73 protein-coding genes, 1 tRNA gene and 1 pseudogene are annotated in these 82,665 nt (G+C 67.2%); 49 read left to right on the top strand and 26 right to left on the bottom strand.

Going from position 1 to position 82,665, the window contains the following annotated elements; all coding sequences use genetic code 11:
• Positions 1–99: 99 nt before the first annotated feature.
• From Aple_RS37365 to Aple_RS37340, 6 genes are all read right to left on the bottom strand, one after another.
• Positions 100–348 carry a type II toxin-antitoxin system RelE family toxin gene (locus Aple_RS37365; RefSeq protein WP_155349478.1) on the bottom strand — a complete coding sequence of 83 codons (249 nt, stop codon included), beginning with the start codon at positions 346–348 and terminating at the stop codon, positions 100–102.
• A complete protein-coding gene (locus tag Aple_RS37360; protein WP_155349477.1) occupies positions 345–638 on the bottom strand; it encodes a DUF6247 family protein in 294 nt (97 codons plus the stop codon). The genes Aple_RS37365 and Aple_RS37360 overlap by 4 nt, the downstream gene beginning before the upstream one ends.
• Positions 639–765: 127 nt before the next feature.
• Complete coding sequence (locus Aple_RS37355; protein WP_155349476.1) at positions 766–1,794, bottom strand: WxL protein peptidoglycan domain-containing protein; 1,029 nt, start codon at positions 1,792–1,794, stop codon at positions 766–768.
• Positions 1,795–1,856: 62 nt separating this feature from the next.
• Complete coding sequence (locus tag Aple_RS37350) at positions 1,857–2,489, bottom strand: hypothetical protein (protein WP_155349475.1); 633 nt, start codon at positions 2,487–2,489, stop codon at positions 1,857–1,859.
• A 36-nt stretch (positions 2,490–2,525) separates the two neighbouring features.
• On the bottom strand, positions 2,526–5,648 hold the full coding sequence (locus Aple_RS37345; protein WP_155349474.1) for an OmpL47-type beta-barrel domain-containing protein: 3,123 nt from the start codon (positions 5,646–5,648) through the stop codon (positions 2,526–2,528).
• Between the two features lie 64 nt (positions 5,649–5,712).
• A complete protein-coding gene (locus Aple_RS37340; RefSeq protein ID WP_218038699.1) occupies positions 5,713–10,449 on the bottom strand; it encodes a discoidin domain-containing protein in 4,737 nt (1,578 codons plus the stop codon).
• 1,178 nt (positions 10,450–11,627) lie between these two features.
• Here Aple_RS37340 and Aple_RS37335 point away from each other — a divergent pair.
• Positions 11,628–12,245 (top strand): hypothetical protein, encoded by a 618-nt coding sequence (locus Aple_RS37335; RefSeq protein WP_155349473.1) that lies wholly within the window; start codon positions 11,628–11,630, stop codon positions 12,243–12,245.
• A gap of 28 nt (positions 12,246–12,273) precedes the next feature.
• On the opposite strand, the gene Aple_RS37330 is transcribed toward Aple_RS37335, so the two are convergent.
• Positions 12,274–12,708, bottom strand: coding sequence for a MarR family winged helix-turn-helix transcriptional regulator (locus Aple_RS37330; protein WP_218038698.1), 435 nt, complete (start codon positions 12,706–12,708; stop codon positions 12,274–12,276).
• 112 nt (positions 12,709–12,820) lie between these two features.
• On the opposite strand from Aple_RS37330, the gene Aple_RS37325 reads away from it, so the two are divergent.
• Positions 12,821–13,240, top strand: a complete 420-nt coding sequence (locus tag Aple_RS37325) for an SPW repeat protein (protein WP_155349472.1) — start codon at positions 12,821–12,823, stop codon at positions 13,238–13,240.
• 210 nt (positions 13,241–13,450) lie between these two features.
• Positions 13,451–14,815 carry a cytochrome P450 gene (locus Aple_RS37320; protein WP_155349471.1) on the top strand — a complete coding sequence of 455 codons (1,365 nt, stop codon included), beginning with the start codon at positions 13,451–13,453 and terminating at the stop codon, positions 14,813–14,815.
• An 84-nt stretch (positions 14,816–14,899) separates the two neighbouring features.
• Here the strand turns inward: Aple_RS37320 and Aple_RS37315 are convergent, their stop codons facing one another.
• Together Aple_RS37315 and Aple_RS37310 are read right to left on the bottom strand one after the other, a co-directional pair.
• A complete protein-coding gene (locus Aple_RS37315) occupies positions 14,900–16,513 on the bottom strand; it encodes an FAD-dependent oxidoreductase (RefSeq protein WP_155349470.1) in 1,614 nt (537 codons plus the stop codon).
• A gap of 114 nt (positions 16,514–16,627) precedes the next feature.
• Positions 16,628–17,500, bottom strand: a complete 873-nt coding sequence (locus tag Aple_RS37310; RefSeq protein WP_155349469.1) for a helix-turn-helix domain-containing protein — start codon at positions 17,498–17,500, stop codon at positions 16,628–16,630.
• An 89-nt stretch (positions 17,501–17,589) separates the two neighbouring features.
• Here Aple_RS37310 and Aple_RS37305 point away from each other — a divergent pair, with 89 nt between their 5' ends.
• The 29 genes from Aple_RS37305 to Aple_RS37165 all read left to right on the top strand — a co-directional run bounded on the left by Aple_RS37305 (position 17,590) and on the right by Aple_RS37165 (position 49,881).
• Positions 17,590–19,179, top strand: coding sequence for a flavin-containing monooxygenase (locus tag Aple_RS37305; protein ID WP_170321869.1), 1,590 nt, complete (start codon positions 17,590–17,592; stop codon positions 19,177–19,179).
• A complete protein-coding gene (locus Aple_RS37300) occupies positions 19,131–20,708 on the top strand; it encodes a flavin-containing monooxygenase (protein ID WP_344318109.1) in 1,578 nt (525 codons plus the stop codon). The genes Aple_RS37305 and Aple_RS37300 overlap by 49 nt, the downstream gene beginning before the upstream one ends.
• Positions 20,709–20,899: 191 nt before the next feature.
• Positions 20,900–21,652: an alpha/beta hydrolase gene (locus Aple_RS37295; protein WP_170321867.1), complete on the top strand. Its 753-nt coding sequence runs from the start codon at positions 20,900–20,902 to the stop codon at positions 21,650–21,652.
• Positions 21,653–21,700: 48 nt separating this feature from the next.
• The gene (locus tag Aple_RS37290; RefSeq protein ID WP_155349465.1) at positions 21,701–22,354 is read left to right on the top strand and encodes a GntR family transcriptional regulator; all 654 of its coding nucleotides are present in this window, start codon (positions 21,701–21,703) and stop codon (positions 22,352–22,354) included.
• A 134-nt stretch (positions 22,355–22,488) separates the two neighbouring features.
• Complete coding sequence (locus Aple_RS37285) at positions 22,489–24,306, top strand: flavin-containing monooxygenase (RefSeq protein WP_170321866.1); 1,818 nt, start codon at positions 22,489–22,491, stop codon at positions 24,304–24,306.
• A 3-nt stretch (positions 24,307–24,309) separates the two neighbouring features.
• On the top strand, positions 24,310–24,891 hold the full coding sequence (locus Aple_RS37280) for a TRAP transporter small permease (protein ID WP_155349463.1): 582 nt from the start codon (positions 24,310–24,312) through the stop codon (positions 24,889–24,891).
• Between the two features lie 148 nt (positions 24,892–25,039).
• The gene (locus Aple_RS37275; RefSeq protein WP_246265018.1) at positions 25,040–26,401 is read left to right on the top strand and encodes a TRAP transporter large permease; all 1,362 of its coding nucleotides are present in this window, start codon (positions 25,040–25,042) and stop codon (positions 26,399–26,401) included.
• A 149-nt stretch (positions 26,402–26,550) separates the two neighbouring features.
• Positions 26,551–27,840, top strand: coding sequence for a TRAP transporter substrate-binding protein DctP (gene dctP / locus Aple_RS37270; RefSeq protein ID WP_170321864.1), 1,290 nt, complete (start codon positions 26,551–26,553; stop codon positions 27,838–27,840).
• A gap of 81 nt (positions 27,841–27,921) precedes the next feature.
• Complete coding sequence (locus tag Aple_RS37265; RefSeq protein WP_155349460.1) at positions 27,922–28,788, top strand: hypothetical protein; 867 nt, start codon at positions 27,922–27,924, stop codon at positions 28,786–28,788.
• Positions 28,789–28,799: 11 nt separating this feature from the next.
• Complete coding sequence (locus Aple_RS37260) at positions 28,800–29,921, top strand: Gfo/Idh/MocA family protein (RefSeq protein ID WP_170321863.1); 1,122 nt, start codon at positions 28,800–28,802, stop codon at positions 29,919–29,921.
• Positions 29,922–29,923: 2 nt separating this feature from the next.
• The gene (locus Aple_RS37255; RefSeq protein ID WP_155349458.1) at positions 29,924–30,934 is read left to right on the top strand and encodes an alcohol dehydrogenase catalytic domain-containing protein; all 1,011 of its coding nucleotides are present in this window, start codon (positions 29,924–29,926) and stop codon (positions 30,932–30,934) included.
• A gap of 98 nt (positions 30,935–31,032) precedes the next feature.
• Entirely contained in the window at positions 31,033–31,977 is a 945-nt protein-coding gene (locus Aple_RS37250) for a cyclase family protein (protein WP_155349457.1), read from the top strand.
• A 23-nt stretch (positions 31,978–32,000) separates the two neighbouring features.
• Positions 32,001–32,894 carry an enoyl-CoA hydratase-related protein gene (locus tag Aple_RS37245; protein ID WP_170321862.1) on the top strand — a complete coding sequence of 298 codons (894 nt, stop codon included), beginning with the start codon at positions 32,001–32,003 and terminating at the stop codon, positions 32,892–32,894.
• A 26-nt stretch (positions 32,895–32,920) separates the two neighbouring features.
• A complete protein-coding gene (locus Aple_RS37240; RefSeq protein ID WP_170321861.1) occupies positions 32,921–34,117 on the top strand; it encodes an acyl-CoA dehydrogenase family protein in 1,197 nt (398 codons plus the stop codon).
• Positions 34,114–35,307 (top strand): acyl-CoA dehydrogenase family protein, encoded by a 1,194-nt coding sequence (locus tag Aple_RS37235; protein ID WP_155349454.1) that lies wholly within the window; start codon positions 34,114–34,116, stop codon positions 35,305–35,307. The genes Aple_RS37240 and Aple_RS37235 overlap by 4 nt, the downstream gene beginning before the upstream one ends.
• A complete protein-coding gene (locus Aple_RS37230; RefSeq protein ID WP_170321860.1) occupies positions 35,304–37,466 on the top strand; it encodes an acetate--CoA ligase family protein in 2,163 nt (720 codons plus the stop codon). Before Aple_RS37235 ends, Aple_RS37230 begins: the two co-directional genes overlap by 4 nt.
• Complete coding sequence (locus Aple_RS37225; protein WP_155349452.1) at positions 37,463–38,914, top strand: aldehyde dehydrogenase family protein; 1,452 nt, start codon at positions 37,463–37,465, stop codon at positions 38,912–38,914. Before Aple_RS37230 ends, Aple_RS37225 begins: the two co-directional genes overlap by 4 nt.
• Before the next feature lie 57 nt (positions 38,915–38,971).
• Positions 38,972–39,421, top strand: coding sequence for a nuclear transport factor 2 family protein (locus Aple_RS37220; RefSeq protein WP_170321859.1), 450 nt, complete (start codon positions 38,972–38,974; stop codon positions 39,419–39,421).
• Positions 39,397–40,254 (top strand): SDR family NAD(P)-dependent oxidoreductase, encoded by an 858-nt coding sequence (locus Aple_RS37215; RefSeq protein ID WP_155349450.1) that lies wholly within the window; start codon positions 39,397–39,399, stop codon positions 40,252–40,254. The genes Aple_RS37220 and Aple_RS37215 overlap by 25 nt, the downstream gene beginning before the upstream one ends.
• A 114-nt stretch (positions 40,255–40,368) precedes the next feature.
• Positions 40,369–41,133, top strand: a complete 765-nt coding sequence (locus Aple_RS37210; protein WP_170321858.1) for an enoyl-CoA hydratase/isomerase family protein — start codon at positions 40,369–40,371, stop codon at positions 41,131–41,133.
• On the top strand, positions 41,133–42,359 hold the full coding sequence (locus Aple_RS37205) for a CaiB/BaiF CoA transferase family protein (RefSeq protein ID WP_218038695.1): 1,227 nt from the start codon (positions 41,133–41,135) through the stop codon (positions 42,357–42,359). The genes Aple_RS37210 and Aple_RS37205 overlap by 1 nt, the downstream gene beginning before the upstream one ends.
• A 28-nt stretch (positions 42,360–42,387) precedes the next feature.
• Positions 42,388–43,272 carry an NmrA/HSCARG family protein gene (locus Aple_RS37200; RefSeq protein WP_155349448.1) on the top strand — a complete coding sequence of 295 codons (885 nt, stop codon included), beginning with the start codon at positions 42,388–42,390 and terminating at the stop codon, positions 43,270–43,272.
• A 10-nt stretch (positions 43,273–43,282) separates the two neighbouring features.
• Entirely contained in the window at positions 43,283–44,053 is a 771-nt protein-coding gene (locus tag Aple_RS37195; protein ID WP_155349447.1) for an SDR family NAD(P)-dependent oxidoreductase, read from the top strand.
• Between the two features lie 31 nt (positions 44,054–44,084).
• Entirely contained in the window at positions 44,085–45,302 is a 1,218-nt protein-coding gene (locus tag Aple_RS37190; RefSeq protein ID WP_155349446.1) for a CoA transferase, read from the top strand.
• 40 nt (positions 45,303–45,342) lie between these two features.
• A complete protein-coding gene (gene fabG / locus Aple_RS37185) occupies positions 45,343–46,083 on the top strand; it encodes a 3-oxoacyl-ACP reductase FabG (RefSeq protein ID WP_155349445.1) in 741 nt (246 codons plus the stop codon).
• A 35-nt stretch (positions 46,084–46,118) separates the two neighbouring features.
• Positions 46,119–47,330, top strand: a complete 1,212-nt coding sequence (locus tag Aple_RS37180; RefSeq protein ID WP_155349444.1) for an acetyl-CoA C-acetyltransferase — start codon at positions 46,119–46,121, stop codon at positions 47,328–47,330.
• Positions 47,327–47,782, top strand: a complete 456-nt coding sequence (locus Aple_RS37175) for a MaoC family dehydratase (protein ID WP_155349443.1) — start codon at positions 47,327–47,329, stop codon at positions 47,780–47,782. The genes Aple_RS37180 and Aple_RS37175 overlap by 4 nt, the downstream gene beginning before the upstream one ends.
• 43 nt (positions 47,783–47,825) lie before the next feature.
• Entirely contained in the window at positions 47,826–49,037 is a 1,212-nt protein-coding gene (locus Aple_RS37170; protein WP_155349442.1) for an acyl-CoA dehydrogenase family protein, read from the top strand.
• Complete coding sequence (locus Aple_RS37165) at positions 49,015–49,881, top strand: HpcH/HpaI aldolase/citrate lyase family protein (protein ID WP_246265017.1); 867 nt, start codon at positions 49,015–49,017, stop codon at positions 49,879–49,881. Before Aple_RS37170 ends, Aple_RS37165 begins: the two co-directional genes overlap by 23 nt.
• A gap of 23 nt (positions 49,882–49,904) precedes the next feature.
• On the opposite strand, the gene Aple_RS53810 is transcribed toward Aple_RS37165, so the two are convergent.
• Complete coding sequence (locus tag Aple_RS53810) at positions 49,905–50,093, bottom strand: hypothetical protein (protein ID WP_218038694.1); 189 nt, start codon at positions 50,091–50,093, stop codon at positions 49,905–49,907.
• 449 nt (positions 50,094–50,542) lie between these two features.
• Between Aple_RS53810 and Aple_RS53805 the strand changes: the two genes are divergently transcribed.
• Positions 50,543–50,902 (top strand): hotdog family protein, encoded by a 360-nt coding sequence (locus Aple_RS53805; protein WP_218038693.1) that lies wholly within the window; start codon positions 50,543–50,545, stop codon positions 50,900–50,902.
• A gap of 41 nt (positions 50,903–50,943) precedes the next feature.
• On the opposite strand, the gene Aple_RS37155 is transcribed toward Aple_RS53805, so the two are convergent.
• From Aple_RS37155 to Aple_RS37140, 4 genes are all read right to left on the bottom strand, one after another.
• Positions 50,944–51,693 (bottom strand): enoyl-CoA hydratase/isomerase family protein, encoded by a 750-nt coding sequence (locus Aple_RS37155; RefSeq protein WP_155349441.1) that lies wholly within the window; start codon positions 51,691–51,693, stop codon positions 50,944–50,946.
• Between the two features lie 155 nt (positions 51,694–51,848).
• A tRNA-Ile gene (locus Aple_RS37150) sits at positions 51,849–51,922 on the bottom strand.
• A 131-nt stretch (positions 51,923–52,053) separates the two neighbouring features.
• Positions 52,054–53,505 carry a S1 family peptidase gene (locus Aple_RS37145; RefSeq protein WP_155349440.1) on the bottom strand — a complete coding sequence of 484 codons (1,452 nt, stop codon included), beginning with the start codon at positions 53,503–53,505 and terminating at the stop codon, positions 52,054–52,056.
• Positions 53,506–53,589: 84 nt separating this feature from the next.
• The gene (locus Aple_RS37140; protein ID WP_155349439.1) at positions 53,590–54,549 is read right to left on the bottom strand and encodes a LysR family transcriptional regulator; all 960 of its coding nucleotides are present in this window, start codon (positions 54,547–54,549) and stop codon (positions 53,590–53,592) included.
• 184 nt (positions 54,550–54,733) lie between these two features.
• On the opposite strand from Aple_RS37140, the gene Aple_RS37135 reads away from it, so the two are divergent.
• The 7 genes from Aple_RS37135 to Aple_RS37105 all read left to right on the top strand — a co-directional run bounded on the left by Aple_RS37135 (position 54,734) and on the right by Aple_RS37105 (position 60,933).
• On the top strand, positions 54,734–55,828 hold the full coding sequence (locus tag Aple_RS37135) for a sugar ABC transporter substrate-binding protein (protein ID WP_155349438.1): 1,095 nt from the start codon (positions 54,734–54,736) through the stop codon (positions 55,826–55,828).
• A 12-nt stretch (positions 55,829–55,840) separates the two neighbouring features.
• Positions 55,841–56,347, top strand: coding sequence for a flavoprotein (locus Aple_RS37130; protein ID WP_155349437.1), 507 nt, complete (start codon positions 55,841–55,843; stop codon positions 56,345–56,347).
• A 121-nt stretch (positions 56,348–56,468) separates the two neighbouring features.
• Positions 56,469–56,969, top strand: coding sequence for a TrmH family RNA methyltransferase (locus Aple_RS37125; RefSeq protein WP_246265016.1), 501 nt, complete (start codon positions 56,469–56,471; stop codon positions 56,967–56,969).
• A gap of 19 nt (positions 56,970–56,988) precedes the next feature.
• Positions 56,989–57,621, top strand: coding sequence for an AAA family ATPase (locus Aple_RS37120; protein ID WP_155349435.1), 633 nt, complete (start codon positions 56,989–56,991; stop codon positions 57,619–57,621).
• A gap of 71 nt (positions 57,622–57,692) precedes the next feature.
• On the top strand, positions 57,693–58,049 hold the full coding sequence (locus Aple_RS37115; RefSeq protein ID WP_155349434.1) for a hypothetical protein: 357 nt from the start codon (positions 57,693–57,695) through the stop codon (positions 58,047–58,049).
• Positions 58,046–58,915, top strand: coding sequence for a hypothetical protein (locus Aple_RS37110; RefSeq protein WP_155349433.1), 870 nt, complete (start codon positions 58,046–58,048; stop codon positions 58,913–58,915). Before Aple_RS37115 ends, Aple_RS37110 begins: the two co-directional genes overlap by 4 nt.
• Positions 58,916–58,929: 14 nt before the next feature.
• Complete coding sequence (locus Aple_RS37105; protein ID WP_170321857.1) at positions 58,930–60,933, top strand: WD40 repeat domain-containing protein; 2,004 nt, start codon at positions 58,930–58,932, stop codon at positions 60,931–60,933.
• On the opposite strand, the gene Aple_RS37100 is transcribed toward Aple_RS37105, so the two are convergent.
• From Aple_RS37100 to Aple_RS37075, 6 genes are all read right to left on the bottom strand, one after another.
• A complete protein-coding gene (locus tag Aple_RS37100; RefSeq protein WP_155349431.1) occupies positions 60,912–61,820 on the bottom strand; it encodes a glycosyltransferase in 909 nt (302 codons plus the stop codon). The two genes, Aple_RS37105 and Aple_RS37100, sit on opposite strands and share 22 nt — an antisense overlap.
• Entirely contained in the window at positions 61,817–62,773 is a 957-nt protein-coding gene (locus Aple_RS37095) for a UDP-glucuronic acid decarboxylase family protein (protein ID WP_155349430.1), read from the bottom strand. The genes Aple_RS37100 and Aple_RS37095 overlap by 4 nt, the downstream gene beginning before the upstream one ends.
• A 50-nt stretch (positions 62,774–62,823) precedes the next feature.
• Entirely contained in the window at positions 62,824–63,726 is a 903-nt protein-coding gene (locus tag Aple_RS37090) for a glycosyltransferase (protein ID WP_155349429.1), read from the bottom strand.
• A 7-nt stretch (positions 63,727–63,733) separates the two neighbouring features.
• On the bottom strand, positions 63,734–64,882 hold the full coding sequence (locus Aple_RS37085) for an acyl-CoA dehydrogenase family protein (protein ID WP_155349428.1): 1,149 nt from the start codon (positions 64,880–64,882) through the stop codon (positions 63,734–63,736).
• Between the two features lie 108 nt (positions 64,883–64,990).
• Positions 64,991–65,740 (bottom strand): SDR family NAD(P)-dependent oxidoreductase, encoded by a 750-nt coding sequence (locus Aple_RS37080; protein WP_155349427.1) that lies wholly within the window; start codon positions 65,738–65,740, stop codon positions 64,991–64,993.
• 4 nt (positions 65,741–65,744) lie between these two features.
• Entirely contained in the window at positions 65,745–66,740 is a 996-nt protein-coding gene (locus tag Aple_RS37075) for an AraC-like ligand-binding domain-containing protein (protein ID WP_155349426.1), read from the bottom strand.
• A gap of 135 nt (positions 66,741–66,875) precedes the next feature.
• Here Aple_RS37075 and Aple_RS37070 point away from each other — a divergent pair, with 135 nt between their 5' ends.
• The 9 genes from Aple_RS37070 to Aple_RS37030 all read left to right on the top strand — a co-directional run bounded on the left by Aple_RS37070 (position 66,876) and on the right by Aple_RS37030 (position 78,890).
• The gene (locus tag Aple_RS37070; RefSeq protein WP_170321856.1) at positions 66,876–68,108 is read left to right on the top strand and encodes an ABC transporter substrate-binding protein; all 1,233 of its coding nucleotides are present in this window, start codon (positions 66,876–66,878) and stop codon (positions 68,106–68,108) included.
• Positions 68,105–68,944 (top strand): branched-chain amino acid ABC transporter permease, encoded by an 840-nt coding sequence (locus Aple_RS37065; protein WP_155349424.1) that lies wholly within the window; start codon positions 68,105–68,107, stop codon positions 68,942–68,944. Before Aple_RS37070 ends, Aple_RS37065 begins: the two co-directional genes overlap by 4 nt.
• Positions 68,941–69,867 carry a branched-chain amino acid ABC transporter permease gene (locus Aple_RS37060; RefSeq protein ID WP_155349423.1) on the top strand — a complete coding sequence of 309 codons (927 nt, stop codon included), beginning with the start codon at positions 68,941–68,943 and terminating at the stop codon, positions 69,865–69,867. Before Aple_RS37065 ends, Aple_RS37060 begins: the two co-directional genes overlap by 4 nt.
• Complete coding sequence (locus Aple_RS37055) at positions 69,868–71,145, top strand: ABC transporter substrate-binding protein (RefSeq protein ID WP_155349422.1); 1,278 nt, start codon at positions 69,868–69,870, stop codon at positions 71,143–71,145. It abuts the gene before it with no gap.
• The gene (locus Aple_RS37050) at positions 71,142–71,918 is read left to right on the top strand and encodes an ABC transporter ATP-binding protein (RefSeq protein ID WP_155349421.1); all 777 of its coding nucleotides are present in this window, start codon (positions 71,142–71,144) and stop codon (positions 71,916–71,918) included. The genes Aple_RS37055 and Aple_RS37050 overlap by 4 nt, the downstream gene beginning before the upstream one ends.
• On the top strand, positions 71,899–72,618 hold the full coding sequence (locus Aple_RS37045) for an ABC transporter ATP-binding protein (protein ID WP_246265015.1): 720 nt from the start codon (positions 71,899–71,901) through the stop codon (positions 72,616–72,618). The genes Aple_RS37050 and Aple_RS37045 overlap by 20 nt, the downstream gene beginning before the upstream one ends.
• A gap of 484 nt (positions 72,619–73,102) precedes the next feature.
• Positions 73,103–74,995: an ABC transporter permease gene (locus Aple_RS37040; protein WP_155349420.1), complete on the top strand. Its 1,893-nt coding sequence runs from the start codon at positions 73,103–73,105 to the stop codon at positions 74,993–74,995.
• A gap of 93 nt (positions 74,996–75,088) precedes the next feature.
• On the top strand, positions 75,089–77,626 hold the full coding sequence (locus Aple_RS37035; protein WP_155349419.1) for a PEP/pyruvate-binding domain-containing protein: 2,538 nt from the start codon (positions 75,089–75,091) through the stop codon (positions 77,624–77,626).
• A 199-nt stretch (positions 77,627–77,825) separates the two neighbouring features.
• Complete coding sequence (locus tag Aple_RS37030; RefSeq protein WP_155349418.1) at positions 77,826–78,890, top strand: cobalamin-independent methionine synthase II family protein; 1,065 nt, start codon at positions 77,826–77,828, stop codon at positions 78,888–78,890.
• On the opposite strand, the gene Aple_RS37025 is transcribed toward Aple_RS37030, so the two are convergent.
• From Aple_RS37025 to Aple_RS52410, 6 genes and pseudogenes are all read right to left on the bottom strand, one after another.
• On the bottom strand, positions 78,880–79,335 hold the full coding sequence (locus Aple_RS37025; protein WP_155349417.1) for an NUDIX domain-containing protein: 456 nt from the start codon (positions 79,333–79,335) through the stop codon (positions 78,880–78,882). The two genes, Aple_RS37030 and Aple_RS37025, sit on opposite strands and share 11 nt — an antisense overlap.
• 624 nt (positions 79,336–79,959) lie before the next feature.
• The gene (locus Aple_RS37020; RefSeq protein ID WP_155349416.1) at positions 79,960–80,571 is read right to left on the bottom strand and encodes a DUF6879 family protein; all 612 of its coding nucleotides are present in this window, start codon (positions 80,569–80,571) and stop codon (positions 79,960–79,962) included.
• Positions 80,572–81,049: 478 nt separating this feature from the next.
• The gene (locus Aple_RS37015) at positions 81,050–81,238 is read right to left on the bottom strand and encodes a hypothetical protein (RefSeq protein WP_155349415.1); all 189 of its coding nucleotides are present in this window, start codon (positions 81,236–81,238) and stop codon (positions 81,050–81,052) included.
• Positions 81,238–81,918 (bottom strand): MerR family transcriptional regulator, encoded by a 681-nt coding sequence (locus Aple_RS37010; RefSeq protein WP_246265020.1) that lies wholly within the window; start codon positions 81,916–81,918, stop codon positions 81,238–81,240. The genes Aple_RS37015 and Aple_RS37010 overlap by 1 nt, the downstream gene beginning before the upstream one ends.
• A gap of 106 nt (positions 81,919–82,024) precedes the next feature.
• Positions 82,025–82,090, bottom strand: a pseudogene (locus tag Aple_RS55015) (hypothetical protein); the annotation flags it as partial.
• 123 nt (positions 82,091–82,213) lie between these two features.
• Entirely contained in the window at positions 82,214–82,486 is a 273-nt protein-coding gene (locus Aple_RS52410) for a hypothetical protein (RefSeq protein ID WP_170321854.1), read from the bottom strand.
• Positions 82,487–82,665: the final 179 nt, after the last annotated feature.

Below are 82,665 nucleotides of genomic sequence, written 5' to 3'. Positions count from 1 at the left end.
CGAACCGCTGAGCCCTCCATGTACGGCTCGGAAGACCCTCGTGCGACGAGAAACCGCGAGCCAAATCAATGGCAAGACATCCTGATGTTCTGCGTCACGTCAGCCGGCCCACAGAATGTCCACAACGCGGACGATCTCAACCGAGTCCAGAATCAGGAACGTGACGAATCCATGGTCGCCGAAGTCGGCTCGCCGTACCTGCGGGTCGTCAGTGGCCATGCTGGTGAGCGGGTCATACGGGTTCTCGCAGACGTCGGCCATAGCCTTCACCAAGGCGGTGAGCGCGTCAGTGGGGAAGCCGCCGAGCTGGCTTAGCGCCCGCTCGGATAAGTGGGGGCGGTAGGTCACCGGCGGCGGGCCAACTCGTCGGCGATGGCCTCATCAAGCGGTGTGGTCGCGCCAGCACCTTCCTTGGCTTCCTGGATGGCGTCGTAGTAGCCGGGCCGGTTGGTGGCGATGACCGTCAGGTGCCATCGGTGCAGCAGCCGCTTCAGGGCCGTGTAGCTTGCCAGGTCGTCACGTGCCGCCTCGACCGCCTGACGGTACTGGCGGAGAAACTCCGGCCGCTCCCGGACGGGCAGACCGCGAAGGATCACTTGCGGGTCCTGCGGGTCCTCCTCGATGGGCTGAGCGCTCATAGAAACAACCGTACCCCCACGTGCGTGGAACCGGTGCTGCCCCCGGTGAAACGCAGATGGAATGTCAGGCGATGGCAGAAGCGTGGTCCTGGCCGCCAGGATTGCGTGCGGCTATCACCTGAACTACTTATTTGTCAGGATCTTGGCCGACGAGTGTGGCTTCCGCTCGGCCTTCGTCGCGGGCGCGGGCGAGGAGGTCCGCGAGGCGCTGGCGGCGTCGCCGGGTGATGGTACGGAAGGCGAGGAAGAGGGCGCCGAGGATGGCCACCAGGGCCAGTTGCGGCCAGGGCACGGTCCAGACCGTCACGGTGGCCGAGGAGGGCAGGATCGCGGCCGGGCCGCCGTCGCGGATGGCGGGAGTCACGTTGACGGTCGTGCTGAGCGGTCCCAGCGCCCAGACTCCCCCGATGCGGGCGTCGACCTCCCGGCTGCCGCCCGGAAACAGCTCCTCGACCTCGGCCTCGGTATCGTGCGAGGCCAGGCCGAACAGTTCAGCGATCGTCACCCGGCCGGTGCCGGTCATGGCGACGTTGCCGTCGCTCGTCGCGGTGTACCTGACGCGGATGGTGCCGGCCGAGAAGGGGTTCCACGACTGCTGGTATGTGGCGGTGAGGTCGTTGATGGCCACGGCTGCCCTGACCGTGCCGGTGGCCCGCATCATGACCCGGAACCCGACCCGGCTCTCGACGGCGACCGTGCCCCCGGTGCTGGTGACCGTCGCCGCGATACCGGCCGGATGGTCTCCCGGCGAGGTGCCTTCAGGCACGGTGATGGTGAACGGCACCACCTTCGTCTCCTTGGCCCCGACCGTGACCTTTTCCTGCACCTGGATCCAGGTTCCGCCGTCCGCTGACGCGCGGTTGGACGGCAGCATGTTGAAGCGTCCCTTGTCCGTGAGGTAGCCGTCGGCCGCCTTCAGGGAGAAGTCGAAGGTGTTGTCGCTGAAGTTCCGCACGGCCAGGTGCTCGGTCACCGTCTGACCCGGGTCGAGCGTGAGCTCGATCCATCGGCGGCCGTCCGGACCCTGCTGGTTGGCCGGCTGGACCGACCAGGTGAGCGCCGGGTCAGCCGCGGCGGGCGCGATCGGCACGGCGACGAGCACCGCGGCCAGGACGGCGAGCAGCCGCGGCAGGGCCCGCGGCAAGATTCGGATCATGGCGAGGTCCTCCGGCATGGATGCGGTGGGGGGCCGCGTCGCCGCGGCCCCCCACCTGTGCGTCACTCGAACAGGGACAGGGTCAATGTAGAGGTGTACGAACCGGCGGCGACATCCGCCGGGGTGCGCAGGAACAGGTCGGCGTTGACGGAGAACGCGCCTTCGGCGACGGACCCGGAGTCGAACGTCGACACCAGCAGTTCCTGGTCGACCAGACCGACGTTGTTGCCGGGCTGGGTCGGCTCGTCGAGGACGGTCACCACCTCCTCACCTTCGGCGATCAGGCCGGTGTCACCACCGTCGATCAGGTGCGGCTTCCAGCCCAGGTGCCCGGCGCTGATCGGCGCCTGACCGGTGTTGCCGGCGAAATCGGTCGCGCTGCCCAGCACGGCCCACGCGGCGCCGGCGGGCACCTCCTCCGCCGTACGGGTGTCGGTGACCGTCACCGTCGGCAGCGTGCCGGTGAACTGGCGGATCTCCAGGGTCGAGCCGTCCTCGGACAGCGCGACGGAGCCGTCGGCGATCGACATGGCGAGCACGCCCGGCTGCCGGATCTCCTCGATGTCGACCGTCACCTCTACGTCACTGCTGTCGCCGGGGTCGGCCATGGCCGGCGACTGCACCATCGTCTGCAGCGCCATCATCGCGGCCAGGACGGCACCCGCCGTGATCAGCCGCTTTCGGTATGTGTTCATGCGATTGCCCTTCGTGATTGGTGGAAATGGTGGAAATCAGCAGGCCAGGCCGGGGTGTTCCGCGGTGGAGACAGTGGTCACCTCCTCGCCGTCCACCGTCCCGGTGGCGCGGACGGTCACCGAGCCCGCCGCGACCGAGGCCGTCCGGGTGGCGAACGACTGGTAGGCGCTGGCACCCGGCGCGACGTTCGCGAAAGACCGCTCGCCGTACGCGGTCTCCAGCGCGATGGTCACCGGCGACTCGTGGTCGTTACTCGCCCGCACGGCGATGTACGCCTTGCCGGCGACGCACCGCGGCTGGACGGTGACCGTGACGGGCACCACGGCCGGCTGGGTGCCCGGGTCGTCGGCGAAGACCCGCCACTCCGTGATCGCGACCGCGGAGAAGGTGGTGCCGTTGCCGTTGGCCCGGACCGTGGCCCGCACCCGGGGTGTGGTGACCGGGTCGAAGGTGACGGTGTTGAACGCGGTCGTGCTCGTGCCGTACGCGGACGCGCCGGTCACGTCACGCCAGGCCGAGCCGGCCTCGTCCCAGTACTGCAGCCCCCACCCGTCGGGTTCGGCGACGCCGTCGCCGGTGCCGCGGTTGGAGTCCCGCCAGAACTTCAGTTCCGTTCCGGTGAGTCGTACGGGGCGGGCCCAGTCGTACTGGACCCACTGGGTCTCCGGGCGGGTGCCGGACCAGGTGCCCCAGATCTGCGCCTGGCTCGGGCTCGCCGGGTCGGCGCCGTCGTTGAGGGCGGTGACGCTGTTCCAGCCCGCCGTGTAGGAGGCGGTCGGGGTCGCGATGGGCCCGATGTTGCCGGTGAGCGGCCCGGACAGGTCCGCCGGGATGGTGACCGTCTTGGCGGTCTCCAGGTTTCCGGCCACATCGAGCGCGCGGAACGACACGGTGTGCCGGTTCGAGTCCGGTGCCGCGATGGCGCCGGTGTAGGCGGTCCACGCGCCGGTGCCGATGGCGTACTCGATGCCGGCGACCCCGGAGGTCGCGTCGCTCGCGGTCACCGTGACCGTCCGGGTGGCGCTCACGGTGGCCGTGCTGACCGGTGCCGTGGCGTCGATGCGCACGGCGAGGTTCGCGGGCGCTGAGACGTTGCCCGCGCGGTCGGTCGCGGTCGCCGTGACGGCGTGCTGGCCGTTCCCGGAGACGTTGACGTCGACGTTCCGGACGTCCGTCGCGACGACCGGCTGGCCGTCGTCCACCTTGGACTCGATCGTCAGGCGGCCGCCCCGGTCGTCGACTCCGGCGACGCGCACCCGCACCGCGGACCGGAACCAGCCGGCGCTGCCCGCGCTGCCACTGGGCGTGAGCGTCAGCGTCGGCGCGGTCTCGTCGCCCTCGGTGTCGCCGGGCGAGATGACCTTGACCTGCGCTGAGACCCTGCCCGCGGCGTAGCCGAGCACGGTGCCCTGGAGCGTCAACGTGCCGGGCTCCGCGACCTGCTCCGCCGTCACCGGGTCCCAGAAGACCGGCACCTGCAATGTTTCACCGCCGAACGACACGCCGACGGCGCCGGGCAGATCCCGCTCGCCCACTTCGACCGTGATCGCCGGTGGCGTGACGGATCCCGGCTGCGCGGCGAGGATCTTCCACTCCTCGACCGCCACCGCCGAGTAGGTGCTGCCGTTGGTCGACGCGTCGAACACCGCGCGGACCTGCGTGGTGGTGACCGGGTCGAACGTGGTGTTCTGGAAACCCTGCGTGCCGGTCGGGTAGCCGCTCGGGTTCGGCGCGTCGGCCCACTGCCCGGCGCCGGCGTCCCAGTACTGGACGCGCCAGCGGGCCGGTGCGGCGACGCCCACGCCGCTGCCCTGCGGCTGGTCGTTCCAGAACTCGATCTGGGAACCGGAGATCCGCATCGGCTGGTCCCACGTGTACTGCACCCACTGCTGGGGCGGGTTGTTGCCGGTCCAGGTGCCCCACATGTCCGGCGGCAATGGGTTCGACCGGACGATCTCGTCGTTGAGCGCCTTCACCCAGTACTGCGTGGGCACGGGCTCGTTGGAGACGGCGACCTTCGCCTCCTGCGCGATGTTCGCCCGGGGCGTGAGGTCGCGTCCCTTGACGGGCGTCGGCGTGACGAGCTTCATCCGCGGTGGGGTCTGCGTGTCGTCCCACTCGACCGGGTCGATCGCCACCGAACGGCGGAAGTGACCGCCGCCCACGGCGTCGGCGGTGTGGTAGGCGATGTACCACTTGCCGTTGAACTCCAGGATGCCCGGGTGGCTCGTCGTCGAGGAGACCGGCCGGAGCATGGTGCCCCGGTAGGTCCACGGCCCCTCGGGCGAGGAGGCCGTCGCGTAGGCGATGCAGGCGTGGTAGTTCGCCGGGGTGCACGCCGAGGTCGGGCCGGCGTTGTTCCCGGCGTACGCCATGTAGTAGGTGCTGCTGCGCTTGAAGATCCAGGCCGCCTCGAAGAAGCCGGTCAGGCCGGTGACGGTGCGCTGGGTGCCGACCGGGGTCTTCATGTCCTGCTGGAGTTCCAGCATCCGCAGGTTGCTGAACGAGCCCCAGTAGACGTACACCCGCTGGTTCGGCGCCGTGCCGTCGACGAGGATCGTCGGGTCGATGTTGTGGATGGTGTTGGCCGTGGGCACCCGCTGGGAGATGATCGGCCCGCCCGCGTGGTCGGTCCACGGGCCGGTCGGGCTGTCCGAGACGGCCACGCCGATGGCGAACTTGTCGGACGCCGGGCTGTCCCGCTCGTTGATCGGGACGTACCAGTAGTAGCGCCCGTCCACGCCGCGGACCACCTGGCCGGCGTACGCGCGTGCCGGCGTCGCCCAGGCGAAGACCTGTTCCGGGCGCATCAGCGAGGGGTAGTGGGTCCACTCTCCGGCTTGGACGTCCGCGGTGCGGAAGGCGCCCCACTCGTTCATGATGAAGTCGTTGGTGGACGGTCCGGCCTGGTCGTGGCCGGTGTAGATGTAGAGCTCGTCGCGGCCGCTCTCGTTGCCGGGGGCGCCGGCCGGCACGACGACCGGCGCCGGATCGGCCGAGTAGTAGCTGCCGTCGCCGAGGATGGGGTTGCGGGTGTTGGTGAAGGTAATCGAGTCGGCGGCGTAGGCCGGCGCGGCGACCCCGATCAGGCCGCCGACGAGGAGCCCGGCGGCCGCCGCCGCGCGGAACCGGCGTAACCGCCGGGGGGTGGTGTTCACGGTGTCGATCTCCTTGCGGGGGGTGGTGGTGGCGGCGCCGGTCGGGCGCCGCCACCACGAAGGGCTAGCCGCAGCTGAGGGCGCCGAACGGCGCCTCAAACTGCGCGGTCACCGGCTGGCCGTCGACGGTTCCGGTGGCCTTCACCGTCGCGGTCCCGGCCGCCACCGTCTTGGCGCGGGAGTTGAACGCCTGGAAGGCGGACTTCCCGGGCGCGACACCGGACACCGTCCGCGAGCCGTACGGCGTGACCAGCTCGATGGTGAGCGGCACGTCGTCGGCGTTGCGGGCGCTGACGGAGACGTAGACGTTGGTGCCGGTGCACTGCGTGCGTGCCGTGACCTCGACGTCCCACGACGGGGCCGCCGGGGGGTCGCCCACGGTGAGGGTCAGCGTGGTCCGCGTGGCGCCGGCCTCGCTGACGTAGTCGGGCAGGATCAGGTCACCGATGACGGTGTAGCGGCCCTCGGTGTTGACGATGGCCGGGTCGAACCGCCAGTTGACGCCGATGGCCTGGTTGTCCCGGGACCCGTCGTTGTAGGAGACCTCCACCTTGTGCGGCAGGTAGGGCAGCTCGCCTACCGCGACCTTCTGCTCGAACGACTCGGCGCCCTGGATCGAGATGCCGCCCTGCGACATCTCCGGCCGCACGTACACGCGGGCCTCGGCGATCAGGCCGTACGCGTCGTTCGTGCCGTAGACCACGAACGGGTCGACGTTGGGCTCCGCGACCATCGCGGGCGTGATCTCCTGCCACTTGAACCCGATCGTGCCGCGCTCGCCGCTGGCGTACACCCCGTCGAGCGTGCTCGGCAGGGTGGGCACCTGGCCCACGCCGGTCCGGATGAGCACCGGCGAGCGCACCGAGTCGACGGTCTCGCCGTTGGCGCGCCAGCGCAGCACGCCCGTGCCCGCGCCGCCGGTCATGAGGCCGAAGATGCGGATACGCAGGTGGCTGGTCGAGATCGGCTCGAAATTGAAGTGGTTGTAGGCGTTGGTGGCCAGACCGGCGGCGTACGTCGACCCGTTGGTGAGGGTGACCGGGGTCCACGTGGTGCCGTCGTTGGAGGCCTCGATGGCGTAGGTCGTGGCCGTGGGGCGGCGGGTGCCGCCGTTGTCGTCGTACCAGTAGATGTCGGTCGACGACAGCCGCACCGGCGAGGTCCACTTGTACTGGATCCACGCCGCCTGCGCGACGCTGGTGCCGTTCTGTGGCTGGCCCCAGTTGCCCCAGCCGTTCCCTGAGCCCGGGTTCGAGCTGCTCGGGGTGGTGGCCTCGTTGACCCGCGAGTGGTTCTCCCACGACGCGGTGCCGTTGGTGGTGATCGCCGCCGAGGAACCGAACTCCGCGACGACCTCCTTCTTGGCGATGGTCACCGCCACGGTTGCCTCGGACCGCTTCTCGCCGTCGCCGGCGAAGAACCGGAACACGTAGTCACCGGCGACGGTGCCGGTCACCCGCGTGGTCAGCGCCTTCGGGTCGGAGAAGATGACGCCCGCTCCCTGCGGCGCGGAGACGGTCTCCCAGCCGAAGGTGAGCTCGTTGTCGTACGGGATGCCGTCGTCGGACGCCGTGCCGACCAGCTTGGTGGACAAGTTGCCGTCCGCCGAGCCGTCGCGCGCGGCGGTGACGACGGGCGCCTGGTTGGAGACGGGTGGCACCTCACGCCCCGAGTCGAACACCTGGATCTCGGAGATCGCCGTGTAGAGGGTCGGGTTGTTGGTGAAGGCGATGCGCACCTTGTCCGCCGTCACGCTCTGGAAGAGCGCCTCGTTGAACTTCGCCGCCGGGACGGTCGGGTTCTTGAACTGGCCCGGCACCTCCTTCCAGCCGCCGCTGCCGTTGGGCACCTGGATCCACCAGCGCGCGGGCTCGCGGTAGCCGCCGGCCTGACGGTCGCTGACGAAGTACACCTTCACGTTGTCGAACGACTTGGCCGAACCCAGGTTGAGCTCGACGTAGCCGTTCTTGTCACTCGTGCCGGAGTTGCCCCAGTACGGTTCGCTGGCCGTGACGCCGTCGGTGACCGCGGCCAGCGACACCGGCCGCTCGGTCTCCTTGGTCGCGCCGGGCGTGTAGTTCATCGAGGTGGTGCTCCAGCCGGGCGTGTGGAACTGCCGCCACGGCGTCGACCGCGCGCCCTGCTGGGTGTACGACGAGCTGAGGGTGGCGCCCGCCGCCAGGTTCTGCGCGTCCTCGCTGAGGTCGATGCCGGCCGTCTTGAGGTAGGAGACGACGCGGTCATCCTCGATCGGGGTGTTCACGGCGCTCGGGAAGCCGGCGGTCGCCGCGGTGAAGGTGACGTCCAGGCCCGCCTCGGCCTGGACCAGCCTGGTCTTCGGGTCGTAGACGAACTTGCCGAGCTTGTCGGTGCTGACCTTCTTCTCGCCGTTCACGAACAGGCTGTAGCCCGCGCCCAGGCCGTACTTGCTGCCGTCGGGGTCCCAGACGATCGTGACGTCCTGCCCGTGGTAGCGCAGGTTGTTGACCATGAAGTGCTCGTAGCCGAACTTGATCGGCCACAACTCGATCTTGTCGTCGGAGCGCGGCTGGAGGCCGGCCATGTCCTCGACGAAGATGTAGTTCATGTTGCCGAGCATCACGTGGTTCGGGTTGTTGCGATTGTAGGTCTTCGCTGTCGCGTTCCAGTTGGAGTAGTACTCCGCCTGGTTCGGCACCCGCACGTCCGCGCCGGGGTAGATGCTCCAGGCCATCCAGTCCAGCAGCCGCTTGGCGTACTCCGGAGTGATGTACTTGTGCGTCGGGTCGTAGTGGCGCAGCGCCGAGCGGACACTGCGGTACTGCACCGTGAAGTTGATGTTGGAGAAGTTGTTGGAGCCGCCGATCCCGTAGGCCGTCCGGTCGTACTGGTTGGCGGTGTAGAACGGGAAGATCGGGAAGTTGTCGCCGTAGGTCAGGAAGCGGTACCCGTCGACGTAGGTCTGCCACTGGTCGAACGGGATGAGGTTCTCGGCGTAGATGTCGTAGAGGTTCGACTCCTTCGCCGGGATCAGGTTACGGGCCGCCACGGGCAGCGGGTTGGCCGTGCCGTTGGAGCTGGCCCCGCTGGTGGCGCCGTGCGACGTACCGGCCAGGAACATCCGCGTGTCGGGGCTCCACAGCCGGGTGAGGATCGCGTCCCTGATGCCGTTGGCGCTGGTCGCCATCTGGTTGACCTTGGCCTGGTCGGCGCCGGCGATCTGGTAGAGCTGCCGGGCGGCGTCGAACGCGCCCCACACGTACGCCGACTCGGGACGTTCGATCGTCCGCGCGCCGGGCGCGCCGGCGCCGGACTTCGGGAAGCCGAACGAGATCGCGTCGGCGTCGTTGCCCGGCATGTAGTTGGTGTCGTACGCGATGAGCTTGTCGTTGTTGCCGTCGTAGTGCTCAAGCTGCCCGACGCCGTCGCCCTCGAAGTAGTGGGCGAACTTGCTCGCGATCTCCTTGCCGCCGCCGTGGACGTTGTACGCCTCGAGCCCGGCGGTGCCGATGTACTGCGAGTAGTGGTTGTTCCAGCTGGTGTGACCGGGGCTGTCCAGGAACGCCGAGGAGCCGGAGAGCTCGCCGATGTTGAGGATCTGGCCGTACGGCAGGTACGGCGTGCGCAGCCACTTGGTGTCCTGCAGGTGCATCGGCTGGGTCAGCGCCACGGCGTTCTGGTAGAGGTTCGACCCTTCGACCGTGGTGGGGTACTGGTACACGTAGCCGGGCGCGTTGGGGTCCAGGCTGTTGTAGCGCTCGCCCCACCAGCGGTACACGATCGCCTTCTCGATCGCGGGGTCGGGGACGTTGACGTACGGGATGTCCTGCGCCCAGCGCCGGTTGAACTCGGTGATGCCGGTGCGGACGGCCTCACTCGGCGATTTCGCGGCGTACTGCTCGTAGCTCTCGACGGTCTTGGGCAGGGTGGCCGAGGAGACCGCGCCGACGACGGACAGCGAGACCGTGCCCCCGGCGGGAACGGTGACCTCGCGGTCGAGGTTGGTGCCGCTGCGGGTGAAACCGGCACCGGTGAGGTTGACCTTGATCGCGTTCCACGGCGTGTCGATGAGGCCGTTGTTGGAGCCGCTGGTGATCGTTCGGGTGCCGGTGAGCTCGGCCGTACCGGCCCCGGCCTGGGTCGCCAGCGGCGACGCGGCGCGAACGGTGAAGGTCGCCGCCGACTCGCCCGGGTTGGTGAGGTCGATGGCGGTGACCGCGACGTTGTCGTAGGTGATGAACTTCGTCAGATCGGCGGTGACTCCGGTGGTCCCGATCGTGTACCGGCCCTTGGCGTGGCTCGGCGCGTTGAACCGGTTCGCGTTGACCTCGGTGACCGTCTGCCCGGGTACGGTGACGGTGTAGAGGTTGCCGAGGTTGTTGGGCCCGCCGACGAAGGTGCTGCCGGCGAAGCCCATGACGGTGAAGTTGTTGTTGCTGGCGCCGCGCATGTACAGCGAGCGGCCCCTGGTCATCAGTACCGCCGCGCCGAGCGGGCCACGGACGCCCAGGACGCGGTCGAGGTAGTAGTCGGTGCCGCCGGCGGCGAGATCCTTGTCGAAGATGGACTGGTTCATGCTCGACGCGGTGAACGGAACGCCGGGCTTCAGCCGCTCGGCCACCTCGGGGACGTTGGTGTAGACCGGATCCCCGATCTCCATGACGTGGTTCTGCCCGTTGGTGTAGACGCCCACGTCGCTCTCATTGCCCGGTAAGACCGGGCTGGCGGCGTGGGCGGCGGACGGCAGGCCGACCACCCCTCCCGCCACGAGCGCGGTGAGGGCCGCCCACGTGGGCGCCCTCCTTAAGCGTCTGGTGATCATTGCTCCTCCTGGTACCGGTGGGGGTGAATTTCGGGCTTCTGCCGGCACACGAACGGTGGCGTGCCGAGGGTCGGAAACGGCTCGTGGTTGGTTGGGCTGGCGGCGCCGCGGCGTGGGCGTCGCTGTCGTGGGTGACTCAGATGATCGGGAGCCAGACGCGCGTGGTGGATGACCCGCGGTTGGCAGGTGGGTGGCTGGCTGGTGTGGACACGGATGCGGGGTTAGTCGACGGCGGGCGATCAGACCTGCGGTGAATCCGCACTCCGGAGCCGGCGGAGGAGTCCGTGGTGGCCAGGCAGGCGGGCTGCGCCCGGTCCTGCGGCGGGTTGGCATAGAAGCGGCACCACCGTGACCAGGACCGTGTGGACCAGCGCACGTGGCTTCATGGCCTTCTCCTTCCGATATCCCCCCGACGCATGCCCGAAATCACCTAAAAGGTTTTCGAAACATAGAAGACGCCCGTGACGCTGTCAATGGTGGACTGGCCGGTAGGCCGAGCGTCCGTCACTTCACAGGGTTCTGAAAAGGTTTTCGACAGGGGATGACCAGGGGGTTCCGTGGCGGCGACCAGGCGGCTGCCCGGATCATCGAGGCGGCCAGGGAGCGAGGCTCCTCCCTCCCCGCTCCGGACATCAACCCATTCTGGGACACGAGGGTCGCAAAGGTATATCGGTGACGTATGGACATGGAGTATGTGTCGCTCCGATCACACGTGACCCGACGGGCGGTGCGCTGCCCTCGGCCTACCCGGTCGGCTTCGAGCGGCCCGGACGAGCCAGCCGAGTCGATGTCCCCGGAGGTCGCCGGCCACGAAGGTTAAATACCTAAAGCGACCCATTTACGGACCAACTTCGATCTTCTCCCGATCCGGACACCCCACACGATCTGATTACGTCGCCGGAGCCCAGCGGGTTACGGATTCGAAGGGACGCCCCTCGGACACGTCGAATTCATCATTTCGACGATCGATCGACAAGGCCCGAATTGCCCCGCTGACCTGGGGTTATGCCCTGAACAGGTCCGTAGGGCGCCGGGCACTTCTGGTGGTCTTGATAGCCACGCAGGTATTTGGCACGCGTGGTGTGCGGTGCTTGTGAAGATTCTGCGTATTTCGTTGATCACGTTGGTCGTACGACGCTAGCGTTCGTCTTCCGATTACGCGGAGGCGGGAGAAAACCATGATCATAGAACTGGTGCTCACGGGTGCGCTGGCGGTGGCGGCGCCGGTGGCCCCGCTGACGGACGCGGAGATGAAGCGGGCCCTGCTGGCCGGCAAGGATCTCGGCAAGGGTGTGGCCATCTTGACGATGGACCTGGATGGAGCGTTCCTGTCCGCGTTCAGGGTGGACGAGGCGCGCTGCATGGACGCGCTGAAGGCGTACGACAGCGTGTTCGGCGGGATGCGGCCCTCGGCCTGGATCATCGGCAAGGTCAACGGGTTACATCAGGTGTTCACCGGTGGTCCGGCGACGATCAAACAGCTCAAGACCGCCGCGTCGAAGGTCGCCACCTCCTGTGACGGGCAGGTGGGCTTCCGGCGGCAGAGCGAGTTCAAGAAGAAGAAGGTCGCCAACCTCGGCGACGCCACCTACGCCTTCGAGGTGACCTTCGACAGCGCTCGGTTCCCGGGGGCCGATATGAACACGTATGTGTCGGAGTTCGTCGTCGTCGCGTACAAGAGCTCGGTCGTCGTCTACCAGGGCCTGACCGACACCAAGTCGACATGGCCGACAACGGTGAAGACCGCCAAGAAGGCCGTCGCCAAGGTCAAGAAGGTGTACTCCCGGCGCGGCTGAGTCTTGCCAGGGGGCGATGTCTACGCCCTCACGGCGTCTCCAGTACGGCCGCCGATTCGACCAACGCGTTGATCAGAGGAGCCAGTCGCCGGAGTTCTTCCAGGTGGGTGGCGCTGAGCAGGGCCAGCTTGCCCTTGCCCGCACTGGTGAGCTTCAGGCGCACGACGCGGCGATCCTTGCCTTCCCCGCGATTACGGGCGACGAGCCCGAGCTGCTCGACGCGATCGATCAGCTGCACGGTGCTGTGATGCCGGGTGCACAGGTAGTCGGCGAGTTCTCCGATGGTGGGCCCGCGCGAGTCGTCGTGGCCGCGGATCGCCAGCAGCAGCTGGTGCTGGGTGGCCGTCAGCCCCACTTCGGCCGCCCGCTCCTCACTCCACCGAAGGAAGCGGCGCACCCCCACCCGGACCGCGAGCAACCTCGCATACTGCCCGTCATCAAGAGCGTTGGGTGGCGGCATCATGGGCCTCAAATCTCCTCATGTGATATTATCACAACATGATATATGAGTAGGGCGACATGTGAGCGCATCGCCTCTGAAAGCGGCCGCCTTACTCGCGAAGGTGGTGAAAGACATGGCTGGTCAGGCCATGAAGACGCACCCCGACATCCAGGAGCTGCGGGCGAAGTACGAACTCGCCGCGGAGACACCGACCGCCAAGGCGGTCGCCGGCCTGACGTTCCTGACCGGGCTCTACCTCGCGATCTCGCCCTTCGTGGTCGGGTTCCACACGTTCCCGACCCTGACCGGGAACAACCTGATCGTCGGGATCGCCCTGGCAATGCTGGCCCTAGGATTCGCCTCGGCCTACGGCCGCACTCACGGCCTCACCTGGGTCGCACCGCTGATCGGCATCTGGACGATCATCGCTCCCTGGGTCATCAGCGCCGACGTCGCCAACACCGCGACGATCTGGAACAACGTGGTGACCGGCACGGTCATCCTGCTCCTCGGGCTGGGCGCGATGTTCCTTGGGGGAAGGCGAGCTAGATAACTCGGGGCTTTCCCAGGCGGGAGCCGGCAGCCCGGCTTCCGCCTGGGCCCGGATCTCCCGGAGGCGCGGCGATTGCGCGCACCGGCGGGCAGAGCGGTGAAACCCGCCAGGCGGCCTCCCGCATCGTCATTTCGTAGTAGTCCGCGCCCGGGAAAACCGACTGCGGCCAGGCGGCGACCTCCGTTTTTGCCGTATCCGGGTGGCACACCGGTGAGGGTTGACATCTGTTGCGCTAGGTATACGTTGGGATACCGCAGGATGCGGGCTGAAGTCACGGTCAGCTTGGCCAAGGGTGGAATCGGAGACGTAGTAGTGGACTGGGAATCAATCGATCTGGGGCTGACCGGCCCGGACTATGTCACCGGGGACGAGCAGCATGAGGTCTTCGCCTTCATGCGCGCTGAGGAGCCGGTGCACTGGACAAAGGGCAGCCACGAGCGCGGGTTCTGGTCGCTCACAAGGCATGAGGACTGCGTCGCGGTCCTCAACAGCCCCGGGCTCTTCAGCTCACAGGCGGGCTCGCAACTTCCACCGAAAGGGCCCACGCCCACGCCGGAGTATCTCCACAAAATCGGAGCGGATGTTCGCCTGACCCACCAGGATCCCCCGAACCACACCCAACTTCGCCGTCCCCTGAACCCGCACTTCAGCGTGCCCTCGAGCAAGAAGTATCGAGACGGGATCGAAGCTCTCGTAGTCAAGCTCATCGCCGGAGTGAACCGGCCGGGTGAGGTGGACCTCGTGGAGGATCTGTGCGCGCCTCTCCCCGTCAATGTCTTCTTGCGCCTCATGGACGTTCCGGAGGAGAAGTGGGACGAGGTTCGCGAACTCGCCAAGTCGATCATCAACCCTGAAGATCCGGTCCGTGCCCACGGCCGTGATCCACGCACTGTCCAGGCCGACGGATTCGCCGCGCTCTTCGAGTACATGCGTGCGGACCTGATGGCGCGGCGGGGCGCGTCTGACACGAGCTTCGCGACCACCCTGGCCAACATGCGGATCGACGGTGAGTACCTCAGCGAGCGGTGGGTCGGATGGATGGGAACCACCGTCACGGCTGCTGGACTGGAGTCCACGCGGGACACTGCCGCGGTCGGTCTTATGGAGTTCATCAGGCACCCCGATCAGGCCGCTCTCCTGCGTAATGACCCGAGCCTCGCGCCGAAGGCAGTTGAGGAGGTGCTGAGGTTTGTCACACCGTCGAAGAACCGCCTCCGAGTGGCCACCGCTGACACCGTCATCGGCGACAAGCAGATCAAGGAGGGCGACTGGGTCGTCTCGTGGCTGACGTCGGCCAACCGCGACCCGGAGGTCTTCGCGCGGCCGAACGAGTTCGACATCACCCGTGACCCGAACCCGCACCTCAGCTTCGGGCTGGGTACGCACATGTGCCTGGGTCGCAACGTGGCCCGGATCGAGCTTGAGTTGATCTTCCAGAAGTTCCTGGCCGCGTTCCCCGACGCGAAGGAACTCGAGCCGGGGCCGGAGTGGATCATCAGCGGCCAAGTCGTATCCGGTCTCAAGCACTACCCCGTGCAGTTGCTCGCCGACGAACCGGTGGGCGCATCCGCCTGACGCGCGATCGTAGAAGGGCCTCGCGGGTACCGTCATTAAGCCGGTACCCGCGAGGCATTCTTGGCTCGCGAACTGGGCGAGCAGTCAGGTGGTCGCCGGGATGTGCACCCGAATCGCGGCTGCGATGTCGGTCGAGGTGTCCGCGAGGACGACCTGGTCCACGCGTGATCCGTCCCGAATCGCCTGCCGCAGCTTGGCGTAGTCACCCGGGGCGTTGATCGCGTCGACAGCCACAAGGTCTTCACCACGGAAATAGGCGACCGAGAAAGCGCCGGTTTCCGGATACCTCCGCACGACAGTGCTGTCGGCGTCGCCGACGATGCCTGCGCTCTTCAGCCTGATTTCGAACTGGTTCGACCAGAACCACGGGACGGCTTCGAACGGCTTCCGCTCGCCGAGAATCACGCCCTCGACGACCTTTGCCTGGTCGACGGCGTTCTGGACGCACTCCAAACGAATCCTGCCGCGCGCAAAGCGGTTGTGGTGTGCGGCGCAGTCGCCGATCGCGTAGACGTTCGGTAGCGACGTCTTGCAGTACTCGTCGACGACGACGCCGTTGCCGACCTCGGCGCCCGCCCTCTCCAGCGCTTCGACGTTGGGGACCATCCCGATGCCGGCCACCACTAGGTCGGTCGTCAACGACGATCCGTCATCGAGGAGGACATCGGTCTGTTCATGGTTCGCGCTGCGGGAGACTCGCATGACGGTTCGGCCGAGGCGAACGTCGACGCCTGCCCGCCTGTGCTCTGCCGCGAAGAAGTCGGAAACCGCCGACCCTGTCACGCGCGCGAGAAGGCGCTCCTGCGCCTCGATCAGCGTCACATCGATGGTACGGGACCGAAGCACGGCCGCTGCTTCAAGGCCGATGTAGCCACCGCCGATGAGCGTGACGTGCTTGGCGGACGCGAGCATCTGCTGCAGTTGCTCTGCGTCAGCCAGCCCTCGGAGAGTCAGGTAGGGCGCTTGCGCTACCTCATCGGGCAGCGGACGCGCCCGCCCGCCGGCAGCCCAGACCAGCGAGTTGTAGCCGAGCGCCCGCCCACTGGCCGTGCGGACGAGGCGCTGTGTCGCGTCGACTTCGACAACCGCATCACCGAGGACCAGTTCAACCCCAGCGGCGTCCCAATAGGCCGCCGGGCGAAGCCGGATCTCCTCAAGGCTGGCCTCGCCAAGGAGATACGCCTTGGAGAGCGACGGTCGGTCGTACGGAATGCTGTCCTCCGAGCTGACGAGAGCTACCCGCAGCTCGGGTGAGCGTTGAGCGAGAGCGGTCGCCAGTTGAGTGCCGCCATGCCCCGCGCCGACGATCACCACGTCGAAACGGCACTGGTCGAGGACATGCCCGGAAGCGCTGTCCGGGGCCGGAGCGGACGCCGGCTCCTCCCAGCTCGGCACCGTGAGCGTGAGGCCGTCGACGTCGTCGGTGATCGGTATTTGGCAGGTCAGACGGCTGCCCGGCATCGAATCATCGAGAACTTCGAGGAGCTCGGATTCCTCGACGCGCTTCGGCGGCACTCGATCTACCCAGGCATCGTCGACGTACGCGTGGCAGGTGCCGCAGTTCAGTTCGCCGCCACACTCACCGACGATGCCCGGGACTCCGCTGCGCACGGCTGCCCGCATCACCGACTCGCCTCCCTGCGCCTCCACGACGCGGACTTGCCGGCCCGTGACTGACCTGAAGTTGACGCAAGGCATGGTGCGTGCTCGCCTCCCGCTTCTCGTTATCGCATCCAACGGTATGCGTCGGCATGCAGTACGGCAAAGGTATCGAAGCGGTCGGGTGGCGTCCACCACACAAGAGCATGCGGGCTATCCCCGGAGGATTCTGCTCACCTGTGCCGCACCTGTGACGACTCGGTCGGCGAGCGCTTGGACCTTGTCCACGGGAAAGGGGTCACTACCTGACACAAGGGTTAGCGCAACGGTCACGGTGCCGAGGCGGTCGAAGACAGGTGCGGTGATGAAGTGGACTGATTCGGCGGGAGAACCGCCTTCCGGGGCCGTGCTCCCGGAACGTCGCAGCAGGCCCGCAAGCTGGTACATCGCGTCGTCGAGGTCCTCGGCGTCCTGTTCCTCCGACAGATGCCTCGCCATCCGTTCGAGGCTGAGGCCGAGCTCCACATCAGCGCCCAGTGAGTATCCACGGGCGCGGATCGCGGCCGCGGTGCGGGTAAACGCGCGGCGTTCTTCGCCATCTGAGCTGACGCCCGACCACTCCAGCCACACGTCCAGATCAGTCGCTGACGACCAGGCGAGAAATATCGTTCCGCGTGGAGCTCGGATTGGGGAACGGCCGCCCGGAAAGCCGGACTCATCAACCCCGACGCTGTCGAGGGTGACGGTCTCGTAGCCGATCCGACCGCTCACCATGCACCCATACCCCAACTCGTCGGCTAGCCGGAACATCTCGCGCCGAGCTTCGCCGAACCCGACGTGGCCGCCGGCCGACTTCGAGCCGTACCTGATCAGCAGGGGCCCCAGGGAGTAGCGCGGCCCCTCGGGGTCGCGAGTCACCATCCCGGCTTCCGCCAGAGCTCCCAGAAGAGAGAAACACGACGCGCGGTGCATTCCGGTGAGCTTGGCCACCTCTGCCGCGCGGTATGCGCGAAGCGGGTCCTCGGCCAGCAGGTCGAGCACAACCTTTGCCCGATCGACCGCGGGAACTTGTGTCGCCAACCCCATCGCCTCCGTTGACCGCCACGCGTGCCACGTTTACGCTGTCTCGGAAGCATAACAGATGTCTTGTATATGAGACAAGATGGGTGCAAGAAATGACGGACTTCGATGTCGTCGTCGTTGGCGCGGGAATCGGCGGGATCTACGCTGTTCACCGCTTCCGCGACCAGGGCCTATCCGTGCTCGGCCTCGAGGCGGCGCCGGAGGTCGGCGGTGTCTGGTTCCACAACCGGTACCCGGGTGCGCGGGTGGATGTGGAGAGCTACGACTACTGCTACTACTTCTCGCCGGAGATCTACTGCGAGTGGACATGGACGGAGAAGTACGCCGCTCAGCCGGAGATCCTGGCCTACTTGAACTTCGTCGCCGACAAGCTCGACATCAGGAAGCACTTCCGGTTCGAGACCGCGTTGGCCGGCGCGCAGTGGGTGCCGGACGAAGCCCGCTATCACCTCCGGACCAGTGTCGGAGACACCGCGACGTGCCGTTTCCTCGTCATGGCGACCGGCAACCTGTCGGCCGCGCGTGATCCGCACTTCCCCGGCCTGGCCGACTTCAGCGGCGAGTGGGTGCAGGCGTCCCACTGGCCTGACCGGCATATCGAGCTGGCCGGTCGGCGAGTCGGCGTCATCGGGACCGGCTCGTCGGGGGTGCAGACCATCTCAGCCATCGCCGATCAGGTCGGCCACCTCACCGTCTTCCAGCGCAGCCCGAACTTCTCGGTGCCGGCCCACAACGGGCCGATCGACACCACCCTCTGGGCCCAGATCAAGCAAGACGTGAAGGGGGAGCGCGCGAAGCTCCTCGCCAGCGCCGGCGCCCGCCACATGGAGCTCGACCCGGTGCCCGCCGCGAGCATTACCCCCCAGGAGCAGCAGGAGCGGCTCGAACGAGCATGGTCGATCGGCGGCCACGGCTTCAACCGGGTCTTCACCGACCAGAGCACGAACCAGGCGGCGAACGACATCGTCTCGGAGTTCGTACGCAACAAGATCCGCTCGATCGTGCACGACCCCGGGGTCGCCGAGTTACTCTGCCCGGAAGACCACCCCATCGGCTCACGGCGACTGTGCGTCGACACCGACTACTTCGCGACGTACAACCGCGACAACGTCTCGCTCGTCGATGTTCGTTCCGCTCCCATCGAGCGGATCACCGAGACCGGCATCCGCACTGCCGACGGCAAAGAGCACGAGCTCGACCTCATCATCTTCGCGCTCGGCTTCCACGCCTTCACCGGTGCGCTCGATGCCGCGGGCATCAGGAATGAATCGGGTGCCGCTCCATCCGACGCATGGGCCGAGGCGCCGTGTGCCCTGCTCGGTCTCATGACCGCCGGCTTCCCCAACCTCTTCATCCTCACCGGGCCGGGGAGCCCGTCAGTGCTGGCGAGCCTGACGGTGCACAACGAACAGAACATCGACTGGGTGGCCGACTGCATCGCCTACCTGGACGCCACCGGCTACTCCACCATCGTCCCCAGCGAAGAGGCACAAGCCGCCTGGGCCCGGAACGTATCCGACGCCGCGGCCCCGCTCCTCCGCTACCACGTCAGCAACTACATGGTCCATGTCAGCCGGGACGGCGGCCGGCACTTCATCCCGTACGCGGGCGGCTTCGGCACCTACGTCGAGCACTGCGACCGCGTCGCGCGGAACGGCTACGAAGGCTTCTTGCTCAAGTGAGCGCCCACATCGGCCAAGAAGGGAACATCATGCGTAAGCGCCAGCCGAGTGTGGCGATCGTCGGGGCAGGCCTGAGCGGTATCGCCCTCGCACATACACTCCTCGAACGCGACATTCCGTTCGTCATGTTCGAGAAAGCGTCCGAGGTCGGCGGCACCTGGCGGGACAACGTCTACCCCGGCATCTGCCTCGACACCGCGGCTGCGACGTACTGCTTCCCGTTCGCCGAGAAGTATGATTGGTCGCTGGTGCACCCGCCCGGCGGTGAGGTCCAGGACTACCTCCGTGAGGTCGCCCGAGACCTGAGGCTCAACGAACGCATCCGCTTCAACAGCGAGGTCACCGAGTGCCGCTGGGAGGGCGGCCAGTGGGAGCTCACCACGAAGGATGGGGTCAGCGCGACAGCGGACATGCTCGTCATGGCAACCGGCTTCCTCCGCGTCCCGTCGATCCCGGCGTTCACCGGCCGCGGCGACTTCAGAGGCCCGCAGTTCCACTCGGCGGAGTGGAACACCGGCTTCGACCCGAACGGCAAGCGAGTCGGCGTCATCGGCATGGGCTCGAGCGGCATCCAGATCACCGGCGCGCTTTCCCAGATGGACTGCCAGGTCACCCAGTTCATCCGCACTCCGCAGTGGATCCACACGCGGGAGAACCATCAGCAGTCCAGGCTGGAGCGGTCGCTGTTCAAGATGCTCCCGGCCCTCGGCCGCAGGATCCAGAACGCCCGTGAGGAGAAGATCAGGCGCTCCGATCCGAAGCTCCTCAAGAACGGCGAGTGGCGGCGTTTCCCCGGGCCGGGCCGCGAGGCGGCGTTCCAGGCGTTCCGGGAGGACCTCGAAGCGCACCTCAAGGACCCCGTGCTGCGTGCGAAGATGACGCCTCCGGACTTGCCCGGCTGCAGACGTATCCCGCTCTCCCCCGGCTACTACGAAGCGATCCAGCGGCCGAACGTTACCATCGTGCGAGGCGGGATCGACCACATCGTTGAGAACGGCCTCTACGACAGCCATGGCGATTTCCACGGGCTCGACGCCATTGTGTACGCCACCGGCTTCGACGCCCACGCCTACTTCAAGCCGACAAAGATCTTCGGCGTCTCCGGCCGGGAATTAGGGGAGCGCTGGACCAGCGGCGGCCCGGAGATCTATCGCAGCCTGATGGTCCCCGACTACCCGAACCTCTTCGTGATGCACGGGCCCTTCGCGGCGATCAACAACATCCCGATTCCATTGACCACCGCGGAGATGGTCGGCTATGTCACGAAGGTGGCCGACTACATCGCCGAGCACGGTCGCGCGCTGGCCCCGACGGTCGAAGCCGCGAAGGCGTACGTGCACTGGATCCAGAGTTCGATGGACGGCACGATCTGGGCGACCGATTGCCACAGCTGGTACAAGACGGCCGACGGCGAGGCGATCCTCTGGCCGTTCGGGCGGCAGGAGCACACGGCAATGCTCGGCGAGCTTGAGCGGGCCGATTTCGCCGACTTCCCGTCCGCGCTCAGCGAGGCGGTCCGAAGCCGATGAACGAGCTCGTCCGGAAGTTCCTGGAGACAGCCGCGGCCGACGCGTTTCCGAGGAACGCGCGCTTCGGCTCGGTCGAAGCCGATGGATACCTCCGCGGCCGTCGAGCGAGACCACGCGCCACGCGCACCCGAACGTCAGTGGGTGAGGTTCTCGAACTGTCCACCGATGAGGGCGTCCCGGTCCGGGTCTACGTGCCCGCGGGCGATGGAAAATCCCACCCGCTTGTTGTCTACTTCCACGGTGGCGGCTGGGTGATGGGCGACCTTGAAATGCATGACTCGACGTGTCGGACCATCGCCGCGGGAGCGCAGGCAGTGGTCGTGAATGTCGACTACCGGCTCGCACCCGAGAATCCATTCCCTGCGCCATTGGACGATTGTTTCGATGCGACGCGGTGGGCGATGGCGAATGCCGCGTCGTGGGGCGCTGACGGCGCTCGCACCTTGATCGGGGGCACGAGCGCGGGCGGCAACCTCGCGGCCGCGGTCGCCATCCGCCGAAGGGACATCGGTGCGACTCCGCTGGCCGGGCTGCTCCTGCTCTATCCGGTGCTTGACTGCAGGATGGCGACTCGGTCGTACGCCGAGAAGGCCGAAGGCTATTTCCTCACCGCCGCCGAGATGAGGTTCTTCTGGGACGCCTACGTGCAGGACGGGCGGGACCGAGCTCATCCCTGGCTCTCGCCAGGGCTTGTCGAAGACGTGAGCGGGCTGCCGCCGACGCTGGTGGTGACCGCCGAGCACGATCCCTTGCGGGACGAAGGAAACGCGTTCGCCCGAAGGCTCGCCGAACGCTCGTCGCTGGTCGGGTTGATCGAAGCCCCGGGTCAGATCCATGGGTTCCTGACAGCGTTCCCGGACAGTGCCGCCGCTCGCGAAGGAATGCACGCTGTCATCTCGGCCGTACGGAAACTGACAGAACCCACGTCCGTAACCACGGAATGATCCCCAGTTGAGATACGTCTGCATACCGCTGTGTTACCTTGTTCTCTTATGAGGACCGATGTACACGCGCGGTTGCAGGACGACATCGTGAGTGGCGTCTTTTCGCCCGGCGATCCATTGGTGGAGGTCGCGCTCGCTGATCGCTACAAGGTGAGCCGCACCCCGATCCGGGAGGCGCTACGCAAGTTGCAGGCCGATGGCCTCGTTGAGCAGTTCGCCCGGGGCTACCGCGTCAGCCAGAATTCGCCCCAAGACATCCTCGACCTCTACGACGTCCGCATCGCCTTGGAACAGGTGGCCGCGCAGTCCGCCGCGGAGCGGCGAACCCCCTACGACCTTGCCCGGCTCGGCCGGGCCCATCAGGCCCTGGTAGACGCCGTTGCCGCCGGCGACTCGGTCTCGGCCTCGTCCGCCTGCGCCCACGCCTTCCACGCCGATCTCTGGGAAGCGACGCACAACAAGACTCTCATCTCCTCACTTGAGAGCCTTGAGCGACGGATCACGGCGTTTTCCAGCTCCACCCTTGACTCTCCCGGCCGAGGCGAGTCCATTGTCGCGGAGCACGCCGGGATCATCGAGGCCGTCGCCGCGGGTGACGCCGAGCTGGCCGGCACATTGGCACGCGAGCACATGGCGCGTTCCCGGGACATCCGCCTGGCGCTCTATGCCGAGTATGCCGAAGGCATGCCGACCCGCCGGTAGTCCCCCTGCCGCGATCGACGCCATACGATTGCATGCAGTGGCATTCGTTTGTACCCATTGACACACCATTGTGTGGTGGTGGTAACTTCCAGGAAACGCGGAAGCGGTCCCCGTCACACCATGGAGGTTGCGCGATGAGTGCGGCAGAGACTGTGGCCCTTGGAGGCGACGTCAAAGGCGTCGGGGCAGGTCCTGACGCCGTGGCCGCGGCGTGGCTGAGCGAGTTCGGCGCCGCGGTGGAAGCAGGCGATGTGGCCGGCGTCTTGGAGCTGCTCGCAGCGGACCCTTGGTGGCGTGACCTGTTCGCGTTGACCTGGGACGTAACGGCGATGCACGGCGGCGAGGAGATCGCCGGCGTGCTGACCGCGGAGCTGCCCGCCCGTCGCATGGCGGACGTGAGGCTGGATGAGTCGGTTCCGCCGGTCGTCGACGTCAAGGACGGCGTGCGTGCGTTCTACACCTTCACCACCGACGTCGGAGTCGGTCGCGGCGTCGTGCGGCTGCGCCTGGAAGACGGCGCGTGGAAGGGCTGGACGATCTCCACGGAGCTGCGCGGGCTGCGCGACTTCCCCGAGTCACAGGTCCGTATCGCCGACGCCGCACTGCCCGAGAACAACCAGCCGGTACGGCCGGGCGGCCGGCTGACCGAGCAAGAACGCCGTGCCCGGGAACTCGCCTACGAGGGGCGCGAGCCGGACGTGCTCGTAATCGGCGGAGGTCACTGCGGCCTTTTCCTGGCCGCCCGACTCAAGCGTCTCGGCGTTGACACGCTGGTCGTGGATCGGTTCGACCGCGCGGGGGACAACTGGCGGCTTCGTTACAACGGCCTCGCGCTGCACGACACCAAGTGGTGGTCCCAGTTCCCCTACATGCCGTACCCGGAGACCTGGCCGCTCTTCACGCCCAAGGACAAGCTCGCCGACTGGCTTGAGGCCTATGTCAACTTCGTGGAGTTGAACCTGTGGACGCGCACCCAAGTCAAGGACGCCACGTATGACGCCGCAGCCGGGACCTGGACGGTGCGCCTGACCCGTGACGGCGTGGATCGAGTGCTCCACCCCCACCACCTGGTGTTCGCCACCGGAAACTCCGGCGAGCCCTACCTGCCCCGGATCGAGGGAGCCGAGACCTTCGCCGGCACCATCACTCACTCGTCGGGCCACGCCGGCGGCCAGGCGCTGGCCGGCAAGAAGGTCATCGTGGTGGGATCGGGCTCCAGCGGCCACGACGTCACTCAGGACGCCTACGAGAACGGCGCGCAGGTCACCATGGTCCAACGTGGGGCGACCCATGTGCACAGTCAGCGCAACGGAATCCCGCTGTTCCACGGCGAGCTCTACTCGGAGTCGAGCCCGCCCATCGACGTCGCCGACATGATCTCGGCATCACTCCCCAGCGCGCTGAAGTTCCAATTCGCTCCGGCGCAGACCCGTCGTATCGCCGCGTTGGACGCGGAGCTGCTCGGTGGCCTCGAAGCGGCGGGATTCTCGACCACCCTGGGGCCCGATGACCAGGGCATGCTCTATATGGGGCTGGTCAAGGCCGGTGGCTACTACATCGACAAGGGCGCGTCCACGCTGATCGTCGAGAAGGAGATCGAGCTCCGGAACGGCGAGATCGTCCGATTCACCCCCACAGGTGTCGGCTACGACGACGGCACCGAAGAGAGCGCGGATGTCGTCGTGTTCTGCACCGGATACTCCAACATGCGGGAAGCCGCCCGGCCCTATCTCGGTGACCAGGTCACCGACCGGCTCTCCCCCGTCTGGGGGCTCGACGAAACCATGGAGGTCCGCGCCGCGGGCCGACATTCCGGTCACCCGAAGCTCTGGTTCTTCGCCGGCGGCTTTCAGTTCGCACGGATCATGTCCCGGCAGCTCTCGCTCCTCATCAAAGCGATCGAGGAAGGCCTCGTCGACCCCAACATCAGCGTCGAGAAGAAGAAGGACTGAACCGTGGCACAGCCGAGCAGGGTTCAGCGGGCCGGCCAGGTGGTGCGCGGGATGTCGAAGGCGATCGCGATGGCCGCGATCGCCGCGATGATGATCCATGTCGTCGCCAACGCGCTGGCACGATACGCCTTCAAACAGCCGATCGAAGGCACCCTGGAGTACACCGCGTTCTGGTATCTCCCGATCATGGTGTTCCTCGGTATCTACCTCGCGCAGGCCGACGGCACGCAAATCAGGGCCGCTCTGCTCTTCGACAGGTTCCCGAGCCAGGTGCGGGTCGAGGCGCATGTTCTCGGCGAGCTCATCACCCTTGCGCTGTTCTTGGGCTTCGCCTGGTTCGGCTGGCGCGAGGCACTCGAGCTTGCCGAGATGCGGGGGACCGCGGGTGCGAGCACCGTACCGATATGGCCGGTCGTGTTCATCGTGCCGGTCGCGTGCCTGATGGTGGTCGCCCAGACTCTGTTCGGTCTGTACGACGTTGTGCGCACCGGCAACCCGGACGTCGTCACCGAGCGGGCCACTCGCGACGACGCACTAGTTGTGGAGGGCCCCACGGGCACCGTCCTCGGAGCGGAGCGAAGCTGAAATGGTGGCCAACACGCCCCCCGTGGCGCCTCCTGCGAACGCATCCGCCGGATCTGCGCTGACGGACACGACGGCTCGGACTTCACGGCTTCGTTCGTGGTCCATCCGCGCGGTATTCATCGCGCTCCTCGGAGCGTGTGGGTTCGTGATGTTCGCGGCTACCGCGCCTTCGACCGTCGGCTACGCCGCCCTCGCCATGGTCCTCGTCCTCATGTTCATGCGCGTGCCGATCGCCGTCTCGATGGCTGTCCCGAGCCTGATCGGCCTCTACGCATTGAGGGGTGAGCTTGCCGTTGAGAGCGCGCTGGCGACGGTGCCCTTCTCCGCGACTGCTCAGTGGACGCTGACAGTGCTGCCGATGTTCGTGTTCATGGGCGTGCTGCTGGAAATGTCCGGCATCACGGCCACGATCTACCGAGCGGCGAGTGCCTGGCTGAACTGGATGCCCGGAGGCGTGGGTGTGGCCACAAACGTCGCCGGGGCCGGCCTGTCGTCCATCAGCGGTTCCAGCCTCGGCACCACCTACGCCCTCGGTCGCGCGGGCATTCCGGAGATGCTCGACCGAGGCTACGACCGCCGTCTCGCGGTCGGCGCGGTCGGTGTCTCGAGCCTGGCAGGCCATCTCATCCCACCGAGCATGATGCTGGTCATCTACGCGGGCATCGCGGAGGTGCCGATCGGGCCGCAACTTCTCGCCGGAGTCATGCCTGGTCTGCTGATCGTGGCGTGTTCCTGTGCGCTGATCGTCCTGCTCGGGCTGCTCCGCCCGGAGCTGGTCGGCTCAGGCAAGGCGAGCCGTTCCGTCGCCAGAGTCACCTGGCGTGAGCGATGGATCTCCCTGGCGCGAGTCTGGCCGGTCCCGGTCCTCGTCGTCGTCGTGCTCGGCGGGATGCTGGCCGGAGCCTTCACCGCGACTGAGGCTGCCGCCGGCGGTGCCGTCGGCGCCGTCCTGCTGACCACCCTCATGCGGCGCAAGGACAAGCCGCTGACGGTGCTCCGCGAGTCGGCGGGCAAGACCGTGGAGGCGATCGGGTCCATCTTCCTGCTCGTCATCGGTGCCGTGCTCATGACGCGGTTCCTCGCGATCACCGGGATCACGGGTGCGTTCACGGACTGGGTGGCCGACTCGGGTATGAGCAGAACAGCGTTCCTGCTGATCCTCGTAGTGGTCTACGTGATTCTGGGCACATTCCTGGAATCGATGACCATGATGCTCCTAGTGGTGCCGTTCCTCATTCCGACTCTCCATATGTTGGAAGTCGACATGCTGTGGTTCGGGGTCTTCACCGTCTTGCTCGCGGAGGTCGGCCTTCTTCATCCGCCCCTGGGCATTCTCTCGTACATCATTCACGGCCTTGCCCAGGACCCCCGGGTCAATCGCGGCGTGCGCATCACCCTGGGGGATGTGTTCGTGTCGATTCTGTGGTTCATCCCCGCCATTGCTGTGACCCTGGCGCTGCTCATGGCCTTCCCCGAGATCGTGACATGGCTTCCCGGCCTGTCCGAATAGCTTAATTCTCGCACCCCGCCAGTCATTCGAAAACAAAATTTCATTGCATCCAAATGTATGCAGCAACCTACAGTCCTATACATAATAACCAGATTCACATTTATAGCGATGCTCGTCACATCGAGTAGATCGGAAAGAAAATGACCACAATGAGGAAGGGCGGGGGCGGCCGACGTCGTTCGCGGCTGTTGGTCGCAGGCGCGTCCGTCGCCGGCCTGCTGGTCCTCGCCGCTTGCGGCGGCGGGTCCGGTTCGGGCTCAAACGAGGAGAAGGCCGAGAGCAAGGGCGTTCAGGTTGGTGCGACCAAGGACGCCTACATCGCCGCCTTCGCGGACGTCGACCCCGTCCAGCTGACGGCCCAGAGCATCAACGCGCCGGAGCACTACTACAGCCAAGGGCTGCAGGCCTACGCCGACGCCTTGAAAGAGTGGTCCGGAGGAAAGATCACGGTAAATCTGCAGTTCGCTGCTGCGGTCGCCCCGCCCGCCGAGGCTGACGCGGCGCTCGCCGATGGTCGCCTCGACATCGCGGCGTTCTTTCCCAGCTACGCCACGCAGAAGTACCCGGTCTACAACGGGCTGAACACGATCGGCTTCGGTATGGACGACCCGCTGGCGGGCTTGCTGGCGTGGGACCTCTCCCTCAACGACTCGCTGGCGGCGATCCCCGAGCTGCAGGAGGAGATGAAGAAGCAGGGTATTCACCTGCTTCTGCCGTCGAACCTCTCGGATGTCACCGCGATGGGTTGCACGTCGGATCGTTCATCGCCGGCGAAGGCCAAGGGCGGCATCGCTCGCACGGCCGGCGTCCTGGAGAACGCCTACATCGAGGCGATCGGCATGTCGCCGGCCTCGATGCCCTTCACCGAGGTCTTCGAGGCACTTCAGCGTGGCACGGTCGACTGCACGCTGACCGCTCTCGCGCAGGCCAAGGCGTCCGGGTACCTGGACATCGCGAAGTTCTGGGCGGTGGGCAAGGATCGGCCGGCGGTCATGCACCCGCTGGCGTTCAGTGAGGCCCGCTGGAAGTCGCTTCCCCTCGTTGCCCAGCAACTGCTGTGGGACCGGCTCGATGTGCTCTACGAGGCGCAGCTGCGCAGCGTGCTCGCGGCCACGAGCGACGCGCTGAAGGGCCTTGGCGCGGCAGGTGGCACCGTTTCCTCGTTCAGCGAAGACGCCGTCGCGGCGTTCCAGCCGGTCAAGCAGCAGGCTTACGACGCCTTCAAGGCTAGCGGTGTCGTTGCTGATACCGACGGGGCGATCAAGCTCGTCCAGGACAACAGAGACAAGTGGCTGGGCATCGCGTCGGGAGCCGGCTTGTCCGGCGTGGAGTTCGAGCAGTTCGCGGGCTGGTACGCCGAGCACAATGACGTCGACCTGGCACCGGTGGTCGAGCAGGTCCGCGCGAATATCCTTGCTCCGTTGCGACCGGGCGCCTGACCGGATCAGCCATTCCACGTCCCGCGGACCCATCGACGGTCGATGGGTCCGCGACCAGTACCAATCGATGTAGAGGACGAAATGACACAGGCACCCGGCCCGAACCCCTACGTAGCGATCGGACGGCACCGCCCTAATCGTCCCAGCGTCGGCGGCACGTACCTGGGCATCACCGAAACGGTGGCCGGGCACGAGCGTGAATTCAACCGCTGGTATGAGGACGACCACTTCTACTCGGGCGCGATGGCCGGACCATGGATCTTGTCGGGTCGGCGCTGGGTCGCTACGCATGCGATGCGCAAGACCTGGGTTCCCGAGGACTCGCCGATAATTTCACCGCACGGACAGGGGTGCTATTTCAAGACCTACTGGTTCGCGACCGGCCACGAGGATGATGCCGAACTCTGGATGAACGAGGCATTCAAGGACCTCATGGAACCGGACAGGTTTCCCACGATGCGCTTCGGATCAGACAATGAACCGAAGATCAGGCGGAACAGCTCGTACTCGTCGTTCCAGCGGCACCTGTTCACTTGCGCCCTCGAGCCGGGTCCGCTCCAGGCCGTTCACGCGCTCGACTATCCGTTTGGCGGCCTGGCGCTGGATGTCATCCAGGTCGATCGCAGCCCGGCCCACTATCTGGTCGACATCCGGCCGGCGCTGCAGGACACGTTGGCCGGCGCGGAGTGCAAAATCGCCGTTGCGTTCGAGCGGGCGCCGAATCAGTGGCTGCCCTCGGCGAGGGAACCCGAGCATGAGGAGTTCACCGTGCTGTGGTTCTTCGACGCCGCGCCTCCGCCGGAGGGTTACGCTCCCCGGCTCACGGACTTCCACCGTGCGATTGATGAGGCGGGAGGCCGGCTTGCGTTGAGCGCATGCTTTGTGCCGACGATCCCGGGAACCGACACCTACGTCGACGAACTTCGCGCTCCGCGGGCTCCGAGGTGACACCCGTCCGCGTGGGGATCATCGGCGCGAACCCCGAGAAGGGCTGGGGAAGCGCGGTCCACATCCCGGCTGTCCACGCGATCCCCGCGCTCAAGCTGAACGCGGTGGCGACGACGCGTATCGAGACCGCGAAGCGGAGCGCCGAGCTCTTCGGAGCGCCGAACCACTTCGCCGACCCGTGCGCCCTGGTCCACGACGACGAGGTGGATCTGGTTTCCATCGCGGTCAGGGCGCCCGATCACTATCGGCTCGCGATGCTCGCGCTCGACGCCGGCAAGCACGTTTATTGTGAATGGCCGCTTGCCACTACGGTCGAGCAGGCCGCGGAGATGCGGCAACTCGCGGAGCAGCGCGGGGTCAAGGCCGTGGTAGGGCTTCAGTCGCGTGGTGCGCCTGCCCTGCGCTTCGTGCGTGACCTTGTCAACGAGGGCTACGCCGGCCGCCTCGTGTCCGTGCGCATGCGTTGTTCGCTGCCCGGCGGAGGACGGCGTCGCAGTCGCGAAGGCCTTTACGTGATCGACAAGGAGAACGGCGCGAGCACCATCCGCATCCAGGGCGGTCATGCGATCGACGCGTTGCGGTTCTGTGTCGGCGACTTCCAGCAGCTTTGCGGCACGGTGGTCAATCACTTCGAGGAGATCGAGGTCATCGAGACGGCGGCGCGCGTCCCGAAGTCCGCTCCGGACCAGGTCGTCGCCGCAGGGCGGCTCGTCGGCGGCGTACCGGTCTCGATCGCGGTCAGTGGTGGTGTCGTCGCAGGTCACGGTGTTGAGCTGGAGATCCTCGGGGAACAGGGCGCACTTCGCGTGCTGGGCACCGGACGCCTCAATTTCCAGATGAGCCCGCTCTCGGTGTGGGGAGCGCAGTCGCCGGAGAGCGATCTCGACGAGATTCCCATACCTTCGGGATACGACCCGATGGTCATCCCCGCCGATGCGACCGCGAAGGCGCCGTACCCAGGTGTCGACGTCCCGCGGGCAACCCTGGTCAACGTCGCCAACCTCTACCGCGATATGGCGGATGCCATCACCGCGGGTACGCCGGCTACGCCCGACTTCGGTGTGGGGCTCTCCCTGCACCGTCTCATCCAGGCTCTCGAGGATTCCTCGCGAGCGTTTGCTGAGAAGGACTGAACATGCAGCGTGCAGCACTCACCTCGGCTCCCCGCCAAGTCGGGCTGGCTCAGGTCGAGCCGCCCACAGCCGGTCCTGACGAGGCCCTGCTCAGGGTAGAGGTCGTCGGCATCTGTGGCACCGACCTGCACATCTTCGATGGCAGCTTTCCCACCGAGCTGCCGATCATCCAAGGTCACGAGGTCAGCGCGATCGTGGAGGGCCTTCCCGACGGCTACCGCGGTGACCTCAAGATCGGAGAGCGTGTCGCGATCATGCCGGTGAACTCATGCGGCGAGTGCTACCCGTGCGGGCTCGGCCGCCGCAACACCTGCGTCAACATGCGAGGCCTGGGCGTGCACCGTCCTGGCGCGTTGCAGGAGCGGATCGCGGTCCCGCTGCGTAACGTCTATTCGGCCGAAGGACTGACCCCAGACGCTGTGGCGCTGTGCGAAACGATCTCGGTCGGTCACCACGGGTTGGCTCGTGCCCATGTTGTCGCCGACGACTTCGTGGTCGTGCTCGGAGCCGGCCCGGTCGGCCTGAGCGCGATCCTCGCTGCCTGCGATGTCGGAGCCAAGGTGATGGTGCTCGATCAGGAGGAGTCGCGCCTGGCGGTAGCCCGCCGCCTGGGCGCGGCCGAGACGGTGTCTGACCTGTCGCAACTCGATGCGCGAGTGGCCGACTGGACCTCGGGACTGGGTGCGACCTTGGTTGTGGAGGCCACCGGGGCGTCAGTCGTTGCCCAGAAGGGCTTCGACATCGCATCGATGGCCGCTCGCATCGTACTGCTGGGCATCTCGCAGCAGCGCATCGACCTGAACATGCGCGTGTTCACCGCGAAGGAGCTCGACGTCTATGGTGCCCGGTCGTCCAACGACTTCGCCGGGGCAGTTCAACTGGTGCGTCGCCACGAGGACCTCGTCCGCTCTCTGGTCACCCAGCGCTACGGCCTGGAGGACGCCGGCGAGGCGATGGCATTCGCGCACGGCAACCCCCACCTGGTGGTGAAGTCCCTCGTCGAGGTCGGCTGAGAACGTTGCGCAGGTCAGAGCCAAGGTATACAATTGCATCCAATGCGGATGGGCACTGCCCCCGTCGCGGCGGTACGGCACAGGGAGAGGAAGCCGGTGTGGATTTGCCCAAGTATGCCGACCTGCCGCCGGCCGAATTGGGTGGCAGGTCCGCGTGGGGTCTCTGGGGTGAGCGCGACTCGCTCGGCCGCCTCAACCTCCAAGGGGCCGACGCCGTGCTGCGCGGGGGCCGGCTGGTCCGCCGCGGCGCGCTGTTCCCGCTCAACGCGCCGATCGACCTGCTCGACCCGCCGCTGTACCGGCGCCCCCGGGTCGAGCACACCGTCGTGAACAAGAACGGCAAATCCCTCGATGACGCCCTCCATCACTTCGCGCCGCAGGCCTCCAGCCAGTGGGACGCGCTCGGTCACGTCTCCTACAGCCCGGACGTGTTCTACGGAGGCGTCACCGCCGGCGAACTCCTGGCCGAACATGTCGGGACGATCGAGCACTGGGCGAAGAAGGGCATCGCCGGTCGCGGCGTGCTCCTCGACATGTCCTCTCACCTCACCGTCCGTGGCGTAACGGCCGGCGACAGTGTCGCGTTCACGGCCGACGACCTCGAGCGCGCGCTGACGGCGACCGGATTGACGCTCGAACAGGGCGATGTCCTGCTGATCCGCACCGGTTTCCTGAGCTGGTACCTCGAGCAGGGTGTCGACGTGCGTACGACGCTGTCCGACCGGACGGGCCTGAAGGCGGCGGGCATCGACCACTCCGAGGAGATGGCCGAGTGGCTGTGGGACTCCGGCGTCGCCGCGATCGCCTCCGACAGCCCTTCCGTCGAGGTGTGGCCTCCAGACGAGGCGAGCGGAAGCGTGTTCGGCCTCCTGCACCGGGTGCTGATCGGTCAACTCGGCTTCCCGATCGGCGAACTGTGGTGGCTTGACGACCTTGCCGCCGACTGCGCGCGTACGAACGACTACGAGATGTTCCTGGTGAGCGCACCACTGCACGTGCCCGGCGGGCTGGGGTCAACCGCGAATGCGATCGCGATCAGGTGAAGCTAGCAAGAGGGACGCAGATAGTGAAGGAATACGAGGACCTGTTGATCGAGCGCGTCGGAACGGATGGTCGCGTCGCTCGTATCTCCATCAACCGCCCCGAGGTGCTCAACGCGTTGCGGCCGCGAACCTTCGGCGAGCTCGAAGAGGCGCTGCGCGACCTCGAGGCCGACGACTCGGCGCGCGTCATCATCCTGCGCGGCGCGGGCCGTGCCTTTTCCGTCGGTTACGACATCGGCGGCCCCGGGGCGACGAGCTCGCCCCACAACCCTGAGCGCGTCTACGACATGAAGGACGAGCAAGGTCGCCCGCTCCTGATGAACTTCGCGACGCGCCTGCGGCAGGTGAGCGACATCCAGCTCTACCTGTTCCGCATGTCGAAGGTCACGATCGCTGAGACGCACGGCCATTGCATCGCGGGTGGAATGGAACTGGCGATGATGACCGACCTGGTCACCACCACGACAACGTGCAGGTTCGGTCACCCAGGCCACCGCGGCATCGGTGTCGCTCGCAACGGAATGCTGCTGCCGCTGATCATAGGCATGCGCAAGGCCAAGGAACTCTTCTTCACCGGGGACTCGATCAGCGGAGAAGAGGCGGTCCGGCTGGGTATCGCGAACTACGCCTTCGAGCCCGGCGAGGTGTCTGAGAAAACGCTGGCGTTCGCGGATCGCATCGCCAACCAGAGCGCCGATTGGCTGGCCCTTCTCAAGGAGGGTGTCAACGTCTTCTACGAAAACATGGGCATCGAGGCCGCCGTGCGCGCGAACACGATCCTCGACTCGCTCGCCCGCGGCACACGGTCCGGCTACGAGTGGCGCACCCGGATTGAGAACGATGGCTTGAAGGAAGCGCTCGCGTGGCGCGACGGCCCTTACGGCGACTACAGAGCGACTCCGAAGAAAGCCGACTGATGGTGCTCGGTGAGGGGAGATCGAAGATGACCCGGCAGCGTCTCGCGCACAATGTGCTGGAGCGCGCGGCGGCGTTCCTCGAAGACAACGCCGACCTGTTCGACGACGTCCCCGAGTTTCTCGGGCGCCAATACGACGCCGGTCTGGCGTGGGCGCACTTTCCCGAGGGCATCGGCGGCTCCGGCGCGACTCTGGCCGACCACCTGGCCATAGTCACGATGTTCGCCGACGCGGGCGCGCCTGACGCGCGTGCGGCGAACTCGCTGGGCTGGGGGGTGATCGCCCCGGCGATCGCCGAGTTCGGAACTCGTGAGCTTCAGGAGCGCGTGCTGCGCCGCCTGTTCACCGGTGCGGACCAGTTCTGCCAGTTGTTCTCCGAACCCGGCGCCGGTAGTGACCTCGCGGGTTTGGCGACGCGGGCGGTCCCCGTCGACGGCGGCTGGCTGATCACGGGCCAGAAGGTGTGGACCAGCCGGGGCATGACGTCGACCCGCGGCGCTTTGCTGGCGCGTACCGATCCGGCTGTGCCCAAGCACCGCGGCATCACCTTCTTCATCCTTGACTTGACTCAACCGGGCGTCGAGGTGCGCCCCCTGCGTCAGATCACCGGCGAGAGCATGTTCGCCGAGATCTTCATGGAGAGCGCCTTCGTACCCGACTGTGATCGGGTCGGTGACGTTGGAGACGGTTGGAACGTCGCCACCACGGCGCTGATGAACGAGCGCCGTTACAACAGCACCCGGTCCGCCGCCGGTCGCTCCCAGCTGACCATCGACCAGGACGGATTTCGTCAGCTGATAGCCGCCATCGAGTTGCGCGGCGGGGTGTCCGCGATCTCCGATGTGGCCTCCTACCGCGTGGCCGAGACCTGGGCGCAATTCGAAGCGCTGCGACTGTGGCGGTGGCGTTCGCGTAACAGATCCAAGAGCGCCAAGTCCGCTGATGGTGCGGTCGGCAAGGTGATGTGGGCCGAAGCCGGGCAGCTGGCGTCGGCGACCGCGATGGAACTGCTCGGGACCGAGGGCCTGCTGTGGGAGGACACCACCACCGAGGCGACGTTGCGAGACAGCACGGTGGTGCGCGGTTACCTGCGCTCGCGTGGTTACTCGATCGAAGGCGGCACCTCGGAGATCCACCGGAACGTGATAGGCGAGCGGATCCTGGGGCTCGACAAGGAAGCGAGCGTCGAGGCGGACCTGCCCTGGAAGGACATTCCGAGATGAGCGCCATGGCAGCCGAGCTGTACTCGGACGAGCAGCGTGAGTTCGCGACGGAAGTACGCAGGTTCTTGGCGGCCAACCAGCCGATCAACCGGGTACGTCAGCTGGCCGGCGACCCGATCGGGCGAGATGGCGAGCTGTGGCGGCGTGCGGCCAAGGAGGCCGACCTGCTTGGCCTCATGATCCCCGAGGAGTACGGAGGCTCTGGGTTCGGCTTCGCTGAGGCCTCGCTGGTGCTGACCGCGGCCGGTGCGGCGCTGACGAGCTGGCCGTACCTGTCGAGCGCGGTCCTTTCCAGCCACTGCCTCGTCGCCGCCGCCGACACCGACGCGAAGTCGCGCTGGCTTCCCGCGCTCGCCGGCGGCGAGGTGGTGGCGACGCTGGCCGTCGCCGACGATCAAGGCGACTGGGCGCTCGCCAACGGCTCGGTGCGCGCCGAGGAAGGCCCCGGCGGCGCATGGACGCTGACCGGTCACAAGAGTTTCGTGACGGACGGTCCGGCGGCCGACATCCTGCTCACCTTCGGGACAACCGGTTCCGAGACCGCGCTGTTCGTGGTGCGCACCGATGCGAGCGGGGTCAGCTCGACGTCGTTGCCCGCGCTCGATTCAACCCGCAAGCTCGGTCGCTTCGTGTTCGAGGGCGCGGCAGCGGAGCGAGTCGGTGATGTGGCCGACCTCGCCGGCCTTGACGCGAGCCTCTGCGCGTTGGCCGCCGCGGCGCTAGTGTGTGAGCAGGCCGGAGGCATTGCGACAGTGCTCGACATGACCAGCCGGTACGCCAAGGACCGCAGGCAGTTCGGTCGCAGCATCGGTAGTTTCCAGGCCATCAAGCACAAGTGCGTCGACATCTACATTCGATCGGAGGCAACGGCCGCCTTCGCCGAGTCAGTCGCACTGAGTTTCGATGCCGCCGTCCGCGCCGGTCGGCTTGGCGAAAAGGCGTTGCGGTCTCAGGTGGCGACGGCGGCCGTCTACTGCGGTGAAGCCTTCGTCAAGAGCGCGCACGACATGATCCAGGTGCACGGCGGAATCGGGTTCACGTGGGAGCACGACGCCCACCTGTTCCTCCGCCGCGCGGCCGCCGACGCCAAGCTGTTCGGCGGAAAGAGCCGCAACATGGCCGTCCTCACCGCTGCCCTCAGGAGCGGTGCCCTGCTGATGCGCCCCACGGGCGGGGAGGACGCGCGGTGACGACCGATAACCAGCGCATCCACAACCTGCTCAATCCGACGTCGATCGCGATCGTCGGCGCCAGCGAAAGGTCGGCGTGGTCGAGCGCCTTCATCCGCAACCTCAAGCGGTGGAACTTCCCGGGGCAGATCCATCTGGTGAATCCGCGGACTCCCGAGGTCCTCGGTCAGGCCACGGCGCCCACGGTCGACAGCATCGACGGCCTGGTCGACCACGCGCTCATCGCGGTGCCGGCGAGTCTGACGCCCGATGTGCTCGCCGACTGCGATCGGGCCGGCGTTCGCAGCGTCACCGCGATCGCCTCGGGCTTCTCCGAGGCCGGTCCCGAGGGCAAGGCGCTGGCGGCCGAGGTGACACAGTTCTGCGCGGACCACGGCATCAGCATGATCGGCCCGAACTGCTACGGCTTCATCAACTTCACCACCACGACGATGCTCTCCCGCAACTGGCTCGACGCGATGCCTCCAGGTGGTGGGATCAGCCTGGTGTCACAGAGCGGCCAGCTCGGTCTCAGCCTCACTGGATCGGCTTTCGCTCGTGGCGTGGACTTGCGCTACCTCATTTCGAGCGGCAACGAGTTGGTGGTGTCGTCGACCGACTACTTCGACTACTTCGTCGATGATCCGGGGACGACGGTGCTGGGTGGCGTGCTGGAACGCATCGCCGATCCGGCGCTGTTCCAGGAGGTCGCAACCCGGGCGCTGGAGGTCGGCAAGCCGATCGTCGTCTGCAAGATGGGGCGCTCCGCCATAGGTCAGAAGGTCGCCGAGGCGCACACCGCGTCGGTCGTCGGCAATGCGGTCGTCGTCGAAACATTCCTGCGCGATCTCGGTGTCATCGTGGTCGACACGGTTGACGAGCTCATCGAGACGGCGGGCGTACTCGCGAGCCGTGCAGCGCCATCGGGGCCGCGCACGATGTTCGTCGGCGGCTCGGGTGGCGCGGGCGGCTACTTCGCGGACCAGGCCGACGGATCTCCGATCGAGTTGGCGCCGATCTCGGACACGCTGCGCTCTCAGCTCGCGGAGGTGAGCGGGCTCGACCCGCACACGATCGGCAACCCGATGGACATGACCGCGGGCGGTGCCAGTGCTCTCACCCGCATCGTCGGCGCGGTGGCGAAGGCCGCTGAGTTTGACGTGCTCGTCGTGCAGGGCGAGCAACCGCGCTCACGCGAAGTGCACGGTGATGCCTACATCGAGCGCGTGGCGGGCAACATGAAGGCGCTCGCCGCGGCCGGCCGTGCGGGTCAGTGGGCCTGTTTCCAAGCGACCGGTGACCGCGACCCGTCAGAGCTGGGCAAGGACATGGCGCGCGAGCACGACGTGCGCTACGTCCATGGCTCCCCCGGCGTGAAGGCGCTGGGTAACGCCATCGACTACGGCACGAACCGCGCGACGCGGTTGGCCGCGGCCAAGAAGAGACTCGCCGCCCATCAGGCCGGTGTAAGGCCCGGGCGTGCGGAACTGCTGCGCTCGCTCGGCCCGGAGCCGACCGAGAGCGATGTCAAGAGACTGCTCCAGGCCTACGGCATGCCGACGCTGCGGGAGCGGTTCTGCGAGACGGCCGATGCCGCGGCGACTGCCGCGAAGGAGATCGGCTTCCCCGTCGTCATGAAGATCTCATCCACCGACATAGCCCATAAGACGGACGTCGGCGGCGTGCTCCTCGACCTTCGTGACGAGGCTGCCGTGCGCGATGGCTTCGCGAGCATGATGACCGTGGTTGCGGCCAAGGCGCCGCACGCGCACCTGGCCGGGGTCGTGGTCTCGCCGTTCGTCTCACACGGTGTCGAAGTCTTGCTGGGCGTTGTGATCGACCCCTCACTCGGACCGGTCGTCGTCACCGGTGCCGGTGGAATCTACGTCGAGCAGTTCGGTGACGCCACCGCCGCCCTGCCGCCCTTCGATGCGGCTCGCTCGCTGGAGATGCTCCGCGAGCTTCGGATCTGGAAGCTCCTGGAAGGTGTGCGCGGTGCCGAGCGCGGCGACATCGAGGCTCTGGCCGAAGCCATGGCACGCTTCAGTGAACTGGTCGGCGATCTGGCCGGATCGCTCGTCGCGCTGGAGATCAACCCCCTCGTGGTGAGGCCTGGGGACGGCGGCGTGGTCGCCCTCGACGGGATGATCGAGCTGGCGGATCGGAGCGCGTTGCCATGACGGACTCTTACGATCCGGCGCGCGCTGTCGAGGAGCTGTGGATCGACGGCGCGTGGCGCAAACCGGCCGGCAACGAACGGTACGACGTGATCAGCCCGTCGACCGAAGGCGTCTATCGGTCGACGGTGATGGGCACCGCCGCCGATGCCGAGGCGGCAGTCGCGGCGGCGCGGCGGAGTTTCGACGACGGACGTTGGCGCTCGCTCACGCAGGCCGAGCGCTCCGCTGTCCTCGAACAGGCCCGGCAGATCTTGGGCGAGCAGGTCGACCAGGTCGCCCACGTGATCACCTCCGAGCTCGGCACGACGATTCCGAGGTCGGCGGAAGGCGTGCGTGATCGTGCGATGAATTACATCGCCGACGGAATCCAGCGGGTGGACAGGTTGATCGAGCCGACGACGATCGTCGACCCGAAAGGGACGTCACTGGTCGTACGCGAGCCGATTGGCGTCGTCGGTGCGATCGCGCCATGGAACGGCCCGTTCTCCATCGGCACCGGCAAGATCGTCCCCGCGCTCATCACCGGCTGCTCGGTGGTCTTCAAGCCGTCGCCGCAGACTCCCTTCGACATCCACTACCTCGCGGCGGCTCTGCACGAAGCCGGCCTTCCCGCCGGCGTGCTCAACATCGTCCCAGGTGACGCGGAAGTGGGTCAGTCGATCGTCGGGCATCGCGATGTCGACGCGGTCACCTTCACCGGCAGCACGGCCGTCGGGCGCGAGATCGGCGCGGTGTCAGGGCGCGATCTCAAGCCGGTCAGCCTCGAGCTCGGCGGCAAGTCGGCTGCGATTGTGCTCGACGATGCCGACATCGCCCAGGCCGGCACGTCGTTGGCGGCATCTTTCTGCGCGGGGAGCGGCCAGTCCTGCATCGCTCTCACCCGCGCCTTCGTCCCCGGACACCTGCGTGACCAACTCGTCGACGCGATCGTCGCCGAGATCGAGAAGATGCGCGTCGGCGACCCGTTCGACGCGCAGACCGATCTCGGCCCCCTGGTGTCGAAGGCCGCTCGCGAGCGCGTGGCGGGTTACGTCGAAGAGGCCCGCGGCGAAGGTGCGGTGATCGCCACCGGCGGACGTCGGCCGGCTGACCTGAATCGTGGCTGGTACTACGAACCGACCCTGCTCGTCGGCGTTGACAACACCATGCGGGTGGCGCGTGAAGAGATCTTCGGCCCGGTCGGATGTGTCATCGAGTACGACACGGTCGACGACGCGATCGCGATGGCGAATGACAACGACTACGGGCTGCACGGTGCTGTCTACACCGCCGACCGCGATCGGGGCCTCGAGATCGCCCGCGCGGTGCGCACCGGAACGTTCGGCATCAACGGATTCGGGTTCACGGTCGCCGCTCCGTTCGGCGGTTACAAGCAGTCAGGGGTCGGACGTGAGCACGGCGACGAAGGCCTGCTGTTCACGCTCGAGTACAAGTCGATCAAGCTCTAGAAAAGTTGTGGCGAGGTGAGTGACGCGGTGGCGATTCGTGATCAGATGTCGGACCACATGGATGTGCTCGCGCTCGAGGCCGCGTACGCACCTCGCTGGGATGCCGGCGACGGCGCCGGTTGGAGCCGGCTCTTCACCGAAGACGGCATGTTCGCCGTCGCACTTCCCGACGGCACACCCGAGATCCGCGCGCGCGGCCGCGCCGAGCTCAAGGGCCGCTGCGACCTGTTCAACAGCACCATGCGCGGCGTGCACTCGATCTCTCGGCCCGACCTGACCTTCGATGGGGACAAGGCTCGCGCCGTGATCCCCTTCACGTTCGCCGGCGTCGGCCGGGAGGCCGGGCGGCGACTGGAGGTCGTCGGCATGTATAAGGCCGAGTACGCCTACACGGCCGAAGGTTGGCGGATCCAGTTCCGCTTCGAGATTCCGTTCAGCCGGCTGACACATGACATGTGGCCACGGGACCTCCCGGAGATTCCTTGGCTGAGCGGCGTGACGTCATGAACAACAAGATGCTCGATGGCAGGGCCATCGTGGTCACCGGCGCCGGCGCGGGTCTCGGTCACGCGTACGCGCGAGCACTCGCCGAAGCCGGTGCTCGGGTCGTTGCCAGTGATGTCAACGCCGACGGCGTGCGCGGGGTCGTCGAGGAGATCGTCGCGGGCGGCGGCACCGCGATCGCCTGCGTAGGCTCGGTCGCTGACTGGGACAGTGCCGAGGAGCTCATGCGAACCTGCGTCAAGGAGTTCGGCTCTCTCGACGGTCTGGTGAACAACGCCGCCGTGCAGCACGCCGCGTCTCCCCTGGATGAGAACGAGGCGCGGGTGCGCCGCATAGTGGAGATCAATGTGCTCGGCAGCCTGTTCCCGGCCATGCACGCATTCCGCATCATGGCCGCCCAGCGCCGCGGCAAGATCCTCAACGTCACATCAGGGGCCCACATCGGCCTACCAGGGATGGTCGCCTACGGAACCACCAAGGGTGCTGTCGCCTCGCTGACCTACAACCTCGCACTGGAAGCGGCTCAGCACGGCATCCAGGTCAACGCGCTCGCACCGGTGGCACAGACCGCGATGAGCCCGGTCGAGGACCGCAAGGACGGCGTGACCCGGCCGCGGCCCGAGCAGATCGCCCCGGCGGTCGTCTACCTGATGAGCGATGCTTCCGGTTCCCTGAACGGTCAGGTCGTGCGGTATGACGGCAGGAGCCTCTCGCTGCTTGATCCGCCGCACTTCCGGACGACCCGGGTCACTGAGGACATCGCGACCACGGAAGGGATCGCCCAAGCCTTCGATTCCGTGCTGTTTGGCACCGTGGCACCCGTCGGACTGTACTGACGCGCCCGGCCCGCACGGTCACCAAGGAGGAGGTTGAGACACTGACGTATGCGATGGTATGCAATAGGCTACGATGGTGTGGCGTTGTCGACGCGAGAGGGACCGCTGGACAAGATGACGATCGTCAAGGTCAAGAACGAAGGCTCAATCCGGTGCATCACGTTCGACCGTCCTGGCAAGATCAACGCGCTCCGCGACGAGGACCTGCTGGCGGTGATCGAGGCTCTTGAGACGCGCCCCGAAGGGACGGAGGTCGTGATCTTCCAGGGCGCGAACGGCAACTTCTCGGCCGGCATGTACGTCGAAGAGTTCTCCGGGTTCGACCTGAACTCCTCGATGGCGCACATCCGCATTGGCGCGAAGTTCCTCGACACGATCCGCTCGCTGGAGATCCCGACGATCGCTGCGATTGAGGGCTACTGCGTCGGTCTCGCATTCGACGTCTCGCTGGTATGCGACTTCCGCATCGCGACCGACAAGTCGTCGTTCAGCATGCCCGAGATCAACGTCGGCATGCCGTGCGTTATGGACATATCGCTTCTGCAGCAGCACATCGGCATGACCCGCGCGAAAGAGATGTTACTGACCGGCGGCTTCTATCCGGCCAGGCAGATGGAGGAGTGGGGCTTTCTCAACCGGGTCGTCCCCGCCGGCACCGCCCGCGATGCCGCAGCGGAGTTCGCCGAGAAGCACCTGCTGGGCAGGTCTCCAGCTGCTGTGGCGTCGCAGAAGCGCCTGTTTGAGGTCTGGTTGCAGCATCCCCACAAGGAAGGCGTACAGATCAGTCTCATGGAGTACGGCATGAACTTCGCGAACCCTGACACCCAATCCTGGATCACAAAGTACCGCGCCGAGATGGCTGCGAAGAAGCAGAAGTGATGAGCACCGCAGACGTCGGACGAACTGGTCCGCAGGCTAAGGCACCCCTTGACGGGGTCGTGGTACTTGAGCTCGGCCAGATCTACTGCGGGCCGTACTGCGGCTTTCTCCTCGCGCGGCTGGGGGCCAAGGTCATCAAGATCGAGCCCCCGACTGGTGAGCTCACGCGCCACCGTACCCCTCCTGGTGTCGAGCCCATCGCTCTGACTCTCCTGAACACGAACAAGAGCGGCGTGAGACTCAACCTGAAAACGGATGAAGGTAAGGAAGTGTTGCGTTCTCTGGCGGAGCGCGCCGATGTCATCATCGAGAACTACGCGCCTGGTGTGATGGACAGGCTCGGTGTCGGCTACGAGACCCTGAAGGCCGTCAATCCCCGCCTCATCTACGCCAGCGCGACCGGCTTCGGACAGAGCGGGCCTTACTCCCAACTCGGCGCAATGGACCTGACCGTTCAGGCGATGACCGGGGTCATGGCATCAAACGGCTTTCCGGATACGCCGCCCGTGAAGGCGGGGGTCGCGGTCGCCGACTTCGCTGGTGGCACCCACCTGGCGCTGGCCGTCGTCGCCGCCCTCTACCAGCGGGACCTCACCGGCGAGGGCCAGCGTGCGGATGTCTCCATGCAGGACGCCCTGCTGCCGTACCTCACATCGAACATCAGCGGATATCTCACCAACGGTGAGAGCCATCCCCAGCGCACCGGCAACCAGCATGGTTCCCTGAGCGTCTCGCCGTACAACGTCTATCCGACCTCCAATGGGTTCGTGGCCATTCTGTGTGCTGCGGATAGGCATTGGCAGCGGCTCTGCGACGTGATGGGCCGACCGGATCTGGGCGCGGACCCGAGTCTGGCCGCCATGACCAGTCGGGCGGCGAGAAGCGCTGAGGTCGACGAGCTGGTCTGCGCATGGACGATCGAGCTTCCCCGCGCGACCGTGGTGACCCAGCTGATGGAGGCGGGCATCCCCGTCGCCCCGGTTCTGACCGTTCCTGAGGTGCTCGAGGACAAGCACCTCATCGAGCGGGAGATGATCCAGACGATGGAGCATCCCACCCTTGGCCCGATCCGCGCATTCGGAAGTCCGGTGCAGTTCTCTGCGTCCAGACCGGTTCCGCCGACCCCGTCGCCCCTGTTGGGCGAGCACTCCGGAGAAGTCCTTCGCGAGGTCCTCGGCTTCGACGACAGCCAGATCGAGCAGTTGAGGACCAATGGCGTCATCTAGTCCGCGTCAATTGAAGGAGGCTTGACACGTGTCCTCGATAGCCGACCCTGCCATCGTCGCCGTCACCGGCGCGACGGGCCGGCAGGGTGGCGCAGCCACCCGCGCATTGATCGGCGCTGGGCGAAAGGTCCGAGCGCTGACCCGCCGTCCGGAGTCGCCTTCCGCGCGTGAGCTCGCTGCGCTTGGCGCGGACGTCGTTCGGTGCGACCTTGGCGACCGCGAGTCGATCAGGAATGCGCTCCAAGGTGCATCCGGGCTGTATCTCACCACCACGCCGTACGAAAGTGGAGTAGACGAGGAGGAGCGCCAGGCCAAGTCGGCGATCGACATTGCCCGCGAAGCCGGCATTCGTCATGTCGTGTACGGCTCGGTCGCCTCAGCGGATCAGCCCACGGGAGTCGCGCACTTCGAGAGCAAGGGCCGGATCGAGGAGTATCTGACGACGTCAGGCATCCCGCTCACCACCGTGCTTCGTCCCACCTTCTTCATGGACATGTTCTTGGACGATGCCTTTCGGCACGCCATCGCCCGCAGGAGCATCGAGTTCGTCATACGGCCTGAGACGCGGATCGCCATGATCGCGGTCGACGACATCGCCGCGTTCGCCGCCCACGCCTTCGCGCATCCTGACGCGATCGCCGGTCACGTGATCGATTTGGCCGGTGACTATCCCTCGATGATGGAGTTGGCTTCGGTGCTGTCCGAAGCACTACAACAGGAGATCGTCTACCGGCAGGTGGATGAGAGTCAGCTCGCTGCCGATGTGCGACCGAAGGCCGGCACGCAGCGGTGGCTGGAAGACGTCGGTTGGCAGGTCGACCCGAAGGCGCTCGAAGGCTATGGCGTGCCGCTCACGGACCTCCGCGAGTGGGCCGTCAGTCATCGTGAGAAGCTGCTGAGTGCGGCGAACTGAGGTTGAACGAATGGCTGACTTCGGACTCAACGGCTATCGCGTCATCGTGACCGGGGCGAGCCGTGGAATTGGTCGTGGAATCGCGAAGGAGTTCGCGGCCGCGGGAGCCGCGGTCTCGATCTGCGGCCGCAAGGCGGTCGCGCTGGATGCGAGCAAGTCGTGGATCGAGGAGCGCGTTCCCGGCGCCGCCATCCACACGGCAGTGTGCGACCTGTCGGACGAGGATGCCGTCGAGCTCTACATCGAAGAAGCGGCGCGCGCTCTGGGTGGCATCGACGTGCTCGTGAACAATGCCTCCGGTTTCGGCCGATCGGACGACGAGGATGGCTGGGGAGCAGCCATCCGGACCGACCTGATGGGGACGTTGCGGGCCAGTTGGGCGGCCCTGCCTTGGCTCCGGAGGAGCGGGTCCCCGAGCTTGATCCACATCACGTCCACGACGGCGTACAAGCCGTCGATGATCGCCCCGGCCTATGCGGCGATCAAGGCGGCGCTGGTCCACTACACGAAGAGCCAGGCCAAGAAACTCGCGGTCGAAGGGATCCGGGTCAACTCTGTGGCGCCAGGCCCGACCACTGCTCCCGGGCACTTCTACGAGAAGCGCAAGGAGAACAACGATCCTGGTTATCAGCGGGTCCTCGCCGACTCTCCTGCGGGCCGGCTCGGCCAGCCGGAAGACATCGCCAACGTGGTGCTCTTCCTCGCGTCTCCCGCGGCGGCATGGGTACAGGGACAGACGATCGTGGTCGACGGCGGGCACCACCTCTTCGACAACAGCTGATTGTGTCAGCGCGATCGAGCTAAGGAGACACATGATGAACGGCCCGCTGAGCGGCCTGCGCGTGGTCGAACTCACCAGCTATGTCGCCGCGCCCCTGTGCGGCCTGGTGCTCAGGCAGCTCGGTGCGGACGTCGTGCGAGTGGAGCCGATAGGCGGCGCTCCGGATCGTTCGCGAATGCCTCGCGGACGACAGGGCGCGAGTCTTTACTGGGCGGGTTTGAACGGTGGCAAGCGAGACCTTGCCGTCGACCTGCGCCGGGCCGAGGGGCGGGAGTTGGTCGCTGACCTGATCTGCGCCGCCGGACCCGAAGCCGACCCTGGGGGCGGAGTCGTCATCAGCAACAACACGCGCTACGAAGATCTCGGCTTCGAGAACCTCCAGGCACGCCGCTCGGACCTCGTGCACGTGCTCCTGACCGGGACTCGAGACGGACGAAATGCCGTCGATTACCTAGTACAGGCGTCGACGGGCTTCCCCACCATCACCGGACCAGGCTCGGGCGGGACACCGGTCAACAGCGTGGTGCCGGCCTGGGATATCGCCGCCGGCCTCTACCTTGCCGTCGGACTTCTCGCCGCGGTTCATGAGCGTCGAGAAACTCGGCGCGGCCAGCAAGTCGAAGTCGCTCTGGAGGATGTGGCGTTCGCGGCCGCCGGGGCGGTCGGCTACCTCGCCGAAGCGCAGCTCTATGGCATTGGCCGTGGGCCGTCGGGCAACGAGGTGTACGGCACCTATGGTCGGGACTTCGTCTCTTCCGATGGCACGCGATTCATGCTTGTCGTGCTTACGCTCGGCCACTGGCGCCGGCTGCTCGAAGCAACGGAACTCACAGACGCGATCAAGGCAGTCGAGAAAGCAGTTCAGGCCAACCTGGATGATGAGACCCAGCGTTATCGCTATCGGGCTGTGATCTCGGGGTTGCTGGAGACCTGGTTCGAACGCCGGACATGGAACGAGATCGATCGGATCCTGGCGCCAACGGGCGTGCTGATGTCGGCCTACCGCACGTTCAACGACTTGGCCGCCGACGACGCGGCCGTCCTGCGCCAGAACCCGCTGTTCCAGGAGATCGAGCAGCCGGGGGCCGGTCACTACCTCGCGCCGGGCTCACCGCTGGTCATGGGCGGCCGTCAGTTCGGTCCTGCTCCGGCACCGGTCGTCGGTGCCGACACCGATGAAGTCCTCACAGGACTGGGAATCGATCCCGATCGCATCGCTCGCTTGCGCGCGGACGGGTGCGTCGCGTGAGCCTGAGCTGGAACGTGGTTGAGAAGAAAGGCAGCGGAGCATGGGACTCCTCGGCGGCAAGACAGCGGTGATCACCGGTGGTGCGCAGGGCATCGGTCTGGCGATTGCCAAGCGATTCGTGACCGAAGGTGCTCGGGTCGTGCTCGGTGATCTCGATGAGGACGCGCTCGACGTCGCGGTGAAGGAATTGGGGGGTGCGGGCGTCACTCGGGGATTGAGGTGCGACGTCACCGAAGCCGAGGAGATGGCCGCTCTGCTCGCCGGCGCTCTCGACGCGTTCGGCGCGCTCGACATCATGGTCAACAACGCCGGCATCACTCGTGACGCGACGATGCGCAACATGACCGAGGAGCAGTTTGACCAGGTCATCGCAGTGCATCTGAAGGGCTGCTGGCTGGGCACAAAGCAGGCGTCGCTCATCATGCGTGAGCGTGGTGGTGGCTCCATCGTGAACATCTCCTCGCTGTCCGGCAAGGTCGGAATGATCGGCCAGACCAATTACTCGGCGGCCAAAGCCGGCATTGTCGGCCTGAGCAAGGCGGCCGCCAAGGAAGTCGCTCATGCGGGCGTCCGCGTGAACGCGGTGCAGCCAGGCCTGATCCGTACGGCGATGACCGAGGCCATGCCGCAGAAGGCATGGGACCAGAAGATGTCCGAGATCCCGATGGGCCGGGCGGGCGAACCCGACGAGGTGGCGAAGGTGGTCCTCTTCTACGCCTCGGATCTCTCGTCGTACATGACCGGCACGGTGGCCGAAGTGACTGGCGGCCGTCTCATCTAGCCGGCTCGGCCTGAATCACCGAAAGGGGCGTCGCTATGCGGGACGTCGTGGTCTGCGAACCAGTCCGTACCGCCATTGGTGGGTACGGCGGCATGTACAAGTCCTTAAGCGCATCCGAGTTGGGTGTCTTCGCCGTCAAGGGACTGCTCGAACGCACCGGACTCGAACCGGACGCAGTGGATGACGTGATCGTCGGGCATGCTTACCCGACAGCCGAGGCTCCGGCGATCGGCCGCGTGATCGCCCTCGACGCGGGACTTCCGGTAACGGTCGGCGGACAGCAGGTTGACCGCCGGTGCGGCTCGGGGATGCAGGCCATCGTCAGTGCGGTCATGCAGGTGGCCGCTGGGGCAAGCGACCTTGTGCTCGCGGGCGGCGCGGAGTCGATGAGCAATGTCGCGTTCTTCTCACATGACATGCGATGGGGCGGGGCCCGCACCGGAGTCCAGATCCATGACGGCTTGGTTCGCGGCCGGCAGACCGCGGGGGGACGTTTCTACCCTGTTCCCGGCGGCATGATTGAGACGGCTGAGAACCTCCGTCGTGACTTCGGCATCTCGCGCGAGGAACAGGACGAACTTGCGCTGCAGTCCCACGAACGAGCGATCGCCGCACAGCAGGACGGCCTCCTCGCCGAGGAGATCGTCCCGGTCACGGTGCGAACGCGCTCGGGCGAAGGGTTGCTGGTCGCTGATGAGCATCCGCGCGCGGATACCAGCCTTGACTCGCTGGCCGGGCTCAGGCCCCTGATGATCCAGAGCGACCCGGAAGCCACGGTAACCGCCGGGAACGCGAGTGGCCAGAACGACGCCGGATCGATGGCCATCGTGACGACGATGGAGAAGGCCGAACGGCTTGGGCTGACTCCGCTGGTGCGGATGCTCTCGTGGAGTGTCGGAGGCGTCGCCCCGGACCGCATGGGCCTGGGACCCTTGCCGGCCAGCGCACGAGTGTTGGAGCGGGTTGGATTGAGCATCGCTGACATGGATGTGATCGAGCTGAACGAGGCGTTTGCCGCCCAGGTCATCGCAGTCCTGCGCCAATGGGGCGTCTCATACACCGAGGACCGAATAAATCCGCACGGTTCCGGCATATCCCTCGGGCATCCTGTTGGTGCGACAGGAGGCCGCATGCTTGCCTCCCTGGCGCGAGAGCTCCACCGGCGAGAGGGCCGATACGGGCTTCTCACCATGTGTATAGGTGGAGGCCAGGGCCTCGCCGGCGTCTTCGAACGGGTTACGTCATGACGCGGATCATCGCTTCCGCCGATGAGGCGAGGGCGTTGATAGGAGAGCCACTGGGAGTCAGCGAGGCAATCCTGGTCGACCAAACCCGCATCGATGATTTCGCCGATGCGACGGATGACCATCAATGGATCCACATCGACACGGAGAAGGCCAGGTCGAGCGCGTTCGGTGGCACCATCGCCCACGGTTACCTCACCTTGTCGTTGCTCCCCCGATTCGCGTCGCAGATCTACCGGCTGGACTTCGGCGCCGCCCGCCTCAACTACGGCTCCAACAAAGTGAGGTATCCGACGCCGGTCCGCTCAGGCTCCGTCCTGCGCGCAACCGCCACGCTCATCGACGTGCGGCCCGCGCCACAAGGGACGTTCGTTACGGCGAGATACACCATCACCGCCGATGGCGCGCCCAAGCCGGCCTGCGTGGCCGAGACGATCACTCTGGTCATCGCCTGATGCGCGCGCAGACTCCGGCCTTTCCCGACTAGGAGGACGACATATGGCACGCCTCGCCCAGACCGAGGGACTGACGGAGACCCAGGAGGAGATCCTCGAGGTCGTCCACCAGTTCGTGGAGGAACAGATCATTCCGGTCGCTCAGGAGCTGGAACACTCCGACAGCTATCCGCAGGAGATCGTCGACGGCCTCAAGGAGCTCGGCGTCTTCGGCCTCACAATCCCCGAGGAGTACGGCGGCCTCGGTGAATCGCTGCTCACCTACGCACTTGTGGTCGAGGAGATCGCGCGCGGATGGATGTCGGTCAGCGGCGTGATCAACACGCACTTCATCGTGGCCTACCTGCTCATGCGGCACGGCACCGAGGGGCAGCGGGCGAAGTACCTCCCGAAGATGGCGACAGGTGAGGTGCGCGGCGCGTTCTCGATGTCGGAGCCTGGCCTCGGCTCCGACGTGTCCGCGGTGTCGATGAAGGCCACCAAGCTCGACGACGGCGGCTACGAGATCACGGGCAGCAAGATGTGGGTCACCAACGGCGGCACGTCGACTCTGGTCGCCGTACTCACCAAGACCGACGAGGGCGCCGAGTCGGCGTACCAGAACCTCACCACCTTCCTGGTGGAGAAGACACCGGGCTTCGGCGACGTCGAACAGGGCATCATCGTGCCGGGCAAGATCGACAAGATGGGCTACAAGGGCATCGACACCACCGAGATGGTGTTCGACAAGCACAAGATCGCAGCCGAGCAGATCTTGGGCGGGGAGCCGGGCAAGGGCTTCTACCAGATGATGGACGGTGTCGAGGTCGGCCGGGTCAACGTGGCGGCGCGGGCCTGCGGGATCGCCAACCGTGCCTTCGAACTGGGCATCGACTACGCCCAGCAGCGGCAGACCTTCGGCAAGCCGATCGCTCAGCACCAGGCGATCCTGTTCCGGCTGGCGGAGATGGCGACCAAGGTCGAGACCGCGCACACCATGATGGTTCGTGCCGCGCGGCTGAAGGACCAGGGCAAGCGGATGGACGTCGAGGCCGGGATGGCCAAGATGCTGGCCTCGGAGTACTGCAACGAGGTCGTCGAGGCGTCGTTTTCGATCCACGGCGGGTACGGCTACTCCAAGGAGTACGAGATCGAGCGGCTCTACCGGGAGGCGGCGTTCATGCTGATCGGTGAGGGGACCTCCGACATCCAGAAGATGATCATCGGCCGCGCACTGTTGAAGGAGTACGCGATTGAAGCCGGACGTGGTGTCTGAACTCGCCAACCCGCGCCGGAGCTGCCTGAGCGTGCCGGCGTCCGCGCCGAGACTGATCGCCAAGGCTCTTGCGAGCACAGCCGACGAAGTGATCATCGATCTTGAGGATGCGGTGGCCGTCAGTGCCAAGGACGAGGCTCGCGACAACGTCATGTCCACACTGAGCGGCCCGGTAACAGCCGACATCCATGTCACCGTCCGGGTCAACGCCCCGAGATCGGCGTGGATAGCGGCAGATGTTGTCGCGTTGGCAGGACTCCCGCGGCTTCCGCACAGCATCATGGTGCCGAAGGTCGAGGCGTCGGACGACCTGGCCATGGTCGGCAGGCTGGTCGAGGAACACGGGGGTGCAGGGCGACCACCCATCGAACTGCAGGCTCTTGTCGAGTCCGCACGGGGTTTGACCTCCCTGGCTGAGATCGTGCGCGGCGCGCCACGCCCCGAAGCACTCGTGATCGGCTACGCGGACCTCGCGGCCGACCTCGGGAGGGACCCTATCGCCGAGCTCTGGGGCCCTGCCCATGAGCATGTGCTCTGGCACGCCCGTAGCGTCGGGATCAGGGCTGTCGATGGACCTTGGCTGGGCGTGCACGACGATGAGGTGTTCCGGGCGTCTGTCAACCGCGCGAGGACAGCGGGATTCGACGCGAAGTGGGTCTTGCATCCCGCGCAACTCGGCTTCGTCAACGCGGCGTTCGCTCCTACAGTGGAGGAGATCGCTTGGGCGACCGAAGTCGTCCAAGCATTGGAGGCGGCAGGTTCCGGTGTGCTTGCCCGGGACGGCCAGATGATCGACGAAGCGGTTGCCCTGCGTGCCCGCCGGATCCTGGCCTCCCTCTCATGATGGCGATCGATGAGAGTGGCTCCTCACCGCAGCGAGCCGAAGGGCCGTACTTCGATGAGCTCGCCCTCGGCCAGGTCATGGCTGCCGCACCCGCTGTGACGCTTACCGAGGCACTGGCCACACACCACCGAGCGATCGTCGGGGACCGCTTGGCGCTCTCGCTCGACCACCGGCTGTCCGAGCGCGTCACGGGCCGACCCGCGTTGGCTCATCCGGTCCTGGTGTGGGATGTCGCCATCGGGCAGTCGACACTGGCCACGCACCACGTGAAGGCGAACCTCTTCTATCGTGGTTTGGCCTTCCATCGACTGCCGCATCTCGGCGACACGCTGGAAACGCGGACGACCGTCGTCGGTCTGCGTGAGAACCGGCGCAGAGAAGGACGTAAGCCAACAGGGCTGGCAGCGCTTCGGATCATGACCTCTGACCAGGATGGACGATCCGTCCTCGACTTCTATCGCTGCGCGATGCTTCCGTTGCGCGGCCAAAAACCAACCGGCAAGACGATGACCTCGACGCAATCGGTAGCGACGCCATCCCGCCGGCCGTCGATGGTCTGTTCGCGGGTTGGCACACGCAGCCGCTGGGCCACGGCCGCAGACTCGAACCGGGGGACATTGTTGAGGTCGTCGGCGGTGACGTCGTCTCCAATGCTCCCGAGTTGGCAAGGCTCACGCTCAACATCGCCAGCGTGCACCACGACGCCAGAGCGGCCGGCGGTCGACGTCTGGTGTACGGCGGCCACACAATCGCACTGGCCGCGGCTCAGCTCAATCGGACCGTTCCGTCGCTCGTCACGATCTCGAGTTGGAAGCGATGCGACCACGTCGGACCTGTCTACGAGGGTGACACCCTCAGGTCGAGCATCGAGGTCCAGGCGGTGCGAGCACTCGGCGTCGAGCACCTCGACGCGGTGGACATGCGTCTGCGGGTGAGCGCGGACGAGATCGGAACGGCTCAAGAGTCGAACACCCGCGCCGTGCTCGACTGGCAATTCACGGCGGTGGTGGGCCATGCGTGACGACGCCGCCACCGGGCTGCTCACCGTGCGCCGTCAGCGCATCAGGCTGGACCACCGAGAGCGGACCGACTCGTGTGCACAATCGCCACAGCAGACGACACCAGGTCGAGCGACGCCTCAAGAGTGCTCGTCACAGAGTGCCTGACGGTCCGCTTGATCATCTGGACGAGGACGGGCGGGTAGGAGGCGATCGTCCCGGCGAGCTCGTCGACCACCCCGGGCAGTTCGTCCGGCTCGACCACCTGGGAGTAGATGCCAAGCGCCAATGCCTCCTCGGCTTCGACGCTCTTTCCCGTGAGGAGCAGCTCCAGAGCCTTCGACGTGCCCACGATTCGTGGCAGGTAGTAGGCGGCGCCATTACCCGGCATGACTCCGACCTTGACGTAGGCGGCGCCGAGCCGTGCTGTCGTTGAGGCGATGCGGATGTCACACAGCAGCGCCATGTCCATCCCCGCACCGATCGCGGGGCCGTTCACTGCGGCGATCACCGGCTTGTCGATCCGACTGGTGATCAGGCCAATCTGCTGGATGTGGTTGGCGAGCCGGTCCTTGCGGTGAAGCGGGGTCTCATCGTGCTCGAAGATCTCTTTGAGATCGGCACCCGCACAGAAACTCGACCCCTCCCCGGTGAGGACGATAACCCGGACGGCAGGGTCGCTACTGGCCTCTTCAAGGTGCTGGATCCACTTATCGATCATCTCGAGGGTGAACGCGTTCCGGACCTCTGGCCGACTTAGCGTGATCCGGCCGATGCCGTCGCTCACCTCGTAGCGGATTCCCTTGTGGTCCACGGCTCAGCCTCTCTCGCAGGCGGACTGTCTCTGCCGAACAAGGAAAGCTACCATCACCACACCATGGTGTGTCAATGGATACGACTGCATACAATTCTGTCGGTCCCAAGACAAAGGAGAACCGAAAAACCCAGGTTGGATGGGGTGTGGCGGAGTAGGGCGGGTGGGACTTGAACCCACGACCCACGGATTATGAGTCCGATGCTCTGACCGGCTGAGCTACCGCCCCGCAATGGTGGAGTCTCTCACAACTTTGGCGGCAGGGGGATGTATGGATGGTAGGTGAGATCAACTTTTGTCATGGGAGAGGCGTATAAAGACGCCGCCGCCCGGGTCCCGGGCGGCGGCGTGGGTGGGATGTTATGGGCGGGTCGAGCCTACGGAGTAGGCGCCGGAGCCGCTGTAGGCGTGGACGCGGAGGCGGTAGTAGCCTGCGGTGCCGCTGTAGGTGACGGTCTCGTCAGGGCCTGAGCTGGTGCCGCTCGCAACGGCGACCCAGGCGCTGCCGTTCCAGCGCTGCAGGTAAAGGTCGAAGTCGACGCCGGAAGGTCCGTCGAGGCATGCGCGGTGGGTGCCGGAGACGGTGGACTGGTAGTAGGAGTTGTTCGGGAGGTAGACGTTCGCGCCGCTGGTCAGTGAGCCGGTGTAGGTGTTGGCGTAGCCGGAGCAGGTGCCGCCGCCTCCGCCGCCCTGGGTGACGAGCGTCAGTCCGTACGCGGAGAGGATCTCGTTGACCGGCTGGAAGTAGGTCGTGCCGCCGGAGGTGCAGTTGCCGGAGCCGCCGGAGGTGACGCCCTGGGCCTGGTCGCCGGAGATCCAGGAGCCGCCGGAGTCGCCGGGCTCGGCGCAGACGTTGGTGCGGGTCAGGCCGGTGACGGTGCCCTGGGGGTAGGTGACGGTGGCGTTGAGCTGCTGGACGACGCCGCAGTGCCAGCCGGTGGTGGAGCCGGAGCGGCAGATGGAGCCGCCGACGACCTGGGCGCTGGAGCCGGCCACGTTCACGGTGCCGCCGCCGGAGCCGATGACGACGGGGCGGGGGGTCCAGTTGGCGTTGACGGCGACCCAGGCGTAGTCGTTGCCGGGGAAGGAGGAGGCCTGGAAGGTGCCCTGGGCTACCCGGTTGAAGCCCTGAGTGGAGGCGCCGGCGGTGCCGCAGTGGCCGGCGGTGACGAAGCCGTTGGTGGTGCCACGGGTGATCGAGAAGCCGATCGAGCAGCGTCCGCTGTTGTTGATGTAGTACGCCTCGCCGCCGCGTAAGTCGTAGTACGGCTGCGGCTGCTCCTGCGAGGCTTCGATGCGGACCGCGGCCGCGTCGACGCCGCTGGCCGCGACGAAGGCTTCGGCGGCGGCCTGGTCGCGGGAGAGCACGACGACGGTGTTGGCGCGCACGTCGACGTAGTAGCCGGGGACGGTGGCGGGGGCGGTGACGGCGTCCAGGCGGGCCTTCACGGCGTCCAGGTCGGCGAGGGTACGCGTGACGACCTCGGCTTTCGCGCCGGACGCGGTGATGGCGGAGGCCGCGCCGGCGTCGGTGACGGCGACGGTGAGGGTGGCGGCGTCGCCGCTGAGCCAGGATCCGGCGAACCGGTCCCCGAGGGTGGTGCGGATCTTGCCTTCCACCTTGCCGAGCCGCTTCTCGTTCAGCAGCCGGGTTTCGGCCTGCTCAGCGGTGAGGTTCAGGTCCCGCTGGAGGGCCTGGACCATGGTCGGCGCGGGTTTCTCCGAGGTGGCCATGGCGGGGGTGGAGGTGAGGATGAGGGCGACGCCGAGGGTGAGGGCGCTCGCCGCGCTCAGGATGTGCCTGCTGCGCATCGGGTCTCCTTGGGGGTGGGAGTGCCGTCAACGTAACGGTGCGAATCCCCCGCGAGGACCTACCAGTTGTCCCCTGCCATGGAGTTATGGCACCGTGCCATATCCATGATTTCGGTCCAGCCAATTTGAGTACGCCGGGCTCTGCCTGGCCGCGTCCTCGTGGGCGGCCTTGGCGTGGCCGACGATCTGGGCGGCCTCCTCGGCGGCGGGCGTCTCCGGATGCCAGCCGAGCAGCTGCCGCCAGCGTAACGGCGTGCCGACGATCGGCAGGGCGACCAGGCCCTCGCTCAGCCGGAACGTGCCCTGACACAGCGCCACGGCTCGCCCCACCCGCACCAGATGCACGCAGGTCGCCACATCCGTCTCATAGATGGTCGCGGGGGTGAATCCGGCGCGCGTGGCCGCCACCGCGAAGCACTCGCCGAAGCAGCCGTCGCCGGGCGTGACCGCCCACTGCTCGTCGGCGAGCGCGCCGAGCTCGACCTCGCGTTCCCCGGCCAGCGGATGCTCCGAGGACACCAGCACGAAGACCGGATCCATCGCCACGAGCGCCCACGAGACGGCGTCGTCGCCGGGCGCCCGGGTGTCGCCGCAGACACCGATCAGCGCGTAGTCGAGCCGCCCGAGCATCACCTTGGTGGCCAGTTCGCCGGTGGACCACGAGGTTGCGGTGGTGATGACCGCGTCCGGTTCGGCCTGCGCCAGCCGGTCCACCAGGCCGCCCAGGATCGGCCCGTTGGCCGCCCCGATCCGGTACCGCCGCCCTGGCTCGCCGCCGTTGGCCAGCCGCGCCGCCTCCTCCTGCAGTTGCCGTACGGCGGGCAGCAACACCTGCGCGCGGGCCAGCACGAACTCGCCCAGCGGGGTGGGCCGCGAGCCGGTGTGGTCACGCTGGAACAGGGCGCCCCCGAGCGCCCTCTCGATCCGTTTGAGCTGCGCGGTCAGCGCGGGCTGCGCCAGCCCGAGCACGGTGGCCGCTTTGCTGACGCTGCCGGTCTCGGCGACCGTGCGCACAATGCGGAGATGGCGGAGCTCCAAGTCCATAGCCAGACCGTATGACTACGGCATAACTCCAGCAATGATGATTTGTCACACATTCTGACTAGTCAAGTCGGAAACGGGGGGTCAAGACTCGGTCGAGGGGCGTACGGCCTGGGAATTCACCGGGTAGGGGCGCTCACGGGCGCGGTGCCGTACAAGGGGGATCGTTGTGGGGATTTGGCGGCGGATGACGGCGATCACCCTCCTGGTCGCGAGCGCCGCCGGATGCACCCCGATGCCCTGCACCAGCAGCAGGACCGAAGTCGTATTCGAGCGGAGCCGCCCGCCCGTCCAGGAAAGCTTCAAGATCGGCCTACTGCTACCCGAGTCCGAGACCACCAGGTACGAGAAGTTCGACCGCCCCTACATCACCGAGGCCGTCAAGAGGAACTGCCCCAACTGCACGCTCGTCTACAACAACGCCAATCAAGATCCCGTCCGGCAACAGCAGCAGATCGACGCGATGCTCGCCGCCGGCGTCGAGGTTCTCATCCTCGACGCCGTGGACGCCGAGGCCATCGCCCCCTCGGTCAAGAAGGCCGAACAGCAGGGCGTCAAAATCGTGGCGTACGACCGGCTGGCCGATGGCCCCATCCACGCCTACAGCTCCATCGACAACGTCGAGGTCGGGAAGATGCAGGGCCAGGCCCTGCTCGACGCGCTGAGGGCAGGCGGGAATCCGTTCCGAGGCCCGATCGTCATGATCAATGGTTCGCCCGAGGATCCCAGCGCGCGCGATTTCAAGAAGGGCGCGCACCAGGTCCTGGATGGCCACGTGATGATCGGCCGGGAATACGACACCCCTGACTGGAGCCCAGAACGGGCCAAGATCCAGGCGAGCGGCGCGTTCGCCACGCTCGGCGCGGACCGGGTCATCGGGGTGTACTCCGCCAACGACGGCATGGCCGGGGGCATCGCGGACGCCATGAAGACCGCGGGCGTCCCGAAGGGCACCCCGCTGACCGGCCAGGACGCCGATCTCGCCGCGATCCAGCGGATCCTGCTCGGCACCCAGACCATGACCATCTACAAGCCGATCAAGCCGGAGGCGGAGAGCGCCGTGCGGATGGCCATCGATCTCGCCGCCGGCCGGCCGGTCAAGGCGCCGAGCACGGTGAGCAACGACACGGTCAGCCGCATCCCCGCGATGATCATCGCCCCGATGGTGGTCACCAGGGACAACATCAAGGACACCGTGGTACGGGACGGCTTCTGGACGGTGACCGAGATCTGCGCCCCCAAGAACGTGCAGGAGGCCTGCGAGTCCACCGGGCTGACGTGAGATCGTCACGGCATGACCACAGGCAAGGTCCTCTACCTCATCGTGTGCGCCGCCGGACCCGCCGCCGACGTCTGCCGGCTGGTGACCTTGGCTCAAGCCGAGGGATGGGTCGTCCAGATCGTCGCCACCCCGTCCGCACTCGACTTCATCGACGTTCCCGCCCTGGAGCAGCAGACCGGCCGCCCCGTTCGAAGCCGCTACCGCAAGCCGGACGAACCCAAACCCGCCCGGGCCGACGCCATCATCGTGGCCCCCGCCACCTACAACACGATCAACAAATTCGCCCGGGGCATCGCCGACACCTACGCCCTCGGGCTCCTCGCCGAAGCTCCCGGCCTCGGCATCCCCGTCGTCGTCCTCCCCTTCGTCCAGACCGCGCTGGCCACTCGTATCCCGTTCCTGCGCGCGGTGAGCGACCTACGCGAGGAAGGCGTCCGCGTCCTCATCGACCCAGAGGAATCCGAACCCCACTGCCCGTGGAGCCGGACGCTTGAGGTTCTCGCCGAATTGACCTCATAGAGCGTAGGATCCTGATCCAAAGCAGTCGTCGATGGTCCGGGCGTGCCGATGAAAACGCCTTCGACATGAACATTTGCCCTCTCGCGGGAGCGTGCCGCGCTCACGCATGAGCGCCATCCACGTGCGAACGCGCAAGGATCTGCGCCGCCAGCGCCGCAGACGTCCGCCACAGTGCCTCAATCATTTGTACGCGGCCCCGCTGTGGCCACTGCACAGCGCCAACCTGGGCACCCTGCTCCGCACCTGCGACGCGGCCGGCGCGTGCCTGGCCGTGCCGCGCTTGCCGTGGGTCCCCGAAGCGCTGGCACGGGGCAACACGCTCCGGCAACCCGCGTGCGTGCACTGGGTACGCGATCCCGTCACCTGGCTGACCGAACAACGCGCATCGGGAGCCCACATCCTCGGCGTCGAACTGGCCGACAACGCCATCCACCTGGCCGACCTGCCCATGGCCCGCCGGCCGACCATCGCCGTCCTGGGCCACGAAAGCGACGGCATCCCCCCAGAAGCCCTCGACCTCCTCGACACCGTCGTGGAAATCCCCATGATCGGCACAGGAGCCAGCCTCAACGTCGCCGTCGCCGGTTCCCTCGTACTCTACAAACTCGCCGGTTTCGTATAGGCACTCGTAGGGTTTGGGCATGCTTTTGTGGATTAATGGGCCCTTTGGTGGAGGGAAGACGCAGACCGCGTACGAGATTCGGCGGAGGTTGCCGGGGAGTGTTGTCTGTGATCCTGAACATGTTGGGTTTGGGCTGCGGCGGATGATGCCGCCGCGGTTGCGGGGGGATTTTCAGGATCTTCGGGCTTGGCGGCAGGGCGTGTACGAGGTGCTGGATCTGGCGCTCGCGGAGCATGGTGGGACGGTCATCGTGCCGATGACGGTCGTGGAGCCGGACTATTTTCGGGAGACCGTGGGGCGGCTTCGGGAGCGTGGTCATGATGTGCGGCATTTCGCGCTGCTGGCCGGTCGGGAAACGGTGTTGCGACGGCTGCGTGAGCGTGGTTTCGGACATGCTGTGGGGTTCATCGCGGGGAAGGACGCGCCCCTGCGCCGGGAGAGTTTCGCCGTAGCGAAGCTCGACCTCTGCCTGGAGCGGCTGCGCGAGACGGAGTTCGCCGAACACGTGTGGACTGATCGCCTTACGATCCCGCAGGTCGCCGACCATATCGCCGACTCCGCCGGACTGACCCTCACCCCCAATACGGACCACGCGGTTCGGGGGTATCTGCGCCGGGCCTGGATAGGCGTCAACCACATACGTTTCGACTGATCCGGGTCGCCTTGATGGAGGTGTGAGGATGCGGTCATCATGGGCACTCGACACCGGCGCGGAGGAGCGGAATGATCTCTCAGCGGATCGCCCGGATCTGTGAGTTGCATGGGGATGACCTGGCTGGTTTCCTTGCGGGCACGGACGCCGCGGTGTTGCTCGACCGGGTGGTCGGGGTGGTTCGGGCGGGTGGATCGCCCGGTGAGGGTGATCTGGACGCTCTGGACGACGCGCTGGCGGCTCTCGGCGTTGACGCGGGGACGGGCGGGACCCGGGGGTTCGAGCCGGTGCCGGGGCTGGGTGGCGGGCATCCGGTGATCGAGTTCTGGGCCTGTCCGACGGGGGCCTGTGATCGGCGGGTCTGGCGGGCGGGGGAAGTCTGCACGCTCCTTGACCGGCCGATGCGCGTGCTGCGGCTGACCACGTGACCGGGTTCTTCGCCGAACTGGGGAAGAAGGTCGCGGAACGGTGGCTGTCGCTGCTTCTGCTGCCGGGGTTCCTGCTGGTGGCGGCGTGGGTGGCCGGGGTCAGGCTCGGGCACGGGAACGCCTTGGGTGCGCTCGATCTGGCGGCTTGGCTGACGGGGACGGCGACGGCGGCGCAGTTGGCGGTGGCGGCGAGCGGGGTGCTGGCCGTGTCCGCAGGGTGGGGGTTGGCGGCGGCCGCCTGCGGGGTCGCGATCATGCGGTTGTGGACGGCCCGGGGGGCGCGGGCGCCGCTGGTGTGGCTGACGCGGCGCAGGGAACGGCGCTGGAAGCACGCCCAAGCCGAGGTCATGAGCGCCATTGAGGAGGAAAGGCTCGCCGGTCTCGCGGATCTCGTCAACGCCAGGAATGCCATCTGCCTGGTCCCCTCGGCCCGGCCGATGTGGATCGGGGACCGGTTGCGTGCGGTCGATCAGCGGGTGCTGCGCTCCTACGATCTGGATCTCGCGGGGGTCTGGCCCCGGTTGTGGCTGGTGCTGCCCGGAGAGGCGCGAACCGAGATCGGGATGGCTTACGAGAGTCTGGCCGCCGCCGCCCGGTTGATGGCGTGGGGGCTGCTCTACCTCCCCGTGGCCGTGTTCTGGTGGCCCGCCGCGATTGTCGCGCTGGTCACCTGCGTGACGGCGTGGGTACGAGCGAGGGGAGCCGCTGAGACATTCGGCTCGCTGCTGGAATCCGCCATCGATTTGTACGCCCTAGACCTGGCCGCACACCTCAAACTAGACGCGGAAGGCCCGTTGAGCCGGGAGACCGGACTGGCGGTCACCCGGCTGGTCAGAAAGGATTTCATCGAGCTGACGGATCCCTGATGGGGGCTCGACGAATGAACGGACTGCGCGTGGCGGTGCTGGCGGTGCTGCTGCTGGCGACCGGTTCCGGCGCCGTGGTGGCCGCCCGGGAGGTGCTGACCGCGCGCGACCGGGTCGAGTCCGTACGGCTGGCCGCGCAGAGCGAGAACGTCGCCGCGATCGACCCGGCGATGTCCCGGCTGCTGGCGGTGGCCGCCTGGCGGTCCGCGCCGACCCCGGAGGCCCACCGGGGCCTGCTGGCCGCACTCACCCGCCCGCTGACCGCGGTACTGCGAGGGCATCGCAACAGCGTGTACGCGGTGGCGTACAACCGGGACGGAACCCTGCTGGCCAGCGGCGGCGCGGACGGCACGCTGTGGATCTGGGACGCGCGCTCCTCCCAGGCGACGGGTCAGCCGATCAGGGGACACCGGGGCGCGATCACGCAGGTGACGTTCGCCGCGAACGACCGGGTGATCACCGCGAGCCGGGATCGCACGATCCGGATCTGGAACGGGGAGAAGCAGGTCGGCAAGCCGATCCGCGGCACGATCGTCGCACCGGACCCCCGCGGGCGTGTCCTCGCGGTGGGCGACCAGAACGGCGTGCCCCGCCTGATCAACATGACCACCCGCCGCCAGCTCGGCCGCGCGTTCCCCCGCCACCCGAGCGGCCTCCGCGACCTGACCTTCGACGGCAGAATCATGACCACATACGACAACGCGGGCGTCCTGCGCATATGGAACGCCCGCACGCATCGCCTGATCGGCCGGGTCGCGGGCGGACCAGGCCCTGTCACGATAAATCAGGGCAAAATGGCGTTCACGCTGCAGGGAACGCTGAGACGGCTGGACCTCGGGACCCGGCAACAGACCCACCGGCCGATCAAGGGCGACTTCGTGGCCCTCGCGTCGAGGGGAAACCTGCTCGCCACCGCCCAGCGAAACGGCGCGGTGCACGTCCTGGAAGCGGGCGTCCCCCTGGCCGAACCCTTCCGCGCCGGAACCGTGCGAGACCTGGCGATCAGCCCGGACGGCCAGTGGCTGGCCACTGCCAGCGACGACGAGGTCATCCGCGTCTGGGACCTCTCCCTGACCCGCAAACTAAGCGGCGAACCGATAACCACCACCCCACGACCATCGGCAGCCACGGCAAGCATCCCCCCGGGAAACATCGCCTCAGGAGCCGTCAATCCGGAGATCCCCACCCCCGAAAGCAGCAGCGCCAGCACCAGCACGCCAAGCCCCGACGGCACCACCATCGCCGTCGGCGACACCGCCGGCCGCACCCAGCTTTTCGACATGAATACCGGAAAACCAGCAGGCTCCCCCATGGCCTGCCGCCCGGGAGCCGTCAACGCGGTCGCCTTCAGCCCCGACGGCCAGGGCCTGGCCACCGCGACCGCCAACAGCATCTGCCTCTGGGACGCCCGCACCCAGCGCCAGCTCCACGAACGCCTCACCGGCCACATCGGCCAGGTGAACACCCTCACCTACTCCCCCGACGGCCGCCATCTCGTCTCCGGCGGCGACGACCACACGATCCGCTGGTGGGACGTGACCACCGGCACCCCGATCGACCTGACCCTCGCCCAGGCGAGCGGCATCTCCGCCCTCGCCTTCGACCCCGGCGACCCCACCCACCTGGCCACCGGCACCGAGAACGGCACCGTACGCCTCTGGAACATCACCGACAAACGCCCGATAGGCCCGCCCTTCGTCGGCCACACGACCCCCGTGACCTCGATCGCGTTCAGCCGCGACACCCTCGCCACCGCCGCCGGAAATATCCGCCTATGGGACCTGACCACCCACAAACAACTCGGCTCCCCCCTCGGCCGCGCCCTGCGTACGGTCACCTTCAGCCCCGACGGACGCGAACTGACCGGCGGCGGCCCGGCCGGGACCAGGCGGTTGTGGAACCCCGCCCTGACCCCCGACCCGGCCGCCGAACTCTGCGCCCTGGCCAGGCGCTTCCCGCCACCCCTCGACCTCCAGTCCTACCTGCCGGACCGGAACTACCCCGAGATCTGCCCCTGAGCCGCCACGTAGTCGTTGCACTGCGGCAGCCCCAGCTCCCGGATGATGTCGTTGAGCTCGAAGAAGTTGAGCTCCCCGATCCGGGGCAGCAGATCGATGATCGGCGTTCCGTACTTGCGCGCCATGTACCTGTAGTTCTCCGCCGCCTGATCGTTGTTGCCGTCGAAGCTCTTCGGATGCGGCACGTGGATCGCGGTCGCCGCGCGGTTGAGGACGAAGCGGGCGCCGTCGCGGTGCAGGCGGTAGCCGAGGTCGAGGTCCTCGCCGCCCCAGCGGCGGAACTCCTCGTCGAACATGCCGACCGCGTGGAGTTGCGCGGTCCTGGCGGAGACGTTGCAGGTCCAGTAGTTCAGCCAGGGCGCGGGCAGGTCGGCGAAGTCGTCGCCGTACCTGGCGTAGAAGATCTCGCGGACGTCCAGCCACTGGCCGGTGCGCTCGAGCTTGGCGATGGTGGCGTCGGGGTTGGCGAAGTCGATCGCCTTGAGGATGAGGATCGCGTCCTCGTTGTCGAGGTTGAAGCAGTAGACGTAGCCGCAGACGGCGAGCGGGACGTCGGAGCTCGCGTGGCTGGCGAGGTGGGCGTCCAGGAAGGTGGTGCTGGCCAGCACGCCGGCGTCCATCAGCACGGTGATGTCCGCCGACGCCTGGGAGAGGCCGAGGTTGCGGGCCTGAGCGGCCCGGTGGCCGAGATCTTCCTGGAAGAAGTAGCGGAGGTTGAGCCGGTCGCGGAAGGAGTCCACCATGGCCTTGGTGCCATCGCTCGATCCGTCGTCCCCGATCAGCACTTCGAACTGATCCGAAGGCAGGGTCTGCCGGGTGAGCGAGTTGAGGGTGTGGCGGAGCAGTTCCTCGCGGTTGTACGTCGGAATGACCACGCTGCATTTCATCGAAAACTCCCCAGGTCGGTACGGAACCAGTTGATCGTTCGGGCGAGGCCCTCCGGGATGCCGACGGCCGGAGACCAGCCGAGCAGCCGGTGGGCCAGCCTCGTGTCCGGGCGGCGTTTCTCCGGGTCGTCCTGGCCGAGCGGCGCGTACACGAACCGGAGCGGGTTGCCGGTCTGATCGGCGATCAGCCCGGCGATGTCCAGGACGGCCATCTCGTCGGTGCTGCCCAGGTTCACCGGGCCGCGATGCGGCGAGCGCATGAGCGACAGCAGCGCGTCCACCATGTCGTCGACGTAGCAGAGGGAGCGGGTCTGCTTCCCGGTGCCGTTGATCGAGAACGGCCGCCCGGCGAGCGCCTGCGCGATGAAGCTGGGCACCACCCGGCCGTCGTCCAGCCGCATCCGGGGGCCGAACGTGTTGAAGATCCGCGCGATGGCGACGTCGGTGCCGTACGCGCGGTGGTAGGCCACCGTTAGGGCCTCCGCGTACCGTTTGGCCTCGTCGTAGACCGATCGCGGGCCGACCGTGTTGACGTTGCCCAGATACGACTCCGGCTGCGGGTGTTCGAGCGGATCGCCGTACACCTCGGAGGTGGAGGCGAGCAGGAAGCGCGCGTTCTTGGCGCGGGCCAGGGCGAGCACGTGGTCGGTGCCGGCGGATCCGACGCGCAGCGTCTCCAGCGGCAGGCGCTGGTAGTCCACCGGCGAGGCCGGGGAGGCCAGGTGGAAGATCTCGTGGATCGGGCCGGGGATCTCCAGCGGCTCGACCACGTCGGCCGTGATCAGCTGGAAGCCGGGCGCGGCTCGCAGGTGGGCGATGTTCGCCTCGCGGCCGGTGGAGAAGTTGTCGGCGCAGACGACCTGGCAGCCGTCGCGCAGCAGCCGGTCGCAAAGGGTCGATCCGATGAAACCGGCGCCGCCCGTGACGAGCACGCGGGTCGGGTCCAAGCGCATATGACGGAGTCCTCTCGTGAAAACCCGTCGGCGCTCGGGTAAGTGCGGTGTTACCTTGCGTTCGCGGCCAGATATTCCGCGCACGCGGGCATGCCGCGCAGCGTGATGATGTCGTTCAGGTTGAAGAAGTTCACGTCGGGGATGGACAGCAGCAGCCGGGTGATGGGCGTGCGGTATCTGTCCGCCATCCGCCGGTAGTTGGCGTCGGCCTCGGCGTTGTTCTCGGACTCGCTCTTCGGGTGCGGGCTGTGGATCGCGACCGCGTCCCGGTTGAGCACGAAGTGGGCGCCGTCGCGGTGCAGCCGGTAGCCGAGGTCGATGTCCTCGCCGCCCCACGCGACGAAGTCCTCGTCGAAGCCGCCGACCGCGCGCAGCTGGTCGGTCCTGGCCGAGACGTTGCAGGTCCAGTAGTTCATCCACGGCGCGGGCAGGTAGCCGTAGTCGTCGCCGTATTTGGTGTAGAAGTCCTCGCGCATGTCCAGCCACTGCCGGTTCGCGCGCAGCATCGCGATGGTGGCGTCGGGGTTGGCGAAGTCGATGGTGCGGCTCATCAGGTCGGCGTCCTCGCCGCCGAAGTTGTAGCAGAACACGTAGCCGGTGACCGCGACCGGCGCCGCGGCGTCGTCATGGCTGGACAGATGGGCGCGCAGGCAGTCGGAACCCGCCAGCACGCCGCAGTCGAACAGCACGCAGATGTCGGCCTTGGCCTGGAAAATGCCGACGTTGCGGGTCTTGGCGGCCCGGTAGCCTTCGCGTTCCCTGAAGGTGTAGCTCAGGTTCAGCCGGTCGTCGAAGGAGCGCGCCACGCCGGCGGTGCCGTCGTCCGAGCCGTCGTCGACGACGATGACCTCGAACTCCTCGCGGGGAAGCGTCTGCAGGGTCAGGGCATAGAGCGTGTGCCGCAGGAGTTCGGCCCGGTTGTACGTCGGGATGACGACGCTGCATTTGAGCATGGGTGCCTCATAGGTAATAGGTGTTCGGGTCGAGCCCGCAGAGGACCCGGCCGTAGAGTTCCAGGTTGGTGTTGGGATGCATGAGGGCGTGCAGGTTGATCGCGCGCACGTCCCGCTCGATCTGCTGGATCGGCACGGTGTCGTAGATCGACGAGCCGCCGCTGGCCGTGTTCAGGATGTCCACGGCCTCCTTCACCAGCTGGCAGACCGCGCCCATGTCGGCGCGGGCGCGCGCCCGCTCCCTCGTGGTCCAGGTCGTATTGGTGTCCACCTGGGTGGCCAGCCGGTCGGCGTGGAACTGGGCTTCGTCGACCTTCATCTCGGCGGTGGCGACCTGCAGGTGGGTGATCGGGGCTTCGCGCTGGCTGGTGTAGCCCGTGTAGGTGATGCCGCGCTGGGGCAAACGGTTCATGAACGCGCCCATCGCCGCCCTGGCCAGGCCGAGCAGCGTGCCGACCGAGGACGCCGAGGCGGTGGGAAGCAGGGGTGCGCGGTAGATGGGCGTGTCCGCGTTCAGGCGTGAGGCGTACTGCTCGTGCAGGATCGCGCCGAGCGGGAGCACCCGGGCGGCCGGAACGTGCACATCGGTGGCGATCGTGCTCACGCTGCCCGAGCCCTTGAGACCGGTCGTGTACCAGTCGTCCATGATCTCCAGATCGGACATCGGGACCAGCGCCATGATCGGCCCGGTGCTCTCGGTGGCGGCGGCGATCACCTGCCACTGGCTGTGCAGGGCGCCGCTCATGAACGCCCACTGGCCGGTCACCGTGTAACCGGAGCCCTTGGGTATGGCCACCGCCGTCGGGCTCAGCGTCGCGCAGATCCGCACGTCCGGGGTCGAGAACACCTCGTCCTGGACCTCGTCCGGGAACAGGCAGGTCAGCCAGGTCGCGATCGACCACACGGCGGCGGTCCAGGCGGTCGAGCCGTCCCCCTGCCCGAGCACGCTGAGCACCTCGGTGAGGGTACGGCTGTCGCAGGCGTACCCGCCGTACCGCTCCGGGACTCGGAGTTTGAAGACGCCCGCGTCGCCCATCGCCTCGATGGACAGCGGGTGCAGGCGGCGGTGCCCCTCCGACCAGTACGCGTTTCCGCGCAACAATGGCACGATTTTTCCGGCACGCTCCGCTAATTCGGGTTTCTGTAGCGTTTCCATGGCCCTCCTCGTTTCGAACGGTAGATCCCGTCGCCGAGGAGTCGCATCTTCTGAATTGCCGGGTGTTTCGAAATCATTCGATAACGGGAATTAGTGCAAACGCCCGATTTAAATGCTCATGCCGCCGTCCACCTGGACCGGGCTGCCGGTCATGAACGAGCTGTCGTCGCTGGCCAGGAAGAGCACCACCCGGGCCACCTCGTCCGGGTCGGCGTGCCGCGCCAGCGGGATGTGCGCGTCGAACAGCCGGGCGGCCTCCTCGGGAGGCGCGCCGGTGACGGCCGTCTCGATCGTGCGCTGGAAGTCGTTGGCGACCGGTCCCGGGTGCACGGTGTTGACCCGGATCCCGCGGGGCGCGACCTCCTTGGCGAGCGTGCGCATCAGCCCGACCAGGGCGTGCTTGGCCGTCGCGTACGCGCTGACCCCCGCGTCCGAGGTCAGCCCGACCACGCTGGAGGTGATGATCACGCTCCCGCCGTCCGACATCACGGGCAGCGCGTGCTTGCAGACCAGGAACGAGCCCCGGACGTGCACGGCCAGCACCCGGTCGAACACCTCGTCCGGGTAGTCGACCACCGGCGCGACCACCCCGGCGATCCCGGCGTTGCTGAAGACCACGTCCAGCCTGCCGTACCGGCCGATGACGGCGGCGACGGCGGCGCGGACCTGCTCCGCGTCGGAGACGTCGGTCACCCGGGCGGCGCAGCCGAGCTCGGCGGCCCCGGCGGCCAGGCCGGGCTCGTCCACGCCCGCGAGCATGACCTGGGCGCCTTCGGCCGCGAAAAGCCGGGCCGTGGCCATGCCCAGGCTGCCCTCACCGCCGGTGATCAGCGCGACCTTGCCGTCGAGACGTCCCATGCGTTCATGGTCGGGGCAGCGGCGAAGCCTCGTCTTGCCCGCGAGCGCACAGCGCTTGACCGTGACGGTACTCCCGGGGCGACAGGCCGAAGGCGGCCTTGAAGATGCGGCTGAAGTGCGAGGCGTCGGTGTAGCCCCACTTGACCGCGATCGCGCTGACCGGGCGGAAGCTCTGCAGCGGGTCGCGCAGGTCGCGCCCGCACCGGTCCAGGCGGCGCTCCCGGATCCAGGCGAGCACGGTGGTGCCCTCGGCCCGGAACAGCTTGTGCAGGTAGCGCGTGGAGATGTGGTGCGCGACCGCGATCTCGGCGGGGCCGAGGCCGGGATCGCCGAGGCGGGCCTCGATGTAGGAGGTGATGCGCAGGAACAGCGCGTTTCGGGTGCTGCCGGGGTCGGCGGTGAGGTCCAGCCGCCCGGCCAGCGTGGTGGCGACCAGGTCGATGACGTTTCCGGCCAGCCTGGCTCCGCCGTGCGTCTCCACCTCCTCCAGCAGGGTGCCGATCTGGAGCAGGAACGGGCCGACGAGCGCGCCGAGGCCGGAGTCGCCGGAGATCGGCGTGGCGGTGATCTGGGCGATCCGGTCCTGCGGCAGGCCCAGCATGGTGCGCGGGAAGATCAGCACGAGCAGCCGGGAGGGGTCCTCGAAAGTCAGCGTGTATGGCCGGTCGGTGTCGTACACCGCGAATTCGCCCGGGTTGAGCACGGCCTGGCGGCCGTCCTGGCCGAGCAGCCCGCGGCCGTTGACGACCAGGCCGATCTTGTAGCACTCGGCGGGCGCGGCCGTGGTCAGCTTGGCGGTGCGGTGGGCGGCGTGCGCGCCGGTGTCGACGTCGTAGACGCCGAGCGCGCCCAGGGTGGCCCCGCGCAGCCGCCCGTCGAATCCGGCGTCCTCCCGCGGAAAGGACGCTTCGAGCGGGACGAACGCGTGGGAGACCACATGGCGCCAGTAGTCGCGGCGCTCGCCGCTCAACACGTTCTCGGTGTCGGCCAGGTACGGCATGCAGACAGCCTGCGAGCCCATGCACTGGCAGTCAAGGGATGTTCCCTGACGTACAAGACCCGGACGAGCTGAGCTTTGACAATGGCGGCACAGGTACTGGGGGCCGAACCGCCTGTCCCGAGCGGAGGCGCCACATTGTCGACCTATCACCCGACCCGCAGGATGTTCCTTGGCGCGCTCGGCATTGCCTCGATCGCGGGCTGCTCGGCCGGGCTCAGGGGGAGCTCCGGCGGCGGCCAGACCCTGAAGATCGGCTACGTCAGCCCGCGGACCGGGCCGCTGGCAGTGTTCGGCGAGTCCGACGACTACGTGCTCGGCAAGGTCAGGGCCGCCCTGGCGAAGGGGCTGTCGATCGGCGGGCGGACCTATCCGGTGGAGATCGTCGCCAAGGACACCCAGTCCAGCGCGGCCCGGGCGGCCGAGGTGGCGGGCGAGTTGATCCAGCAGGACAAGGTGGACATCGTGCTGGCCACCTCGACGCCGGACACCACCAACCCGGTGTCGGACCAGTGCGAGGCGGCGAAGGTGCCGTGTGTCGCCACGATCTGCCCGTGGGAGATCTGGGCGGACGGGCGGCCCGCGCCGGCCTACTCCTACCTGCACTTCATCGGCACCCAGCAGGAGGTGGAGGTCTTCGCCGGGCTCTGGGCGCGGGCGGACACCAACCGGGTGGTCGGCGGGCTGTGGCCGAACGACACCGACGGCGAGCTGTACCGGCGTTTCGTCACGGCCAAGCCCGGGTGGAAGGTGGTGGATTCGGGCGCGTACGAGGACGGCACCCAGGACTACACCTCGATCCTTTCCACGTTCGCCAGCGATGACGTGGAGATTCTGCAGGCCGCGCCGATCCCGCCGGACTGGGTGACGTTCTGGCGGCAGGCCGCGCAGAACAGGTTCCGGCCGAAGATCGTGTCGGTGGCGAAGGCGATGCTGTTCCCGAGCGTCGCGGAGACCCTCGGGGAGCTGGCGGAGGGCCTGGTCGCGCCGGTGTGGTGGTCGTCGGCGTTTCCGTACCGGTCGTCGCTGGACGGGAGCACCGCCAGGGAGTTCGCCGACGGCTACGGGCGGCAGTGGACGCCGCCGATGGGGTTCAACCACGCGCTGTTCGAGATCGCGGTCGCCGCGTTCAAGGCGGCCGCCGATCCGAAGGACCACGCGGCCGTCGCGGCCGCGATCGGCGCCCTGAAGGGGGAGGCGATCAGCGGGCGGTACGACTTCACCTCCGGGCCCAGCAAGAACGTGTCGCTGGCGCCGGACCTGCTCGGGCAGTGGCGCAGGACCACTTCAGGCAAGTACGACCTGGTCATCGTGGACAACACGCTCGACCCCACGATTCCCGTGCAGGGCGAGTTCACCCCGCTCCGATGATCGCGGCGCTGGTTCAGGGGGTTCTGGTCGGCGGCACGTACGCGCTGGTGGCGTGCGGGCTTTCGCTGGCGTTCGGGGTGATGCGGCTGGTCAACATCGCGCATGGCGATCTGGCGGTGTGCGGGGCGTATCTGGCGCTGGTGGCGGCGACCGGGCTGGGGGTGCCGGTGCTGGTCGCCGTGCCGCTGATCCTGCCGCTGGCGTTCGGGGCGGGGGTGGTGCTGCAGCTGGCGTTGTTCGAGCGGGCGCTGCGGGGTGGGGTGCTGGCGCCGGTGCTGGTGACGTTCGGGCTGTCGGTGATGATTCAGAACCTGCTGGTGACGGGGGCTTCGGCTAATCCGCGGTCGCTGGATGGCGGGGAGTTCGCGCTGGCCGGGTTCGAGGTGGGCGGGGTGGCCTTGTCGTGGCTGCGGGTGGCGGGGTTCGCGGTGGCCGTGGTGGTGCTGGGGTCGTTGCATCTGGTGCTGGCGCGGACGGGGTTCGGGCGGCGGGTGCGGGCGACTGCGGACGATCTTGAGGCGGCGCGGCTGGCAGGGGTCCGGGTGCGGCCGGTGTTCGCGTGCGTGGCGGGAGTTTCGGTGGCGACGGCGGCGCTGGCCGGGGTGTTTCAGGGGTTGATGTCGACGTTCGATCCGTACGCGGGCGGGTTGATCCTGATTTTCGCGTTCGAGGCGGTGGTGATCGGCGGGCTCGGGTCGTTGTGGGGGACGCTCGGCGGGGGGATCGTGCTCGGGGTCACGCAGCAGCTGGTCGCCCTGTGGGATGTGCGGTTCGCGGTGCTCGCGGTGCATGTGCTGTTCTTCGTGGTGCTGGTGGTCCGGCCGGTGCGGACATGAAGTACGTATCCGGATTTATCGTGATCGCGTTGGCTTCGGTGCCGTACACGCTGGGGCCGGGCGTGGAGCAGCCGCTGGTGACGCTGTTCTCGCTGGTGGCGATGGCGACCTGGTGGAATCTGCTGGCGGGGTTCACGGGGCTGACGTCGTTCGGGCAGCAGGCGTATCTCGGGGTCGGGGCTTATGGGCTGTATGTCCTGGCCTCGATGGGGATTGATCCGTTCGCCGCCATTCCGCTGGCGGCGGTGCTGGCGGGGGTTGTGGCGCTGCCGGTGTCGTTTCCGGCGCTCCGGCTCTCGGGGGGACATTTCGCCGTCGCGACCTGGGTGCTGGCCGAGATCTTCCGCCTCTCGGTGACGCTCTCCCCCGCCATCGGCGGCAACACGGGCGTCTCACTGCCCGGTTTATCCGGATATTTGCCGCTATTGCGGCAGGCGGTCGTGTACTGGTGCGCGCTCGGTATCGCGGTCGGCTCGGTGCTGGCGGTGTGGCTGCTCGCCCGTAGCCGGTACGGCCTGGCCGCCCGCGCGGTGAGCGGCGACCCGGTCGCGGCGGCGAGCTCGGGGATTCGGGTGGCCAGGATCCGGCGGTGGGCCTACTGCGTGGCCGCCGCGGGCACCGGCGCGGTCGGCGCGCTGCTGTTCACCCACACGCTCTACGTGCAGCCGGGATCGATCTTCGGCGTGCAGTACAGCGTGCTGATGATGTTCATGGTCCTGATCGGCGGCCTCGGCACGATCGAAGGCCCGGTGGCCGGGGCGCTGATCTTCTTCGGCCTGCAGCAGGCCCTGGCCGCCCACGGCCCCTGGTATCTGGTCCTGCTCGGCGCGGTCGCCGTCGCCGTCACGCTCTTCGCCCCGCGCGGCCTCTGGGGCCACCTGGGACGCCCCCTGTTCCCCATCGCCCACCTCCAGGAGAGATAGATGGAACGCCGAACGTTACTGAAGGGCCTTGGGCTGTCGGCCCTGGCCGCCACCGGCTGCAGCACGTCGATCAAAGGCTCCGGCGCGACCGGCACCGACACGATCGTGATCGGGTTCGTCAGCCCGCAGACCGGGCCGCTGGCCGGATTCGCCTCCGGCGACGCGTTCGTCGTGGACACGATCCGCAAGACCCAGGCGTTCGCGGGCGGCATCACCTCCGGAGGCAGGAAGTACACGGTCGAGATCGTGGTCAAGGACACCCAGTCCGACCCGAACCGGGCCTCCCAGGTCGCCCGCGAGCTGATCCTGCAGAACCACGCCGACATGATCGTCACCAGCTCGACGCCGGAGACGACCAACCCGGTGGCGACCGTCTGCGAGGCCCAGGGGGTGCCGTGCGTGTCGGCGGTGGTGCCGTGGCAGGCGTGGTACTTCGCCCGGCAGGCCGATCCGGCCAATCCGAAACCGTTCACGTACACGACGATGTTCTTCTTCGGGGTCGAGCAGTTCGGCGGGTGCTTCGTCCCGATGTGGGAGCGCGTGCCGACCAGCAAGGCCGTCGCCGGGATGTTCCCCAACGACGCGGACGGCAACGCGTTCCGGGGGGCGTGGCCGGACATCATCAAGGATGCCGGATACACCTGGGTGGACGGCGGTTCGTACACCAACGGCACCACCGACTACAGCTCGATGATCTCGAAGTTCAGGGAAGAGGACTGCGAGATATTCATCAACGCGCCGATTCCGCCTGACTTCAACACGATGTGGAAGCAGGCCGCGCAGCAGGGCTTCAAGCCCAAACTGGCCACGGTCGCCAAAGTGCTGCTGTTCCCGGCGGACACGGTCGCTTTGGGTAATCTGGTGAAAAACATCGCGACGGACTCGTGGTGGGGTCCGTACATGCCGTACACGTCCTCGCTGGACGGGAGCACGGCGAAGGCGCTCGCCGACGCCTACCAGGCGGCGAGCGGGAAGCAGTGGCTGCAGACGCTCGGCTCGACCTACTCGCTGTTCGAGGTGGCCCATCAGGCGTTCACGGCCGTGGACGCGCCACACGACCGTAAGGCCGTCGCCGCCTTGTTGCAGAAGATGAGTTATGCCGGGATTTCCGGGCCGCTCGACTGGACCAAAGGTCCCGTGCCGGGGGTGGCCATCCAGCAGCCGGTCGGGGTGCAGTGGAAGAAGGGCACGAACTTTCCGTACGAGATGGTGGTCGTCGACAACAGCCTCAACCCCGCCGTCCCGGTCGGCGCCGACCTCACCCCGACGAACCCGTGAACGGGCTCGAACTCGACCGGATCACCAAACGGTTCGGCCGGGTGACGGTGGCCGACGAGCTCACTCTCTCGGTACGGCACGGCGACGCCGTCGGCGTGGTCGGGCCCAATGGCGCGGGCAAGACCAGCCTGTTCGGGATGATCTCCGGGGATCTGCGGCCGGACGCCGGAGAGGTGCGCTTCGACGGGCATCGGGTGACGCTGCTCGATCCGTCGGTCCGGTGCCGGTTGGGCATTGGCCGTACCTATCAGGTGCCCCGGCCGTTCCTCAGGATGAGCGTCTTCGAGAACACGCTGGTCGCCGCGCAGCAGGGGGCCAGGGCGCGGGGGCGGGCCAGTTACGCGCTGGCCGCGCGGGTGCTCGGCGAAACCGGCCTCGCCGACCTGGCCGGGCGGCCCGCCGCGCAGCTCGGGCTGCTCCAGCGCAAACGGCTCGAGCTGGCGCGCGCGCTGGCCACCCGGCCGAAGCTGCTGCTGCTCGACGAGGTCGCGGGCGGGCTCACCGATCCGGAGGTGACCGAGCTGGTCGCCCTGATCACCGCCGCCCGCGAGCGGGACGGGCTGGCCGTCCTCTGGATCGAGCATGTCGTCCGCGCCCTGACCGCGACGGTCGACCGGCTGATCTGCCTGGCCGGAGGCCGCGTCATCGGCGACGGCCGGCCGCTGGAGGTGCTCGCCTCCGCGGCGGTGAAGGACGTGTTCCTGGGGACCGAGGCCACCGCCGACGCCCTCACCGAAGCGGGATTGGGACCTGATGACGATCAACGTGCTTGAGGTCAGGAACCTGTGCGCCGACCACGGGCAGCTGCGGGCGGTGCACGACTTCAGCCTGAGCCTGGTGCCCGGCGAGGTGCACGCCATCATCGGCGCGAACGGGGCGGGGAAGTCGACGCTGCTGCGGGCCATCGCGGGGTTGCATCCTCCCGCGTCCGGGGCGGTGCTGCTGGACGGCGAGGACATCACGCGGGAGCCGCCGGAGCAGCGGGTGACGCGCGGCGTGTGCCTGGTCCCGGAAGGGCGCCGACTGTTCTCCTCCCTGTCGGTGGAGGAGAACCTGCTGGTCGGGCGGCATCGCGCGGCGACCGGGCCGTGGAATCTGGGGAAGATCTACGAGCTGTTCCCGTGGATGCGGGAGCGTCGCCGCCAGCCTGCCACGCAGTTGTCGGGAGGCGAGCAGCAGGCGGTCGCGATCGGGCGGGCGTTGATCGCCAATCCGCGCGTACTGCTGCTGGACGAGTTGTCCCTCGGGCTGGCGCCGAAGATCGTGCGGCAGATGTACGAGCTGATGCCGCGCCTGCTCGAAACCGGGATGGCGGTCCTGTTGGTCGAACAAGACGTCAGCCAGGCGATCCGCGTCGCTTCCCGCTTGCAATGCCTCCTGGAGGGCCGGACCACACTCGACGGCCGCCCCCGCGACTTCACCCCGGCACAGATCGAAGCGGCCTATTTCGGGCTACGAGAGGAACTCCCGTGAGCTCGTCGCGTGTCCCCCCAGATGCTCGGCCTTTCGCGTTCTTTCGTCGCCCGGTTGCTCGACGAAGGCGAGATCCCCGCACAGCATCTCCCGATAGCCGTCACCGCCTTGTCCGGCTGGCCGATGTCCTGGCCTGCCAGGCTCGCCGCGAGCGTCGCGTCTGCCGATGGTCCGCCCCGACAAATCCATGCCACGCGGAATCCCGCTGCTCCTGTCGATGCACGTGCGGCGAGAGAGTCGTTCCCGAGCCGAAGAGCTACGACGGGGACGCACGTGAACTCCCCCACCACAACCATCCGTCTCGCGATCTCTTCCACGTGGCGCGAAATACCGATGTCCCTGTCGGTGCCAATGCGGCTTGGGGGTGTTTCCGAGCCGAAGCGCCGAGCTGGGCGGGCGGTTGCCCGGCCTCGTCAAGGAGCTGCGCCGCGCCCGTGCCGAGCAGGTGCGCGCCCACTTTTGCCGGGGTGCGAGAGGAATGTCGATGAACTGGGTTAACGCGCTTATTCAAGGGGTTTTGCTGGGTGGGCTCTACGCGCTGTTCGCGTGTGGGCTTTCGCTCATGTTCGGGGTTATGCGGGTGATCAATTTAGCGCACGGCGATTTGGCGGTCGTGGCTGCATATATCGTGATTGCGCTTGGGCCTGCGCCTTGGTCTTTTGTTATCGTGATTCCACTGTTTGGGGTGTTGGGGTATTTGCTCCAGCGGTCGCTTATTCAGGCGAGCATCGATCGAGGGCCCTTGACCACGTTACTGGTGACGTTTGGGCTTTCTGTGGTTATTGCGAACTTGCTGCTTGAGGTGTTCACAGCGGATAGTCACTCGTTTGATATGGGAGCGTTTTCGTCGGGGTCTGTGGAGATCGTGGACGGGCTGTCGGTGGGATATCTGTCGATCGCGATTTTCGCGGTGGCGGTGGGTGTGCTGGTTGGGTTGCAGCTATTCATGAGCAGGTCGGGGACCGGGCGGCTGATTCGGGCGGTTGCCGATGATCCGGAGGCGGCGCGGTTGTCGGGGGTTGGGCATCGGCATGTGTTCGGGATCGCGGCGGCGATCGCGTTCGCGACGGTTGCGCTGGCGGGGTTGGCGTTTGGAATGTACTCGTCGTTCGCGCCCTCGTCGGGGACTTCCCGGTTGTTGTTCGCATTCGAGGCTGTTGTCATCGGCGGGCTCGGGTCGTTGTGGGGGACTTTGCTCGGCGGCGTGGTGCTCGGGCTTTCTCAGGCCATCGGGGCGCAGATCAATCTGAGTTATGCCGTTATTGCTGGACATTTGGTCTTTCTTGCGGTTCTGGCCCTGCGTCCGCAGGGTCTCACTGGCGCTGGCGCGGCTCGTGCGTGGTTTTCCCCTCTGCGGCGGGCGCGCCAGCTTCTCGACGTACGGCGGGCGGTGTCGGCTTTGCCGCGTCCTCTTTCTTCCGGGGAAGGCCTCCGGGAGCGAGCGGCTCGGCCGTCTGTCACGGCTGTGACGGTTGTCGTCGTGGGTGTGGCGGGGTTGGCCTGCCTGCCGTACGTCGTGTATTCGGGGACTACGGACACGTTGGTGAATCTGTTCATCTTGCTGACGATGGCGAGTGCGTGGAATCTGCTGGCCGGGTATGGCGGGTTGGTTTCGGTCGGGCAGCAGGCGTTTGTGGGGTTGGGGGCCTATTTTGTGCTGATGCTGGCGCAGCGGGGGGTCGATCCGTTCGCGGCGATTCCGTTGGCGGTGATCGGGTGCGGGGCGGCGGCGCTGGTGTTCTCGTGGGTGGTGTTCCGGCTGCGTGGGGGATATTTCGCCATTGCCACCTGGGTAGTGGCGGATGTGTGCCAGTTGGTCATCAGTCGGTTTCCGGCGCTTGGCGGAGGAACTGGGGCGAGTGTCCCCGGGCTTGGGGAGATCGATCCGGCTTTGCTGGGGGCGATGACGTACTGGGCCGCGCTGGCGGTCGTGGTGGTCACGGTCGGGGGGATCTTTCTGGCGGCGCGGACGCGGCTGGGGCTCGCGCTGACAGCGATCCGGGATGACGAGACGGGGGCTCGGAGTCTGGGCGTGGGAGTGGCCCGGACGCAGCGGATCGTTTACGTGCTGGCCGCGTTCGGATGCGGGGCGGCGGGGGCGTTGCTGGCGGTGAGCCAGCTCAACGTGGAACCGACGTCGGCTTTCGCGGTCCAGTGGACGGCTCAGATGATCTTCGTGACGGTGATCGGCGGGCTCGGGTCAGTGGAAGGGCCGATCGTCGGGACAGCGCTCTACTTCGTGCTCCAGCAAACGCTGGCCGGGTACGGCGCCTGGTATCTGATCATCCTGGGCCTGCTCGCAACGGGGGTCGCCATCTGGGCGCCGCGCGGATTGTGGGGGTTGGTCGCGGACCGACGGGCCGCTTCGCTCACCTGACAACCCTTTCTGCTCACCCCCCGTCAGGGTAAATTCATCAGTTGTTGATTTATTCTTGGCTCAGTCGTAATGTGACCGCAAGGAGGCGGTCACATGTCGTACATCCTGAAATTTCGGGATATTGGGGTGGAGGATCTCAGGCTGGTCGGGGGGAAGGCGCTCAACCTGGGGATTCTCACCGCGGCTGGGCTGCCGATTCCGCCGGGCGTGGTGGTGACCACCGAGGCGTACGACCAGGTGGTGGGCTCGCTCGACCTGGGCTCCCCCGAGCTGGCGGCCGACCCGGCGGGGGCCAGGGCGCTGGTGATGGGCGCGGCGATTCCGGACGACATCGCGAAAGCCGTGCGGCAGTTCGGGGACGTGCCGGTCGCGGTGCGGTCGTCGGCCACGGCGGAGGACCTGCCGTACGCGAGTTTCGCCGGGCAGCAGGACACCTACCTCAACGTGATCGGCGGCGACGCCGTGCTCGACGCGGTGCACCGCTGTTGGGCGTCATTGTGGACGGACCGGGCGGTGGCGTACAGGGCGGCGAACGGGATCGACCACGGGGTGGTCCGGCTGGCGGTCGTCATCCAGGAGATGGTGCAGTCCGAGGTGGCGGGCGTCATGTTCACCGCCAACCCGGTGACCGGCCGCCGCCGCGAGGCGGTCATCGACGCCAGTCCGGGCCTCGGCGAAGCCGTCGTGTCGGGGGCGGTCAATCCCGACCATTTCGTCGTACGGGATGGGCGGATCCTGGAGCGGCGGCTGGGTGACAAGCGCATGGCCGTACGATCCCTGGCCGGAGGCGGGGTCGAGCGTGTCGCGGCCGAGCACGACGCGGCGTGCCTCACCGACGCGCAGGTGCTAGCGCTGGCCGAGCTCGGGAACAGGGTCGAGGACCATTACGGCTCGCCGCAGGACACCGAGTGGGCGATCGACACCGACGGCACGCTATGGCTGACCCAGGCCCGGCCGATCACCACGCTCTACCCGATTCCGCAGGGCCCGCCGGGATTGCGGGCGTTTTTCTGCTTCAGCCTGGCGCAAGGCCTGACCCGCCCGATCACTCCGATGGGCATCTCAGCGCTCCGCATGTTGTCGGCGTCGATCTCCGCGACCGTGTTCGGCTCCCCCGTCGCCGACCCGCGCGCCGGAGCCCCCGCGTTCCACGAGGCAGGCGGCAGGATCTTCGTCGACCTGACGCCCGTCCTGCGCAGCAGCCTCGGCCGGGCGCTCGTGCCGCGCGTCTTCGACGTGATGGAGGCCCGCTCGGCCACCGTCATGCGCGGCCTGTTCGGCGAACCCGAGTTCGGCGTCACTCAGCGCTCCAAGCGCCCCGCGATCCGCCGCGGCCTGCGCCTGGCGCGGAAGTTCCGCGTTCTCCCGCATGCCGTCCAGGCCATCGCCAACCCGGAGAAGGCCCGGCGACGCGTGGCACAACTCGGCACCGACCTGAAGGCCCGCCTCCCGCTGCCGCCCGGCGTGACCCCGCTGGACCACGCCGAATGGCTGCTGTCCACCCAGATGATCCCGCTCGTCCCCTCGATCCTGCCCGCCGCCGCACCTGGCTTCATCATGCTCGGTCTGGCCGGCAAACTCCTCGGCGCCAAAGCCAAGCCCGGCGAACTCGCGAGCGTGCTCCGCGGCCTCCCGCACAACGTCACCACCGAGATGGACCTGGAACTCTGGCACCTCGCCGAACGCATCAGAAAACACCCGGAAGCCACCGCACTCCACGACAACCCGACCCGTCGCGACCTTCCCCCGCTGGTACGCGAAGAACTCGACGGCTTCCTGACCCGGTACGGCGATCGCACGGTCGCCGAGATCGACCTCGGCCTGCCCCGCTGGCGCGAGGACCCGTCCCACGTGATCGGCGTCCTCGCCAACCTCCTACGCTTGGAGGATCCGTCCCTGGCCCCCGACGCCCTGTTCGCGAAGGGCGCGGCCGAAGCCGAAACGATAATCGCCGACCTGGCCCGCCGCGCCGGTCGGCTACGCGGCCCCCTTATCCGGTTTGCCCTGGACCGGGCCAGAGCCCTCGCCGGGCTACGCGAACTCCCCAAGTACTACCTGGTGGTGGCGCTGGCGACCGTACGCGATCTGCTGTGGCAGGTCGGCGCGGACCTGGCCGAACGCGGCGCGATCGAGAAGCCCGACGACATCTTCTTCCTCACCCTGCCCGAAGCCCGCGAAGGCGGCGACCTGCGCACCACCGTCACCAAGCGCCGCGACGACTACACCCGCGAACTGCGCCGCCGCCACATCCCCCGCATCCTCCTCTCCGACGGCACCGAACCCGAAGCCGTCGCCCGCACAACCCCCGCCGCCGACGGCGCGCTGACCGGCACCCCGGCCTCCTCCGGCCAGGTCACCGGCACCGCCCGCGTCGTCCTCGACCCGATCGGCGCCCACCTGGAGCCCGGCGAGATCCTCGTCTGCCCCTCCACCGACCCCGGCTGGACCCCCCTCTTCCTCACCGCCGCCGGCCTGGTCATGGAAATGGGCGGCGCCAACTCCCACGGCGCCGTCGTCGCCCGCGAGTACGGCATCCCCGCCGTCGTCGGCGTCCCCCACGCCACCGAATCCCTCAAAACCGGCCAGCGCATCACGGTCGACGGCACCTCAGGAACGGTGACGTTCGCCTAAGTTCTCCAACACCTGACCCTCCACGCGTGAGCTGCCAAGCGTCCGGGGCCACCTGAACCTTCCAGCGCCCAGCCGTCTACACCAGCGGACCACGAACCATCGACCTGGTCGTCACCACGGACGGCCGGCAGACGCCCCTCACCGTGACAGCCTTCACCGGCTGATTGATGACTCCGGGTCGGATATCTACGCTCAACGCATGGGAATCCCCACCGAACCAATCGGTAGTATCCCCCGTCCCCCCGCACTGCTGACCGCGCTCGCCGATCACGCAGCGGGCCGGATCACCGCCGGCGAGCTGGCCGAACACCAGGACAAGGCCGTCGCCGACACGATCGCCCGGCTGACCCAGCTGGGCTGTCCCGTCCTGGTCGACGGTGAACAGTCCAAGCCGAGCTTCGCCACGTACCCCATCAACGGCCTGACCGACCTCAGCCCCGACGGCGCGATCATCCCCTTCGCCGACGGCCACACCCGGCAGCTCCCCCACCTGACCAGCGGCCCCTTCAGTTACCAGACCCACGCGGACACTTACCTCAAAGCCGCCCAGCGCCACACCACCTTGCCCATCAAGCAAGCCGTGATCGCCCCCTCCGCACTGAGCCTGCTGTACCCCGCAGGCGGCATCCCCGGCTATCCGCGTGAATCTTTCATCGCCGATCTGGTCGATGCCGCGGAAGCCGACATCCGCGGCTGCCTGGACGCGGGCGCGCATGTGGTGCAACTCGACTTCACCGAAGGCCGCCTGTCCCTCAAACTCGACCCCAGCGGCGGCGTCCTGGACGCCTTCATCGCCCTGAACAACCAGGTCCTCGAACGCTTCACCACCGAGGAACAAGCCAGAATCGGCGTCCACACCTGCCCCGGCGGCGACCAGGACTCCACCCACAGCCTGGACATCGACTACGCGGGCCTGCTTCCGAAACTGTTCCAGCTACAGGCGGGCAACTTCTACCTCCAACTGGCCAGCGAACCCGACCCCGACCGCGTCCTGGCCATCATCGCGACCCACCTCCCCGCCCGAGCACGCGCCTTCATCGGCGTGACCGACCCGATCAACCCAACCCCCGAAACCCCGGATCAGGTACGCGACCGAGTCCTGGCCGCCGCCCGCCACATCCCCCCAGCCCAATTGGGCACCTGCGACGACTGCGGCTTCTCCCCCTTCGCCGACGACACCTCCACCTCCCGCGACCTCGCCTTCGCCAAGATCACCGCCCGCCTGGAAGGCACCGCCCTCGCCGCCGACGTGCTCACCGGGTGACCAGCTGGAGCAGCTCCCTGTGCCCGTCGGGCATCCCGGCGGGCAACTCGTCCGGCTCGAACAGCCGCGCCTCGAGAACCTCCCGCTCATCCAGCACCATCCCGTCAAGCCCGCCGACCAGAGTGGCCTCGTAGTACACCTCGATCCGCAACTTGAACCCGCTGTTCAACTTGATCAGCCGCCCCACCTCGACGGTCAGCCCCGTCTCCTCCCGCACCTCCCGCGCGATCGTGTCCTCATGCCGCTCTCCCTTCTTCGCATACCCGGCCGGACACCCCCACGCTTTCTCCGCAGGCCACATCCGATGCCGAAGCAACAACACCCGCCCATCCCCGGCCCGCACAACCCCCGTGATCCCACACATGAACTTCGCGTTCACCACCCAAAGAACCCGCCACTGAACCGGCTTCACCAGCCGCCACAGCTTCGCAAGCAACACGTTCACACCCACCTCCGACATCCGACGCCCGGCTTCACTGTGCCAGACAACCGGCATCCCATCAGCGGAAGCGCTCGAAGCCACAGAGACTGTCCTTGAGATCGCAGACGAAATGGCCGAGACCTGTCTCACCGCTGGCGGCGCACTGGCAGTAGGCGCAGGAAAGTCGCCCGGCTGCTCCGAAAAGTCGTCCCGGTGCGGCACTTGCGCACGACACGATCTCGCCTGCGCCGGAGTGGATGTAATGCGATATGGCGCAGAATCCGACCGCCGACTCGCGAAGAGTCACGCCTGAACATTCCGACGACGTAAGACGCGATAGACCAAGATGCTGCCGCCGACCACAACCCCCGCCCAAAGAATCCGACGCACGGCATTCGGGTAAGGTTTCTTGGAGGCTGCGCTATGTTGCGGTGCGTTAAGACGTTGAGTGTGGTGATACTCCTCGTCGAGTATTCGGTGGAAGCGATGCCGTGCTCGGCTGCTGGAAGTCGAGAGACGAAGTTCTCGCGCTCGCGGTGAGATGCCGATCAAGGCTACGACCGGCAAGATGAGCAGTGCGAACGCAGCCGCGATCAGGAGATGGTTCGGTTTGCGTGCCGTGTTTCTTCGGGACATGTCGAGCCGACGTCAAGGCACCGTCGTGGGTGGAGGTAGAGCTGCGATCTCCCGCTGGAAGTATTCAAGGAAGGGCTCGCCTTGGGACCAGAGCCGTGCGATTTCGTTGGAGGCTTCGCGCATCACTTCGGGGTCGGCGATACGGCGAGCGCCGATGGCTTTCCCATCCCTATCGTAGGCGACGTGGTAAAGGGCGTGCTCATCGAGCACTACCTCGGGCAGGGGGTGCAGATGTTCATGTTCGCGAATTCGCTCGGCATGGAGCACACGTATTGGTGTTCCTTCCTCTGCGAGGATTCTGAACCAGGCCATCTCCCACTGAAGATATGGTGACACTGGTTTTTCGACGACGCGCAGCCGCCGTAGTTCACTGCCTTGACGGGTGTATCCCGCGATTTCCGTGCGAGCGGCGGAACGATCGTTTTCGAAGGCCGTCAGGACGCCTTCCCAATCGCCGGAGAGGAACGACTGCCAACTCGGATCGTCGGCCGGCTCCCGGAAGAACTGGGCGCGCTCGAGCTTCCATATCGGTCCGCTGAGTTGTTCTCGCTCCCGGCGACGCATGGCATGGTATGTCGGCCTGTCCAATGTGGTGCCGGGGATCTCATGAAGACGTTCGAGCATCCAGCATGTCCCTCTCGGTTGCGCTGCGCTACCGGCCCTGCCTGCCTTTCGGCTAGCGTCCCAGCCTCCGTAGACGAGAGTGATCGGGCTGGCATCCAGCAGGCACGGGCGTTCGCCGGTGTGGCATTCCGTATCGCTCTGTATTCCAGCAGTGGGCCACCGCCCCCGCGATCGTCTAGGTTTCCGCGAAGGCTCCGACAGAATCATGACACGCCATCAACTTTCGCGTGATATACCCCAGCGCAACCCAACGCGCCCCCCAAAGGACACCCGTCCGCACTCCGGACACGGCTCCCACCCGGAGACCCTTCGCAAGACACTCCATCCGCCCAGGTAACGCATACCATTTACGCGAGCCGTCGCGGCGCTTCCCAGCGCCGCCCTTCATCGAGGCTGGCAGCTCCTGGCAATCATGAACAACCGACCGCCCGGTCGCGGCGCTCCCAGTGCCGCCCTTCATCGAGGCTCAGCTTCATGACTAGCAGCGCGCCATCATCACCATGACCAGCAGGCTGACGCTGCGGACATCTGGAACCTCCACCAGATGCACGGCGGCGGCTATCGGCTTGGGCAGGCACGATCTCGCGAGTGGCGGCGTTCGCTGGCGACTTGTTCCATGCGGGACTATTCCCGTGCCGATGTTCTCCGGCACCAACAGCCCCACCATCAGCGATGCGTGCGCAGACCGGTGATCAGCCAGGTGAAGGCGGGAATGACGGAAGGGCCTGGCGGGCGGCCGGTTATGATGGCCAAGAGTTGCCAGTAGCGCTCCACGCGCGTGTCCGCGAGGGCTCCCAATCGCTGAGCGAGTTCCGCGCGCTCCTCGGCCGACCTTTCGGCACCGACGATCCGATCCACGATGACCTGCCCGGCGCTCGAATCCGGCCGAATCCCCTCGGCCAGCGCTCGCTCAGCGTGTTCCAGCACCCGCCGCCGCAGCTCAAAGCCCTCGTCGAACCACGGTTCCCGCGATTCGCTGAGGACGACCTGCCGTAGCCGCTCGCGGAACTCGTCATCCGCGACCAGTTCCGCCAGTTCCAGCCAGGCGTCGACCTGCTCGGACGTCGGATCGTCTGGGAGCTCCCCGGGCATCTCGCGCATCCACTCGGCGACCACCATGGCGTCGTCGTCGAGTTCGATGCCCGCGAACACGCCACCGACGAACTCATCGATAACCTGCTGCCGCTCCGACGCCGACAATCGCGCAAGTTTGTGCATGATCTGTGCCTCCTCTGCCGTGCCGCCCCGCTTGGCGACCGTGCTCAGTACGGCACGGCGCAGACGTAGCGTCCGGATCTCCGCGTCCAATGCCCGCACATGGGTGGCGGCCACCTCGGCAACCGTCACCCGCCGGGAAAGGATCTCCTGGATGTTCTCGAGTCCGATGCCAAAGCTCGCGCAGCGTGCGTACCAACTCGAACCGGGCGACGGCGGCCGCATCGAACAGCCGATATCCACCCACTGACCGCTGAACATCCGCCACCACACCGCGATCGGCCCAGAACCGGATCGTGTGCACGGACAGCCCAGTACGCCGAGCCAGCTGCCCAATCGTGAAAAGCTCCGCGTCATCGTTCACAGAACCAACCTGCACCCTCGACCTACTCGAGAGTCAAACCAGGTCATTCCGACGCGCGTCGGCTCATGGGCGGAGTAGATCCTCCAGATCGTCGTCGCCGTACTCTACGAAGTCGGTTGTCTCGGCAAGGGCGTCCTGTGCCCGTTGCAGCAGGTCACGGTCACGAAGTGCGTCGATCACTCTGGCGAGTCTGCGGCCGGGTTCGTCCTCGCCGATTTCGCGGAGGACCACCAGGACCCGGGCGAGTGAGGTGGCCGAGACTCGCGCGACACCATTGCCGGGAACCGCGTCGAGCACGCCGTGGCCGATCCAGGAGCGGACGGTTGGCAGCGTCACGTTGAGAAGAGAGGCTGCCGTGGACAGGCGTACCGCGGATGGACGTGGCCCGCGGTCGTGTCGTTGCGCCATACGCCGGATCGCCGCGTGCAGGGCCCGGTCGGCTGTGCGCCGCTGAGCCAGGGACAGCAGGTCGGCAAGATCCTCTACTACGAGCACTTCCTGTTCGTCCTGTACGG

This window comes from Acrocarpospora pleiomorpha, assembly GCF_009687885.1.
In the GTDB taxonomy this organism is placed as follows: Bacteria; Actinomycetota; Actinomycetes; order Streptosporangiales; family Streptosporangiaceae; genus Acrocarpospora; species Acrocarpospora pleiomorpha.
This window is presented reverse-complemented; position numbering and strand designations above follow the sequence as displayed.

What these genes read in the sequence shown, in the direction of transcription:
- Aple_RS37360 (WP_155349477.1), bottom strand. Translation starts at nt 638, where the DNA reads ATGAGCGCTCAGCCCATCGAGGAGGACCCGCAGGACCCGCAAGTGATC.
- Aple_RS37355 (WP_155349476.1), bottom strand. Translation starts at nt 1,794, where the DNA reads ATGATCCGAATCTTGCCGCGGGCCCTGCCGCGGCTGCTCGCCGTCCTG.
- Aple_RS37350 (WP_155349475.1), bottom strand. Translation starts at nt 2,489, where the DNA reads ATGAACACATACCGAAAGCGGCTGATCACGGCGGGTGCCGTCCTGGCC.
- Aple_RS37340 (WP_218038699.1), bottom strand. Translation starts at nt 10,449, where the DNA reads ATGATCACCAGACGCTTAAGGAGGGCGCCCACGTGGGCGGCCCTCACC.
- Aple_RS37335 (WP_155349473.1), top strand. Translation starts at nt 11,628, where the DNA reads ATGATCATAGAACTGGTGCTCACGGGTGCGCTGGCGGTGGCGGCGCCG.
- Aple_RS37330 (WP_218038698.1), bottom strand. Translation starts at nt 12,708, where the DNA reads ATGATGCCGCCACCCAACGCTCTTGATGACGGGCAGTATGCGAGGTTG.
- Aple_RS37325 (WP_155349472.1), top strand. Translation starts at nt 12,821, where the DNA reads ATGGCTGGTCAGGCCATGAAGACGCACCCCGACATCCAGGAGCTGCGG.
- Aple_RS37315 (WP_155349470.1), bottom strand. Translation starts at nt 16,513, where the DNA reads ATGCCTTGCGTCAACTTCAGGTCAGTCACGGGCCGGCAAGTCCGCGTC.
- Aple_RS37310 (WP_155349469.1), bottom strand. Translation starts at nt 17,500, where the DNA reads ATGGGGTTGGCGACACAAGTTCCCGCGGTCGATCGGGCAAAGGTTGTG.
- Aple_RS37305 (WP_170321869.1), top strand. Translation starts at nt 17,590, where the DNA reads ATGACGGACTTCGATGTCGTCGTCGTTGGCGCGGGAATCGGCGGGATC.
- Aple_RS37290 (WP_155349465.1), top strand. Translation starts at nt 21,701, where the DNA reads ATGAGGACCGATGTACACGCGCGGTTGCAGGACGACATCGTGAGTGGC.
- Aple_RS37285 (WP_170321866.1), top strand. Translation starts at nt 22,489, where the DNA reads ATGAGTGCGGCAGAGACTGTGGCCCTTGGAGGCGACGTCAAAGGCGTC.
- Aple_RS37275 (WP_246265018.1), top strand. Translation starts at nt 25,040, where the DNA reads ATGTTCGCGGCTACCGCGCCTTCGACCGTCGGCTACGCCGCCCTCGCC.
- dctP (WP_170321864.1), top strand. Translation starts at nt 26,551, where the DNA reads ATGAGGAAGGGCGGGGGCGGCCGACGTCGTTCGCGGCTGTTGGTCGCA.
- Aple_RS37265 (WP_155349460.1), top strand. Translation starts at nt 27,922, where the DNA reads ATGACACAGGCACCCGGCCCGAACCCCTACGTAGCGATCGGACGGCAC.
- Aple_RS37255 (WP_155349458.1), top strand. Translation starts at nt 29,924, where the DNA reads ATGCAGCGTGCAGCACTCACCTCGGCTCCCCGCCAAGTCGGGCTGGCT.
- Aple_RS37240 (WP_170321861.1), top strand. Translation starts at nt 32,921, where the DNA reads ATGACCCGGCAGCGTCTCGCGCACAATGTGCTGGAGCGCGCGGCGGCG.
- Aple_RS37235 (WP_155349454.1), top strand. Translation starts at nt 34,114, where the DNA reads ATGAGCGCCATGGCAGCCGAGCTGTACTCGGACGAGCAGCGTGAGTTC.
- Aple_RS37225 (WP_155349452.1), top strand. Translation starts at nt 37,463, where the DNA reads ATGACGGACTCTTACGATCCGGCGCGCGCTGTCGAGGAGCTGTGGATC.
- Aple_RS37220 (WP_170321859.1), top strand. Translation starts at nt 38,972, where the DNA reads ATGGATGTGCTCGCGCTCGAGGCCGCGTACGCACCTCGCTGGGATGCC.
- Aple_RS37210 (WP_170321858.1), top strand. Translation starts at nt 40,369, where the DNA reads ATGACGATCGTCAAGGTCAAGAACGAAGGCTCAATCCGGTGCATCACG.
- Aple_RS37205 (WP_218038695.1), top strand. Translation starts at nt 41,133, where the DNA reads ATGAGCACCGCAGACGTCGGACGAACTGGTCCGCAGGCTAAGGCACCC.
- Aple_RS37195 (WP_155349447.1), top strand. Translation starts at nt 43,283, where the DNA reads ATGGCTGACTTCGGACTCAACGGCTATCGCGTCATCGTGACCGGGGCG.
- Aple_RS37190 (WP_155349446.1), top strand. Translation starts at nt 44,085, where the DNA reads ATGATGAACGGCCCGCTGAGCGGCCTGCGCGTGGTCGAACTCACCAGC.
- fabG (WP_155349445.1), top strand. Translation starts at nt 45,343, where the DNA reads ATGGGACTCCTCGGCGGCAAGACAGCGGTGATCACCGGTGGTGCGCAG.
- Aple_RS37180 (WP_155349444.1), top strand. Translation starts at nt 46,119, where the DNA reads ATGCGGGACGTCGTGGTCTGCGAACCAGTCCGTACCGCCATTGGTGGG.
- Aple_RS37175 (WP_155349443.1), top strand. Translation starts at nt 47,327, where the DNA reads ATGACGCGGATCATCGCTTCCGCCGATGAGGCGAGGGCGTTGATAGGA.
- Aple_RS37170 (WP_155349442.1), top strand. Translation starts at nt 47,826, where the DNA reads ATGGCACGCCTCGCCCAGACCGAGGGACTGACGGAGACCCAGGAGGAG.
- Aple_RS53810 (WP_218038694.1), bottom strand. Translation starts at nt 50,093, where the DNA reads ATGAGCCAACGCGGGTCGGCCCGTGACGCGCTCGGACAGCCGGTGGTC.
- Aple_RS37145 (WP_155349440.1), bottom strand. Translation starts at nt 53,505, where the DNA reads ATGCGCAGCAGGCACATCCTGAGCGCGGCGAGCGCCCTCACCCTCGGC.
- Aple_RS37140 (WP_155349439.1), bottom strand. Translation starts at nt 54,549, where the DNA reads ATGGACTTGGAGCTCCGCCATCTCCGCATTGTGCGCACGGTCGCCGAG.
- Aple_RS37135 (WP_155349438.1), top strand. Translation starts at nt 54,734, where the DNA reads ATGACGGCGATCACCCTCCTGGTCGCGAGCGCCGCCGGATGCACCCCG.
- Aple_RS37130 (WP_155349437.1), top strand. Translation starts at nt 55,841, where the DNA reads ATGACCACAGGCAAGGTCCTCTACCTCATCGTGTGCGCCGCCGGACCC.
- Aple_RS37120 (WP_155349435.1), top strand. Translation starts at nt 56,989, where the DNA reads ATGCTTTTGTGGATTAATGGGCCCTTTGGTGGAGGGAAGACGCAGACC.
- Aple_RS37115 (WP_155349434.1), top strand. Translation starts at nt 57,693, where the DNA reads ATGATCTCTCAGCGGATCGCCCGGATCTGTGAGTTGCATGGGGATGAC.
- Aple_RS37105 (WP_170321857.1), top strand. Translation starts at nt 58,930, where the DNA reads ATGAACGGACTGCGCGTGGCGGTGCTGGCGGTGCTGCTGCTGGCGACC.
- Aple_RS37100 (WP_155349431.1), bottom strand. Translation starts at nt 61,820, where the DNA reads ATGAAATGCAGCGTGGTCATTCCGACGTACAACCGCGAGGAACTGCTC.
- Aple_RS37095 (WP_155349430.1), bottom strand. Translation starts at nt 62,773, where the DNA reads ATGCGCTTGGACCCGACCCGCGTGCTCGTCACGGGCGGCGCCGGTTTC.
- Aple_RS37090 (WP_155349429.1), bottom strand. Translation starts at nt 63,726, where the DNA reads ATGCTCAAATGCAGCGTCGTCATCCCGACGTACAACCGGGCCGAACTC.
- Aple_RS37085 (WP_155349428.1), bottom strand. Translation starts at nt 64,882, where the DNA reads ATGGAAACGCTACAGAAACCCGAATTAGCGGAGCGTGCCGGAAAAATC.
- Aple_RS37080 (WP_155349427.1), bottom strand. Translation starts at nt 65,740, where the DNA reads ATGGGACGTCTCGACGGCAAGGTCGCGCTGATCACCGGCGGTGAGGGC.
- Aple_RS37075 (WP_155349426.1), bottom strand. Translation starts at nt 66,740, where the DNA reads ATGCCGTACCTGGCCGACACCGAGAACGTGTTGAGCGGCGAGCGCCGC.
- Aple_RS37065 (WP_155349424.1), top strand. Translation starts at nt 68,105, where the DNA reads ATGATCGCGGCGCTGGTTCAGGGGGTTCTGGTCGGCGGCACGTACGCG.
- Aple_RS37060 (WP_155349423.1), top strand. Translation starts at nt 68,941, where the DNA reads ATGAAGTACGTATCCGGATTTATCGTGATCGCGTTGGCTTCGGTGCCG.
- Aple_RS37055 (WP_155349422.1), top strand. Translation starts at nt 69,868, where the DNA reads ATGGAACGCCGAACGTTACTGAAGGGCCTTGGGCTGTCGGCCCTGGCC.
- Aple_RS37045 (WP_246265015.1), top strand. Translation starts at nt 71,899, where the DNA reads ATGACGATCAACGTGCTTGAGGTCAGGAACCTGTGCGCCGACCACGGG.
- Aple_RS37040 (WP_155349420.1), top strand. Translation starts at nt 73,103, where the DNA reads ATGAACTGGGTTAACGCGCTTATTCAAGGGGTTTTGCTGGGTGGGCTC.
- Aple_RS37035 (WP_155349419.1), top strand. Translation starts at nt 75,089, where the DNA reads ATGTCGTACATCCTGAAATTTCGGGATATTGGGGTGGAGGATCTCAGG.
- Aple_RS37030 (WP_155349418.1), top strand. Translation starts at nt 77,826, where the DNA reads ATGGGAATCCCCACCGAACCAATCGGTAGTATCCCCCGTCCCCCCGCA.
- Aple_RS37020 (WP_155349416.1), bottom strand. Translation starts at nt 80,571, where the DNA reads ATGCTCGAACGTCTTCATGAGATCCCCGGCACCACATTGGACAGGCCG.
- Aple_RS37015 (WP_155349415.1), bottom strand. Translation starts at nt 81,238, where the DNA reads ATGGTGGGGCTGTTGGTGCCGGAGAACATCGGCACGGGAATAGTCCCG.